This window comes from Mesorhizobium sp. M2E.F.Ca.ET.209.01.1.1, from assembly GCF_004010375.2.
GTDB lineage: Bacteria > Pseudomonadota > Alphaproteobacteria > Rhizobiales > Rhizobiaceae > Mesorhizobium.
Genome location: NZ_SADP02000009.1, coordinates 57075 through 170622, shown reverse-complemented (window position 1 = coordinate 170622; position 113548 = coordinate 57075). Strand labels below are relative to the sequence as shown.

The window sequence follows — 113548 nt, the reverse complement described above, 5'->3', positions numbered from 1 at the left end:
GCCGCCAATGCTACGAGCAGGTGGGAGGCTTCAATGAAACTCTGGTCCGGTCGCAGGATTACGAGATGATGCTCAGGCTGGCGCGCCGGTTCAAGGGCATCAGGGTCGACGGCCTCATGTTCTTCCAGCGCCAGCACGACATGGTCCGCGGCAGCACCAAGGTCGTCATTTCCTATGCCAACAGGATAAAGGCATGGGGCTCGTACGACCGGGCGATCATGGAGGAGATCTACAGGTCGGTCGATCTGCACGAGTATCTCGATCGCTCGGAACAGGCCTTTCCGAAGACGGCCGATCTCGAGATGCAGGCGCTGCTGCAGCGTTCGAGCATCATGGCCAGGAAAGGGTTGTGGCATCACGCGGCCGCGGACATCCGCCGCTACGCCCTGCTTGCCGAACGGGCCGGAAAGACCTCGCTCAGCGACAAGGAACGCGCCATCGTACGACGTACGTTCGAAGCCTACGATACGGGGCTCTCATCCGCCCCGGCCGACGAATTCGTCTCGGCGGTGAAGGCATGGAAGTCGGGACCGCTGAAGGCCGACATCGTCCGGGAGTACATGCATTCATTCCCCCACTATCTGGCGCGGGACCTGAAGGCGGGAAAGGTGATCCCGGCATCGAAGTTGTTGCGGGAGTATTCGACATTGTCGTTCTCGGCCTTGGTCAGCCGCTTGTGCCAGGCAATGACGTCGAAACTTCCATCGGCGCGTAGCGCAAGCTGACGAGCCCTGGGTTGCGCATGCTCGCTCGCCGGGCCGGATTAGGAGCCGAATGATGAAAGTGCTTTTTGCAAGCGGCAACGGATATATTCCCGAGTTCACCGGCGGCGTGCAGTCCAACACCCACCATCTGGTCGAACAGCTGATCGAGCACGGCCACCAAGCTTCGGTCCTCGCCTCGCTGTTCGGCGACGGCATGTTCGGCCTCAAGGCGCGCGCCAAGATGAAGCTGTTGCGGCAGCCCGCGGTGGTCGACAATTTTCCCGGCTACCCGGTGATGCGTGCCTGGTTCCCCTGGGAGGCTGCCGGCTTCGCGGTCGAAAAAACCAAGCCTGACGTCGCCGTCGTGCAGTGCCACAAATCCGTCCCGCTCGGAAAGGCGCTTCTCGCCGAAGGGGTGCCGCTGGTCGTCTACCTTCACAACGTTGAATTTCACGAGCTCGCCGGCGATCCGCGCGAGCTCAATTCGGCGCTCTACATCGCCAATTCGGAATTCACCGCGCGCACCTACAAGGAAAAGTTCGGCATCGATTCCATCGTGCTGCCGCCGACCATCAACGACGCCCTCTACTGCACCCACACGACCGGCGAATTCGTCACCATGATCAACCCCTATGAGGAGAAGGGTTTCGATCTTGCGGTGAAGATTGCGGCCGCCTGCCCGGAGATCCCCTTCCTGTTCGTGGAAAGCTGGAAGCTCGATGACGACCATCGCGCCCGCGTCGAGAAGACCATCGCGCCGTTTTCGAACATCAAGCTGGAAAACCGCACCAACGACATGAAGACGGTCTATGGCCGCACCAGGATCCTGCTTGCGCCGAGCAAATGGGAGGAGGCGTGGGGCCGCGTCGCGTCCGAGGCGCATTGCAGCGGCATCCCGGTCGTCGGATCGAGGCGTGGCGGTCTGCCCGAAGCCATCGGTCCCGGCGGCGTGGTGCTCGACTATGATGCCCCGGTCGAAGAATGGGCCGCGGCGGTGAGGCGCCTGTGGAACGATCGCCCGGAATACGACCGGCTTTCGGCCGCCGCTCTCGCCTTCTCCAAACGCCCGGAGCTCGACCCCGCGCGGCAATTGGTGGTGTTTCTCCAACTGCTCGAAAGAGCGGCCCGGCAGGGCGTTCGCCGCGCTGCGTAGCTTTGCCGAGCAGGACGATGGAATCGATTTGCTGCAGTGCACCTAAAATGTTGCGATGCAGCAATCGCTATACTGGTAGTGGATTACGCCGACAGGAGTCAAAGTTCATGCCGCATGTGTCAGGCCTTGCCGACGTTTCCAGCCTGAACCGGGCGAGAACATCCTGCCGATGAGGATTTGTTTCGTCGTCGACAAATTTCCCACTCTGTCCGAGACGTTCGTGCTCGATCAGATTGCCGGATGCCTCGAAAGAGGGATGGCAGTCAGTGTCGTCTGCAACGAGATGGCCTTTGGCAAGGACAGCAATGTCGACGATGCACGTTGGCGGTCATTGCCTGGGCCGGTCGTTTCCTGGTGGGGCGGCCTCAGTCGCTACCGTTCGCTGCTGATGAAATGGTCGGGCCGATTTTGGGACAAGCTCTCGACCGCTATCGACCTGGCCAACGCGCACAAGCTGCGGAACGCCGACGTGATCGTGGCGCATTTTGGCCATAACGGGCTGCGCGTCGCCCGCATCATGAAGCGGCGCCAGATTTCCGCGCCTTTGGTGACCATATTCCACGGTACCGATGTCGGCAGGCCGATGCACGACAACACACTCGGCTACTACAGGCCCGTTTTCGAGAAAGGGGCTCTCCAGCTGCCTGTGAATGCGTTCTTCCGTCAGGCCCTGATCGATGCCGGCGCCGAGCCGGCGCGGGTCGCGGTCCACCACATGGGCATTCGCCCTGGCGAGATCGAATATCGCTGGCGCTCCTGGCAGGGACGTGCGCTGTCTTTCATCTCGGTGTGCCGGCTGACCGAGAAGAAGGGCACCGAATATGCGCTTCGCGCGCTCGCCGGCCTGCCGCATCGCGACTGGATCTATTCGGTGATCGGTGGCGGAGAATTGTTGGAGCAGTTGAAGCGCACCGCCATCGACCTCGGTATTGCCGACAGGGTGAGTTTCCTCGGACCGCGTCCGCACGGCGAGGTCAAGCAGCGCCTGCGTGACGCCGATGTCTTTCTTCTGCCAAGCGTCGCCGGGCGGGACGGCGATCTGGAAGGAATCCCGGTTGCGCTCATGGAAGCGATGGCCGGCGGCCTGATCTCTGTGAGCACCTATCATTCGGGGATTCCCGAGCTGATCGAGGATCACAAGACCGGCTTCCTCGTACCCGAACGGGACGTCGCCGCGCTTGCCGGCAAGCTCGCCTGGATCGCCGAGAATCCAGGCCTGTGCGAGCCCATAGCGCTTGCCGCCCGCAGCAAGGTCGAGGCGGATTTCAATGCCGATATCTTGAATGAACGCTTTGCGCGGATCGTCGCGCGGCTGGGCGAGAGAGGATCCGTCACATGAACGCCAATCCGCCGCCCCCTCAATTCGGTCGCGTTGCCTTGCGCGGCGGGCTGGTGACCGCTGGCGCGCAAGGCTTCAAGATAGCGATCCAGTTCCTCTCGGTCGTGATCCTTGCCCGGCTGCTTGTTCCTGAGGATTTCGGCCTTGTGGCTTCCGTGGGACCGATCGTGGCCTTTGTCGGCCTGCTCCAGGATCTCGGCCTCCAGCAGGCGGTCATCCAGCGCAAGGAGATCGATCAACGGCAGCTCAACCAGGTCTTCTGGCTGAGCGCGGTTGTCGGCCTTTGCGCCGGGGCGGTCGTGGCTTGCCTGGCCCCCGCCATTGCCGCCTTTTACGGCGACCAGCGAATGTGGGGAATAACACTTGCTTCCGCCGTGCCGCTGCTTTTTGGCAGTCTGGCCGCCGTGCCGCTTGCCTTGATGAACCGCCATCTGCAATTCGGCCAGCTTGCGCTCAACGACACAATCACCGCGGCCGTCGGCCTGCTCGCCACCGCAACCGCGGCGTATTGGGGGCTTGGCTATTGGTCGCTGGTTCTGGGGCCGGCTGTTTCAGCCGTCGTGGCGCTGGTTGCCGGCTGGTTGGTGACGCGCTGGACGCCGTCCTGGCCGAATCTCAAGATCGACGGCGACATATTCAGGTTCGGCGCCAACCTCACGGGCTTCAACCTTGTCAACTTTCTCTCTCGCAACCTCGACAACATCCTCATCGGAAAATATTCCGGCGCGGTCGAACTGGGCTACTATGATCGCGCCTACAAGCTGCTGCTCTTTCCGCTGCAGAACATCAACCAGCCGCTGACGCGCATCATGGTGCCGCTGCTCAGCCGCATCCATGAGGACAAGCAGCGCTTTCGGGACATCTATGTCCGGACGAACTGGCTGCTGGCCGTCATCACCATGCCCGGCATTGCGACGCTGACACTGACTTCGGAGCAGGTGGTCAGGCTTCTCTTCGGCGAGCGTTGGATGGCTGTGGCGCCGATTTTCGCCTGGCTGGGCATCGCCGGCCTGATGCAGTCCGTGTCGAGCACCACGGGATGGATATTCATCTGCCAGGGCAAGACGAAGACGATGTTCCATTGGGGCATCTATTCGTCGCTGACGACCGTCGCCTCCTTCATCGTCGGCCTGCATTGGGGCGCCATCGGCGTCGCGGCTGCCTATGCCATTAGCGGCTATGCGCTGCGCGTCCCGGTGCTTGCGGCCCTGATCCATCGCGTCGGCCCGGTGACCGCCGGCGATTTCCTGGGCATACAGGGGCTCTTCATCGTCTCGTCCCTGCTCGCCTGGCTCTTATACCTGTCGCTGCCGGCGTTGCTGACCAGCCAGTCGGATCTGCTCACGATCCTTGTGGCGATTGCCCTAAATTACGGATTCGCCCTGGCTCTCATGCTTGCTGTTCCGCAGTCGCGCAGAGCGTTGCTCGCCACTCTTGCCAACGTCGCCGGCAACATTGGGTGAGTGGCGGCTGCCTATCAAGGACGACAACGGCCCGGTTGCCGACATTGCCGACGCATGCTCTTCCAGCACGGCCTCGAGGCTTGCCCGGCGATAGTGGTCAAGGCTGCCGATGAATCTGCCGAGTTTTTCGGCCGCTTCCGACGGCGTCACGGTGTCGATGTCGAGCAGAAGATCGGCGACGCCGATATGCTTGGCGACTTCCTTGGTCTTGAATTCATAGGCGATCGGCAGCACCGGCGTGCCGACGCAAAGCGACATGATCATCATATGCATTCGCGTCGCGACGACGAAGTCGCAATCCTTCACCAGCGCCATCAGCTGGTCGGGCGTATGGAATGTGGCGTCGACATCGACGTGTTGAGCGATTTCCGGGTCGAGTTCGACCACGATCGCCCGAGCGGTCTTGGCGTCGTCATGGGCATATTCCGGCACGCCCTGGCAGGTTGAAACGAAGGTCACCTTCTTGGCATGGTCCCTGACAAGAATTGTGGCGATCTCCCGGATCGAATCGAGATAGCGACGCATGCCATCCTCACCGTCGCTGACGAAACTCCAGTGACGGACGGAAATAGCGACGCGGCCCGTCGGCGCCGGTGCGGTGCCGAGATGTTTCTTGATCCTGTCGGTATCGGCCAGGGCGAAGACGGAATCGGCGACCACATGGCATTTGCCTGGGTCCTTCACCAGATCCAGTATGTGGTTTCTGGATCGCTCGTCGCGCAGCAGGATGAGCGGAGCCCGATCGAAGATCGGACCGAGCTCCTGGCGATTGTAGCTTTTCTTGAACGGGCCGAGCGATTGCGTGAAGAAGATCGGGTCCTTGCCCAAGGTCGCATCGATACGGAATTGATTGAGCCGCTTTTCGAGATCGTAATTCTCGACGAGATAGGTTCCGCCTGTCGTCACCACCAGGTCGGCGCTCGCATAGGCTTCAAGGCCGCGGCGGTCGTCCAGGTTGAAGAAAAAGCTGCTGGCGGCGCCGTTTTGCGCGAAGTGACGCAAGGCGCGCCAGACCGCCCGGTTGTAGAGCGACTTGAGCCGGCCCTTTATCCCGCCGCCGCGCCGATCCTTGAACAGGGATTCCGACAAGAGCTTGTGGAATTCGAGATCCGGGTAATCTTTCTTCGGGTAAAGCCTGGCGGCGACGTCTGGCTGACTGTCGAAAACCAGGAACCGCACATCGCTGCCGACGACCGATCTGAGAATATGGCGGATGGCCAAAAGGATCGCGGCATCGCCCGTGTTCAGACACACTGTGTTTTCGATCACGACTTTCATGGGGAAACCTCGTTTCGCGTCCGTGGCCAGGCCAGCGGCGGTTAAAACGGCATGTTTTGCCGAAATGCTGCCACGCGATCCGCGTCGCGATCCTGGCGTGCTGCAACACGCTGGTAACCAACGTCGAACCCAGATCGACCCCAAGCAGCATTGAAAGTAGCGTATCATTTTTGCAGTGCAACAAAAAATGTGCGGGCGTCTGCTACGCCGCACCAAAATTGTTGCGATGCAGCAAAAGCTGTACTAGCATCCCCGATGGGTGGGCCGAACATCGGTCGAGTTTCATGCTGCATGTCTTGTACCTTGTGCATGACGTATCCGACCCGGCTGTGCGCCGGAGGGTCCAGATGCTCAAGGCAGGCGGCGCCAGGGTCACCCTGGCGGGTTTCCGCCGCACCACCAGTCCGGTCGCCGAGATCGAGGGTATCAAGCCTGTCGACCTTGGCGCGACGCGCGACGGCCGATTCGCGCAGCGTCTCGGGGCGGTCGCCAAGGCGGCCATGTCGATCGGCGCGAAGCTGGGCGACATGCCCAGGCCCGATCTCATCATCGCGCGCAACCTCGAAATGCTGGCGCTTGCCCGCCGCGCCAATGCAGCCCTCGGGGCGAACGTGCCCATCGTCTATGAATGCCTCGATATCCATCGCCTGGTGCTGCGCGACGATTTTGTCGGCCGGACACTGCGCGGCGCCGAGCGTCATCTCGCCCGCGACGTGAAGCTTCTGGTGACCAGCTCGCCGGCCTTCATCGCCAATTATTTCGAGCCCTTCGGACAGATCGGCGCGCCTGTCGAGCTGATCGAGAACAAATATTTCGAGGCGGCATCCGTTGTCGCGGCGCATTCTTTCGAGGACGACAGCCCGGCGACGCCGCCCTGGCGGATCGGCTGGTTCGGCGCGCTGCGCTGCCGCCGCTCGCTGGAACTGCTGGCCGATTTCACCCGCCGGCAGGCGGGGCGTTTCGAGGTCGTGCTCAGAGGCCGTCCTGCACTGTCCGAATTTCCGGATTTTCATGGTTTCGTCGAGGCCGAGCCCTGGCTTTCGTTCGAGGGGCCTTACCGCAATCCGGAGGATATGGCGGCCATCTACGGGCAAGTGCATTTTTCCTGGGCGATCGATTTCTTCGAAGCCGGCCAGAATTCTGAATGGCTGCTTCCCAACCGCCTCTACGAGGGCTGCCGCTTCGGCGCCGTGCCGATCTCGATGGCCGGCACCGAAACCGGCCGGTTCCTCAAAGGGCAGGACATTGGCGTGCTTCTGTCCGAGGCGACGCCCGAAGGTCTTGAGGCGATGCTCGGCCGAATGGATCAGGACAGATACCGCGCCCTGAAGTCGCGGGTGTTGGCCCGCAATCCTCGGACCTGGAGCTACGATCGCAGCGACTGTGCGGCCTTCGTCGAAAAGCTGCGCGGCCTCACCGCCATGCCTTCGGCTTTTGCGGCGGCGGCATGATGGCAAAGGACGCGCAAAGACCGATGACGCAGGCAAATCCATCGATCCTGATCGTCATTCCCTGCCTCAACGAGGCGGCCCATATCGGCGGCCTGCTCGACCAGTTACGGCCCGCGGCGGCACGGCTCGGCGGCCGCATCGTCGTCGCGGACGGCGGCAGCACCGACGGCACGCAGGCCATCGTCGAAAAGATCGTGGCGAAGGATTCCCGGGTCGTCCTGCTCGCCAATCCGAAGCGCCTGCAGAGCGCTGCCATCAATCTGGCGGTGGCGACCCTCGGTGAAGGCGCCGACTATCTCATCCGCATCGACGCGCATGGCGGTTATCCGGACGATTACTGCGACCGGCTGGTCGAGGAAGCCGTTGCCAGCGGCGCCGATTCGGTCGTCGTTTCGATGCTGACCGCCGGCACCGGGGCCGTGCAGAAGGCAGTCGCGGCGGCGCAGAATTCCAAGCTTGGCACCGGCGGCTCGAAGCACCGGCACATGTCCGAGGGCGAATGGGTCGACCACGGACACCACGCGCTGATGCGCGTCGCTGCCTTGAGCCATGTCGGCGGCTATGATGAGAGCTTCAGCCACAATGAGGATGCCGAGCTTGACTACCGCCTGCGCCAGGCCGGCTACCGCATCTGGATGAGCGGCAGGACACAGATGGTCTACTATCCGCGCTCGACGCTGAAGAGCCTCTATTTCCAGTATCTCGGCTATGGCCGCGGCCGCGCCAGGAATGTGCTCAAGCACCGCATGGTGCCGAAGGTCCGGCAGATGATCCCGCTGCTGGTGGCGCCCGTGGTGGTGCTGGCCCTGTTCTCCTTCGTCCACTGGCTGGCGGCGGTGCCGTTCCTTTTGTGGGCGGCGGTGTGCCTCGGCTACGGCCTGGCGACGGCGGTGCGCCAGCGCAACGCCAGCATCGCGCTGGCCGGAGTCTCGGCCATGGTCATGCATTTCGGCTGGTCCGTCGGCTTCTGGCAGCAGCTTTTGACGCCGCGCTCGCAGCGCAAGGTGGCGTGATGGCCGGCCGCTCGATCGACATCTGCATCTGCACCTTCCGCCGGCCGGAATTGGCCGACACGCTGCGCTCCGTCGCCGCCCTGGAGAAGCCTGAAGGTTTGGAGGTCGGCATCGTTATTGCCGACAATGACGACGAACCAAGCGCCCAGAAGCTGGTGAAGGCGCTGGCCGAGGAATTGAAGCTGCCGGTCCGCTATCGCCACGCGCCGGCGCGCAACATCTCGATCGCCCGCAACGCCTGCCTGGACGCCAGCGTGTCGGACTTCGCCGCCTTCATTGACGATGACGAGACGGCGTCGCCCGGCTGGCTGGTCGAGTTGATGGCGACGGCCGATGCCACCGGCGCCGCGGCGGTGCTTGGGCCGGTGCGGGCGCATTATCGCCAGGACGCGCCGGACTGGATGCAAAAGGGCGATTTCCACTCGACCTTGCCGGTCTGGTTGCGCGGCGAGATCCGCACGGGTTACACCTGCAATGTGCTGCTCAGAACGACCGACGCAAGCCTGCGCGGCCGGCGCTTCAGCCTGGCGCGCGGCCAGACCGGCGGCGAGGACACCGAGTTCTTCGATGCCATGGTCAAGGCCGGCGGCCGCATCGCCTTCGCGCCGCAAGCCTTCGTCGACGAGGTCGTGCCCGACGCCAGGGCCGCGTTCGACTGGCTGCGCCGCCGCCGCTTCCGCTTCGGCCAGACGCATGGCCACCTGATCGGCCGCGGCGCCGGCGGCATCCTCCGTGCCGGCCAGGTCGGGCTGGCTTCGGCCAAGGCCGCTTACTGCTTCGGCATGGCTGTTTTGACCGCGATCAGCCCGGTGCGACGGAACCGCAGCGTGCTGCGCGGCATTATGCACGTTGGTGTCGTCTTCGGTTTGGTCGGCGTCCGTGAAATCCGCCAGTACGGCCTCACTTCGCCAGAACAAGGGAACAAGCGTGCAGCCTGACGTCAGCTTCGTCATCGCCGCCTATAATACGGAGGCCACTCTCGACCGCGCCATCGCCGGCGCGATCGCGCAACTCGGCGTCACCGTCGAGGTTATCGTCGTCGACGACCAGTCGCGCGACGGCACGCTTGATGTGGCGCGCGCTTACCCGGAAGACATCGTGAAGGTGGTTGCGCTGCCGGAGAATCGCGGCCCAGGCGGCGCCAGGAATGCCGGCCTCGACCTCGCGCGCGGCCGCTGGGTGGCCGTGCTGGATTCCGACGACGCCGTTCTCCCTGGCCGTATGGCGGCGATGATCGCGCGGGCGGAAGCGGTCGGCGCCGAAATTGCCGTCGACAATGTCCAGGTGGTGCGCGAGGACGGCACGCCCGACGACACCATGTTCCCGGCTGACTATCTGGAAACGCTTCGCGAAATCTCGCTGGCCGACTACATCGCCGGCAATCTGGTCTTCGAATCGCGCTTCAATCTCGGCTATCTCAAGCCGGTCTTCCAGCGCCGCTTCCTCAACGACAACAGGTTGCGTTACGACGAGAAGCTGCGCATCGGCGAGGACTACATTCTGCTGGCAAGCGCGCTGGCCAGCGGCGGCCGCTGCGCGGTCGAGCCGACCGTCGGTTATGTCTACCATATCCGCACCGGATCGATCTCGCGCGTGCTCGAATTGCACCACGTCGAGGCGATGACTCGCGCCGACGCCGCCTTCGCGGCGGCATATCCCATGGACAGCACCGCAAAGGCGGCCTTCGCCAGGCGTGGCCGCAGCCTGCGAAAGGCTGCGTCGTTCCTGTCCCTGGTCCAGCACATCAAGGCGCGCGCGCCGCTCAAGGCGATAGGCGCGGCGCTCAGGGATCCGGCCGCGATCGGGCATATGTCGATGCCGATCGCGGTGCGGCTGAGAAGGGTTGCGGCAAAGGTTCGCCGTGGGGGCGGGGAGATGAAGCATGCGGGCGATTTGATAGCCGGCGACAGATAGAAATCTTTTTCTCTCAGAAGGAAGACCAGATGCAGAAAGTCAGGAAGGCAGTCATCCCGGTGGCGGGGCTCGGAACGCGGTTCCTGCCGGCAACCAAGTCGATGCCGAAGGAAATGCTTCCCGTCGTCGACAAGCCCGTCGTGCAATATGCCGTCGACGAGGCGTTCGAGGCCGGCATCGAGCACATCGTCTTCGTCACCGGCCGCAACAAGGCGGTCATCGAGGACTATTTCGACCTGCATCCTGAACTGATCGGCACGCTGGAGCAGACCGGCAAGAAGGCGCAGCTCGAATCGCTGGAGAGCCTGCTGCCGGTGGCCGGCGCCACCTCCTTCATCCGCCAGCAGTCGCCGCAGGGCCTCGGCCATGCCGTATGGTGCGCGCGCGACGTGATCGGCAACGAGCCCTTCGCGCTGCTGCTTCCCGACATGGTGTCCTTCGGCGCGCGCGGCTGCCTTGCCGAGACCGTCGATCTTTATCAGCGGACTGGCGGCAATGTGATCGCCGTCGAGCGCTGCGACCCCGCCGAAACCAGCAAATACGGCATTGTCGGCCGCGGCGACGAGGTCGGCTCCGGCTTCCAGGTCACTGAGATGGTCGAAAAGCCGGCGCCCGCCAAGGCGCCGTCGAATTTCTACATCAATGGCCGCTACGTGCTGCAGCCGGAAATCTTTGCCCTGCTCGGCAATCAGCAGCGCGGCGCCGGCAACGAGATCCAGCTCACCGATGCCATGGTGCGCCTCGCCCAGAGCCAGCCCTTCTATGCCCAGCCTTTCGATGGCCGCATGTTCGACTGCGGTTCCAAGGAAGGCTTCATCGAGGCCACCATCGCCTTCGCCCTGGCACGCGACGACATGAAAGGCCCTGTCTTCGAAATGCTGCAGCAATTTGTCCGGTCGCATGAGCGCCGGGAAGTAGCCGCATAATGCCCATCTTTTGGGTGCATATGCGAACTCGCGATGGCGCGACAGCCACTCAAGCGCCCGGGCCTTCAGGCCCGGCGCATCCTGGCAACAACGTTGCGCGGTCTTTTCTGGTCACGACGCCGATCTACCAAGGCCGATAGCGCCTGCAACCTGGAATTGGACCGAACATGAACTATGCCAACTTCCCTCTCGACAAGAGGATGCCGTTGCCCAGTGCCGATCAGGAGAAGGGTGAAGACTTCATCGATGTCGAGCGTCTGCTTGGCATGGCCGCCCGTCAGGCCAAGGTGGTGGCGATCTGCGCCGCCATCGGCCTGTTCCTGGGCGTGATCTATCTGCAGACCACGCCCAAGCAGTACATGTCCGTGGCGAGCGTCCTGATCGACGAGGGCATGAACAAGGTCATGGACGACATCTCGGCTGCCAGCGCCACGCAGCAGACTGACGCGACGATCCTCAGCCAGATCGAGATCCTCAACTCGGCGCGGCTGGCGTCGGAGGTGGTCGACAAGTTGAAGCTCGACCAGAACCAGGACTTCATGAGCCCGCCCCAATCGGCTTTGGCCAAGGGCATCGGGTTCCTGCGCGGCATCGTCGCCTATTTCCGCGGCAACGCCGCCGATCAAATCCCCGGCATCCAGAATGTCGATGCCGCCACGCGTGAAGCCATGATCAAGACCGCGACCCACGACTACGCGGTTTATATGCTGCAGACAGGATTGTTGGCGGATCGCGTCAGCCGCTCCAACGTCATCAGCATCGGCTACCAGGCCACAAACCCTGCACTCGCCACAGCCATCACCAAGGCCTATGCGGACGCATATCTCGCCGACCAGCTCAACGCCAGCTTTGACGCCACCGAGCGCGCGGCCGTATGGCTGCAGGGCCGGTTGACCGAATTACGCGAAAGCTCGCAGGCCGCTTCGCTGGCGGTCGAGAAGTTCAGGGCCGAGCACGGCCTTTCCGCCAACAGCGACGGCCAGTTGCTGAGCGACAAGCAACTTGCCGACCTTAACGCCCAGCTCATCGTCGCGCAGGCCGATACGGCTCGCGCCAGCGCCCGCTACCAGCAGTACAAGGCGATCGTCGACAGCGGCTCGGAAAGCGCTTTCAACGATTCGGCCATAGCGGCCGACCAGCCGAGCAGCTCGGTCATCATCGGGCTCAAGACCCGCTATCTGGCCATTGCCAAGCGCCTGCAGGACGTCGAGACCAATTTCGGCAAGGATCACCCGCAGGCGGTCGCGCTGGCCAAGGAAAAGGCCGATGTCGCGGCGCAGATTTTCGGGCAGCTGAAGCAGATCACCGAAAGCTATCGCAACGACTTCGAAGTGGCGCAGACGCGCGAGACCGCGCTTCGCGACAAGATTTCCACAGCCGCCGGCAAGAGCTCGATCGACAACCAGTCGCAGGTGAAGCTGAAGGAACTCGACCAGCAGGCGCAGGCGCTGACCACGCTCTACCAGACCTTCCTCAGCCGCTACGAGGAAGCCTCGCAGCAGCAGTCCTTCCCGGTCGGCAAGGTCCGCATCATTTCCGACGCCACGATGCCGCTCGCGGCCTCGGGCCCTCGCACCATGCGTGTGCTGGCGCTGTCGCTGGTGCTCGGCCTGATGCTCGGCGCCGGCTTCGGCGGTCTCAACGAGTTCAACGAGCGCTTCTTCAGGACGGGCGAGGATATTCGCGATCGCGCCGGCCTGAAATTCCTCGGCTATCTGCCGACGATCGGCGGCGGCAGGGCCAAGGATTCCAAGGCCGAAGACCTGCCGGCCGACGGCAAGGTGGCCAGCCTCTCCTCGGCCGAGAGGCGGGCGCGCATGCGCGTCAGCATCGATGCTCCGGCTTCGATGTTCGCCGAGACGCTGCGCAACGCCAAGATCGCCTTCGACGTCGTGATGGAGGATCGCGGCAGCCGGGTGATCGGCGTCATTTCGGTGCTGCCGGGCGAAGGCAAATCGACAGTGGCCGCGAATCTCGCCGGCCTGCTTGCCGCAAACGGCGCCAAGACCTTGCTCGTCGACGGCGACCTGCGCAATCCAGGCTTGAGCCGCAGCCTCGGCATGGAGGCCGAACAGGGCCTGATGGAAGCGGTGGTCAACGGCCAGACCTGGCAGTCGGTCGGCAAGGTCGACCGCCAGACCAAGCTTGCGATCATTCCGGCCGTGCTGCGTGGCCAGTTCTCGCACACCAGCGAGCTGCTGGGCTCGGCCGGCATGCGGCGCTTCATCGAGAACGCCAGGGAGACGTTTGAGTACATCATCGTCGACCTGCCGCCGCTTGGACCCGTGGTCGACGCCAAGGCCTTCGCGCCGCTGGTCGACGGCTTCGTGCTGGTCACCGAATGGGGCCGCACGCCGCGTAACATGGTGCGCTCGATGCTGGAATCGGAGCCCTATATCGCCAACAAGGTGATTGGGGCGGTGCTCAACAAGGTCGACCTGAAGAAGCTCGTGAGATACGGCTCGCTCGGCGGCTCGGAAAGGTTCTTCGACCGCTACTCGAGCTATTATCTGGAGAAATCGGAAGCGCGCGCCAAGCGGGCTGCCTAGCTGGGATTGTTGTGCGCCGGAGACGAGGATCGATGCGCGGCAAGCGAGACGATGGCCTCACGGATCCAGCGCTGGCCGCTGTGTCCGTGACCGCGCTCATGCCACACCATTCCCACCGCAAAGCCTTCGACGGGAAATGGGCAGTCCATCACTTCGAGCTTGTTTGCGGAGCCGCGCACCAGCCGTTCCGGGACGAGCGCGACGAAGTCCGAATTGGACACGATCTCGGGGACGAACAGGAACGATGCCGCGGAGAGCACCACGTTACGCTTGTATCCGAGAGCGGCCAAGGCACTGTCCACGGGCGTTGCGAACCCGCCGCCGCCCGGGGATACCACCACCTGCTCTAACGCGGCAAACTCGGCGACCGTGATCCCTTCCCGCAGCCGCGGATGCGCCTTGCGGCCGATAAGCACGTAGCGCTCATCGAACAAGTGTCGAGCGCGAAGACCTGGCGGGGCCTCCTGCGGCGTCATCAGTGCCAGATCCACATCGCCGCGCGCCATCTGCGCTTCCAATTGCGGCAGGTCCAGATTGCGTATCGCAACGCGAACGCCCGGTGCCCGCGTCCTGAGCTCCACGACTAGCGGCTTGATTACCGCGGCTTGCAGATAGTCTGTGCAAGCAATCGCGAAGGTCAGCTTGGCCTTAGCCGGATTGAAGTTCCGATGCGACGTGAGCGTGGCTCGAACCCGGTCGAGGGCTTGGCGCAACGGATCGAGCAACTCCATTGCCTTGACCGTCGGCGTCATCCCTCGCTGGGCAGGGATTAGAAGTTGGTCGTCGAACTCCTGCCTGAGACGATTCAGTTGGGCGCTTACGGCCGGCTGGCTGAGATGCAGTCGGGCAGCCGCCTTCGTGACGTTGCGCTCGATCAGCAGCGTTTCGAGGGTAACCAACAGGTTGAGATCCAGGCGCTTGGTATCCATGAAATGGATAGTACCTGAACATTTTTAGAATTTCAAAAATACCGCGAAAGACCCGAAATACTTCTCGATGAAGCGGGAACCGCTCTCGGCACGCCCGCTGTGCTCGTCAGCCGGACACCGACCGGTTTCAATCTGAGAGACAGGAGAACCAACATGAGCCAGAAAGATACTGCCAAACCTCTGATCACCGTTGTTGGCGCCTCGAGCAAGCAGGGCCGTAGCGTCGCCAACGCGTTGCTCGACAGTGGGCGTTACCGGGTACGCGCGCTGACACGGCGCCTTGACAGCCAACCCGCGCAGGCCTTGGCGCGGAAGGGCGCCGACGTCGTGGTCGCGCCCCTTGAACTCGGCAGGCGGGCCGAACTGACCGAAGCACTGAAAGGTTCGGCCGGGGCGTTCTTGATGACGCCGCCGATCGTCAAGGTGCCGCCTGCGGAACCCGAACTCAACCTCGGCAAGGAGTTGGCCGATGCAGCAGTGGCCGCGGGCGTCGAACACGTCGTGTTCAGTGGGCTCGAAAATGTCGAGGCGATCACCGGAGGTACCAAGTGGGCGCCACATTTCACGGACAAGGCAAAGATAGAGGATTACATTCGCGGCCTGCCCGTACGCAGCTCGTTCGTGTACCTGGCGTTTTACTACACCAACTTCCTGGAATACTACGTTCCGCAAGGCGGCGAGGACGGTATAGATTTTGCCATATACCTGCCGCCCGATACCCCCATGCCCTTCTGCGACCCGCTCACTGCGGCGGGTCCAGCGGTGCGCGAGATCTTCGATCACCCCACGCGATACGCCGGCGAGGTTCTGCCGGTAATAGGCGAGTTTATCTCGGCGCAGCAAATGGTGGAAACGTTCGCACGGGTCACCGGCAGGCGCGCACGCTACGTCTCGGCGTACTCGCGCGAAGACTTGTTGCGCCATTTTCCGGGTTTCGCCGGCGACGAGTATCTCGTGCGCGAATTGGTGGGCATGGTCGAATACGCTGTCGAATACGGCTACTATGCCCCCGGGCGCGATCTGACGTGGAGTCGGAAAATCGATCCGAATGCCCTGACCTGGGAACAGTTCCTCAAGCGCAGCAAATGGCAGGGCGACCTGCTGTCCTACGGTGTCGCCGAGACTGAGCTCGCGCCGACCTGAGGAGCAAAGCTGCGCTCTCTTCAATCCCGTGAGGACAGCAGCCGGCCGTATTTGCCGACGATCCTGAGCGCGGTAAGCCGCCCCGTCTCGAAGGCGCCGGTGTCGATGTCGAGCCGGCGCCCCTCGAGCGTCGGGACGTCGACGATCGTGTGCCCGTGCACCACCCAGCGGTCGAGCCGGTGTGCCGCCTCGAAGAACTCCTCGCGGATGTTGAGGAGGTCGTCCTCGTCCTGCGCCTCCAGCGCTATGCCGGGCCGGATGCCGGCATGCACGAAGACGAATTGGTCGGAGCAGACCATCGCCGGCAGCGCGCGCAGGAAGTCGACATGGCTGGCGGGAATGGCCTCGCGTATGCGCGCGTCCGCCTCGGCGCTCGACCCGTAGAGGCTTATCAGCCGGTCGGGGTCGACGCCGTAGGAGAACAGGGTCTCGCGGCCGCCATAGCCGAGCCAGGTTTCACGTGACAGATGACCGTCCAGATAGAGGAGCAGCGCGACTTCATGGTTTCCCACCAGGCAGACGCGCTGGAAGCCCCTCGGCGGCGGCGCCATCAGATGATCGACCACGCGCCGCGAATGCGGCCCACGATCGATATAGTCGCCCAGCATGATGATGATCTTGCGGCCGCGGAACCGCTGTGCGTCGAGCTCGATTTTCTGTTCCAGCGCGCGCAGTTCTTCATGACAGCCATGCACGTCGCCGATCGCATAGACGATCGTGTCGCGCATATCCATGACAAGGCGCTCACGCGGCGCGGGTCGAGGACGTCTCGATCGTTGGAACAGGCTCACGGATTGAGGCTCGGATACTTGCACTGGTTTGCGCCTCGATATCATGCCGAATGCAAACAATTCCACACCGGCGCGATCGGCAGTCGTGTCAGGCGGCCTTCGATCGATAACGGAACAGGGTGTGGTCGAGCTGCAGCCGGATAGGGGGCTCGGCCGCGATCAGGAACACCTGCACGCCGACCCAGCCGGAGCGAACAAAGGCCATTTTCGGAATGGGGCGGGATGCCGCCGGTCGCGCGTGCCGAAATGCTGTCGGGGAAAGCCCAGACCCAGAAGCCATAGTGATGGAACATCACCACGGCGGCAGCCAGGAATCGCAGAATGTCGACGCCGCCAAATGTCGTTTTGAGCTGAGCCATGCCGTGCTTTCGGTATGGCCCCCCGAACGAACTTTAAAGTCCGCTGCTGCGCTGCACAACAAGCGATTGCAGGGCAGGACAAATTGGTTAATTCGTCGTTAACGCGGCCCGTCTGCTGGGCAGCTACACTCCGATGCCGCGTCCCTTCAAGGCCGCCGTGATCTCGTCGAGGATCACGGGATCGTCGATGGTTGCCGGCATCGTCCATTCCTCCTTGTCGGCGATCTTCTGCATCGTGCCGCGTAGGATCTTGCCGGAGCGTGTCTTGGGCAGCCGCTTGATCGTCACCACGGTCTTGAAGGCGGCAACCGGTCCGATCCGCTCGCGCACCAGCCCCACGACCTCGCTTTCGATCGCGCCGGTGTCGCGCGCCACGCCCGCATTGAGCACGACGAAGCCCAGCGGCACCTGGCCCTTCATGGCATCGGCAATGCCGATGACGGCGCATTCGGCGACATCGGGATGCGCCGCCAGCACCTCTTCCATGGCGCCGGTCGAGAGCCGGTGGCCGGCGACATTGATGATGTCGTCGGTGCGGGCCATCACATAGAGATAGCCGTCCTCGTCCATCATGCCGGCATCGGCCGTCTTGTAATAGCCGGGGAATTCTTCGAGGTAGGCCTGGCGGAAGCGGGCGTCGGCATTCCACAGCGTCGGCAGGCAGCCGGCGGGCAGCGGCAGCTTGACCACGACATTGCCGAGCGTGCCGCGCGGCACCTCGTGCCCGGCATCGTCGAGGATGCGGATGTCGTAGCCTGGCATCGGCACGCCGGGCGATCCGTATTTCACCGGCAACAGCCCAAGCCCCGCCGGGTTGATCGTCATCGGCGAGCCGGTCTCGGTCTGCCACCAATGGTCGATCACCGGCCGGTCGAGCTTCTGTTCCGCCCATTTGATGGTCTCGGGGTCGGCCCGCTCGCCGGCGAGGAACAGGGTGCGGAACTTCGACAAATCGTATTTCGACACGAACTCGCCCTTGGGGTCCTGCCCCTTGATGGCGCGGAACGCCGTCGGCGCGGTGAACAGCGCCACCACGCCATGCTCGGAGATCACCCGCCAGTAGGTGCCGGCGTCCGGCGTGCCGATCGGCTTGCCCTCGAACAGCACGCTGGTGCAGCCATGCAGAAGCGGCCCGTAGACGATGTAGGAATGGCCGACCACCCAGCCGACGTCGGAAGCCGCCCAGAACACTTCGCCCGGTTTCACGCCGAACTCATTGTCCATCGTCCATTTCAGCGCGACCATATGGCCGCCATTGTCGCGCACGATGCCCTTCGGCTGACCGGTCGTGCCGGAGGTGTAGATGATGTAGAGCGGGTCGGTGGCTAAAACCGGCACGCAGTCCACATTGGCGCCGGCAGCGCGCTCGCGGGCGACCGCGTCGGCATAGTCGATGTCGTAATTGTCCTTCATGTCGCAGCGCAGCTGCTCGCGCTGCAGGATGAGGCAGGCGTCGGGCTTGTGCTTCGACATCTCGATCGCCTTGTCGAGCAGCGGCTTGTAGGCGACGATGCGACCGGGCTCCAGGCCGCAGGAAGCGCTGATGATCAGCTTCGGCTTGGCGTCGTCGATGCGGGTGGCGAGCTCATGCGAGGCGAAGCCGCCGAACACCACCGAATGCACGGCGCCCAGTCTTGCGCAGGCGAGCATGGCGATGGCCGCTTCCGCCACCATCGGCATGTAGATGATGACGCGGTCGCCCTTGCCGACGCCGCGGTGCCTGATCACCGAGGCCAGCGCGACCACCTCGCGCTTCAGTTCGGCATAGGTGAATTTCCGGATCGTGCCGGTGATCGCGCTGTCATGGATCAGCGCCAGCTGGTCGGCGCGGCCGCCGGCGACATGGCGATCGATCGCATTGTGGCAGGTGTTGCAGGAAGCGCCGACGAACCAGCGGCCATAGACGCCTTCCGTCGGGTCGAAGACCTTTTCGGCGGGCGTATACCAGTCGATCGCCTTTGCCGCTTCGGCCCAGAACCCTACGGGGTCGCGTTTCCAGCCCTCATAGACTTCACGGTAGCGTGAGGCCATCGACATTCCCTCCCAGGACATTTTGTCGTCTGGGAATAGCCTAAGTCGCTTTTATAGGCCATGTCTTCCTGACTTTCGTCGATATCGCCGGCAAGCGTCCGTGTCCGGCGCCGCCATTGCTGTCGCCGCTCTTACTGTCCGCGATATAAGCCGGCTTAAAGCGGCAGCGCCGCCAGCATCAGCCCGACACCGCCCGCGATCAGGATAGCCGCCGCCAACGCTTTCCGATGGCGCTCGAACGCCGTCGGAGCCCGTTCCCAATTGTAACGCATACAATATCACTCCCCAAAGCCCGGCGGACTCATAGCTTACGCAAGGGCAGGAAGGCAATAACCTCGCTAATATTCGCCTCACGCCGGGGGCGCCCAGCACGGTCGGTCGTCCACTCCGCCGGTCCATGGCGATGGACAGCCTCGCGGTGCCGCGCTATCTGCTCCCGGGCAAAGGGGAGCGGGTGCATGGCTGAGATTGGTTCTGAAACGGTGCTTCGGATGGCGGACGACGCGTCGGTGCAGCATGTCGGCGATGGCGCCGTCGTGCTGTTGGCGCGCAGCGGCCAGCTCTACACCTGCAACGACACGACCGAGGCCTTTCTCGACAAGGTCGATGGCGCGCGCAGCCTCGACCAGATCATCGACCTGTTGTCGGACGAATTCGAAGTCGACAAGGCAACGCTCGATCGGGATATGGCCGAATTGGCCGCCGAGCTGGTGGCTGAAGGCATCCTCGCGGGCGCGTGATGGCCGACGGACCTCTTTTGCGCGTTCTTTTTTGTGCCCATTTGTGGCTCAGCGCCAGGCTGCTGCCGGTGCTGGTCGGCCGGCGCGATTTCGAAAGCGTGTTGAAGCTGGCGCCGCTGCAGTCCCCCGCGCTCTATCGCGACCTGCCCTGGACCTACATCGTGCAGCGCGTCAACCGAACGGTGCGGCGGCCCTGGTTCATGCGCGACCGCAGATGCCTCCGCGAGGGTCTGCTCGGCTTCCGCTTTCTGCGCATGGCCGGTCTCGATCCGGAGCTGCGTTTCGGTGTCGACGCCAAATCGATGCACGAACCCCGACTGTCGGCGCATTGCTGGGTCTGCCTCGACGGCAAGCCGGTGGTCAGCGACAGTCAGCCCGGCATGGTGGAGATCTACCGCCACCCGCCCAGCGTGAAAGCGTCCGCTGCTTGAGCGACCGGACCTTCTTCTACGACCTCAAAGGGCAGGTCATGAGCGTCACCGCAGCCCGCGCCGACCTCTGGCCAAGCTTCGATTTGATGCTCGGCGCCCTGCGCGTGAGCGAGCCCGTCCAGCCCGGCTTTCGCGTCAACATCGTCGAGACCCCGCAGCTGGAGGAGAACCCGGAAGGAAAACTCGCTTTCGACGGCGAAGTGCCCTTCGATGGCCATTGCCGAATGATCGACGCCGGAGACGTCTTCCACCTCGTCTTTCCAGGCCAGCAGACGCTGTCGATCCGCGACGCGGAGGGCTGCGCCGAAATCCGCGTTCATCCAGACAGCAAGATCAAATGGACGCTGCTGATGATGGCGCTGGATGCCGCGCTCGATGCCGGAGGGCAGCACATGCTGCACACGGCCGGCCTGACGCTGCCGGGCAGCGAAGCGCTCGTGCTGATCCATGCGCCGAGCGGCACCGGTAAGTCGACGACGTCGCTGGCGCTCACCTCGCGAGGCTTCGGCCTCTGTTCCGACGACGTCATGATCCTCAGGGCGACACAGGACGGCGTCACGGCCTGGGGCATGCCGCGCAAAGTGAAGATCCATCGCCACACCGCAGCGATGCTGCCTTTCGTGTCGCCCTGCCTTGGCGAGACATGGGATGCGGAGGGCGAGCAGGCCGTGTCGCTCGATCGCCTTGGCGAGATCATCCGCGTCGAGGATGTTCGCGCGAGGCCAGTCGCGGCGCTTCTGCATCTTGCCCGCTCGACCGACGGCGAGACAAGGCTCGTGCCCATGCCGAGGACCGATGCCATGGTGGCTTTAGCCTCCGACAATGTGAGGACCGGCATGACCGGCCTTTTGCCGCTGCAGAAAAGGCGAATGGCGACGATCGCGGCATTGGTCAAGACGGTGCCGACCTTCACGCTGGAAGTGGGCGCGAGGCCAGTCGAAGCGGCGCAGCTGGTCCGCGCAGCGCTGCGTCAGGCCGGATAGGGCCGCGCCCGCGCCAGCCTCTGCACCCAGCGGAAGGCGTCTCGGCTGAGGCGCGAGCGCAGCTTCTCGCGCGAGTTGACACGCAGCAGCATGTTGCCGGTGATCAGCCACTTCGCCAGCCTTATCGAAAGGTCCGGCTTGATGCGATCGGCGAGCTCGATCGCGCGCGGCGCGTCGAACAGGCGTCCGGTGACGTTGAGGACCGTCGCCAGCTCGAGCTCGATGCCGGTCATACGGGCGGCCTCGAGCAGCCGCGCTTCCTCTTCCGGCGATCTCAGCGCCCGCACGCCTTGCAGCACGTCGACGCAGAGCTGCAGCCGGTGGAATTTGTGGCCGCCGGCAGCATGGACGATGCCGATGGTCAGCAGCGCGGCCGGCGTGTCGGTTTCGCCATTATCGATCGCCTGCAGCTCGCGGAAGCCGAGCGACAGGCGCCTGCGCATGCCGGTGTCATGCACCAGATTGCCGTGCAATTCGATAAGCAGGCTGGAATTCTCTTTCTCCAGCCATTTGAATTCCTGCAGCGTGTGTGACTCGGTCTCGCCGCTGCCGAGCACGAAGCCACATTCGGCGATCGTCCTATTGGCCGCATCGATGCTGGTGGGGTCGACGAGGATGTCGATGTCGGTGAACGGCCGGTCGGCAAGCTGGCGGTAGAGCCTGCGCGCGAACACCGGTCCCTTGACGATCCGGGCCGGAATGCCTTTCGCCGCCAGCGCCTTCATGATGCGGTCGCCGTGATATTGCAGCAGCATCGACTGCCCGGTTGCCGTCGTCGCCTGGTCGCGCAACTCGGCAAGCTTCCGCGTCAGGCCCGCGTCTTTCGGCAGATTGGCGTCGCTGCGTTCCCTGAACTTGCGCAGCACGATCGGCAGCACGCCGTGGAATTCGGCATTGGCCAGCAGCGCCAACAGGTCGCCTGCGGAAACATCCTTATCCCAATCGGCTGGCGCCTCGGGGTCCGCAAGGTTGATCAGCAGTTTTTCCTGGGCAGGCGAAAGCTCGGGCAGCATCGTTCAGGCAGCAGCAAGGTTTCGCGCATGCTTGCCAGAAAAGCACCGGGGAAGCCAGCGACGGCGAGAGCGGTTCACCGTTTCAGAGAAACGCAGAACCGCTCTATCTCATTGTTTTGGCGCAATTCCGGACGGAAAACCGCTTCGCACTTTGCTCTACATCCCCCAGCGCAGCGCAGCCGTGTGCACCGGAGCATCCCATAGGGCCATCATGTCATCGTCGAGCACGGTGAGCGTGATCGAGCATCCAGCCATGTCGAGCGATGTCACATAGGAGCCGACGAGCGAGCGGATCACCGTCACGCCCTGTCTCTCGAAGATTCTGCGGGCGCTGTTGTACATCAGATAGAGCTCCATCGACGGCGTGCCGCCGAAGCCGTTGACGAACAGCAGCGCCGGCCCCTTGGCGCGGTCGCCCAGATCGCCGGCGATCGCCGCGCAGACCTCCTCGGCGATGGCGTCGGCGCTCTTCAGCGCGTCGCGCCGCCGGCCGGGCTCGCCATGGATCCCGACGCCGAACTCCATCTCGCCGTCGCCGATCTCGAAGGTCGGCTTGCCGGCGGCGGGCACCGTGCCGCTGGTCAGCGCCACGCCCATCGAGCGCGTCGCGGCGTTGACGCGGTCGCCCAGCGCCTTGAGCGCGGGCAGGGCCATGCCCTTCTCGGCCGCGGCGCCGACGATCTTTTCCACCACCAGCGTGCCGGCCACCCCGCGCCGCCCAGTCGTGTAGGACGAGTTCTCGACCGCGACGTCGTCATTGGTCACCACCTTGAGCACGCCGTCCGCCATCTCGGCCGCCATGTCGAAATTCATCACATCGCCTTCGTAATTCTTGACGATGAACAGGCAGCCGGCGCCGGTGTCGACGGCTGCAACGGCCGCGAGCATCTGGTCGGGCGTCGGCGAGGTGAAGATCTGGCCGGGGCAGGCGGCGTCCAGCATGCCGTGGCCGACCAGCCCGCCATGCAGCGGCTCATGGCCGGAGCCGCCGCCCGAGATCAGCGCCACCTTTCCGGGTTTCAGCTCCTTGCGGCGGATGAATTTGTGATCGTCGCCAAGCACGAGGATATCGGCATGAGCCGCCGCAAAGCCGTCGAGGCTTTCGGTCAGCACCGTCTCCACCGAATTGATGAATTTCTTCATGGCAGTCCTCCCATGCTCCCCGCTTTAGCCGCTGCCCTTGCCGGCGATGCTGGTTATTTTCTGGATGAAGTCGTTGATCGCCCGGTCGAGCGCCGCGTTCTGCTTGTCATCGCCGAAATCCGGCACGATCAGCGAGACATGGCGTGTCCTGCGCGGCCCGGACGCCGCGGGCGCCTTGCCGGGATGCGCCTGGTGATAGGCGGCCATGAACTGGTCGCGCTCGGCCTGGCTGAAATGGCAGACGGTAAAGATGGAGGGCAGATGCTTTGACGGGATCGGGATCGAATAGGCCGGGCTGGAAATCTGCGTGACGAAGCTGCGGTGCTTGCCGAGCGCGTCGGCCAGCCGCTGGCGCATGCCGGACGGGCGCTGGTCGATGACATGCGACAGGATCGTCTTATAGGCGCGGATCGCCTCTTCCGATCCCGGCTCCGGTGTCTTGGCGAGCTCGGCCATGCGCCTATACCGCCGCGTCCGCGATGGCAGCCTTCGCCATCGCCAGTTGAGCAGGGGCGACCGAGAGGTCGCGCAAGCCGGCGTCAAGCAGCGCCGGGATGGTTGCAGGGTCGCCGCCGGCATCGCCGCAGAGGCTGACCGGAATTCCCTTCTCCAGTCCGAAGGCGGCAACCGCCGCGATCAGCCGCAGCACCGCCGGCTGTCGAACGGAATTGAGATGCGCCACGGCTGCGTTGTCGCGCGCGGCCGCCATCACATATTGCGTCAGATCGTTGGAGCCGATCGAGAAGAAGGCGACATCGGCGAAATCCTCCGGCGCCAGCGCCACGGAAGGCACCTCGACCATGATGCCGAGCGGCGGCAGCTTGTGCGCCACGCCCTTCGCGGCAAGCGCGGCCCGTTCTTCCGCAAACAGCGCTGCGGCTCGGGCATATTCGTCAGGCGTGGCGATCATCGGGAACATCACCCTCAGATTGCCGTGGATGGCGGCGCGCAGCAATGCCCGGATCTGCACGCGGAAGATATCGAGCCGCGCTAGTGACAGCCTGATGCCGCGCAGGCCGAGAAACGGATTGGTCTCTTCGACGGTGAACCCCGGCACCGGCTTGTCGCCGCCGGCATCGACGGTGCGGATGGTCACCGGCTTGCCGCCAGCCCATTCCAGCACCTTGCGGTAGGCGTGGTATTGCGTCTCCTCGTCCGGCAGCGTCTTGCCGAACAGGAATTCCGTCCGCATCAGGCCGACGCCGTCGCAAGTTTCGATTTGGATGCCTTCGACATCGGAAGGATAGGCGATGTTGACTTGCACGCGCACCGCTGTGCCGGCCTTGGTCACGGCGGGCGCCGTCAGGAATGTCTTCGCCGCGCCCAGTCGGTCGGCGAAGGAGGAGGCCGATTGCCGGAAGGCTTCGGTCTCGGCCGGCGACGGTGAGAAAATGATCGCGCCATGTTCGGCATCGAGGAGCGCGTCGCCCGTGATCGGTGCGGCAGGAGCGTCGAGACCGACAACCATCGGCACGCCGCGCGAGCGCGCCAGCATGGCGACATGGCTGGCGGTGCTGCCAGACTTGAGGGCGATGCCGCCGCCTTCGCTCCAATCGGTCTCGAGGAAACGCGTCGGCGCGATATCCTCGCCATAGAGGATCGCGCCCGGGGGCGCCGCGGCCTCGTTGTCCTCGCCCAGCGCCCGCAGCACCTGGTCGCGGATGTCGCGCAGATCGGCGGCGCGGGCGCGGAAATAGTCCTGGTCCGACGCTTCGTAGCCGGCGATCTCGCCGTCCAGCGCCGCACGCCATGCGGCGTCCGCCGGCTGCCCGGAGCCGATCGCCGCCAGGGCCGGACCGCTCAAGGCATCGTCCTCCAGCATGGCGATGTGAAATTCGAGGATGCCGGCGGCCTCGCCGTCGGCGGTTTCGACTAGCGCCGCCAGCCGGCCGACGGCCTTGCCGATTGCGCTCACCAGTGCGGCTTGTTCTTCCTCGGCGCTCGCCTTGGCCTTGTAGCTGGCCGTAGGCTGGTCGAGGTCGAACAGCGGGCCTTCGGCATAACCGGGAGAGGCGGGGATACCCTCAACCCGCATGGCCCGCGTCCCTTGCAAGCCCATGGGCATGCAGATCGGTCTCAAGCGGACCGGGCATGATCCGCATCCTCGTCGAAGTCACGCTGCACCAGATCGACCAGCGCTTTCACCGCCTGGGTCGCGCCGTCACCCTTGGCGCGGATGTGCAGCATGGTCCCTTTCGGCGCCTTGGCCGCCATCACCTTGACGATGCTCTTGGCGTCGAACCAGGGGCCATTGGCGGCCACCGCGACCTCCACCTCGGCCGCGAACGTCTTGGCAAGCTTGGTGAACTTCACCGAAGGGCGCGCATGCAGACCCACCGCGTGGGTGATCAGGACCGTTGCTTCGGCGGATGCGGACATTCAGTCGGTTCCTGTTCGTTCACGACGGCGACAATTCATGCGCCGTCGCCACCACTTCCTTGAGCGAGGCGCCGCCGGAGGATTCGGTCGCGGCCATCACCGCGCCCTCGACGATCGGCGCGTTGCAGACGATGATCTTGTGCGAGCGCGGCTCGCCGATCATCTCGACCGCCATCTCCGAATTGGTCTCGGCGCCGCCGAGATCGACCAGGATGGCGACGCCTGCTTCCGACCAAGCCTTGTCGATCGCGGCCATGATCGCCTCGACGCTGGTGCCGAGCCCGCCATGGCCGTTTCCGCCGCACCATGCAAGCGGCACTTCGTCGCCCACCATCTGGCGCACCATGTCGGCCGTGCCCTCGGCAACCAAGGGCGAATGCGACACGATGACGATACCGACATTGCTCATCAATTGCCCTCTATCGCTTCCGCCACCGCGCGCACCAAAAGCGCGGTCGAGCGCGCTCCGGCGTCCATATGCCCGATCGAGCGCTGTCCCAGGAAGGAAGCGCGCCCGCGCAGGGCCTTCATCGGCACCGTGGCCTCGGCCGCCTTGTCCGCCGTCTTGGCGATTTCGCCAGCCGACTTGCCTTGCGCCAGCGCCTCATACACCGGCTGCAGCACGTCGAGCATGGTTTTTTGGCCAACCTGCGATTTACCCCGCGCGGCCACCGCCTCGATCGCCTTGGCCAATGCCGCCGTCAGTCCATCTCGATCGGGTGCCGCCGGCAGGTCCTTGCCGAGCGCCATGAACAACGTGCCGAACAGCGGCCCGGAGGCGCCGCCCACGGTCATCACCAGCTTGGTGCCAACCGCTTTCAGCGCCTCGGGCAGCGGCTTCGCCGCGAAGGCGTCCGCTTCGGCCCGAACGGCCTCGAAGCCGCGCTTCATGTTCAGCCCGTGGTCGCCGTCGCCGATCGCCTGGTCGAGCGCGGTCAGTTCCTCGGCATGCGCCGCGATCGTATCGGCCGCCGCCGCGATCAGTCTGGAGAAATCGGCCGCGGCCATTGTCCGTCCTTCACGCCGGGGCGAACAGCGCCGCCACGGCAGCGAAAACTTCGGCGACCGCGAAGGCGCCGGGATCCGCGACGTCGAGCTGCCTGCCGATATAGGCGGAACGGCCGGCCTTTGCCTTCTGCATCGCGGCGGTCGCCTCGGCGCCTTGCCGCGCCGCACTGGCGGCCGCTTCCAGCCCGCTTGCGTCAAGGGCTTTCAGCGCCGGCTCCAGCGCATCGACCATCGTGCGGTCGCCAACCTTGGCGCCACCATAGAAGGTCATCCGGTCGAGCCCTGCGAGCAGGGCCTTGCCGAGCGGCGCGCCGCTGCCGAGCGATTGCGACGCGGCGGTGAAGAAGATCGACAACAGCACGCCGCTGGAACCGCCCATCGAGGTGCCAAGCGTATCGCCGATCGCGGCGGCGGTTGCCGCCTTGTCGGCAAGCGGCAGCGTGTCGATACGCTCGAGGATGCTGCGCGCGCCCGTCGCCACGGTCGAGCCGGTGTCGCCGTCGCCAGCCTTGGCGTCGAGGGCGTTGAGCGGCTCTTCGAGCGCGATCAGCTTCTGGCAGACGGCCTTGATCAGCCGCTCGGCGGCCGCATCGCGGCTGGCGGGCTTTGTGGCTGTGCCGGTGACAGGCTTGGCCATCGCCACCACGACCGGTGCGCGAACCGGCTTTGCCGGCAGCCAGGCATGCGGGCCGACGGGCGCCAGCAGCGCTTTCTCGCGTTCCGCATCCAGCTTGATCAGCGACAGCGAGAAGCCGTTCATGTTGAGCGCGGTCATCAGGTGTCCGGGTCCGATCGTCAGCGCCACCGCCTTCGCCAGCGGCGATGACAAGACGGCATTCGCGATCAGCGACATTTCGAGAGGCGGCACCGATCCGAGATTGTTGACCAGCAGGGCGTAGCGGCTGTGCGGATCGAGCCGCGCCGCGAGGCGCTCCGCCATGATGGCGACCAGCTTGCTGGCGGCCTCCAGGGCGATGCGCTCGACGCCGGGTTCGCCATGGATGCCCAGTCCGAGCTCGCCATCATCCGCGCCGAAGCGCTCCTCATGCGCCTGTCCGGGAATAGAGCAGGAGGAGAGCGAGATACCCAGCGAAACGATATCCTTGGCCGCCACGCGGGCCGCCGCGGCAACCAAGGCCAAGTCATGGCCGGATTCCGACAGGTGCCCGGCGATCTTGTGCACGAACAGCGTGCCGGCGACGCCACGCGGCTGCGCGATGTCCGGCAGAGCGATATCGTCGGCGACGATCACCATCTCGACCGCGAGGCCTTCGGCACGCGCCTTTTCCGCCGCCAGTCCGAAATTGAGCCGATCGCCGGTGTAGTTCTTGACGATCAGGAGGCAGCCGGCGGGGCCGGTCGTGGCGCGGATCGCCGCCAGCACCGCCTCGACGCTCGGCGAAGCAAAAATCTCGCCGGAGACGGCCGCGGTGAGCATGCCGGCGCCGACGAAGCCCGCATGCGAGGGTTCATGCCCGGCGCCGCCGCCCGAAACCACGGCCACCTTGGTCTTGTCCCAGTCGGCGCGCAGCACGACCTTGATCTCGGGATAGCCGTCGAGGCGGGCGAGCGTGCCCGACCCCGCCGTGGCGAGGAAGCCGTCGAGCGCTTCGGTGACGATCGAGTCCTTGCGGTTGAAAAAGTGCTTCATGGATTTCGTCCAGTCCGTATCTGCGATCGTGCGAATATAAGCGTGAGGCGGCTACATCGGCCCCCGCTACATCAATCTCTGCCCGTCCGAGCCGAAATAGAGCGGCGCGATGTAGCGGATCGTCACCTTGTCCCCCTTGGCTAAAGGCGTGTCGGGATCGGTCAGCGTCACCAGCTTCTTCGCTCCCACCGTCACATGCAGGTGGTTCTGATCGCCGAGATGCTCGACCCAGTCGACGACGCCGTTGGCGTGGCCGTTCGCCGCCTTCTCGATCGCGAGATGCTCGGTGCGGGCGCCGATCGTCTTCGTTCCGGTCGGCGCGCCGCCGTCGGGCAGCAGCCCGGCCGGCAGAAGGTTGATCGCCGGCTGGCCGAGGCGCGCGGCGACATGAAGGTTCGCCGGCTCCGAATAGATCGCGCGCGGCGTGCCGATCTGCACCAGCACGCCGTCGGCGAGGATGCCGATGCGGTCGGCCATGGTCATCGCCTCGATCTGGTCGTGCGTGACATAGAGCATGGTGGCGCCGAGCTCGGACTGGATGCGCTTCAGCTCGAGCCTGAGATCGGCGCGCAGCTTGGCGTCGAGCGAGGACAGCGGCTCGTCCATCAGGTAGATCGCCGGCTTGCGCACCAAGGCGCGGCCGATGGCGACACGCTGCATCTCGCCGCCCGACAGTTTTGTCGAACGGTTGTCGAGCTTGTGGTCGATGCGCACCATGCGCGCCACCTCCTCGACGCGTCGGCGCACCGCTTCTTCCGGAAAGCGCCGCGCCGGCGAGCGCAGCGGGAAGGCCAGGTTGTCGAACACCGAAAGATGCGGATAGAGCGAATATTGCTGGAAGACGAAAGCGGTGTCGCGTTCGGCCGGCGACAGCGCCGTCGCGTCATGACCGCCGATATGGATCGTGCCGCTGTCCGGCCGCTCCAGTCCGGCGATCAGCCTGAGCGTCGTCGTCTTGCCGGCGCCGGTCGGCCCAAGCAGCACGACGAATTCGCCGTCCTTGATCGTGAGGTCGAGATCGTCGACCGCGACCGTGTCGCCGAAACGCTTGGTCACGCCCTGGATACGGACATCAGCCATGGCGCGCCTCCGCTGCCTGATCATGCATGACGGTCCTGACCGCCCGTCCGGAACCCTTTTCGAACAGCGACAGCCGCGCGCTGCTCAGCGTCAGCCCGACCTGCTCGCCGGGGCTGAGATGGATGCCTGCCGGCACCCGCGCCTTGATGATGCCGTCGGCCGTCTCGACGGCGACGATCTGCGTGGTGCCGAGATATTCGGTGCCGTAGATCGCGCCGCGCAGCTTCGAGCCGTCGTCAAAGCGGATATGCTCGGGCCGGATGCCCAGCGCCATGTCGGCGGGCGCGATGTCCTCGCGCACTTCCGGCACCGCAACCTTGGCGCCCTGAACGACGATCTCCTTCGCGCCCTTGGCGAGGCCGCCACCGAATTTCAGGAAATTCATCGGCGGCGAGCCGATGAAATCGGCGACAAACATGGTCGCCGGCCGGTCGTAGATCTCGCGCGGTGTGCCGAACTGCTCGATGACGCCGTGGTTCATCACCGCTATCTTGTCGGCCATCGACATCGCTTCCATCTGGTCATGCGTGACATAGACGGTCGTTGCGTGGATGCGGTTATGCAGCTCGCGCAGCTCATGCACCATCAGATCGCGGAACTCGGTATCGAGGGTCCCGAGCGGTTCGTCCATGAGAAAACATTTCGGCCGTCGCACGATGGCGCGGCCGAGCGCGACGCGCTGGCGGTCGCCGCCGGCAAGGCCGGAGACGGATTTGTCGAGCAGATGGTCGATGCGCAAAAGCTTCGCCGTCTCCTCAACGCGGCTGCGGATCTCGGCTGAAGGCATGCCCTGCGCCAGCAGCGGGAAGCCGATATTCTTGCGCACATTCATATGCGGGTAGAGCGCGAAGAGCTGGAAGACGAAGGCGATATCGCGCTCGCGCGCCCGGCGCATGGTGACGTCCTCGCCGCCGAGCAGGATCTTGCCGCCGGTCGGCAGCTCGAGGCCGGCGATCATGCGCAGCGTCGTCGTCTTGCCGCAGCCCGACGGCCCCAGCATGACGAAGAACTCGCCATCCTCGACCACGAAATTGGAATCCTGCACGGCGACGAAGGCGCCGAAGGCTTTCCTCAGGTTCTGAACACGGATCTCGGCCATCGTTATTCCGGGAATTTCGAGACGATGATGAACATGACCGTGCCGGCAAGCATGGTGATGAAGGAATAGGTGTAAAGCGACAGCGCGAACGGCTGGAACAGCATCAGGAAGCCGATCGCGATGATCGTCGTCGCGATGTTCTCCAATAGCCCGCGCCTTGCCCAGCGTGGCCAGGAGGTGCGCTTGGAGACAACAGTGCGGCTCATGCGTTCCTCCCTTCCCCGTTCGAGGGGAGAGATGGTTGCCACGTGGTTCTCCCACTCCGTCGCGGCTTCGCAGCGCGACCTCTCCCCCCTCCGGAGGGAGAGGAAGGGAGCCAGGCTGAATGAAGGTCGCGCCCTTCCTCTCCCCCGTCGATCGGGGGAGAGGTGTCGAGCGAAGTTCGACGGAGTGGGGGTCGACTTATTCCCACACTAGTCATTTGCGCACCGCGCCGAAGGTGATGCCGCGCAAGAGCTGCTTGCGGAGCAGGATGGTGAAGACGAGGATCGGCACCAGGAAGATGGTCGTGCCAGCCGCCACAGCCGGCCAGTCCTGACCGCCTTCGCCGATGATGGTCGGGATGAAGGGCGGCGCGGTCTGCGCAGTGCCGGAGGTCAACAGAGCGGCGAACGCATATTCGTTCCAGGCAAAGATCAGGCAGAATATCGCGGTCGCCGCGATGCCGGTCGTGGCCTGTGGCAGCACGGTGCGCCAGAAGGCCTGCAGCCGCGTGTAGCCGTCGATCATCGCCGCCTCTTCATATTCGCGCGGGATCTCGTCGATGAAGCCCTTGAGCAGCCACACCGCCAAAGAGACGTTGACCGCGGTGTAGAGCAGGATCATGCCGAGCGCAGTGTCGGAAAGGCCGAGCTCGCGGTACATCAGGTAGATCGGGATCGCCACCGCGATAGGCGGCATGAAGCGCGTCGACAGGATGAAGAACAGAAGGTCGTCGGCCAGCGGCACCTTGAAGCGCGAGAAGCCATAGGCCGAGAGCGTGCCGAGGAACACGGCGCAGAAGGTCGAGCCGAAGGCGATGATCAGCGAGTTGACGAAGCGCGGCAGGAAATTCGACGGCCCGGCGATCACCATGTTGCGCTTGCGCACGGTCTCGTCGCAGAAGCCAGTCGCCGGTCCGAGCGAGTTGATGTATTCCGGCGTCTGCCGGGTGCGGGTGGTGAACAGGTTGCAATAGCCCTCGATGCTCGGCTGGAAGACGATCTTCGGCGGATAGGCGATCGAGTCCGGCGGCGTCTTGAAGCTGGTGGCGAAGATCCACAACAGCGGCACGATCGAGATCAGCGCATAGGCTATGATGATCGTGCCGGCGATCCGCTTAGCGTTCGATGAGGGTGCTACGACGGAATGGGCGGTGGTCAGGCTCATCTCTGCTTCACCTTGTTGAGCGCCTTGACGTAGATGTTGGCGAGACCGAACACCGCGACGAACAGGATGATGGCGAAGGCTGAGGAATAGCCGGTGCGCCAGCTCTCGAAGGCCTGCCGCTTCAGCGTGATCGAGGCGACCTCGGTGGTCGAGCCGGGTCCGCCGCCGGTCAAGAGGTTGACCATGTCGAACATCTTGAAGTTCTCGATGCCGCGGAACAGCACGGCGAGCATAATGAAGGGCAGCGCCATCGGCAGCGTGATCGACCAGAACTGCCGCCAGTTGGAGGCGCGGTCGACCTCGGCCGCCTCATAGATGTATTCGGGGATCGAGCGCAGGCCGGCGAGGCAGATCAGCATCACGTAAGGCGTCCACATCCAGGTGTCGACGATGATGATCGCCCACGGCGCCAGCTCGACATTGGACAGCATCTGCACATTCGTCGGCGGAATGCCGGTGACGAAGGAGATGACATAGGAGAACAGCCCGATCTGCGGCTCATAGAGGAAGCGCCAGAAATTGCCGACCACCGCCGGCGACAGCATCATCGGCACCAGGATGATGGTCGTCCAGAAGGCGTGGCCGCGGAACTTCCGGTCGATCAGCCAGGCCAGCGTGAAGCCGATGACGGTCTGCAGGAGGATAGTCCAGAACACGAAATGCGCTGTGGTCTGCATGGCGATCCAGACATCGTGGTCGCCGAGGATGCGCTGGTAGTTGGCGAGGCCCAGGTTCTTCACCACCTCGTTGGGCCGGTTGGCGCGGTAATTGGTGAACGACAGATAGATCGCCCAGAACAGCGGGAAGATGTTGATGGCAAGCAACAGAAGGATCGTCGGCGAGATGAACAGCCAGGCGAGGCCCTTGTCGCTGATGCCCCGGATCTTCTTGGCCAACGGCTCCGGTGTGGCCCGGGCAACGTTGTCCGCAGTCCGATTGAGCATGGTTAGTCCTGCTTCGGTCACGTCAAGTCTCGACAATGGAATTTATCTGAACTGCGTCCCGTGCCAAGGGCGGCACGGGACGCTTCGATCAAGCTCGGGAGGAGCCTTACATCTTGCCCCGACTACATCTTGCCATCGTCCTGGAAGACCTGCGTCCAGTCCTTGACCAGACCGTCCAGCGCGTCCTTGGCCGAGCCCTGGCCGGCCACGACATAGTCATGGAAGCGCTTCTGCGAGGCCTGCAGCAGCGGTGCGTAGCTGGGTTCGGCCCAGAAGTCCTTCACGATGGCCATCGAGTCGAGGAAGGCCTGCGCGTAGGGCTGGCTGGACGGGAACTTCGGGTCCTTGACGACGGAGTTCAGGCAGGAATAGCCGCCGAGCGACCACCACTTGGCCTGCACGTCCTTGTTGGCGAACCATTTGATGTATTTCAGCGCCGATTCCTGCTTGTCGGAATAGGACACCACCGAAATGCCCTGGCCGCCGAGCTGCGCGAACTGATCGCCGTCGGGTCCCTTCGGATTGACGAAGTAGCCGATCTTGTCGCCGCCGACATTCTCGTCCTTCTGCAGGCCGGGCCAGGTGAAGGCGAAGTTCATGTGCATCGCCACCTGTCCGGATTTGAAGGCGTCGACACCTTCGCCCATGTAGGCATTGGAGGAACCAGGAGGCGTGCAGCAGTCATAGAGCGCCTTGTAGAATTCCAGCCCCTTCACCGATTTCTCGGAATTGACGAAGCCTTCCATCTCATAGGGCTTCTTCGGGTTTTCGTATTGGAAGCCAAAGCTGTAGAGCACGTCCATGGCGCCCATGGTGATGCCTTCAGAGCCGCGCTCGGTGTAGATTGAGGCGCCATAGACGGTCTTGCCGTCGATCTGCCGCTTCTGGAAGAATTCGGCGATCTGCTTCAGCTGGTCGAAGGTGGTCGGCGCGGCGAGGTCCCAGCCATATTTCTCCTTGAATTCCTTCTGCAGCTCGGGCCGCGAGAACCAGTCCTTGCGATAGGTCCAGCCGACGACGTCGCCCATGGCCGGCAGCGCCCAGTAGTTCGGCGTGTTCTTCGGCCATTCTGAATAGCCGACAACGGTTGCCGGCACGAAGTCGTCCATGCTGATCTTCTCCTTGTCGAAGAAGTCGTTCAGCTTGACATAATGGCCGTTCTCCGCGGCGCCGCCGATCCACTGGCTGTCGCCGATGATCAGGTCGCAGAGCTTGCCATGCGAGTTGAGCTCGTTGAGGAAGCGGTCGGCGTAGTTCGTCCACGGCACGAACTCGAATTTCATGCCGATGCCGGTTTCCTTGGTGAAGTCCTTCGAGAGTTCCACGAGCGCGTTGGCCGGATCCCAGGCCGCCCAGCACAGCGTCAGGTCTTCCGCATGCGCGACATTCGAGACGGCTGTCGACGCAAAGATCGCCGAGGCCAGTCCCAACGCCAGTTTCAAGGTCGATTTCATGCCTTACCTCCCATTTGCGAAACGCGTCCGGATGACGGTTTCAAGAGCCCTCAACCCTCGCTCCTCCGAGGGCCTAAACAAGGCGCGCGCTGTGCGTCGCCATGGCGACCGATGCGCCGCTGATGTTTAGTAATTTGTTTAGTGATGCTCTTTTTACTAAACAACGCAAGGGAATTCGTTGCTGCGTCGCAGCATGGCGAAACGCTTCATTGAAATCGTTGGGAAATGATCGGCGGACCTCTGTGTCCGCCGCGGTCAGCTGGCCCGGCGGCGGTGCTGGGGCTTGCCGTCACCGGCCGGATCGCCGGCGCCGGCGGCAACAGCGCGCGTATGTCGGCGAAAGGGAAAATCGGCTCGAAGCGGAAAGCTTCGGCCAACGCGCCGGAGGCGCCGTTGCACTGGCCGGCGCGAAACTCGTTCTGCAGGCGCGCCCGGTGCACATAATGCTCCGGGCCTTGCGACTGGTGCGCCCGGATCGCTTCAGCCTTGATCTCCCAATGCTGCGAAATCTCGACATAATGCGTCGGCGAAAAACCGGTGCCGCCGAGCGTGTCGGCATGCAGCACCGGCACCGCGAAGGACGCCGCGATGCGCATGCCGTCGGACAGCGCGCGGTGGTCACCGTGATAGTCATAGGGCGCATGGGTGATCGCGAGGTCGGGCTTCACCTCGCCGATCAGCGCCTTCAGCGCCGAAATAAGCGCGGCATCGGCGACGAGCTCGCCGTCCGGAAAGTCGAGGAAGCGCGGCTCGACGCCGAGCAGCCCTGCCGCCTTGGCCGCTTCCTTGCGCCGCAAGCGGGCAAGCGCCTTGGGGTCGCCCGTGCCGCCTTTGGCACCATCGGTGGCTATGGCAAATGTCAGTTCTGCGTCTAGCGCGGCATAGGCGGCCAGCGTACCGAACATGAATATCTCGATGTCGTCGGGATGTGCCCCCAGCGCCAGTATCTTCACGTCTTCTCTCCCGGAAATGACATGTCGAACGGAATCCTGCTCGCCCTGATCGCCTATGCAAGCTATTCATTCAGCGACGCCGTCATCAAGAGCCTGGGCGGGCAGTTCACCGTCTTCGAGATCGGCTTCTTCTCGACCTTGTTTGCCGGCTGCTTCCTGTTCTTCACCAAGTCCGGGGACGAACGCTGGCGCGATTTCTGGCGCACCAAAAGGCCCTGGGCGGTGCAGGCGCGCGCCTTGGCCGGCATCGCTTCCGGCGTGCTCAGCGTCTTTGCCTTCACCACCATTCCGCTGGCGGAAGTCTATGCGCTGATCTTCCTTGCGCCGTTGCTGGTCACCATCCTGTCGACAGTCATCCTCAAGGAGAAGGTCGGTCCCTGGCGGTGGCTGGCCGTCGTCGCCGGCTTTGCCGGCGTCATGCTGGTGGTGCGGCCGGGTTTTCGCGAATTGCATCTCGGCCATCTCGCCGCCTTCGCCAACGCCTTCCTCGCCGCCATCAGCGTCATCCTGATGCGCTCGCTCGCCCAGCAGGAAAGGCGCACGACGATCCTGGGCGCGCTGGTTGGCTATGGCCTTGTCTTCAACAGCGTCGGCGCGGCCGCCACGTCGTTCGCGCTCCCCAATCTCGGGCAACTGGTCTGGCTTATGATGGCGGGCCTCTTCACCGCCGGCGGGCAGCTGCTGCAGTTGCTCGCGGTCAGATACGCACCTGCAAACCGCATCGCGCCGACGCATTATTCGCAGATCGTCTGGGCGGTCATCCTCGGCGCGCTGTTCTTCCAGGAATATCCCGACTGGCTGTCACTGGTCGGCCTGGCGGTGGTCGGCGCATCCGGCCTGCTGACGATGGTGCGCGAAGAGGTCAGGCTCGGCACCGTGCGCTGGAACCCGTTTTCGCGCACCAGGCTTTGAGCGCATACGTTGCGCGGCGACCGCGACCGCTGATATGCGGGCGACATGACGACGAAACCCTTGCCGGAGCTCCCGGTCACAGCCGTGCTGCCGGCACTCGGCGAAGCGCTCGCGCGGCGTAACGGCGCCGTGCTGGTGGCCCCGCCCGGTGCCGGCAAGACGACGCTGGTGCCGCTGGCGCTGCTCGAGGCGCCATGGCTGGGGCAAGGCCGGATCGTGCTGCTCGAGCCGCGCCGGCTCGCCGCCCGCGCTGCCGCCCGCCGCATGGCTGAACTGCTCGGCGAAGAACCCGGCGGCACGGTCGGCTACGCCATGCGCATGGAGAACCGCACCTCGGCGCGCACCAGAATCCTGGTCGTCACCGAAGGCGTGCTCTCGCGCATGATCCTCGACGATCCGGAGCTGCCGGGCGTCTCGGCGGTGATCTTCGATGAATTCCACGAGCGCTCGCTTGACGGCGATTTCGGGCTGGCGCTGGCGCTCGACGTGCAGGGCGCGCTGCGTCCCGACCTGCGCGTGTTGGTCATGTCGGCGACGCTCGACGGCGCGCGCGTGGCGAAGCTTTTGGCGGAGGCGCCGGTCATCGAAAGCGAGGGCCGCGCCTATCCGGTCGAGATCCGCTATGACGAACGGCCGGCCGGCACGGCGATCGAGGACGCCTTGGCAAAGGCCGTGCGCACGGCCTTGGCCAGCGAGCAGGGCAGCGTGCTCGCCTTCCTGCCCGGACAGCGCGAGATCGAGCGCACCGCCGAGCGGCTCGTTGGCAATGTCGCGGCCGACACCGATATCGTTCCGCTCTACGGCCAGCTCGACAACCGGGCGCAGGACCAGGCGATCGAACCGGCGCCGGCCGGCCGCCGCAAGGTGGTGCTGGCGACGTCGATCGCCGAGACTTCGATCACCATCGACGGCGTGCGCGTCGTCATCGATTCCGGCCTGTCGCGGCTGCCGCGCTACGAGCCGGCGAGCGGCCTGACCAGGCTGGAGACGGTGCGCGTCAGCAGGGCCTCGGCCGACCAGCGCGCCGGCCGCGCCGGGCGCACGCAAGCCGGCGTGGCGGTGCGCCTGTGGCGGGCCGAGCAGACCGCGTCGCTTCCCGCCTTCACGCCGCCGGAAATCCTCGAGGCCGATCTGTCCGGCCTGCTGCTCGACTGCGCCGCCTTCGGTGTCGCCGATCCGTCGAGCCTGTCCTTCCTCGATCCGCCGCCGGCGCCGGCGCTCAACGAGGCAAGGGTTCTGCTCAAGGCGCTGCACGCCATCGATGAGGCAGGGCGGCTGACCGAAGCGGGCGCCGCCATGCGCAAGCTGGCGCTGCCGGTGCGGCTGGCGCATATGGTGGCGGAAGCCGCGAAGAGCGGCCATGCGCTCGAAGCGGCGACGCTTGCCGTGCTTTTGACCGAGCGTGGGTTGGGCGGCGACAGCGCCGATCTGGAGCGGCGCCTGCTCCGGTTTCGCGGCGAGAAATCGCCGCGCGCCAATGCCGCCATGCAGCTCGCCGAACGTTTGGCCAGACAGGCCGGTGGCGGGCAGGGCGGCGAGGCGGCCTCTGCCGGTACGCTCCTCATCCACGCCTGGCCGGACCGGGTGGCGAAGGCGCGCGGCGAGCGCGGCCGCTTCGTGCTCGCCAACGGCTCTGGCGCCATGGTCGATGCCGCCGATCCGCTCGCCAATGAAACCTGGCTCGTCGTCGCCGACCTGCAGGGCAAGGCGCAGAGCGCCCGCATCACCGCGGCCGCGCCGGTCGGCGAAGCGGATATCCGCGCCGCTCTTGCCGATCGCATCGAGACGAAGCGCGAGACGAGCTTCGACCGCGAGCGCCGCGCCGTGCGCGTGCGCGAGACCGCCAGGCTCGGCGCCATCACGCTTTCCGAACGCATGCTGCCGGCGCCGTCCGGCGCCGATGCCGACCGCGCCATTCTCGACGCCCTGAGCGAGCACGGCCTGTCGCTGCTCGATTGGGGCAAGGAGGCCGAAACCCTACGGCAGCGGCTCGGCTGGCTGCATCGCGGTCTCGGCAAACCGTGGCCGGATGTCTCGGACGCGGCTCTTCTGCAGCGCCTCGACGACTGGCTTCTGCCTTTTCTGTCCGGCGATGCCTCCTTCGCGGCCATCAAGCCTGCGACCTTGTCCTCGGCGCTCATGGCGCTGGTTCCGCATGACCTGCAGCGCAAGGTCGACGCGCTGGCGCCGACCCATTTCGACGCACCGTCGGGCAGCCACGTGCCGATCCGCTATGACGGCGAATGGCCGGTGCTGGCAGTCCGGGTGCAGGAGCTGTTCGGCCTCGATCGGCATCCTTCCATCGCCAACGGCACCGTGCCGCTGACGCTGGAGCTCCTGTCGCCTGCGCACCGGCCGATCCAGACGACGCGCGACTTGCCCGGCTTCTGGCGCGGCTCCTGGGCGGATGTGCGCACCGACATGCGCGGCCGCTACCCAAAGCATGTCTGGCCGGAAAACCCGCTGCTGGCCGCCGCCACCAGCCGCGCCAAGCCGCGGGGAACGTGACGATGCTCTATCGTTTCCGCTCCTGCGGCTGTAATCCTTGGCCATGATCAACATCCTGCGCGCACCCGATTCCCAGCCTAGCCAGCGGTTGCGGCTCAACACGCTGGTCCGGCTGCGCTGGCTGGCCATCGTCGGCCAGAGCCTGACCGTGCTGGTCGTCGCCTATGGGCTGAAATTCCCGCTGCCGGTCTCGATGTGCTTCGCGCTCATAGCCTTGTCGGCCTGGATGAATCTGTGGCTTACCTTTCGCTATCCGGCCGCGCATCGGCTCACCCCGCTCTCGGCCTTTGTTATCCTGACCTTCGACGGCCTGCAGCTCAGCGGGCTGCTTTACATGACCGGAGGCCTGACCAACCCGTTCTCGGTGCTGCTTTCCGTGCCTGTTGTCATTTCGGCGGCGTCCTTGCCGCTGCGGATGACCGCCGTTCTCGGCGCGCTGGTCATGTTGGCGGCAACTCTTCTGGTGTTCTTTCACCTGCCGCTGCCCTGGTACGAAGACGCGCCGCTGCCGATGCCCTTCATCTATGTCGCCGGCATGTGGATGGCTGTGTTCGCCTCGATCGCCTTCACCGCCATCTATGCCTTTCGCGTAGCGGCGGAAGCGCGCCTGCTCGCCAACGCCTTGGCCGCCACCGAGCTTGTGCTGCAGCGCGAGCAGCATCTCTCGGCGCTGGACGGGCTGGCTGCCGCCGCCGCGCATGAGCTCGGCACGCCGCTGGCCACCATCACTGTCGTCGCCAAGGAGATGGAAAAGGCGCTCGGCAAAGACCCGAAATATGGCGAGGACGTCAAGCTCCTGCGCTCGCAAAGCGAGCGGTGCCGCGAGATCCTGAAGCGGCTGACCAGCCTTTCCTCGGAAGGCGAAGCGCATCTGTCGCGCATGCCGCTCACCTCGCTGATCGAGGAGGTGACGGCGCCGCACCGCGATTTCGGCATCTCGATCCGGCTGCGGCCCGGCGAGCGCATCGGCCCCGAGCCGGTCGGCCAGCGCAACCCAGGCGTCATCTACGGGCTCGGCAATCTGGTCGAGAATGCCGTCGATTTCGCCCGCAAATCGGTCACCGTCAGCTGGAGCTGGGACAACGAGACGGTCGCCTTCTCCATCATCGATGACGGGCCGGGGTTCCCGGCCGAGATCATCGACCGCATAGGCGAACCCTATATGTCGACGCGCCAGGGCACGGAGGCCGGCGGCGGCCTGGGGCTCGGGCTGTTCATCGCCAAGACCTTGCTGGAGCGTTCCGGCGCCACCATCGATTTCCGCAATTCGAGCGGGCTCGGCGAAGGCGCGGTGGTGCAGGTATCCTGGCCGCGTGGCGTCTTTCTCAACCAGGATCAGGCCTCGGCCACCATGTTCGACAATGCGTAACCTTGGTTGGACGGTGCGTAAACCTTGCAATTACCGCATGGCAGCTCTGTTGCCGGCTCTAAAAATTGGACATTGCTCTTGCGGGACTGTATCTGCGTAAAAGTGAAGCATGTCGCCCAAAATTAAGTCTGGAAAAGCGGCATGCCCGAAAAACATGGACTTCGAGCGCCTTCGCCGGAATTCGTTTCGACGGTGCGCTTTTGGTCAATAGGATGCCGATAAGATGAGCGGAGACGAAACGGCTGGCGCAATGGTCGAGGGCGAGGACACCTCGCTGCTCATCGTCGAGGACGACAAGCCCTTCCTCACCCGGCTGGCCCGCGCCATGGAGACCAGGGGCTTCGTGGTCGAGACGGCGGAAAGCGTCGAAGAGGCGGTCGCCAAGGCGCGCGCCCATCCGCCCGCCTATGCGGTGGTCGACATGCGTCTCGGCGACGGCAACGGCCTCGATGTCGTCGCAGCCATCCGCGAAAAGCGCGGCGACGCCCGCGCCATCATCCTCACCGGCTACGGCAACATCGCCACCGCGGTGACGGCGGTGAAGCTCGGCGCCATCGACTATCTCTCCAAGCCCGCCGATGCCGACGACGTCTTCGCTGCGCTCACCCGCACCTCCGGCGAACGCGCCGCGCCGCCGGAAAACCCGATGTCGGCCGACCGTGTGCGCTGGGAGCACATCCAGCGCGTCTACGAAATGTGCGACCGCAACGTGTCCGAGACGGCGCGCCGGCTGAACATGCATCGCCGGACCTTGCAGCGGATTCTCGCCAAGCGGGCGCCTCGATAGGCGGACGTTCGTCATCCACGGGCGGAGCGGGAGCGAAGCGGACGCGGAGACCCGAGGATCCATTCCGTGACGTCGGCGCGCCGCAACGATGCAGAATTCTGCACCGCCGCACTCTAGGGCTTAGGTAACGGAATGGATCCTCGGGTCTGCGCCGCGTCGCTTCGCTCCTTGCTTCGCCCGTGGATGACGAAGGGACTCGCGTTTCAGCCAACTTTCGAAGCATGCGCTGCCGGATAACTTGTAAGCCTTGCATCCCCACTGACGCTGCGCATCATTGGAATACAGACTCCCCGCCGATAAGGTTAGGCCGGGTTTAGGGAGGGTCCATGCGCGACGAAAAGCCGAAATCGATCCTGCGCGAGTTCCTCGACGGCGAGGCGGCCGGCGGCATCATCCTGATGGTGGCCGCGGCCCTGGCGCTGATCGTCGCCAACTCGCCTTTGGCCGAAACCTATTTCGCCGTTCTCCACGCCTATCTCGGACCGCTCAGCGTCTCGCATTGGATCAATGACGGGCTGATGGCGGTGTTCTTCCTGCTGGTCGGGCTCGAGATCAAGCGCGAGATGCTGGACGGGCAGCTCTCGACCTGGCCGCGCCGCGTGCTGCCGGGCATCGCCGCCGCCGGCGGCATGGTGGTGCCGGCGCTGGTCTATGTCGCCATCAACCGCGACAATCAGGCGGCACTCTCCGGCTGGGCGATCCCCACCGCCACCGACATCGCCTTCGCGCTCGGCGTTCTCTCGCTGCTCGGCAGCCGCGTGCCGGCCTCGCTGAAAGTCTTCCTCACCGCTTTGGCCATCATCGACGATCTGGGCGCCGTCATCATCATCGCGCTGTTCTACTCCAGCGGCCTTTCGCTCGCTTATCTCGGCGCCGCCTTCGCCGTCATCGCCCTGCTCGTCGTGCTCAACCGCGTGCGGGCCATGAAGCTCTGGCCGTATCTTCTGCTCGGCGCGCTGCTGTGGGTGCTGGTGCTGAAGTCGGGCGTGCATGCGACGCTGGCCGGCGTGGCGCTGGCGCTCACCATTCCGCTGGAGCGCTCCCCCGGCATCGGCCACGATACTGAACATTCGCCGCTGCATCGGCTGGAGCACGGCCTGCACAAGCTCGTGCCCTTCCTCGTCATCCCGATCTTCGGCTTCGCCAATGCCGGCGTCTCGCTCGGGGGCTTGAGCTTCGCGGCGCTTGTCGAGCCGCTCACGCTGGGCGTCGCAGCCGGCCTTGTCCTCGGCAAGCTGGTCGGCGTCTTCGGCTCATCGGCGCTGGCCATCCGCTTCGGCCTTGCCGACCTGCCGGTCAATGCCGGCTGGCTGCATATGCTGGGCATCTCGCTGCTTTGCGGCATCGGCTTCACCATGAGCCTGTTCATCGGCCTGCTCGCCTTCGCCAGTGACCCGGCGCTCCAGGACGCGGTGAAGGTCGGCATCCTTGCGGGCTCGCTGGTTGCCGCGCTGCTGGGCGCCGCCGTGCTGCTGACGGCGCCGGCGGCCGGCGCGGCGGAAGAAGAAGTGGACTAAGCCCTCAAGGCAGTGGTTCCGGCGGCAGGCCGAAGACCGCGAACAAGGCGGGGCCGAGCGGCGGGACATAGATCGTCAGCGAGGCGATCTTGCCGTCGGCGGCTTCGATGACATGCAGCGAATGCGGCCGCCATGTGGAATCCTGGCGGCCGAGCGCGTAGACGCCCGCGGCCGGCTGGGCGTTGGCCCGCGTGGCCACCGCGCGATAGCCGGCAAAATTTCCCCAGACGCTTCCCAGGAAAGCGCCGATTGCCTGATGTCCATGGTACCATTCCCGCCAGGGCGGCATGTGGTAGACGGCGTCCTCGCGCAGCAGCTCGACGAGCCCATCCAGATTGTCGGCCTGCCAGGCCTGCATATAGCGTTCGAGCAGCACGCCTTCGTCTGCGCTGGGCCGCGACCGCTGCGGCGCGCGCACTTGGCGGTTGCCCAGCGTCGTGCGAGCCCGCTGCAAGGCGCTGTTGATCGAGGCTGTGCTTCCGCCGAGCAATTGGGCGGTCTCGATGGCGGACCATCCGAGCACGTCGCATAGCAGCAGGGCGGCGCGCTGCCGGGGCGGCAACAGCTGGATCGCCGCCACGAAGGCGAGCCGTACCGCCTCGCGAGCCTCGTAGCGCGCTTCCGGACCGGGCCTGTCGTCGGCAATGTCCGGCAGTTCCGCATCCGGATATGGATCCAGCCAGGCGAGTTCCGCGGTCGGTCCGCCGGTTGCCGCACCTACGGAGGCCGGCCGTTCGGGCTGCTCGAGAATGCGCCGCGCCGACGACCGAGCCTTGATCGCGTTGAGGCAGCTTTTGGTGGCGATCGCGTAGAGCCAGCCGCGCGCCGAACCGCGCCCGTCGAATTGCGACCGCGCGCGCCAGGCCTTGAGGAACGTCTCCTGGACGAGATCGTCCGCTTCGTTGAGCGAGCCCATCATCCGGTAGCAATGCAGCTTGAGCGCGCGGCGGTGGGCGACGCTCAGGCGCTCGAAGGCCAGCCGGTCGAGGGCCGGCCGGCCTGACCGGCCCAAAGGCAGGGTAGGGCCGGATGCATCAGTCATGCGGGAGCCCCGGGGCGCTGAATCCGGCCGCCATCCTGCTCGCCTCATGCCGCCGCCGCAAGGCCGCTGCCGCTTACGGTGAAGGAACTGCCCTGCGGTTTGCCCGTCGCGAGCTGCACCACCGCGCGTCCGACATCGGCCGGCGTCTGCATGTCGCTCAAGCTGGCGAGGAAGTCGGCCGGGCGGATGCCCATATAGGCGGCGATGCTGTCGATGCCGCGATCGCCGACCCCGGTGCCCGGCATGATGCGGGCCGGCGAAAGCGCCATGAAGCGCAGGCCGAGGCCGAGCCGGTCCGATTCCTTCTGGCAATGGCCGGCCAAAAATACCTGCATGCGCTTGGCGCCGGCATAGCCGCCGGAATTCGGCGGTCCGCCGGTGATGGCGGCGCCGCTGGCGATCAGCACCACCCGGCTGCCCGTTTTGAGCCGACCCTTGAGGGCTTCCCGGCAGAACAGGAACGACGCTTTGACGTCCATCTCCCAATTCGCCGAGAAGACTTCCCAGCTCTGATCCTGGATCGGCGCGGCAGCGGCGAGGGCCCCCGCGCAGACCACCAGCACGTCGGGCGCCAGCGCATCGAAAACCGCCTGCGGCGCCGTCTCCACCGTCGCGTCTGCGCTAAGCGTCTTCACGCCCGGCCGTTCCCAGGCAAGCTGCTTCAGGTCGGCGCCGCCGCGGGCGACGGCAAGCACGGTCGCTCCAGCGCCAAGCGCGGCTTCCACGATCGCGCGGCCGACGCCCCGGCTGCCTCCGACGACGACGACATTCTGATTTTGCAACGGTTTCATGTGATCACCTCTTGTCCTGGCCGCCGGCCATCCGGACGCGCCTGTAGGTGAAGACAATCGGGATCGGCGAAAATCATCGGTGCGAGACGCAGATTTTTGCCAGCCGCAGATGAGGGGCGGTTTGAGCCCCGGCTCGACACCGGACGTCAGCGGCAAGACGCCGGCGCTCAATCCTTGCGCGGAGGCTCTATTCGCTCTCGCCATCCAGCGCCGGCACCGCGACGCCGGCAAGCTCGGCTGCCAAGAGCCGCGCGGCGCCGGCGCGCGCGATCCGCAGCATCAGCGCCTTGCGCGTGGCAGCCGCCATGCGGTGCTCCGGCGCATCGCGCAGGATCTCCGCGCCATAACCGTCGGAAAGGATGAAGCCGCATTCCTCGGGAAAGATGTCCTGTGGAACCCCCGGATGGGTGGCGAAGAAGAAGCGGTCGGAGTGCAGCCGGTAGTCCGGCCATTTGCGGTCGACCCGGAAATCCTCGATCGAGGATTTGATCTCGATGATCCAGATGTCACCCTGCCTGGTCAGCGCGACGAGATCGGCGCGCCGCCCGGTGGCCAAAGACAGCTCCGGCAACACATGCGCGCCCATTTCGCTGAGCAGCCGCTGCACGCCCCGCCGCACCAGCATGGCGCGCTCCGATTGGCGGCCGTCGATCAGCGGGTTGAGGGGAATCGGGGAAACGATGGGCATGGCAGGCACCATGCCAGATTTTGTTCACGGTTTGAACCCCTGCCAAGGCGGCGATTCTGCGTTTGACAGACCAAGCCGCGCGCTGATGGATAGGAATCGCTGCCAGCGGTACACTCGAAACGGCGGCGCAAGGCGAGATCAGCGCTTGCTAATCATATGCCTCGGCAGCAATTTCGCCGTGAAAGGAATTCCTCCATGACCCGTGATCAGTTGCTCGCCCACCTCCGCTCCGCCGACGCCGTCGCACGCGAGGCGGCGGCGCATGGGCATCATCCGTTCGGCAGCGTGCTGGTCGGGCCGGACGATCAGGTGCTGATGCGACAGGGCAATCTCGACACGGTTCGCCATGCTGAGACCGAACTCGCCCGCCGCGCCGCGGCCGCCTATGAGCCGGAGTTCCTTTGGCAATGCACGCTGGTCACGACCGGCGAGCCTTGCGCGATGTGCGCGGGAACGATGTATTGGGCGAATATCGGCCGGCTGGTCTACGGCTTCGAGGAAACCGATCTCCTGGCGCTCACCGGCGATCACGCGGAGAATCCGACGATGAACCTCGCTTCGCGCACCGTATTCGCTTCCGGCCAGAAGAAGATCGAGGTCTTTGGTCCGTTCCCCGAAATCGCGGACGAGCTGCTTGCCCCGCACCGCGATTTCTGGGAGCGCTGACAGACCTTCGACCTCAGGCTGCGCCCGCCATGTCGTCCAGGATCGGGCAGTCCGGCCGATCGTCGCCGTGGCAGGCGTGGATCAGCTTCTGCAGCGTCGAGCGCATCGACTGCAGCTCGCGCACCTTTTCCTCGATCGCCCTGACATGGGCGGCGGCGATCTCGCGCACGTCGTGGCTGGCGCGGTCGCGGTCCTGATAAAGCGCCATCAGCTGCCTGCAATCGTCGATTGAGAAGCCGAGATTGCGCGCACGGCGCAGGAAGGCGAGCCGGTGGACGTCGTCGCCCGAGTAATCGCGATAGCCGTTCCCGGCCCGCGCCGGACGGATCAGGCCGATCTCCTCGTAATAGCGAATGGTCTTGGCCGGCAGGCCGGAACGCTCGGCGGCATCACCGACATTCATGGCGTTCTCCGTGGTTTCCGGCAGCCTTCGGGCTGCCCCATTGATTTTGCTTCACAATCCTGTGAGGCCTGTTGCGGAAATGCCGCAGTTCGGCATCTACCCGCACGTAAGGCCTTGCATATAAGCAGTGCACGCTTGGCAAGCAAAAGAAATGCCAGCATGAATGATGGCGAGAAAGCGGCCGACTCGTGCCGCTGATACAGAGACAGGGCGTCGGACCTTTTCATGCGCTTGAAGTCGTTTGCAATCCTCGCCGCTCTTGCGCTGTCGACCGCGGTCAGCGGCTGCAGCACCATCGGCGGGCAGTTGTTCACCAACAACTATGGCGCGATGACCGATGCCGGCTATCAGCTGCCGCGCGTCCCGATCGAGAAGGTTCCCGCCAGGTTCCACCGCCAGGAAGTGCGGTATGATTCCCCGGAGAAGCCAGGCACCATCATCGTCGATACCCAGAACAAGTTCCTGTACTTCATCGAGGGCGACGGCATGGCGATGCGTTACGGCATCGGCGTCGGCCGCGAGGGATTCGAGTGGCACGGCACCGCCCATATCGCGCTGAAGCGCGAGTGGCCGACCTGGACGCCGCCTTCGCAGATGATCAAGCGCCAGCCCGAGCTCGCCAAGTTCGCCGGCGGCATGGAGCCGGGCTTGAAGAACCCGCTTGGCGCGCGCGCCATGTACCTCTTCAACAAGGGCGGCGACATGGGCTACCGCCTGCATGGCAGCCCGGAATGGTTCTCGATCGGCAAGGCGATGTCGTCGGGCTGCATCCGGCTGATGAACCAGGACATTATCGACCTCTACGACCGCACATCGGTCGGCGCCAAAGTCATCGTGATGTAAGGACCATGATCCCGAAAAGTGGAAGCCGGTTTTCGGAAAAGATCATGGTCAACTAAAAAGTTTCGCAGGCGGACCGTCTAGGCAACAACAAGACGTCCAAGAACAGAAAACCGGGCTGTTGGGGCCCGGTTTTTTGTTTTTGGAATTGGGAAGAATTCGCTCCGCCGAGTGGCCGGCGGTGTGGAACTGTCAGGCGACCTGCTCGACCTGCTGGACCTCCGGAACGAAGTGCCGGAGCAGGTTCTGGATGCCGTGCTTCAAAGTAGCCGTCGACGACGGGCAACCGGCGCAGGCGCCCTTCATGTGCAGGAACACGGTGCCGTTCTCAAAGCCGCGGAACGTGATGTCGCCGCCGTCCTGGGCAACCGCGGGGCGCACGCGCGTGTCGAGCAGTTCCTTGATGGTCAGCACCAGTTCTTCGTCGGCCTTGTCGTAGAACTCGCCGGTCTCGCCGGCTTCGCGCGCCGGGGCGGTCGAGGCCATGACCGGGGCGCCGGACATGAAGTGTTCCATGATGGCGCCGAGGATGGCGGGCTTCAGATGCTGCCAGTCCGGGCCGTCCTTGGTCACGGTGACGAAATCATAGCCGAAGAAGACGCCGGTGACGCCCGGGATCTCGAACAACCGGCCGGCCAGCGGCGAAGCCTCCGCGGCAGCTTCGGCGTTGCGGAAATCGGCGGTACCTTCGCGCAGCACTTCCTTACCGGGAAGAAACTTCAACGTCGCCGGATTCGGCGTCGATTCGGTCTGGATGAACATGGGTATCTCCAGGCCCTTCTCGGGCCGATAGTTTGGAATAATTCTAAATAGGCTCTATCGGCTGGACATTCAAGCGAAACGCGTCGCTAGGAACGGCTGGCTGGCGGAATGTTTTTCGACCCTTCATCCACTTGAGAGTGCTGAGATTCAGGTCAGGCCGAGTCGAGAACGGTGGTTTTCGAGAACCGGAGCGGAGCGTACTTCAAGTACGTGAGCACCGGAAGCGCAGAAAGCCGCCGTTCGCAGGCCGGCCTCACCTGAATCTCAGCACTCTCAGGCGAGGCTGTCGATCTCCTCGTCTGAAAGGTTCTGCGGCACCACCGTGACAGGAATTGGGAAAGCGGCGGCCCGACCGGCAACCGCGCTGACCAGCGGCCCCGGGCCTTCCTTGCCGGCGCCGGCCGCCAGCACCAGGATGGCGATGTCCTGGTCTTCCTCGATCAGCTTGTGGATCTCTTCGGTCGGCTTGCCCTCGCGCACCACCAGCTCCGGTTCGATGCCGACGCTCTGGCGCACCTTGTTGGCATAGCCGTCGAGCGCCGCGCGTGCCGTCGCGTTTGCTTCCTCGCGCATGATCTTTTCCACGCCCAGCCAATGCTGGAAGTCGTCCGGCTCGATGACATAGAGCAGCACCAGCACGCCGCTGGTGTGCCGCGCCCGCTTCGAGGCGTAGGCGACCGCGCGCTCGCATTCGGGCGTGTCGTCGATGATCGCCAGGAATTTGCGGCGATGGCCGGCTTCGCGGCTGAGGCGTTTGGAGACCATGTCTATTTGCTCGGTATCAATCCGGCCGCAATCTGCCACCGCCACAGATCGGCGGCAAGCCGCCGGCCGGCGTGGCAATGGTCCCAGAGCAATCCCAGGAAAAGTGTGTAGCGGTTTTCCGTCCGGAATTGCGTAGAGACAAACACTTAGACCAGTCGATCAGTCCTGCAGCAGGCCGATGATGTCGCGCACCGTCTTCATCGTGCCCTCGGCGATTGCGCGGGCCTGGTCGCCGCCATCCTTGAGCACGGCGTCGACATAGGCGCGGTCGCCTTCGATGCGGCGCATCTCGGCAGCGATCGGCGCCAGTTTTTCCACGGCAAGGTCGGCAAGCGCCGGCTTGAACACGGAAAACTGCTGTCCGCCATATTCTCTCAGCACGTCTTCCTTCGAGATTTCCGCGAGGCCGGCATAGATGCCGACCAGATTCTCCGCCTCGGGCCGGCGTTCCAGCCCGTCGACCTCGCTCGGCAAGGCCTCCGGATCGGTCTTGGCCTTACGGATCTTCTTCGAGATGGTGTCGGCATCGTCGGTCAGGTTGATGCGCGACAGGTCCGACGGGTCGGACTTCGACATCTTCTTGGAACCGTCGCGCAGGCTCATGATGCGCGCCGCCGGGCCGCCGATGACCGGTTCGGTGATCGGGAAATAGCCGTTCACCGTCTCCTCGCCGACCTGCATCTTCACGCCGACGCCGAGCGCGGCGATCTTCTCGGAGAAGTCGTTGTTGAATTTCTGCGCGATGTCTCTGGTGAGCTCCAGATGCTGCTTCTGGTCCTCGCCCACCGGCACATGGGTGGCGCGGTAGAGCAGGATGTCGGCGGCCATCAGGCTCGGATAGGCGAGCAGGCCGAGCGAGGCATTCTCGCGGTCCTTGCCGGCTTTGTCCTTGAACTGCGTCATCTTGTTCATCCAGCCGATGCGCGCCACGCAATTGAAGATCCAGGCGAGCTCGGCATGCTGCATGACCCGCGACTGATTGAAGACGATGTGCTTCTTCGGGTCGATGCCGGAGGCCAGGAACGCCGCGGTGATCGAGCGCGTCTCGTCGCCGAGGTTCTTGTGGACCAGCTGCGCCGTCAGCGAATGCAGGTCGACGACGCAATAGATGCAGTCGGACTGTTCCTGTAGGGCGACGAATTTCTTGATGGCGCCGAGATAGTTGCCGAGATGCAGATTGCCGGTCGGCTGGACGCCCGAAAAGACGAGTGACTTGAAGGCGGACATGAGTTCCTCATGGCTTGTGGAGGGCCGTCTAAGCATGATTCCAAAAAGTTGCAGACCTTTTTGGAGCCAATCATGCGGCTGGAAACCGCGCGCGGCGAAAGTCTTTCGACGACGCGCTTATGGACGAACGGCGCGACGTGATCAAGACCGGTGTTGCTGCAAGCCTGCTTGGGTTATTCGTCCAGGCCGGTCTTCGGTTCGGGCGGCGCAGATTTCGCCGATCCCCGCTTCACATTCCTGCGGATCATGCCGAAATCGGCGCCGCCGGTGCCGAAGGCGGCGATGAAGTAGAGCGCCGCACCCCCGCCGACCAGCGCGAACAGCGTCGTCGCCTTCACCACCAGCGGCGAGCCGGGACCGAGCCGCGCAGCGAAGTAGTGCTCGGCGAAATAAAGCGCGGTCGCCATGATCACCGCCGACAGCACCAGCCTTGGGATACGCTTCAAGAGCGGGATGTCGCGGCCCCAATGTCCCCGCCGGATCAGCATGCCGAGCAGCATCAGCGCGTTGACCCAGCCGGCAACAGCCGAAGCCACCGCGATGCCCGGCGCGCCCATGGACGGGAACAGGGTGAGCGCAGTCGCCACGTTCACGCCGACCGAGATGGCGGCAAAGATCATCGGCGTGCGCGTGTCCTCGCGCGCGAAATAGCCGGGCGTGAAGGCCTTGATCAGCACGAAGGCCGGCAGGCCGAGGCCGAAGATCGCCAGGATCGAGGCGACGATCGGCGTCGAGTGGTTGGCGGCAAACGCCCCGCGCTCATAGACCAGCCGCACGATCGGTTCCGACATCACCCAGAGCGCCGCCGCCGCCGGCAGCGTCATGAACAGGGTGAACTCGACCGAGCGGTTCTGCAGGTTCGCGGCCTCGACCAGATTGCCCGATTTCAGCGCCCGCGACAGCTCCGGCAACAGCACGATGGCGACGGCCACGCCGACGACGCCGAGCGGCAGCTGGTAGATACGGTCGGCATAGGCCAGCGACGACACCGCGCTGTTCTGCGCCGAGGCGATCGCCGTGCCGATCAGCTGGTTGATCTGGGTGATGCCGCCGGTGATCGCCGCCGGCAGCGCCAGGATCAGCAGCCGCTTGACGTTGGGCGTCATCTTCGGACGGCGGAAACCGATCGAGATGCCGGCGTTGCGCACCGCCACCCAGACGATGGCGAGCTGCACGATGCCCGCCGCCAGCACGCCCCAGGACAGGCCGAAGCCGACATCATGCGCGTCCAGCCCGTGATACCAGGCATAACCCAGCACGGCGATCAGGATGATGTTGAGGAAGGCGGGCGCGATCGCCGCAGCGAAATAGCGGCGCAGCGAGTTCAGCATGCCGGCCATCATGGCGCCGAGCGACATGCAGATCAGGTAGGGGAACATGATCGTCGCGAGCGTGACGGTCGTCTCGAACTTGCCCGGAATGTCGGCGAAGCCCGGCGCCACCAGGTAGCGCACGATCAGCGGCATCGCCAGTTCCATCGCGATGGTGAGCGCCAGCAGCGCTGAGAACAGCACGCCGAACACTTCCTCCGAGAAACGCTTGGCGCCTTCATTGCCATGCTGCTCGATCTCCTTGGCAAAGAGCGGCACGAAGGCGGCGTTGAAGGCGCCTTCGGCGAACAGCCGGCGGAAGGTGTTGGGAAACTGGAAGGCGGCGTTGAAGGCGTCGGCGACCGGCCCGGTGCCGAGCGCGGCCGCCATCAGCATCTCGCGGCCGAAACCCAAGGCGCGGCTCATCAGCGTGCCGGAAGCGACGGTGGCGAATTTCTTGACGAGGCTCATGCCGGGGATGACTGCCAGGGAAATTGCGTCAAATGGATGGTCACTCGGCCGCCGCCTTGGCCTTGCCGTTGCGTTCGGACGAAGTGCCTTCCAGCGTATCGATCAGCCGCTTGTGAATGGTGGCGGTGCGCGTCGGGCTGTCGATCTTCTGTCCGGTCAGGTCGGTGACGTAGAACGTGTCGATGACCTTTTCGCCGAAGGTCGTGATATGCGCCGATGCGATGTCGAGCGACAGGTCGGAGAGCGTCCCCGTGATCTCGGACAGCAGGCCCGGCCGGTCCAGCCCCTCGACCTCGATCACCGAAAAACGGTTCGACAGCGTGTTGCGGATTTCGGCGCGCGGCGGAATCCTGAATACCTTCGCGCCGCGCTTCGGCTTGGTGCGCTTCTCGATCATGTCGGGCAGCCAGCTCTTGCCGGACAGCACGTCCTCGATCAGCCGGCCGACGCGCTCGGCGCGGCGGCGCTCATCCTCGTCGAGATCGAACTCCCGGGAGATCAGGATGGTGTCCAGCGCCCGTCCGTCCGAGGTGGTGAAGATCTGCGCATCGACGATGTTGCCGCCGGCCGCAGCACATGCCCCGGCGATGATCGAAAGCAGGCGCGGATGGTCCGGCGCCAGCACGGTGATCTCCGTCACCGCCTCGAATTCATGCGTCTTAACCATGGTCGCGAGCTTCTTGCCCGCCGCATCCGCCTCCCGGATGAATTCGGCGTGTCGCAGCTGGTCTTTGAGGTCGACCGTCAGCAGATAGTTCTCATAGTGCTGCGCGACATAGCGCTTGCGCTCCTTGGCCGGCCAGGCCGAGAGCGCCTCGGCCAGCCGCTCGCGCGCGGCGGCGGTGCGTTGCGCACGCGACACTTCCGAGAAGCCGCCAGTCAGCAGCAGCTCGGTCTCGTAATAGAGCGTGCGCAGCAGCTGCCCTTTCCAACCGTTCCACACACCTGGCCCGACGCCGCGTATGTCGCAGACAGTGAGGACCAAAAGCAGCTTCAGCCGCTCGACCGACTGCACGATCGAGGCGAAATCCTCGATTGTCTTGCGGTCGTTGAGGTCGCGCGTCTGCGCCGTCATCGACATCACCAGATGGTTCTCGACCAGCCAGGCGACTGTCTCGGTGTCGGCAGCCGACAGCCCCATATGCGGGCAGATGCGCCGCGCGATCCTGGCGCCGGCCTCCGAATGGTCTTCCGGCCGTCCCTTGGCGATATCGTGCAGCAGTACCGCGACATAAAGCGCCTCGCGGCTTTTCTTGAGCCCCGGCATCAGCGAATGCGCCAGCGGATGAATCTTCTCGCCATCGCCGCGCTCGATCTCGGCCAGCACACCGATGCAGCGAATGAGATGCTCGTCCACCGTATAGTGGTGGTACATCGAGAACTGCATCATGGCGACGATCTTGCCGAAGTCGGGGATCAGCCTGCCGAGCAGCCCGGCCTCGTTCATGCGCCTGAGATTGAGCTCGGCGTTGCGGTCCGAGGTCAATATGTCGAGGAACAGCCGATTGGCCTCCTCGTCGCGCCGGAGCGACTTGTTGACCAGGCCGAGCGAGCGGGTGAGCAGCTTCAGCGCGTCGGGATGAAACTCCAGCCCATGCTTGTCGGCGAACCAGAACAGCCTCAGCAGGTTGACCGGGTCGCGTTCGAACACGCCGTCGTCGGCGATGTTGATGCGGTGGTTGTCGACAATGAAATCGGACGTGCCGGCAAGCTTGCGCTTGCGCCGCTGGAAGGTGAGGAAGATGCGGTTGAAGCCCGGCACATGCTTGGCCTGCTCTTCCTCGAGCGCCGCGCAGAAGATGCGGGTGAGGTCGCCGACATCCTTGGCGACGAGGAAATAGTGCTTCATGAAACGCTCGACCGCCGACAGGCCGGGATGCGTCGTGTAGCCCAGACGTTCGGCGATCTCGCGCTGGATGTCGAAATGCAGCCGCTCCTCCGCCTTGCCGGTGAGGAAATGCATGTGGCAGCGCACCGCCCACAGAAAATCCTCAGCCTTCTGGAACTCGCGGTATTCGGCCTCGGTGAAGACGCCCTTCTCGACCAGCTCCTCGCCGGTGCGCACGCGGTAGAAATATTTGCCGATCCAGAACAGCGTCTGCAGGTCGCGCAACCCGCCCTTGCCGTCCTTGACATTGGGCTCGACCAGGTAGCGGCTTTCGCCGGCCTTGGCATGGCGGTCGTCACGCTCGGCGAGCTTGGCCTGCACATATTCCGGCCCGGTCGTGCGCACCACCTCATGGTCGAAGCGGGTGAGCAGTTCTTCGTAGAGCTTCTGTTCCCCCCACAGGAAACGCGCCTCGAGAATCGAGGTGCGGATCGTGATGTCGCTGCGCGACAGCCGCAGGCAGTCCTCGATGTTGCGGGTGGCGTGGCCGACCTTCAGTCCCATGTCCCACAGCATGTAGAGCATGTACTCCACGATCTGCTCGCCCCACGGCGTCTGCTTGTAGGGCAGCAGGAACAGGAGATCGATGTCTGAGCCCGGCGCCAGCGTGCCGCGGCCGTAGCCGCCGACCGCCACGACCGCCATGCGCTCGGCCACCGAACGGTTCTTGACCCGGTAGACATGGGTGGCTGCGAAATCATAGAGCGCCCGGATCAGCTCATCCATCAGATGCGAGAGCCGCTCGGCGCAGGCATTGCCGCCGCCATCCTGCTTGAGCATGGTCTCGGCGATCTTGCGGCCCGCCGCCAGCCTGGCTTTGAGCAATTGGAGGACAGCGGTGCGAACCGCCGGTCCCGAACCGTCGCCGGCGCTTGCCGACGTCAGCGCGGTCAAGTCGCGGCGCAAGGTGTCGCCATCGATGATTTCGTTGAGTTTCAAGGAGATCTTTGCCATTCGGCGGCGTCTATAGCGCGTTTTCGCGGCGCTGTGTATGGGGCCGGCGGACGCGCTCCCCGCGATGTTCGAACGGCACGATCATCCACTGCCGCAACCGGCAAAGATCCGCAATTTGCAGCGATAGCCGTCGAATCTCGCGGCGGACCTTGTCGTACACGGATGCCTTTGGCTTTTGGCGGACCTCCCTAAGGGCAAGCTGCTCCTGGCGATCCTGCTTGAGCAGGCTTGGGAATCTGACCCTTTCCCGCCCGAGGAATTGCTCCTGCGCGCAAAGCGCCGGCCACAGCTGGTAGACCACCTTGCCGGACGACGTCTCGAGCTCCGGGTTGAACAGCACATGGTCGACGGGGAAGCGAATTTCCCGCGTCGCCTCCAGAAGGGCGCCGGCGGCCTTCTTCGACACGATATAGCCGGCGCTGCCGATATGAACGTCGTACAGCTTTCTTGCCGAGAAGCCATGGCCGGCAGCAACCTTGTTCAGTCCGACGACAGTTCTGTGGAAGAACGTCTCGAGCTTGACGATATCGGCATCTGCCGGAATCCATCTCCGGTCCGCCAGCAGCGGACCGGTTTTCTCTGAAAGCACCACGTCGTCCTCGAAGACCGCGACATAAGCATCGTCGCCGGCCGCGATGGCGGACCAGCAGATCCTGTGGCTTAGCAGGCACGCGATCTCGCCATCCGTCAGCTGTGTCCGCGAGACCGGCCTCTTGCCCACCGGCATCGAAGCCAGGTCCGGCCGGGCCAGCGCGTCCACCGCTGCGACACGCTCGAAAGTCATGCCGGCTCGCTCGAATTCGGCTGTCACATGCGCCAGCCTGTCGGTGGAGCGGTCGAGATTTATGACGAGGCATTTCATCGGGTGCGGTTCGCTGGGCTCAAAATGGCGGCGTGCATAGCATGGCGGCCGTGTTTGGCACGCGTAAATTCTGGGGAGGATGCTTCAAGTCTGCCGTGGCGCGGCGCAACGGGAAAAAAATCGCAGGGTCGCCCCTTGACCTTCCAGTTGCTGGAAGGACTACCTCCGCCGCAATTCGAGAATTCCGAGGCATTGCTGATGACCCATTCCGACCACAACCATCATCACGCGCATGGCGCATCCTGCTGCTCCGCGAAAACTGCGGCGACCGGGGCCGAAGCGGTGATTCGCGATCCTGTCTGCGGCATGGCGGTCGATCCGGCGGCCGGCAAGCCGACGGCCGAGCATGGCGGCCGGACGTTTCATTTCTGCAGCGAGCGCTGCCGCGGCAAATTCGTTGCCGAGCCGGAAAGCTACCTGACGGCCACCGATCCTGTCTGCGGCATGAGTGTCGACCGAGCGAGCGCAAAGCACTTCCTGCGCCATGAAGGGCAGGGCTTCTATTTCTGCTCCGCCGACTGCAAGGGCAAGTTCGAGGCGGAGCCGGCAAAATACCTTGCTGGCCGGCCCGAGCCGCAGCCGATGCCGAAGGGAACGCAGTACACCTGCCCGATGCACCCCGAAATCATCCGCGACAAGCCCGGCTCCTGCCCGATCTGCGGCATGGCGCTGGAGCCGATGGGTGTGCCGACCGGCGACGAGGGCCCGAATCCCGAGCTGGTCGATTTCACGCGCCGGTTCTGGGTCAGCGCTGCGCTTTCCGTGCCCCTCCTGATCTTCGCGATGGCGCCGATGCTTGGCCTCAGCTTCGAAAGTCTCATCGACGGCCGGACGAAAACGTGGGTAGAGCTGGCGCTGGCGAGCCCGGTGGTGCTTTGGGCGGCGTTTCCGTTTTTCCATCGCGGCTGGGAGTCGGTCGTCAACCGCAGCCCCAATATGTGGACGCTGATCTCGCTGGGCGTCGGCGCGGCCTATCTCTACAGCGTGGTTGCCGCCCTGTTCCCGGACATCTTCCCGCATCAGTTCCGCGGTCATGACGGCGCCGTTCCGGTCTATTTCGAGGCTGCTGCCGTCATCGTCGCGCTCGTCTTCCTCGGCCAGGTGCTGGAACTCAGGGCCCGCGAGCGCACCGGCTCGGCCATTCGCGCGCTCCTCGACCTTGCCCCGAAGACGGCGCGTCTGATCGGCGCCGACGGTTCCGAGAAGGATGTGCCGCTCGACAGCGTCCAGACCGGCGACCGGCTGCGCATCCGTCCGGGCGATGCCGTTCCCGTCGACGGCATCGTGCTGGAAGGTCGCTCGGCGATCGACGAATCGATGATCACGGGCGAGCCGCTGCCGGTCGAGAAGACGGAAGGCTCCGCGCTTACCGGCGGCACGCTGAACAAGAACGGCTCGCTCGTCATGCGCGCCGAAAAGGTCGGCGCCGAGACCACGCTGTCGCGCATCGTCGAGATGGTCGCCAAGGCGCAGCGGTCGCGCGCGCCGATCCAGGGGCTGGCCGACCGCGTGTCCTTCTATTTCGTTCCGGCCGTGGTGCTGGTCGCCATCATCGCCTTCATCGCCTGGGCGCTCTTCGGTCCCCAGCCGAGCCTGATCTTCGCCATCGTCTCGGCTGTGTCGGTGCTGATCATTGCCTGTCCCTGCGCGCTTGGTCTGGCGACGCCGATGTCGATCATGACGGCGACCGGACGCGGCGCTCATGCCGGCGTGCTGATCAAGGAAGCGGCGGCGCTGGAGCGTTTCGCCTCGGTCGACACGCTGATCGTCGACAAGACCGGCACGCTGACCGAAGGCAAGCCGCGGCTCACCGATGTCGTCGCGGCCGAGGCCATCCTGGAGAACGAGCTGCTGGGCCTTGCCGCCGCGCTTGAAAAGGGCTCGGAACATCCCTTGGCCGAGGCGATCGTCGAGGGCGCCGTCGCGCGCGGCCTGAAGCTGGCCGACGCCGTCGATTTCGAAGCCGTCACCGGCAAGGGCGTTTCGGGAACGGTGTCGGGCAGGAAGGTCGCGCTCGGCAATGCGGCGATGATGGCGGACCTCGGGGTCGAAACGCCGGCGGCCAATGCCGAGGAGCTGCAAGCCGATGGCAAGACGGCGATGTTCGTGGCCGTCGACGGCGCATTCGCCGGCATCGTTGCCGTGGCCGATCCCGTCAAGGCAACGACGGCCGAGGCGATCAAGGCCCTGCACGAGAGGGGTCTCAGGATCATCATGGCAACCGGCGACAACGAGCGCACGGCCAAAGCGATCGCCGGGAAGCTTGGCATCGACGAAGTCCGCGCCGGCCTGCTGCCGGATGAGAAGGGCGCGCTGGTGGAGCAGCTGCGCGCGAGCGGCGCTGGCGTGGCCATGGCCGGCGACGGCGTCAACGATGCGCCGGCGCTGGCTGGCGCCGATGTCGGCATCGCCATGGGCACCGGCGCCGATGTCGCGGTCGAAAGCGCCGGCATCACGCTGGTCAAGGGCGACTTGAACGGCATTGTCAGGGCGCGCACGCTGGCCCAGGCAACGATCCGCAACATCCGCCAGAACCTGTTCTTCGCCTTCCTCTACAACGTGCTCGGCGTGCCGGTCGCGGCCGGCGTGCTCTATCCGCTCACCGGCACGCTTCTGTCGCCGATGATAGCGGCGGCGGCGATGAGCCTGTCGTCGGTGTCGGTCATTACCAATGCTTTGCGGCTGAGGACGTTGAAACTCTGAACGAAGCTCCCAGATACGAACCTCAACCACAAGGAGATCCTGAATGACCCTGGCCAAGAAGATCGTGCTGCTTTTGATGGCGGCGGGAATGCTGCTTGCCGTCTTCCTCGAAAGCGTTCCGGCCTCGTCGGAGGAGATGAAGCACGACATGTCCAAGATGGCGATGGGCGCCCAGGGCCCGGCCACGGCGGGCTATGAGGCGGCGATGAAGAAGATGCACAAGGACATGATGATCAAATACACCGGCAATGCCGATGTCGATTTCGTCCGCGGCATGATCCCGCATCATCAGGGCGCCATCGACATGGCCAAGGTGGTGATCGCCAACGGCAAGGATCCGGAAATCCGCAAGCTCGCCGAAGGCGTGGTCAAGGCGCAGGAAGCCGAGATCAAGCAGATGCAGGACTGGCTCGCCAAGCATCCGGCGAAGTAGCCGCTCCCGGGAATCCAGGCGGCCAAGCGGCTTTGGTCTGGATTTCCGGTTTTGGCTGTGCTGCGATCCTGGCCCACGCGGAGAAAGCCATGCCGTCACCAGTCAGAACCCTCAAGCTGCCGTCCGGCGAGGCCGTTGCGGTGCTGGGCCAGGGCACCTGGAAGATGGGCGAGGACCCGCGCCGCCGCGCCGACGAGGTGGCGGCGCTGAAGCTCGGGCTCGATCTCGGCATCACGCTGATCGACACCGCCGAAATGTATGCCAGCGGCGGCGCCGAGGAGGTGGTGGCGGAGGCGATCGCCGGGCGCCGTGACGAGACCTTTCTGGTCTCCAAGGTGCTGCCGTCGAACGCCTCGCGCGCCGGCGTCAAACGCGCCTGCGAGGCCAGCCTGAAACGGCTTTCCACCGACCGGATCGATCTCTATCTGCTGCATTGGCCGGGCAGCGTGCCGCTGTCCGAAACCGTCGAGGCCTTCGAAACCTTGAAGAGGGAAGGCAAGATCCGCCACTGGGGCGTCAGCAATTTCGACACGGACGAGATGGAGGAACTGGTCGGCTTGAAGGGCGGCGGCAATGTCCAGACCAACCAGGTGCTCTACAACCTGTCGCGGCGCGGCCCCGAATTCGATCTGGCCCCATGGTGCGCGGAACGCGGCATCCCGCTGATGGCCTATTCGCCGGTGGAGCAGGGCGCGCTGGCGCATAATGCGCGGCTGGAGGCCGTCGCTGCCCGACACAACGCCACCGCGGCGCAGATCGCGCTCGCCTGGGTGATGGCGCAGCCGGGCGTCATCGCCATTCCGAAAGCCGGCCGTCAGGAGCATGTCCGCCAGAATGCCGCCGCGCTCGATATCAAGCTGACGCCCGAGGATTTCGCCGATCTCGACCGCGCCTTCCCGCCGCCGACGCGCAAGCGCGGGTTGGAGATGATCTAGCCAAAAACCCCGATCCGGATTTGCGACTGAACCGGGAGCAGGCATTGGAACGAATTTCGGCCGGACCTCACCACGCTGCTTATAAAATCGCGACTTGACCGTCACCTCGCTGCGCGACGGTTATGTCGACATGCAAGTCCGGCGGCTGCATAAGCCGGGAGGCGAGCCCTTCGGCGACGATCTCCCTCCGCAGGTGCCGCTCTTCGGCGGCGCGCTCAGATTGTCGGTCAATGCCTTTGCCATCGACGACGGCCATGAAATCACGCTGATCGATACGGGGTCCTCGAACGCCTGGCATCCGACAATGGGGTTCCTGCCGCAGGCTCTGAGCGAGGCGACGATCGCCATCGATCGGATACGCGCGGTTGCGTTCACCCACACGCATCTCGACCATATCCACGGGCTCGTCCGTCCGGATGGGAAGGACGGCTTTCCGCAACTCTCTCGCCTGCTTGTCCCTCGAGCCGAGCTCGACATGTTCCGGTCGGTAGCGAGGTTGAGCCGCTTCCATGATCGAGCAGAACCGTTGGACCCTGGGCAGCGCCTGAGCGCGAACATCGAGGCGGTCGCGGCGTCGGGCCACGAGATCGGTCACACATGTTTTCGAGTCACGGGCGGCGGCGAAACATTGCTCGTCTGGGGCGATCTCGTCCATGTACCGTCGCTCCAGTTCGAGCGGCCGGAGGTCGCCTGGGAATTCGACGCCGACCAGGAGCAGGCTCGGGCAACCCGGTTGCGGATATTGGCCCTTGCCGCCGACAACGCCTGGTGCGTGGCGGGAGCGCATCTCGATTCCCCGGGCGTCGGCCGGGTTTTCCGAGCCGAAACAGGCTTCCGCTTCGAACCTCTTTAGGACGCTAGGTCTTGGCCGGCAGTCCAAGCCGCATCCGCAATCGTCGCAATGCCCTTGAAAACACATCGAGGTCAGTGGCGGCACGGGCCAGCGTGAGCGCGCCCTGGATGGCGGCGACGGCTTCCTCGGCCAGCTCGCCGGCCTCGTCCGGTCGGTGCCCGGATCGCTCCAGAGCACCGGTGAGATGCGTGACCCAGCGGCCGAAATAGTCCCTTATCTGGCCGGCGAAGAGATCGCGCGATTCGTCCAGCGCGAAGGCGCCGATCAGGCAAACGCGCCGTCCTGATCGGAAATAACTGTCCGTCGCCTCGAGCATCTGCTCGATCCCGGCCAACGGATCGGCGCTGTCGCGCAACGGCGCAAAGACATTCTCCTCGAACCAGCCGTCGATATGGGCAATGACGGCTCTCGCCAACTCTTCCTTGCCGCCGGGAAAGAAGTGGTAGAGGCTTCCTTTGCCCAGCCCCGTTGCTTCGCCGATCAGGGCCAGGCTGGCGCCCTCGTAGCCATGCTCGCGGAAAACCTCGGCAACGATCGCCAGCAATTGGTCGCGATCTGGCGCGATGCGCCGCATCCAATCGCCCCTAGAGCCCGAGTTCGGAAAGGCCGGGATGGTCATCCGGCCGGCGGCCGAGCGGCCAGTGATATTTCCGCTCGCGCTCCGCGATCGGCAGGTCGTTGATGCTGGCAACGCGGCGGCGCATCAGCCCGGCTTCGTCGAACTCCCAGTTCTCGTTGCCGTAGGAGCGGAACCAGTGGCCGCTGTCGTCGCGCCATTCATAGGCGAAGCGCACCGCGATGCGGTTGTCGTTCCAGGTCCAGACCTCCTTGATCAGGCGGTAGTCCAGCTCGCGCGCCCATTTGCGCTTGAGGAAGCCGACGATCTCGCCGCGGCCAGAGATGAATTCGGCCCGGTTCCGCCAGACGCTGTCCTCGGTATAGGCGAGCGAAACCCGTTCCGGGTCGCGGCTGTTCCAGGCATCCTCCGCAAGGCGCGCCTTTTGCGCCGCCGTTTCGGCCGTGAAGGGCGGCAATGGCGGACGGCTCATGAAATCTCCTGTCGGTTCGATTGTCGATCACCCACATTGTACCGATCGGTACAATGTGTCAACACGGCTTTTGTTCTTTGCGACGCCTCGAGCGACTTGACTTATCGAATCTCGGTTTTCAGCCTTTCAAAGGCATCCTGGACATATCCTTCCAGCGGATGCCTGGCATGTTGCTGCTGCCATGTCTCCACGGCCAGACGCAACGCGACGACCGTCACCAGGGCGACCAGTCGCAGACTGTCGCGGGCCTGGTCCGGCTGCAACTCGCACAACCCTTCGAAAATGGCTTGCTCGAACTGCAGGTAGCCCGTGTGCCTGCGCGAGCGCAGCGTCTTGCTCTCCCGCATGATCTTGGCCGTCGCCATCATTGCTGCCCCTTGGAAGCTGCCGATGATTTTGAGCAACGCATCGCGGGCAATGTCGATCGCCGTTCCCGTGGGTGGCTCGGCAAGGATCGATGCTTTGACCGCGCTCGCGTGGTTGCCCAGCGATGCAAACAGCACCTCGTCCTTGGTCTTGAAATAGTGGAAGAACGTCCGGCGCGAGATGCCGGCGGCGGCGGCTATCTCGTCAAGCGTGGTCGCGTCATAGCCATTGGCCAGGAAAGCTTTCAGGCCGGCGTCGGCGATGCGGCGGGACGTTTCCCGCCGCTTCCGCTCGCGCAGGCCTTCGGGTTTTGGCGCGTCGTTCATGGAGCGCTCCTGCCATGACCGTTCCTCGGATGCGACAAGAATTTTGGCGCACATTCAAGCCCCGTCATTGCGCCTCGCCATAATGACGCCATCAATCTATTGCACTGAGTGCAATTATTGACACTCCCCAACACGCCCGCCGGGCACACCCATGCAGAGGCATCCATGGCAGCTTGCTTGCGTTCCCGTCGCGGGGCTCACATCGGTCGCGGCCTGGCCGATCGGCACGCTTGCCGCGCCGACCACCGTATAATATGGCCATTTGTGCTGGTCTTGAGCGTGCTCGCGGTCGGCTGCGCGTCCGCGCCGCTGGATCAGGTTGGCTCGCTGCAATCCTATGACGAGCTGAAACCGTCGGACGGTTGGCTGGCCCGCTCGCTGATGCGGGTGAGCAAGGACGACGTGCTCGCGGCAAAAACCGTCCGGATCATTCCGACGGGCTTTTCGCAGCCCGCCGCCGGAAAATCGACATTGACGCCGGCGCAGCGCAGCCTTGTCATCAACGCCGTCGACAGAACACTCTGCTCCGGCCTGAGCCAGCGCTTTCAAGTGGTCGCCCTGACCGAGCCGGCCGACCTGACGGTCCACGCGATGGTAACGCATGCGACGCCGACGAATGCGCTGGCGGTAGGCGTTTCGAAAGTCGCGTCCACGGCGGTTTCCGTCGCGCTGCCTGAAATGCATGTTCCGGTACCGCGCCTGCCGATCGGATTGGGCAGCCTTTCGCTTGAAGCCGAAGCGGTTGGCGACAACGGCAAGCAGGCGGCGGCCATGATCTGGGGGCGTGGCGCGAACGCCCTGCTGGATTCGGGCCGGGTCGCCCGCGAGGGCGATGCCTACGACCTGGCGGCGAAGTTCGGCCACGATTTCAGCAAGCTCCTGGTCACCGGCAAGACGCCCTTCGGCACGCTGCCGTCGCTCCCGACCAGGGACGAAATGCGCGCCATGGTCGGCAGGGAGCCGAAATACCCTGCCTGCAAGGCATTCGGCAAATCACCCGGACTGGTCGGCTTCGTCGGTGATCGGATGGGATTGCCGCCGGCCTGGACCGACAGGGGAGCCGCGGTGCGCACCGACTGAGGCTACGAGGCAAATGCAGAAGAAGTCCCCGATGCCGCTTTCCGCGACGGTTTTTCAACAGGGCAGAAGGATCCGTTTCCTTTGGCTGGCTGCTCCCGTCGTCCTGGCGCCGGCCCTGCTTGCCGAAAGTGCGTGGCCACAGGGCAGCCCGTTTCGCGAAATGCTTGAATTTGCGGGTACCGTGCTGATCCTCATCTGCATCGGCGGCCGCTGCTGGGCATCGCTCTATGTTGGCGGACGCAAGAACCGTGAGCTCGTCACGACCGGCCCCTATGCCTATACGCGCAACCCGCTCTATTTCTTCTCGGCGCTTGGACTGGCAGGCGTCGGGCTGACATTCGGGTCGCTGATCCTTTCGGCGGTTCTCTTTGTCTTCACCTGCCTGGTCTTTACCTATGTCGCGACGCGCGAAGCGACCGCGCTGGACGCGATCTTCGGCGAGGCCTATCGGCGCTATCGTCGCAGCGTGCCGGCCTTCTTTCCCCGTCTGCGGCGCGATGACGACGACGTCCTGGGCCCGTCTCCCGTCACGTTCGACGCAGTGGCGCTGAAGCGGACCGCCACTGACGGCTCCTACTTCCTTGCGGCGATACTCGCGGTCGAATTGCTCGGCTGGCTCCGGTCGGCAGGGCTGGTGACGCCGATGTTCCGATTGTTTTGATTACCGGCTCGCCAGCCCCTTCAGCCGGTAGAGCGCCTCCAGAGCCTCGCGCGGCGTCATCTCGTCGGGATTGATCGCGCCGAGCGCTTCGCCCAGCGCATCGCTTTTCGCCGGTTTCGGCGCTTCGCGTTTCACCGCCACTGAAAACAGCGGCAGGTCGTCGACCAGCCGGTTGGTCTTGCCCGAAACCTCGCCCTCTTCCAGCTGATGCAGCACCTCCTTGGCACGGGCGACGACCGCTTCCGGAAGGCCGGCCAGCCGCGCCACCTGCACGCCGTAGGAGCGGTCGGCCGCACCCTTGCCGACCTCGTGCAGGAAGACGACGTCGCCTTCCCACTCCTTGACCCGCATGGTGACGTTATGAAGCCGGGGCAGCTTGCCGGCGAGCGCCGTCATCTCGTGGAAATGCGTGGCGAAAATCGCCCGGCACCGGTTCTTTTCGTGCAGGTATTCGACCGCCGCCCAGGCGATCGACAACCCGTCGAACGTCGCCGTGCCGCGGCCGATCTCGTCGAGGATCACCAGCGCCCGCTCGCCGGCCTGGTTGAGGATCGCCGCCGTTTCGACCATCTCGACCATGAAGGTCGAGCGGCCGCGCGCCAGGTCGTCCGAGGCGCCGACGCGCGAGAACAGGCGATCGACGACGCCGATATGGGCGCTTTTCGCCGGCACGAAGGAGCCGGTCTGGGCAAGGATGGCAATCAGCGCGTTCTGCCTGAGGAATGTCGATTTACCGCCCATATTGGGGCCGGTGAGCAGCCAGATGGCGCCGGCCTTGGCGCCGCCCTCGGGCGACAGGTCGCAATCATTGGCGACGAACGGGCCTTCGCCGGAACGCCTGAGCGCCTGTTCGACCACCGGGTGGCGTCCGCCAACAATCTCGAAGGCGAGGCCGGAATCCACCAGCGGCCGGCACCATCCCTCGCTTTCGGACAAGAGCGCCAACGCCGCCGACACGTCCAGAGCCGCAAGCGCTTCCGCCCCGGCGCGGATCCGCTCGGCCTCAGCCACCACTTCCGCCGTCAGCCGATCGAAGGCGGCGAGCTCGATGCTCAGCGCCCGGTCGGCGGCGTTGGCGATCTTCGATTCGAGCTCCGCCAGCTCCGTCGTGGTGAAGCGCATGGCGTTGGCCATGGTCTGGCGATGGATGAAGCGTGCCTTGGCGGCGTCGCTGCCGGTCATGATCGAGTGGTGGTTGGCGGTGACCTCGATGTAATAGCCCAGCACATTGTTGTGCCGGATCTTCAGCGAGCGGATGCCGGTTTCCTCGATGAGCGAGCGCTCCAGCCCGGCGATCACTTTTCGCGATTCGTCGCGCAGCGCCCGCATCTCGTCGAGTTCGGCGCGATAGCCGGTACGCACGAAGCCGCCGTCGCGCCTGATCAGCGGCAGCTCGTCGTCGAGCGCTTCGCTGAGGTGGCGGGCAAGCGCCTCGGGAAGGGCCTTGATCGCGGCCAGCGCCGCGGCGAGCTCGGCGGGCAGCGCGGTTGTCGCGAACAACTCGGCAATCGCTCTCGCCACCTCGAAGCCGGCGCGCAGCGCGCCCAGATCGCGCGGCCCGCCGCGGTTGAGCGCCAGCCTGGACAGCGCCCTCGGCATGTCGGCGACGCTTTTCAGGCTCGCCCGCAGGCCCTGGCAAAGCCGCACTTCGGAGCGGAAGAAGGAGACCGAATCCAGCCGGGCGGCAATCGCTGCCGGGTCGGTCAGCGGCGCCATCAGCCGGTCGGCGAGCAAGCGCGCCCCGCCGCCGGTCACCGTACGGTCGATCGCCTTGAACAGCGAGCCGTCGCGGCTGCCGGACAGCGTGCGCAGCAGTTCCAGGTTGGCGCGCGTCGCCGGGTCGATGAACAGCGTCGAGCCCTGCTCCTCACGCTCGGGGCGCGACAGTGGCGGGCGTTCGGCCTTTTGCGTCTTTTCGACATAAGCGATGGCGCCGGAAATCGCCGACAGCTCGGCGCGCGAGAAGGTGCCGAAACTGTCCGGCGTCGCCACCTCGAAGAAGCGCGCGATGCGGCTTGTGGCGGAAGCCGAATCGAACAGTGAAGGCGGCTGTGGGTTGGCGACCCGGCCGAGCACATCGAAGACCGGCCTGAGCTCCGGATCGTGGAACACCGGTTCGGCGACGATCAGCTCGCGCGGGTCGACGCGGAAGATGTCGGCAAGCAGCCGCTCGGCGCTCGTCTCGGCAACGCGGAAGGCGCCGGTCGAAATGTCGATCCAGGCCAGGGCGAACCCGGCCTGGCTGGCCGCGCCGCCTTTCACGCGGCCCAGCGCCATCAGGAAGCTCGATTCCGAGGGCGCAAGCAGCTTGTCCTCGGTGATTGTGCCCGGCGTGACCAGCCGCACCACGTCGCGGCGCACCACCGATTTTGAGCCGCGTTTCTTGGCTTCGGCCGGGTCCTCGATCTGCTCGCAGACGGCAACGCGAAAACCCTGCGCGATCAGCTTTTGCAGATAGTCGTCCGCCGCATGCACCGGCACGCCGCACATCGGGATATCGTGCCCCTGGTGCTTGCCTCGCTTGGTCAGGACGATGCCGAGGGCTTGGCTCGCCTTCTCCGCGTCGTCGAAGAACAGCTCGTAGAAATCGCCCATGCGGTAAAACAAAAGCGAGTCAGGGTTCGCCGCCTTGATCTCGATATATTGCTCCATCATCGGCGTGACGCCGCCGGTGGCGGGCGCAGGCGTCGTCGTCTCCTCTGTGTCGGTCGGCATGTGCATGTTCATGCCTGGACGCTAGCAGAACTGGCAGCCCGGTATAATGCCGTCGGCGCGAAAAGCAGGGGAAGACTGGGGGGTGCCGTCATCAGCAGCTCAGGGTGCGGGAGGCATGTTGCCTCATGCCGTCGGCCGACATATGGATCGCCGTGAGGAGAACGGCGGGGCGATGAAGAAGGACGGGCACGAGACGTTCGAGGAAATGGTCGGCCCCGTCGGCTCGCGGCTCGGCCGTATTCGACTTCTTGCCACCAACCGGGCCAACCGAACCAGAACCAAGATCAAGGCGTGGACGCGGATCCGGTTGCCCTTCATCCTTCCGGCGCGCGGGCCGCTTTCAGGCCTCGACGGCAGCATCGACATGCCTCTCCACATCTTCAGCCGCGATCCGTTGATCCTCTATGTACCTGTCGGCGGCAGGCGCCCTCTCTACGCGCTCGCCGCCTTCTGCCGACGCCTTGCGCCACGGCGCGCTACCTTCCTTCTGATGCCGAACTGGACGCTGGAACGGCCGGCCGTCGTCGAGCAGATACGCAAGGATCTCGCCTGGTTCGCCAAGGTTTGCCCCAAGCACGAGCTGATCTTTCTCTGCAACACAGAGGAAGAGCGACGCCTGATTGCAGGCGTTGGCGGCAATGCGATCTTCTCCAATCACAATCTGATGATCTCGGAAGACGTCTTCCGGCCGCTGCCGGACGTGCCGATCGAGTACGATGCCGTCTACAACGGCCGCATCTCGCACACCAAGCGGCACTATCTCGCCTTCGAGATCGAAAGACTGGTTCATGTGACGTCCTCGATCGGCGAATTGCCGCCGGCCGGCGACCGCGCCTTCCTTCGCCGCCTGCAGGCGCAATCGCCGCTTCACAGCATCGCCAATCCGCTCATTGATGGCCTGCCCGGCCGGCTGACCTCCGGCGAGGTCAACCGCGTCTACAACCAGGCCGCGGTCGGGCTCTGCCTGTCGGCGGTGGAAGGGGCAATGTATTCCAGCATGGAGTATCTGCTGGCCGGGCTGCCGATCGTCTCGACACCGAGCATCGGCGGCCGCGACGTCTATTTCGATCCGGACTACTGCATCATCGCGGAGCCGGAGCCGCCCGCGATCCGCCGCGCGGTCGAGCGGCTTCGCGACCGGGCCATACCGCGGGAGGAGATTCGCGGCCGCACGCTAGAAAGGGTAAAGGCGGAACGGTTGGAACTGATGGTCTATCTCTCGGCGCTCAAGCAACGCATGGGAAGCGATGATCCTCCCTTATCCGAGTGGCCGTTCGCCGGCACTTCTGGGCTGACGCGCTGGGCCCAGGTGCGCGAGCACCTGCGCGAGATCGAGGCGATACAATCGGGCAAGATTTGACTGTCGACGGCAGCGCGGAGGAACGCTGTCACTAGTTCGCTTGGCGGTTTACAGCGGCCGAGTATGGCCTTAAGCGGTAGTTCAAAAGAATACGCTCGCCTAAAGAGCGCGAATTGGTGAGGAAAACGTCAGGTATCATGGCCAGGAAAACCGAAAGCAGCGGCCCCTCCGTCAGTCCCGAGGAGGCGCTGGAATTCCATGCCATGGGGCGGCCCGGCAAGCTGGAGATCGTCGCCACCAAGCCGATGGCGACGCAACGCGATCTGAGCCTCGCCTATTCGCCGGGCGTTGCCGTCCCCGTGCGCGCCATCGCCGAGGATCCGAGCCGCGCCTTCGATTACACGACGCGCGGCAACATGGTCGCCGTCATCTCCAACGGCACCGCCATCCTCGGCCTCGGCAACCTCGGCGCGCTGGCCTCCAAGCCGGTGATGGAAGGCAAGTCCGTGCTGTTCAAGCGCTTCGCCGATGTCGATTCGGTCGACCTTGAAGTCGATACCGAGGATGCCGACGAGTTCGTGAACTGCGTGCGCTTCCTCGGGCCTTCCTTCGGCGGCATCAATCTCGAGGACATCAAGGCGCCGGAGTGCTTCATCATCGAGCAGCGGCTGCGCGAATTGATGGACATCCCGGTTTTCCACGACGACCAGCACGGCACGGCAATCATCTCGGCCGCCGGGCTGATCAACGCGCTGGAGATCACCGGCCGCGACATGAAGACCACCAAGATGGTCTGCAACGGCGCAGGCGCTGCCGGCATCGCCTGTATCGAACTGATGAAGGCGATGGGTTTTTCGCCGGAAAACATCATCCTGTGTGACACCAAGGGCGTGGTCTTCCAAGGCCGCACCGAGGGCATGAACCAGTGGAAGTCGGCGCATGCGGTCAAGACCGAGGCGCGCAGCCTCGCTGAGGCGCTGGATGGCGCCGACGTCTTCCTCGGCCTGTCGGCCAAGGGTGCGCTGACCACGGCCATGGTGCAGTCGATGGCGAAGAACCCGATCATCTTCGCCATGGCCAACCCCGATCCGGAGATCACGCCGGAGGAAGTCGGCGAGATCCGCACCGACGCCATCATGGCGACCGGCCGCTCGGATTACCCCAATCAGGTCAACAATGTTCTTGGCTTCCCCTACATTTTCCGCGGCGCGCTGGATGTGCGCGCCACCACCATCAATGATACGATGAAGATCGCGGCGGCCCGCGCGCTTGCCGAGCTGGCGCGCCAGGACGTGCCGGACGATGTCGCCGCCGCCTATCAGGGCAACCGGCCGAAATTCGGCCCCAACTACATCATCCCGGTGCCGTTCGACCCACGCCTGATCTCGGCGATCCCGCTGGCGGTCGCCAAGGCCGCGATGGAATCGGGCGTCGCGCGCAAGCCGATCCTCGACCTCGACCGCTATGCGCAGGAACTGTCCGCTCGCCGCGACCCGATCGCCTCGACCTTGCAGCGCATCTACGACCGCGTGCGCCGCCAGCCCAAGCGCATCGTCTTCGCCGAGGGCGAGGAGGAGCAGGTGATGCGCGCCGCGGTCTCCTATGTGAACCAGAAGCTCGGCACGGCGATCCTGCTCGGCCGCGACGACGTCATCAAGGACAATGCCCGCAATGCCGGCATCGATCTCAACAAGCAAGGCATCGAGATCATCAACGCCAGGCTGTCGCGCCGCAACGGCATCTACACCGACTATCTCTACGAGCGCATGCAGCGGAAAGGCTTCCTGTTCCGCGACTGCCAGCGCCTGATCAACAACGACCGCAACCATTTCGCCGCCTGCATGGTGGCGCTGGGCGACGCCGACGGCATCGTCACCGGCGTCACCCGCAACTATTCCACCGCGCTGGACGACGTGCGACGCATCATCGACGCCAAGCCCGGCCACCGCGTCATAGGCGTGTCGATCGTGCTCGCGCGCGGCAGGACGGTGCTCGTCGCCGACACCGCGGTGCACGACATGCCGAACGCCGAGCAGATCGCCGACATCGCCGAGGAGGCCGCGGGTTTTGCGCGCCGCATGGGTTATGAGCCGAGGATTGCCATGCTTGCCTATTCCACCTTCGGGCACCCGCAGGGCGAGCGCTCCGAACGCGTGCAGGAGGCGGTGCGCATCCTCGACAAGCGCCGCGTCGATTTCGAGTATGACGGCGAGATGGCCGCCGACGTGGCGCTGAACCCGCGCTCCATGGCGCAATATCCGTTCATCCGCCTGACCGGCCCCGCCAATGTGCTGATCATGCCGGCATTCCATTCCGCCTCGATCTCGACCAAGATGCTGCAGGAGCTCGGCGGCTCGACCGTCATCGGCCCGCTGCTGGTCGGCTTGAACAAGCCGGTCCAGATCGTCTCGCTGAACGCCAAGGACAGCGACATCGTCAACATGGCGGCGATCGCGGCTTACACGGCTGGGAATTAAGAGAGACCGGCGCTGCCGCTTTCGGCAAGAATGGAAAGGGCCCGCGACATCGCCGCGGGCCCTTCGTTTGAATAGTGGTCTCGATCAGAACGAGCGCTGGAAGCGGAGAATACCGCCGAGGCTGCTCTTCTTGTTGGCCTTGGTCCAGTTGTTGAAGTCGGCGTCGTCGAATTTTCCAGCGTTGAGATAATCGACTTCGGCCGTGATCGTAAAGCCGGGCACGACGGTATAGGCAACGTTGGCGGCGACACCCAGGTTCTTCCATTCGTCGTACGAGATCTGGGCGTTGAACGCGATCTTGTCGTTGAACTTATAGGTGCCACCGCCCCAGACTGCCCAGTTGCCGCCCCACTGCTTGTAGAAGCCGCGACCGCTGGCATCGATGGCGTTGCCGGCATTGTCGTTGAGGTTGTCGTCGGTGCCGTAGCCGCCCATGACGAACAGCGTCAGTTCCTTGCTGACGTTGACGTCAAGGCGAACCTTGCCGGCCACTTCCTCGTAGTTGCTGTCATAGGCGACGACGCCCGTCACCGCGCCCCAGTCACCCTTGTACTTCAAGCCGCCGACGACATGCGGAACATAGCTGTCGATGGTGCCGACCTTGCCGGCACCTTCTTCGAGAGAGATCAACCCCGAGAAGCCGCTGCCTACGTCGAAGTAGTACTGGACGACGTTGCTCTCCTGGCCGCCATACGGGACCAGCGTATCCTGGATGACTGCGCCGGCGTAGCCGATGAACGTATCGAAAGCCGTATCGTCCTTACCTACGCGGAGGCCGCCGAGCTGAATCCAAGCGAAGCGCAGGGAGAGCGACTTGTTGCGGCCCTGCCAATCGTCCGCGTTGGAGGCTTTTTGATTGAGATAGTCACCGTTACTGTTGCCGTAGTTGAAGCGGGTCTCGGTGTAGGTCTTGAGGGTACCCAGCTCGGTTTCCTGACCGGTCCAGGTCTTCAAGGTGAATCGAGTGTTCTTGTAGTAAGTCGAATGGGTGCCGTCGCCCTGATGGTCCGGGACATGGTTGACACCGTCCAGCGACCCGGCATCGCCGACGCCGATATCGTAGCGGACATAGCCGCCGACGCGCAGGCAGGTCTCGGTGCCGGGGATGTAGAAGTAGCCGGCGCCATAGACGTCGCAGATCTTCACGTATTCGGCCGGTTCCGGCTCGGCGACGGTCACCGCGTCGGCGGCGCGGGCGCCCGAAACTGCGATCAGGGCCGCAGCGGAGCCGAGAAGAAGGCTCTTGATGTTCATTTTCTTGAATCTCCAGTCAAAGGTTCAAGACAGGCCTGACATGCCGTTCGGCTTCTGCCACCCCCGTCCCCATCGTTGAAAAAGTACGCGCACCGGCGCCGCTTCTTCGCTCTGGACATGACTTAATCGGTCGTCACGTACAACAGAGATTGTGTCGGAAAGGCGTCTTTTTGAACCTTATAAAGGTCTTGTTGCCCAAATATCACGTCATATATTTGTAAAATTGGGACAGATTGCACAATTTATACAATCGAAACGCCAAGAAATTCCGAGAATGTGCCAAATGTGCCAATTATTACAGCTATGTTACACTTAATTATCCGGCTAAACTCTGTCGCGCGGTTGCGCAGAAAAGGTATCGCCGGAACCGCTCAGGACACGGTGCGCGCGGCGCGGACCACGTCCGCGACCATGTCTTCCCTCAACATCTCGATAGGGACGCGGCCGCTAAGCTCGGGCGCGGGGCGGGTCAGCCAGAACCAGGCGAGCCTCGGATTGGCGATCGCCGACAGCACGTCGCTGATTCCCAGGACCGGCCTGCCGTCGACGAACTGGGCCAGTGGGAAGACATGTTTGCGGCCGCCCTTGCGCAACGCGACGACCTCGCCGCGCCTTTGCCAGCGATGCAGTGTCGAGCGCGGGATGCGCAGCTTCTCTTCCAGATAGGTCGAGCCGGCGACCTCGCCGGCCCAATCCTCAAGCAGCATCGATTGAAGATCGGCCGCGCGTTCCGCGATATTTTGAAGCCTTCCCGCCTCCGGCACGCGCCCGGAGGCCTGATCGGACACTGTCGGACCTCCGCTTGCTATTCTCTCCGGCATCATGCGGAAGAACTCGGAGATGAGCGCGGTCCAATCACCCTTGAAGGGTTCGATTGCATGGCGCTGCGCCGGCGGCAGAAAGGGGAGGGCGGCCGCCACGCTGCCAGCGAGCGCGCTGGCTGAGACCAGGGCCTGCGCATCCAGCAGGACACCTTGCTGCATCAATGCCTGCCGCACGGCTTCGGCCACTAGGCCTGCCAAGGTCTCTTGCGAAATCCCCTCGGGCGGGGTCTGAAGTCTGGTCATGCGTTCGTCTTGTGGCCCGCGCTCCTCCCCAGGCGCCGGCGGTTGCTGAAATTCTATCGCGGAAAGCACAGATTGCGGCGGCAACGGACGCCGCGGCCCGGCAGGTTGCTGGCTTGCATCTTCACACCCCTGGTTTGGCGTGCCGAAATGTCAGTCGCGGAACGCCTCAGCTTGCGTGTAGGGGCGCTCTGTGACAGGGGCGCGACAGAAAGGCCGAGTTGGAGCCTGCTCGCGATGACGCTGAACGCAACCTGGCTTCGCTGGACTGCTTAGAGCAATCCCGCTTGCTCGGCCTCTCGACGCAGGTTCTGGCGCGGGCGCGGGCCGATCTGCTGGATCACCAAACCGGCCGCCAGCGAGCCGAGGTCGCCGCACTCCTTGAGGCTGCGTCCGGTCGTGTAGCCGTAAAGGAAGCCGGCGGCATAGAGGTCGCCGGCGCCGGTCGTATCGACCAGCTCCTTGATCTTCGTCGCCTCGATGGCGACGGTCTCGTCGCCGCGCACGATTACCGAGCCTTTCTCGGAACGGGTGACGGCGGCTATTCTGCAATCCTTGCGGATGGCGGCGAGCGCCTCCTCGAAGGAAGCGGTCTGGTAGAGCGACTTGATCTCATGGCTGTTGGCAAAGACGATGTCGACGGTGCCGGAGCGCATCAGTTCGAGGAACTCGTCGCGGTAGCGGTCGACGCAAAAGGAATCCGACAGCGTCATCGACACCTCGCGGCCGGCCGCATGTGCCAGCCTTGCAGTCTGGCGGATAGCCTCCTTGGCGCGTGGCGGATCCCACAGATAACCCTCGAAATAGGTCACCCTGGCGCCGGACGCCTTGTCTGCCTCGACATCCTCCGGGCCAAGCTCGACGCAGGCGCCGAGATAGGTGTTCATCGAACGCTCGCCGTCTGGCGTGACGAAGATCATCGAGCGCGCCGTCGGCGGCTGGCCTGTAAGCGGCCTGGTGTCGAAGGCCACGCCCTGGGCCTGGATGTCGTGCGTATAGATCTCGCCCAACGCATCGTTGGAAACCTTGCCGAAGAAGGCGGCCCGTCCGCCGAGGCTGGCGACACCGGCCGCCGTGTTGCCGGCGCTGCCGCCTGAAGCCTCGATCGCGGGTCCCATGCGGCTGTAAAGCAGTTCGGCGCGCTTGGCGTCGATGAGGTTCATCGCGCCCTTGATGATGCCGTTGGTCTCGAGGAAAGCCTCGTCGCATTGCGCGATGATGTCGACAATGGCATTGCCGATGCAAAGCACGTCATATTCCGGCATCAAAATCTCCGCCAAGAAACCACCCGGCTATCTGGCATGCCGGCCGCGCGCGGGTCTAGCGAGTTGGCGCTGTTTTTCCTACCCCGAAAATCGCCACTGCCTTCCGCGGTGGCGGGCTCGGCGCCGATTGTTCGCCGGCTGCGGCAGCATTCGCATCGAACTGGCCCATATCGACCGCGCCCATCGCCGCTATGGTTTCGCGTCGATCGAAACATTGCCGCGTCGCCATCGGCTAGAAGCAACTCAGGAAACGTGCGTGGCGGTTTTCCGTCCGCAATTGCGTAAGAACAAAGCGGATCGTTCCCGCGACGGAAGGCGCAGAAATGTCCGAAAAGACCGAGATGTCCGCCGACCTTGCGCTTCTCGGCGTCCTGGCGGTGCTATGGGGCGCTTCCTACACCTTCATCAAGATCGGCGTCGAGACGATCCCGCCTGTCACCTTCATCGCCGCCCGGACGCTGATCGCCGGGGCTATTCTCCTCGCCGTCATCCGCTGGCGCGGCCTTGCCATGCCGGCGAACGCGGCGACATGGCGCCGGTTCGCCTTCCAGGCCTGCCTCAACAGCGTCGTGCCCTTCACCCTGATCGCTGCCGCCGAGCGTTCGGTCGATGCCGGCCTTGCCACCATCCTCAACTCGACGTCGCCGATCTTCACCTTCCTGCTGACGGCGTTGATCACGCGCCATGAGCCCGTCACGGCACGCAAGTTCGCCGGTGTCGGCGCCGGCATCGTCGGCATCTGCCTCATCATCGGCACGCAGGCGCTTGGCGGGCTTGGCCATCAATTGTGGGCGCAGCTTGCGATCGTCATCGCGACGGTCTCCTATGCCGGCGCGGCGATCTTCGGCCGCGGCTTCGAGGGCCTCGATCCGATGATCCCCGCCGCGGGTTCGATGCTTTGCGGCGCGGTGATGCTCGTGCCGCTCAGCCTGATCGTAGACCGGCCATGGACGCTTGCGCCGTCGGCGGCATCGATCCTGGCCCTGCTTGGGCTGTCGGTCTTTTCGACGGCGCTGGCCTTCGTCATCTATTTTCGCTTGATCCACACGCTGGGCTCGGTCGGCACCACCTCGCAGGCCTATCTGCGCGTGCCGATCGGCGTCGGCATCGGCGCCGTCTTCCTGGGCGAAAGCCTAGGACCGACGGCCTGGGTCGGCATGGGTTTCGTCGTCGCCGGCGTTGCCGCGATGACGATCCCCGCCCGACGCGCCGGAGCGATCCCCGGAAAAGCGTGAACCGTCGGCGACGATCTCGCCTTGCAGTTGCGCCGCTCTCTCTCGCCGCCTATCTCGGGGGCGTCGTTTCTCGATGAGGGGTTCTATCCGCCGTGATCCTGGACGCTGCCCGCGCCGCCGCCAGCCGGCTGTTCTCGCCCGAATTCCGTTCCGTCTTCCTGAAGACTCTGGGGCTGACTCTGCTCGCTTTGCTGGCGCTGTGGGTTGGCCTGGAAAGCCTGCTCGAATGGCTGGCCTGGCCGTGGCTGCAGACGTTGCTGCCGGGCCTGCCATCCTGGGCCGGATGGCTCAGCGCCATCATTGCCGGCATCGTGCTGGCGGTGGGGATGGCTTTGCTCATCGCCCCGGTCACGGCGATCGTCGCCGGTCTGTTCCTCGACGATGTCGCCGAGGTGGTCGAGCGTACCGACTATCCCAGCGATCCGCCCGGCCGCGCCGTGCCGGCGCTGCATTCGCTTGTGCTGGCGGTCAAATTCTTCGGCGTGGTGGTCCTCGGCAACATCGTGGCGCTGCTCTTGCTTCTGGTGCCGGGCATCAACATTGCCGCCTTCTTCATCGTCAACGGCTATCTGCTCGGCCGCGAATTCTTCGAATTCGCCGCCATGCGTTTTCGCCCAGAAGCCGAGGCCAAGGCGCTGCGCCGCGAAAATGCCGGGACCGTGTTCCTGGCCGGGCTGGTCATCGCCCTGTTCCTCGCCGTGCCGCTGCTCAACCTTCTGACGCCGCTTTTCGCGGCCGCCATGATGGTGCATCTGCACAAGGCTGTTTCGGCGCGAAAGCCGATCTAGTCCTGCTCGGCCGCGCCGCCGCGAAACAACGCTTGCAACTTGCCGAACGGCATCGCCGCGCTGGTGAAGCCGAAAGTGCCGTCCTGCTGGATTTCGCGCGCCGCCGTTTCCAGCATGCCATAGGCGAAATTGGTCAACCACGGGCCGAGCGAGATGCGTTTGACGCCGGCCATGGCGAGGTCGGCGACGGTGAAGCCCGGCCGGGCCATCACATTGACCGGCCGGCTCACCGACGAGCAGATCGTGCGCACCGTTTGGACGTCGCTGATGCCGGGCGCATAAAGCACGTCGGCGCCGGCCTTCTCGAAGGCCTGCAGCCGCTTGATGGTGTCGTCGAGGTCGGTCTTGCCCCACAGGAAATTCTCGGCCCGCGCGGTGAAGATGAAATCGTGCTTGAGCGCCCGGGCCGCCTCCACGGCGGCCGCGACGCGTTCGGTCGCCAGCGAGAAATCGTAGATCGGGTTGGCGGGGTCGCCCGTGTGGTCCTCGATCGAGCAGCCGGCAAGGCCTGCGGCCTCCGCCGCGAAGATGGTTTCGGCTGCCTGCTCGGGGCTGTCTCCCTTGCCGCGCTCCAGATCGGCCGAAACCGGCAGGTCGGTTGCCGCGGTCACGTCGCGGCAATGGTGGATCATGGCCTCGAAGGTCACGGCGCCGTCCGGCAGGCCGCGCGAGAAGGCGAAGCCGGCGCTGGTCGTGGCCAGCGCCTTGAAGCCGAATGAAGCGAGAAGCTTTGTCGTGCCGACGTCCCAGGGGTTGGGCATGACGAAGGTGGAGGCGTGCAGATCGCGAAAAATCTTGCCCTTGTCCATGGCGAGTCCTCAATCATGAGCGGGGTTGTGCAGGGAAATCTATCGCGTGGGCCGGGACCGGGCAAATGAATGCGTTTCCTTCAGAAGCGTTTCTCGTTCTCTGCTGACAATTTCTCGAAGGCATCGGAATTCCGGACATAGCGCGACTTGGCCTTGTCCCAACGATAGGTGACGGAAATGTCGTGAGAGCTGGCCTTTGGCGATACCTCGTCGCAGCTTTCGCCGCTCGGCACCGTCGCGTCCGTCACCGTGGCCTTGATGGGCGCATAAGACTTGTGGCCACTGAGACTCCGGAAAGTCGGGTTCTGCGTGCGCCTATAGGCGCAGTAATTCTCGTCGAACGTATAGATCGCGTCGATCAGCGAGAAGCGGTCGTTGTGGACCATGATCAGCATGGTGCCGGCATAGCCCTGGTTCGAGTTGAAATGCGTGCTCGTGGTCACGATGGCATCGTCGCCGGCGGCGATCGAAACTTTGGCAGGTTCGCGAAAAGAGGTGAGCCTGTCGACTGCGACATTCACAGCATCGAGCAGCTTTGGCTTGCCCGCCAGGTCGTAGAGCGCCAGCACCGCGAAACCTTCGGCGCTGTTCTGCGACTGGCCGAGGTCGAGAAGCATCGCCAATCGGTCCTTGCCGCCGGCCTTGACGGCGAGCACCGCAGCGTTCGGCAGGTTGACGGTCTCGGGCGGCGAGCCGCCCTCTTCGCCGCCGAGGATGTCCCGCACATCGATTGGGGCGCTGCCGTCGTAGAAGCCGTTGGCGCCTGCCTTCAGGTCGGGGACGACCATCTTGGCAAGATCGAGATAGGTGACGTCCTGACGACCTCCGACAGCGCTGCTCAGTTCCGGAAAGCTGACGTCCTGGGCCAGCGCGGCCGCCCACAGGCACGGCAGCAGCAGGCAGGCGAGCATGAAACGGCATAGTATGGAAATCACGGACCGCACCCCCTCGGATGCGCTCACGCTAGCACGGCGTTTTGCGGTGCGCAGCCGGGTATGATCAGCGGATCGGCACCAGCTTGGCCAGGTCGCGCATGTCGTCGAACAAGATACCGCCGGCTGCTGCCAAGCCATCGCGGTCGGTGAGCGGATCGGCGTGGTAGGAGAACACACGCATGCCGGCGGCAATGCCCGCTTGCGTTCCCGCGACGCTGTCCTCGATGACGATGCAGTCGCCGGGCGCGAAGCCCATGGTCTTGGCCGCATGCAGGAAGAGATCCGGGAACGGCTTGCCGCGCCCGACCATGGTGGAGGAGAACATGGCGTGCTCGAACAGCGGCAACAGGCCGGTCTGGCCGAGCGTGATGTGCATCTTCGACACCCGCGCCGAGGAAGCGACGCAATAGGCGATGCCGGCGGCGCGGACGGCCTCGACGAACTCGCGCACATAGGGAATTGCCTCGACGCCGTGCGAAAAGAGATCGGGCAGGCCAGCATTCCAGCGCTCGACGAAGTCGGCGCCGAGCCGGACCGCTGTCGTCTCCTCGATCTCTTTCTGCACCGAGGCCATGCTGCGGCCGGAAAAGTTCTTGCGACAATATTCGAAGTTCGTCGCAAAGCCGGAAGCGCTCAGCCATTCAGCGAGGCGCCGATTGGCAAGGTTTTCCGTATCGACCAGGACCCCGTCGCAGTCGAAAATGACCAGCTTTGGAGCTTGCATCAAGCCGTGCCGGTAGACCCGAAACCGCCCGCGCCGCGCGTCGTGCCGCCGGCCAGCGCGCGCTCCTCGACCGTAACCTGTGTCACGGCGGCAAAGACGATCTGGGCGATGCGCATGCCGCGCGTCACCGCGAAATCCTCGTCGCCGAGATTGACCAGCAGCACTTTCACCTCGCCGCGATAGTCGCTGTCGACGGTGCCGGGCGAGTTGAGGACGGTGAGGCCATGCTTGAAGGCAAGGCCCGAGCGCGGCCGCACCTGGCCTTCCATGCCTTCGGGGATTTCCAGGACCAGCCCAGTCGGCACCAGCGCGCGTTTCCCCGGCAGGATCAGCAGCGGCCGGTCTTCCGGCACGGCGGCGCGCAGATCCATGCCGGCTGCGCCGGCGCTCTCATAGGCCGGCAGAGGCAGGCCCTCGCCATGCGGAAGCCTGACGAAACCGACGGTGGGGCCGATGACGGAGGTAGGATAGACAGCGGTGCGCATGAGCCCATTCCTATCGGCGCAGGGGCCGATTCGGTCAACCCGGCAGCAGAGCTATCAACGCCTTTCTTTCAAGGCGGTTCCGCGTCAGCGCAGTTCCACCGGCACCACGGTGGTCTCCTTGATCTCCTCCATGACGAAGGAGGCCGAGACGTCCGACAGCGCCACCTTGGCGATCAGCCGCTGGTAGAGGCGGTCATAGGCCTTCACGTCGGCGACGCGAGCCCTCAGCACATAGTCGAGGTCGCCCGACATTCGATAGACGCCGGTGATCTCGGCAAAGCCGGTCACCGCCGCGCGAAACTTCTGCAGCCAGTCCGGGTCGTGGTTGGAGGTGCGGATCAGGATGAAGACCGAGAGGCCGAGCCCCAGCTTGTCGGCATCGACGAGGGCGACGCGGCCGGTGATCACGCCATCCTCCTCCAGCCGCTTGACGCGCCGCCAGCAGGCATTGCGCGAAAGTGCTACCCGCTCCGAAAGCTGGTCGACCGAAAGCGTGCCGTCGCGCTGCAGCTCGGCCAGCAATCTTCGATCAATCTCATCGATATCAGCCGACATATTGGGATAAATGTCCCACCAAACAGGCAAAAGCAAGGACAATTTGGGACCGATGAACCAAAGCCGCGTGGCAAGATACTCACCATCGGGGCTCATCCCGGCAGGAGGGATCACCATGGCGACTCGGTTCACGGCACTGTTCACGGCTCACCCGGAAAAGGTCGGCGAGACCTATTTCGGCCATATGGCCTTTGCCGCCTGGTTCTGCTCGCGCCTGTCGATGGCGGCGGGCGCCGCGCTCGTTCACGCTTTCTTGCCGTTTCTGTTCGAAACTACGGCGAGCCGAATCGTTCGTGAGCTCTATGAGCGCACGCACAACCGAGGCTCGCACGCGGTCAAGGAGCCGGCGGCTCTGATGGATCGCGCCTGACAGATGGTGGAATGCGATGTGCCGGTGGGCGGCCTATCTCGGTGAAGCGGTCTTCCTCGAAGACATCATCACCGCGCCCTGCCATTCGCTGATTGCACAAAGCCACTGCGCCCAGGAAGCCAAGTCGCCGACCAATGGCGACGGCTTTGGTCTCGCCTGGTATGGCGACCGGCCCGAGCCCGGCCTCTATCGCGACATCCTGCCGGCCTGGTCCGATCCCAATCTGAAGAGCCTGTGCCGCCAGATCAAATCCGGCCTGTTCCTCGCTCATGTCCGCGCCTCGACGGGCGGCGCCACCAGCCGCATGAACTGCCATCCCTTCGTCTCCGGCCGCTGGTCGTTCATGCACAACGGCCAGATAGGCGGGTTCGAGAAGATCCGTCGCGCGTTGGAGAATTCGCTCTGCGACGACGTCTTCGACCAGCGCGAAGGCACCACCGATTCCGAGCTCTTTTTCCTGCTGATGATCGACCAGGGGCTGGCGACGGACCCGCAAGGCGCGGTCGCGCGCGCGACCGGCCGGGTTGTCGAAGCCTCGCGCCGCGCCGGCATCGAACCGGCATTGAAACTGACCGCGGCCTTTTCCGATGGCGAAGCGCTCTACGCCGTTCGCTATGCCACCGACGACCATGCGCCGACGCTCTACACCGGCGCCTTCGCCAGACGCGCCGGCCATTGCATCGTCTCCGAGCCCTTCGACCACGACGGCGGCGAATGGCAGGCGATCCCGCCCTCGAGCTTCGTCACCATGACGAGGGGTGGCACCAGCATTCAGCCATTTGGGCCGGCCGTGGCCCCGCTGGCGCTGGCGGGCTGAACCAAGGATCAGCAAAACATAAGCGCGGCGTAAGGACGTTAAACCGTTGCCCTGTCATCTGTGGCGCCCAACGAGCGGCGAATGGAAATCATTCGCGCGCCCGAAAACGCATGAGGAGAGGATGACAGGACAATGTGCAGGTGGGCTGCCTATCTCGGCGACGCGATCTTCCTGGAAGACGTCATCGCCGCGCCCTCCCATTCGCTGATTGCGCAGAGCAGTCACGCGCGGGAGGCGAGAACTCCAACCAATGCCGACGGCTTCGGCGTGGCCTGGTATGGCGATCGGCCGGAGCCGGGCCTCTACCGCGACATCCTGCCGGCCTGGTCCGACCCCAATCTGAAAAGCCTTGGCCGGCAGATCAAGTCGGGGCTGTTCCTTGCCCACGTCCGCGCCTCGACCGGCGGCGCCACCAGCCGCATGAACTGCCACCCGTTCATCTCGGGCCAGTGGTCGTTCATGCACAACGGTCAGATCGGCGGTTTTGAAAAGATCCGCCGCCGGCTGGAGAACACGCTTTCCGATGCGCTGTTCGATCAGCTTGAAGGGACGACTGATTCCGAACTCCTCTTCCGCCTGATGCTCGGCGCTGGACTCTCGATCGATCCATATGGCGCCGTGTCACGTGTCACAAGTCATGTCATCGAGGCTTCGCGCCGTGCCGGCATCGAGCCGTCGCTAAAGCTCACGGCCGCCTTCAGCGATGGGAAGGCGCTTCACGCCGTTCGCTACGCCACTGACGATCACGCGCCGACCCTCTATACCGCGGCCTTCGCCAAACGCGCGGGACGCTGCATCGTCTCCGAACCTTTCGAGCGCGATGGCCGCGCATGGCATGAGATTCCGCAGTCGAGCTTCGTGACCATGACCCGGGACAGCACCAGCGTCCGGCCTTTTGCCCCAGCAACGGCCCGGTGGGCGCTCTACGGCTAACCGGAGAGCGCTACCTCTCTACAGACGTCGCCCGGCAACGAGTTCGACTACGCAAAACGCTCCAGCCCGTAAGGCTTGAGCAGCGGATCGCACTCGCCTTCGAGGATTTCGCGCGCGGCAAACAAACCGACGGCCGGCGCCAGCGTGATGCCCGAATGCATGACTGCGATGTAGAGGCCGTCGACGCTCTGGGCGCGCCCGATGATCGGAAAACCATCGGTCGGATTAGGCCGGTAGCCGACCGTGTGGAATTCGAATTCCAGCCCGTCCGCGCCATGCAGTGCAGCCTTCATGACCGCGAACAAGTCGCGCGCCGTAGCTTCCGGATTTTCTCCCGGATCGCCGCCCGCGAAATCCGAGCCGGCGATGATGCGGCCCTCGGCCGTCTGGCGCATATGCAATCTCTCGGCATGCACCAAACCGTTGAGCAGCTTCTTGTAAGGGCGCGAATGCACGATCAAGCCGGGCGGCGTCTCGATTGGCAATCTGATGCCAGCGGTTGCGGCGACCGCCGGCGCGCCGGTGCCGGCCGCGATGACGATGTTGTCCGCGCTGATTGCTTCACCGGAAACCACCACGCCGGTGACCCGGCCTGCAGTCAATGCCAGCCTCTCTACGGTGCCGGCGATCACGCGCGCGCCAAGCCGTTCGGCGTCCGCCAGAAGCGCCCTGGCAGTTGCGGCCGGCTCGGCCACGCCTTCCTCCGCGACGTAGACGGCGAAGTCAGGTGGCTCGACGAGGTTGGGCTCGATTTGCCCCGCCCGCTTGGCGTCGACCCGCTCGATGCCATAACCCCATGACGAGTGTTCGGCCGCATAGGCTTCGAGCCTGTCCGGCGGCAGGTCGAAGCAAAGGCCGCCGCACCAGGCGAGCGGCAGCCCGGGCAACTCGCCCGCCAAACGCTTCCATTCGGCCATGGCGCGGGTGCGCAGCCGGAAATAGGTCTCGGGATTGCCCCAACTGGCATTGATCCAGGCGAAGGAATTGGGCGTCGCGACACCGCCGGCGCCGCTTTCGGAAACGACAGTCACGCGCGCTCCCGCCTTCGCCAGATGCCAGGCGATCGAAGCGCCGATGATACCGGCGCCGATGACGATGATTTGTTTTGCGCTGCTCATGCTGGACCTTGGGGGATTTCCCCCGTCATGCCACCACCCTGGCCGGACCTCAAGCGGCAGCATGACTTATGCGCCGGCAGCTGCCGTCATCTGAACACCGGAAAGCAGACCCTTGAGCGCCTCGTGCCGCCGCATGAGTCGGGGCGAATCCACTTTCTTCGCGACCGCCAGAACGGTGCCGAGCTCCAGCTCCGCGCCGGTTCGGTCGCCGAGTTGGATGAGAAGCGCCGCGAGCGAAAGCCTGGCCTCCGCGCAGTTGGTAGGCGAGCCGATCTCGGCCCAATGCGAGCATGCGATCTGCAGCTCCCGCACCGCTTCGGTGAGGCGATTTTCCCGCATAAACAGTTCCGCCTTGGCCTCGGCGGCCAGCGCTCGGATCGAGGCCATCGGCCAACGCTGCGGCTCGCTTTCCAGTTCGGCGATCACCTCGTTGGCGCGCTCCGGCCGGTCGGTCCGCGCCGCTACCTTGGCAAGCGTGGCGAGAACCATGCCCCGCCGCTGCAGGGTTGGCCAGCGGTTCCCAACCAGGGACCGCTCGAGCGCGCTGAAAGCGGCCTCTGCCTGCCCCTGCTCGAGCTGCAGCAGCGCAAGGCCGGGCTGCGGGTCCCAGCCCGCGGCGTGGGAGGCGCGATAGGCTGCTTCCGCCTGGGCGAAATCGCCGGCGGCAAGATGAATGTCACCCAGGACGCGCAGCGCATCGCCCGTTGCCCAAGGCGCGTCGAGCGCAAGCTGATCGAGCGCGGCGCGGACCAGCGCTTCCGCCTCTTTCAGCGTGCCATGAACGCCGAGCACTTCGGCCCGGTGCAGCCGGCACGAGCCCGTGAGTTCCTCCAGCCCGTGCCCTCTGCACCAGCCCTCGTAGCTGAGGGTCCATTGATTGGCCCTCGCCCAGTCGCCGAAATTCCGGCAGGCCCACAAAATATTGCAATAGAGGATGCCGCCGACGATCGGGTCGACGTCGCTGGAGAGACCGAGTGCCGCGGCAAAATCCTGGTCCTCCTGCCCGGATTTTGTTTCCCCAAGGCAGAGCTTGAAAAAGCCGCGATAGATGAGACCGAGCGATTCCACGACTGGATCTTCGAGATTTTTGCCGACCTCGAAGGCTTGCTCGGCAAGAGCAAGCGCATGCTCCGGCTCGGCCTCCGCACCCTTGATGCGCGCGCCCATCCAGCACCAGAGCCCATGTTCCCTGCTCTCCGTTGCTTTGTCGATCAGCTGCGCGGCACGCTTGTGCCATCCGTTGGCCGCGGCGAGCTCTCCTCTCTCGAGATGAATCATGGCGAGGGTGATTGCCGGGGAAGCCGCTCGCAGGCGTTCGCCGGCCACGCCGTATTCCGTTGCCGCGCGCGTCAGGAGCGGGATCGCTTCTGACGGCCGCCCCACGCATTCCAGCGCCAGTGCCCATTCTTCGAGGTCGGCCGTCAGCAACTCGTCGGCGGCATCCGCCTCGGCAAAAGCGGCCGCGGCCTCGTGCCATTTTCGCGCCGCGGCGGCGGCGCGCGCGGCCAGGATCGGCGAGCCTGGGCTTGACGGCTTGCTGCCCGCATCGGCCCGAGCTGCCGTTTCCGCCGCGGCCAGCTTGTCGAGGCAGATCCGGTAGCCGAAGCGGGGCAGGTTGCGCAGCGCCGTCTCCATGCCGCCCTGGCGAAGAATGCTGCGGGCAAGGCTCGCCACGCGCTGCAGTGAAGCCTCGGTTACCGTCACGTCGGGCCACAGCATTTCGAGCAGCTCGTCCTTGCTCATTGCTCGGTCCTGATGCCGCAGCAGAATGGCGAGGAAATCGAACACCAAGGGCTGCGTCTCGATCTCACTTCCGGCGAGACGAAGGGCGCGTGTATCCTCGTTAAGCTCGAAGTCGCCGAAGCTATAAATTCCCATCGGCAGCAACCCCCATAACGACAATGGGCAAAGGATCAGAAGAAGATAAGGCCGGCGTAAGGACTGTCGGCCGCCTGTTCCGTAATTCTCCGTCTGCCTGGCGGGCCAAGCGAGAGTTTACCTCAGCCGCCCCAGGGATGTCACCGGCACCGATCTGATCGAGTGTCCGGCGGCATTTGAACCTCAGATCAAGGAGATTGCAAAATGCAGAAGTACATCATCGAGCGCGATATTCCCAAGGTCGGCACCTTCGAGCGCGCGCAGCTTCGCGACGCCTCCAAGGCCTCGAACGCCGTTCTGGCCGAACTCGGGCCGGACATTCAGTGGGTGGAATCCTTTGTGACGGACGACAAGACGTTCTGCGTCTACCTCGCCAAGGACGAGGCGATCATCCAGCGCCACGCCAAGATGAGCGGCTTCCCGGCGACCAAGGTCACCGAGGTGAAGCGCCTGTTCGATCCGACGACGGCTTACGCCGCCGCCTGACCGCGCGGACCGTGAAGCTTTGCGGCATCTGAGCTGCAAGCGCGACCGGTCCTGATCTCTTCAAGAAGCCTTCGGGAGGGCCATCGGTGCCCTCCCGAATTCATCGCTCAAACAAGGAGACACGACCATGACCATCTTTGGGCAGGAACTCGTCGCCGACGGGTCCACGCTCAGCCGCTTCTTCGCGGCCGTCGTTGCGATATCTCGTGCCACGGGACATGCCCTCGCGCGCATCGTGCGTATTCGTAGGGACCGGGCCAGACTGGACGAATTGCCTGACTACCTGCTGCACGACATCGGCGTCGGGCGCTCTGAAATACGTTGGATCACCAAGTACGGCCGCAGGGAACATGGCGAGGCCTGACTATGAGCAGGCCCCGCCATGGCGGCGAACACGCCTCCCGGCGAGCCGATCTGCCTGAAACTGTCGACATGCCGGGTAAGCGCTGCTAGAAGCCCGCGCCACAGACAGGATTCCATCAAATTGGCAGAAGACATCGAACAGGCGGTATCGCGCCGCCGCACCTTCGCGATCATCGCCCACCCGGACGCCGGCAAGACCACGCTCACTGAAAAGCTCCTGCTGTTCGGCGGCGCCATCCAGCTTGCCGGCGAGGTCAAGGCCAAGAAGGACCGCATCCAGACGCGGTCCGACTGGATGAAGATCGAGCGCGAGCGCGGCATCTCGGTCGTCACCTCGGTGATGACCTTCGAATATGACGACAATGTCTTCAATCTGCTCGACACGCCCGGCCACGAGGATTTCGCCGACGATACCTATCGCACGCTGTCGGCGGTGGATTCGGCCGTCATGGTCATCGACGCCGCCAAGGGCATCGAGCCGCGCACGCTGAAACTGTTCGAGGTCTGCCGGCTGCGCGACATCCCGATCATCACCTTCGTCAACAAGATGGATCGCGAGAGCCGCGATCCGTTCGAGATTTTGGATGAGATCGAGCAGAAGCTGGCGCTGGACACCGCTCCAGTCACCTGGCCGATCGGCCGCGGCAAGACGTTTTCGGGCACCTACCACCTGGCGCAGAACGCGGTGCGCCGCAGTGACGACGAGAAGGAGCGCACGCCGGTCAACGGCCCGGATTCCAACCGCGTCGCCGGCTTGCTGCCGGAGAACGAGCGCAACGACTTCATCGAGGAATTGGAGCTGGCGCGGGAAGCCTGCCGTCCGCTCGATGTCGACGCCTTCCGCGAGGGCCATCTGACGCCCGTCTATTTCGGCTCGGCGCTGCGCAACTACGGCGTGCGCGACCTGATCGAGGCGCTCGGCGCCTATGGACCGCCGCCGCGCGCCCAGGAAGCCGACGAACGTCTGGTCGAGGCGACGGAGGAGAAGATGACCTCCTTCGTCTTCAAGATCCAGGCCAACATGGACCCCAACCATCGCGACCGCATCGCTTTCGTCCGCGTCTGCTCCGGCAAGCTGGAGCGCGGCATGAAGGCCAAGCTGGTGCGCACCGGCAAGCCGATGAGCCTGTCTGCGCCGCAATTCTTCTTCGCCCGCACCCGCGTCACCGCCGACGAGGCTTTTGCCGGCGACGTCGTCGGCATCCCCAACCACGGCACGCTGCGCATCGGCGACACGCTGACCGAGGGCGAGGAGATCCTGTTCCGCGGCGTGCCGAACTTCGCCCCCGAAATCCTGCGTCGCGTGCGCCTCGGCGACGCCATGAAGGCCAAGAAGCTGAAGGAAGCCCTGCACCAGATGGCCGAGGAGGGCGTGGTGCAGCTGTTCTCGCCTGAGGACGGCTCGCCAGCGATAGTCGGCGTCGTCGGCGCCCTGCAACTCGACGTGCTGAAGGAACGGCTCAACATCGAATACACGCTACCGGTGGATTTCGAGATGTCGCGCTTCTCGGTCTGCCGCTGGATTTCTGCCGACGACAAGGCAGAGGTGCAGCGTTTCATCGAATCGCATCGCGGCGACATCGCCCGCGATCTCGACAACGATCCGGTCTTCCTTGCCCAGCACGCTTTCTCGCTGAACTACGAAGCCGAGCGCTGGAAAGCAATCCGCTTCACGGCGGTGAAAGACTATCAGGTCCGCGACAAGGCGGCGTAAAGCGCGGCTTTCCTTCTCCCCGTTTCACGGGGAGAAGGTGCCCGAAGGGCGGATGAGGGGCGGCGCCGGCGTTGAAGGCTTCACTCAACCTCGGGCCGCCGCTTCCAACTTGTCGATCTCGATCCTGCCCATCTTCATCATGGCGTCCATGACGCGTCCGGCCTTGCCCCGGTCGGGATCTTGAAGCAACCGCGGCAACTGCTCCGGCACCACTTGCCAGGAAACGCCGAACTTGTCCTTCAGCCACCCGCAAGGCCCCGGCTCGCCGCCGCCTTCGGTTAGCCTGGTCCAGAAATGATCGACCTCAGCTTGCGTCTTGCAGTCGATCGACAGTGAGATCGCTTCGGTGAACTTGTACTGCGGCCCGCCGTTGAGTGCCAGGAACTGAACGCCGTCGAGTTCGAATGAAGCGACCAGCACCTGGCCTTGCTGCGGATGGCCTTCAGGCCAGCGCGTCACGCTCAGCACCTTCGAATTGTTGAAGATGGAGATGTAGTGGTTCATGGCGTCTTCGGCCTGAGTGTCGAACCACAGGAAGGTGGTGATCTTCTGCATGTCGTGCTCCTCGGTTGCTTCCGGCTGTTACATTGGAACGGCTGACCCCGAGAATGGTGCCATCTCTTGCCGTCTGCCCAAGGACGGCCCGCATGCGCCCGATCCGACAGCGGTTTCAAATTTTCCTGAAGAATCCTGGCGCAGTGCAAAATTGTGGCAAGGCCGGATCATGGCCGCTATAACCGCTGCCGACTAAAATTCGAGCCGCCCGCCGCGCATCGGCGCGGCCAGCCAGCAAGGACAATCCAATGCCTGCCTATCGTTCCCGCACCACCACCCATGGCCGCAACATGGCCGGCGCCCGCGGCCTATGGCGCGCCACGGGCATGAAGGACAGTGATTTCGGCAAGCCGATCATCGCCGTGGTCAATTCCTTCACCCAGTTCGTGCCGGGGCACGTGCACCTGAAGGACCTCGGTCAGCTCGTCGCGCGCGAGATCGAGAAGGCCGGCGGCGTCGCCAAGGAGTTCAACACCATCGCCGTCGATGACGGCATCGCCATGGGGCACGACGGCATGCTCTATTCGCTGCCGTCGCGCGAGCTGATCGCCGATTCCGTCGAGTACATGGTCAACGCGCATTGCGCCGACGCCATGGTCTGCATCTCCAATTGCGACAAGATCACCCCCGGCATGCTGATGGCCTCACTGCGCCTCAACATCCCGACCGTCTTTGTCTCCGGCGGCCCTATGGAGGCCGGCAAGGTGGTGTTGGCCGGCAAGGCGCAGGCGCTTGACCTTGTCGACGCCATGGTCGCTGCCGCCGACGACAAGATATCCGACGAGGACGTCAAGGTCATCGAGCGCTCGGCCTGCCCGACCTGCGGCTCGTGCTCGGGCATGTTCACCGCCAATTCGATGAACTGCCTGACCGAGGCGCTCGGCCTGTCGCTGCCGGGCAACGGGTCGACCTTGGCCACCCATGCCGATCGCAAGCGCCTGTTCGTCGAGGCCGGCCATCTCGCCGTCGATCTCGCCCAGCGCTATTACGAGCAGGACGATGAAACGGCGCTGCCGCGCAGCATCGCCTCCAAGGGCGCTTTCGAGAACGCCATGGCTCTCGACATCGCCATGGGCGGCTCGACCAACACGGTGCTCCACATCCTCGCCGCCGCCCATGAGGGCGAGGTCGACTTCACCATGGAAGACATCGACCGGCTGTCGCGGAAAGTGCCGGTGCTCTGCAAGGTGGCGCCGGCCAAGTCCGACGTGCACATGGAGGACGTCCACCGCGCCGGCGGCATCATGGCGATCCTCGGCCAGCTCGACCAGGCCGGCCTGATCAACCGCGACCTGCCGACGGTGCATACCGCCACTCTTGGCGAGGCGCTCGACCATTGGGACATTGCCCGCACTTCGGCCGAGAATGTCCGCGACTTCTTCCGCGCCGCCCCCGGCGGCGTGCCGACCCAGGTCGCCTTCAGCCAGGACCGCCGCTGGGACGAGCTCGACCTCGACCGCGAGAAGGGCGTGATCCGCTCGGCCAAGACGCCGTTCTCCAAGGATGGCGGTCTTGCCGTGCTCAAGGGCAATCTGGCGCTCGACGGCTGTATCGTGAAGACCGCCGGCGTCGACGAGTCGATCCTGAAATTCACCGGCCCCGCCCGCGTCTTCGAAAGCCAGGACGCTTCCGTCAAGGCGATCCTCGGCAACGAGATCAAGGCCGGCGACATCGTCGTCATCCGCTATGAGGGGCCGCGCGGCGGCCCGGGCATGCAGGAGATGCTCTATCCGACCAGCTATCTGAAGTCGAAAGGGCTCGGCAAAGCCTGCGCGCTGATCACCGACGGCCGCTTCTCCGGCGGCACGTCCGGCCTGTCGATCGGCCATGTCTCGCCGGAAGCCGCCGAAGGGGGCGCGATCGGCCTGGTCCAGGAAGGCGACACGATCGAGATCGACATCCCCAACCGCACGATCCGGCTTGCCATCAGCGATGCCGAGCTCGACGCGCGCCGCGCGGCGATGAAGGCCAAGGGCGCCGACGCCTGGAAGCCGGCCGAGAAGCGCAAGCGGAAAGTGACGACGGCGCTGCGCGCCTACGCCGCCTTCGCCACCAGCGCCGACAAGGGCGCGGTGCGGAAAGTGCCGGAGTAGGGCAAGCTGCGACCCCTACCTCCCCCTTGTGGGAAGGTCGGACCGAAGGTCGGGGGGGGCGGCGCCGCCCCCTCCCCGCTGCTTTGCAGCGACCCTCCCCACAAGGGGGAGGGTAAAGGCCTACGGCATCAGCTGATACTCATAAAGCTTCTGATAGAGCCCCCCCTGCTTGAGCAGGGCCTTGTGCGGGCCGCTCTCCTGCACCTTGCCCTTTTCCAAAACCACGATGGTGTCGGCCTGATGCACGGTCGACAGCCGGTGCGCGATCACGATCGTCGTGCGTCCGACCGTCAGTTGCTGCAGCGCGTCGCGGAACAGCGCTTCCGATTCGGCGTCGAGCGCGCTGGTCGCTTCGTCGAGCAGCAGGATCTCGGCATTGCGCAGCATGGCGCGCGCGATCGAGATGCGCTGGCGCTGGCCGCCGGATAAGAGCGAGCCGTTCTCGCCGACTTCCGTCTCGTAGCCCTTGGCCATGGCGCTGATGAAGTCATGCGCGTTGGCGGCCTTGGCGGCGGCGATCACCTCTTCATCGGTCGCGTCCTCACGGCCGAGGCGGATATTGTGCATGACCGTGCCGGCAAACAGGAATGTGTCCTGGCTGACATAGGCGATCTTCTTCCTGAGCGAATCGAGCGTCGCGAAGGAGATGTCCTGGCCGTCGAACATCACTCTGCCGGTCTGCGGGTCGTACATGCGCATGATCAGGTTCAGGATCGTCGACTTGCCGCTGCCGGACGGCCCCACCAGCGCCGTCATCTTGCCGGCCTCGAGTGTCAGGTCGAAGCCCTCGAACACCGGCGGGCTTTCCGGATAGGCGAAGCTGACATTGTCGAAGCGGATTTCGCCCGGCCCCGCTCGCAGCGGCCTTGCGCCAGGTTTTTCCGCGAGCGTCAGCGGCCGGTCGGCGAGCTGGAACATCATGCGCACGCCGACGATGCCGGTCTCGAGCGAGATGCGAACGCGTGCCAGCCGTTTTGCCGGCTCGTAGGCGAGCAGCAGCGATGCGATGAAGGCCATGATGTTGCCCGGCATCTGCCCGCCCTGCAGCACCAGGAACCCGCTGATAAAGACCGCGCCGGCGATTGCCAGGCCGGCAATGGTTTCCATCACCGGGCTGGTGGCCGCCTCCAGCGTGGCGATGTTGTTGGCGCGGTTCTCGACGTCGGAGACGGCCTGGTACATGCGTTTGCGCATCGCGCCTTCAAGGTTGAAGGATTTGACGACGCGTACGCCGATCGCCGTTTCCTGCATGACGTGAACGATCTGCCCAAGCGAGCGGAACTCCAAGGCGGCGATGTTGCGGACGCGCTTCAGGATGCGGTTGACGCCGTAGATCGCCACCGGCCCGACGACGAAGCAGATCAGCGACAGCGCCGGCTGTTGCCAGACCATGACCCCGACCAGGACGATCAGCGTCACCAGGTCGCGCACATAGGACGTCACGACAAGGTCGAGCACGCTGCGCGCCGCCTGCGCGTTGTTGGTCATGCGGGCGATCAGATCGGCCGACGAGGTCGAATGGTAGAACTCGATGCCTTGCGCCAGGATGCGATCGTAGATCTTGCGCTGCCGGTCGGCGATGATGGCGTTGCCAACGCGGCTCATGAAATAGGCCTGTACGAAGGTGGCGAGACCCTTGAGCAGGAAGATCGCCGCGACCCCAGCCGCGATCAGGTTGACGCGGTCTAGCCTCTTGAAGACGACGAATTCGTTGGTGATCTCACGCAGGATCCAGGCACTGGCGCCGGTCATGGCAGCCACCACCAGCATCGACACGATGGCGGCGCCATAGCCGAATTTATGCTCGTGGAAGGATTCCCTCACCAGCCTCGCGATGAGGCGCTGGTTCTCCGTCGAGCGAAAGAAGCGAAACAACGGCCGATCCTGTGTCTGACTTGCAAAGAATTTCGGATTCGCCATGAGGGCGCGAGGCGGCTTATAGAGCGAGTTGCGGCGCGATGGAACCTTTCGGCTGCCGGGGGAAGAAAAGGCTGCGCGAGGCTGTCTTTTCGGCCACGATGATCGCCAGGTCTTGAGAGGGTGACGACAGATGGATTTCGACCTTATCGTGCGCGGCGGCACGCTGCCGGGCGGCAGAATTGCCGATATCGGCATTGCCGGCGAAACCATCCGGGCGGTCGAGCAGAAACTGCCGGGCTCCGCCCCGACCGAGATCGACGCGCGCGGCAATCTGGTCTCCCCGCCCTTCGTCGATCCGCATTTCCATATGGATGCGACGCTCTCTTACGGCATTCCGCGCATCAACGCGTCTGGCACGCTGCTCGAGGGCATTGCGCTCTGGGGCGAGCTGAAGCCGCTTCTGACGCATGAGGCCGTGCGCGAGCGTGCGCTCGCCTATTGCGACTGGGCCGTGTCGATGGGCCTGCTCGCCATCCGCAGCCATGTCGATGTCTGCGACGACCGACTGCTCGCGGTGGAAGCCCTGCTCGACGTCAAGAAAACCGTCGCGCCCTATATCGACCTGCAGCTGGTGGCGTTTCCGCAGGACGGCCTCTATCGCTCGCCGACGGCGCTCAAGAACACCGTCCGCGCGCTCGATATGGGCGTCGACATCGTCGGCGGCATTCCGCATTTCGAGCGCACCATGGCCGACGGCACCCGCTCGGTGACGGAGCTTTGCGAGATCGCCGCCAAGCGCGGCCTGATGGTCGACATGCACTGCGACGAGACCGACGATCCGCTGTCGCGCCATATCGAGCAGCTCGCTTATGAAACGCAGCGTCTCGGCCTGCAGGGCAGGGTGGCCGGCTCCCACCTCACCTCCATGCATTCGATGGACAACTACTATGTCTCGAAGCTGTTGCCGCTGATCGCCGAAGCCGGTGTCTCGGCCATCCCCAACCCGCTGATCAACATCATGCTGCAGGGACGCCATGATACTTTCCCGAAGCGGCGCGGCCTGACCCGGGTGAAGGAGATGCTGGCGCTCGGCATCCGCGTCGGCTGGGGCCAGGATTGCGTGCTCGACCCCTGGTATTCGCTGGGCACGGCCGACATGCTCGACGTCGCCTTCATGGGCCTGCATGTCGCGCAGATGTCGAGCCCGGCCGACATGGCGCGCTGCTTCGACATGGTCACCAACGTCAACGCCGCCATCATGGGGCTCGATCATCTCGGTCTTGCGGTCGGCAAGCGCGCCAGCCTTGTCGTGCTCGACGCCGGCAATTCGATCGAGGCCGTTCGTTTGCGTCCCGAACGTCTCTGCGTCATCGCCAGGGGCAAGGTCGTCGCCGAGCGGACCAGGCAGGAAACCCGGCTGTCGATCGCTGGCCGGCCGGCGCGGGTGAACCGGCGGCACCAGACGGCGTAGGTCACGTACCCCGGCGGACAGCGCGCGCATCCGCCAATCTCCAAAGTCAGCGGACTCGCCTCGCCTAGGGCAAAGCATCATTAACCGTTCGCGATTGGCCGGAACGCTTCCAACTTCGTCATTCTATGGCCAAGCAAGGAGCGGAGCGACGCGCGCAGACCATAGAATCCATGCCATTACCTTTGAGCGTCGCGGCGGTTCAGAACGACCTTTATCTTGCGCCGCCTTGGTTCTTCGCGCGAGGTAACGGCATGGATCCTCGGGTCTGCGCGTCCGCTTCGCTCCCGCTCCGCCCGTGGATGACGAAGTGACGAGCGTTCCGGCCAGCCGATTTCCTCCGCTGGTCTCACCGATCGGCTGAATTTCCCTCGTCAAACCGGCCGCTTGCGGCTAGGGAGCGGCATGGCTTCGCTCGCCCGCAATTTCACGGTCAAAAACATGCTTCTTGCCGGCATCCTGTTGATGCTGGCCGGCGACTTCATGTTCGCGCTCAACGATGCGATGGGCAAATGGCTGGTCGCTTCCTTCTCGGTCGGACAGGTGGTGCTGATCCGCTCGATCGGCGCCTTCATCGTGCTCGGCCCGATGATCGCCAACCAGGGCACGGGGAAGCTCTTCCACATTGACCGGCCGCTCTTGCAGGTCCTGCGCGTCGTGGCCACCACCACCGACACCGGGCTCTTCTACGCCGCGGTCGTCTACCTTCCGCTCGCCGACGTGATGAGCTTCTACATGGCCGGGCCGATCTACGTTGCGGCGTTGTCGCACCTTTTGCTTGGCGAAAAGGTCGGCTGGCGGCGCTGGCTGGCGATCCTGGTCGGCTTCTGCGGCGTGCTGATCATCCTGAAACCGTCGTCCGCGGCTTTGTCCATGTCCTCCGGCTTCGCGCTGGTCGGCAGCATCGCCTTCGGCTTCGCCATCATCCTCGGCCGCCTGCTGCGCGGCACCAGCGACACGACTTTGGTAACCTGGCAGACCATCGGCACGCTGATTGTCGGCGGCCTGCTCACCATCGGCGCCTGGCGCACGCCGTCGGCGCTCGATTTCGGCGCCATGCTTCTGCTCGGCGTCGTCTCCTGCGCCGCGCATCTGATGATCACCAGGGCGCTGAAGCTGGCGCCGGCCTCGACGCTGGCGCCGCTCCATTACAGCCTGCTTCTGTGGGCCATTGTCTTTGGCCTGGTTTTCTTCGGCGATGTGCCGAGCCCGCGCATTCTGGCCGGCTCGGCTATCGTCGTGCTTGCCGGCATCTTCATCTTCCATCGCCAGAAGGTGGTGGAAACCGTGGTGCCTCCTGAGAACGTGCCGAAGGGCGTCAATTAGACTCGGGCCATCTCATCCTACCCTTCCATCCGGAAAGTATTTCCGGTGCAAATCGCCTATTGGGTGCAATCTGCGATTGATTCCGGCGGAGTAGGCAGGATATCCATAGCTCCCGAGATTGGGGTGTTGGGGGAAATCATGGGCAGTTTCTCGATATGGCATTGGCTGATAGTTCTAATCCTTCTCGGCTTGCCATTGTTGTTTGTCTTGAGGGCGCCGCCGGCCGGCGTCAATCGTTTCGGTGACACGCCGCCGTCAATGAACTTCGGTGAAGCGATTTCGAGCTTTTTCCGTAATTATGTGAACTTTTCCGGCAGAGCCAGCCGCTCGGAGTTCTGGTATTCCTACCTCTTCATCATCATCGTCGCCGTTCTTATGGGTATAGTCGATATCTTTGTGGGAAACGAAGCCGTCTCGTCGCTTTGGAATCTTGCCGTCCTTCTGCCGACACTTGCCATGACCGCGCGCCGGCTGCATGACATCAACAGAAGCGGCTGGCATCAGCTGCTTGCGGGATTCTTCCCCATCGGCACAATCGCGCTGCTTATCTGGTACTGCAAAAAGTCCGATGAAACAGGATCGCTGAACGAGATACAGAGAGTTTTCAGGTAGAGCGCCAGCTCTAGCCCTGGCGTACTGCCGCCAGATGGCTCGAAAACTCGGCCGTCTCCATCAGCGCCTTGCAGCGGGCGAAGCGCCCGTCGGCATAGGCGCGGAAATCGTCGGCCGGATTGTCGTTGGCAAGCTGGATCAGGCCCCAAAGCGTCCACAAAAGGTCGCACATCGCCTTGTAGATGACGACGCGGCCACGCTCCGCCGGCCGCGCCTCGCCGCCGAAATAAGCGCGCATCAATTCCTCGTCCTGGCCCGCATCGAACTTGCCCTCGACTGAGAGGTCGCCGAGATCCCACAGCGGATCGTTCATGCCGGAATATTCCCAGTCGACGATCCACATCCGCTCGCCCGTATCGAGAAAATTCTCGCACAGCGGATCGCAATGGCAGGCGGTGAGCTCGATCGGGTGCGCATCAAGGGCGGCGCGCACCGCGCCTGCCTCGCGCACCACGTCATGGTAGCCTGCGGGCAGCGCCACATCCTTGGTCGAAAGGACCTTGAGATAGTCGTCGATCATCGCGAACAGTTCGAAGCGGAAGGGAAACACCGCGCCGGAGGTGTGCAGCTTACGAAAGGCCTCGCCCGCTCGCGTCGGGCTGCCCGGCCTCGCCTTGAATTTCTCTGGTGACATCGTCTCGGCGCCGGCGATGAAGCGCGTCGCCATCCGGCCGGTTGCCGGATCGGCGTAGAGCACTTCGGGGCTGACGCCGGCCTTGGCTGCCTCGCACGCCGCCACCGCCTCATTGGCGCGGTTGATATATTCCTCCGTGCCTTTGCCGGGGATGCGCAGGCACACGTCGCCGGCCCTGTAGACCCTGTTGGTCAGGCCGCCGAGTCGCTCCAGCGGCCCATCGTAGTCGGTTAGCGCCGGTATGGCCGCCAGGGTAGCGCGCAATTCGTCGGTCATGTCGTGTCCCCGCTTCACGCCATTTGCTATGGCTCTGACGGTTCCACAATTTTGGCGGCTTGACTATGATCCTTTGCACATGAATCGGCTTGGAGGGGCGACGATGACGGACGGCAAGCACAGCGGCTCACTAAGCGCGGCCTATGCCGCGACCCGGCCGGACGAAGTTGCCGCGATCTATGACCGCTGGTCCGAGACTTACGATGCCGACATGTCGGCCGCCGGCTATCGCCATCCCACGATCTGCCTGGCGCTGCTTGCCCGCCACCTGCCGCGCGGCGCTGGGCCCTTGCTCGATGCCGGCGCCGGCACAGGCCTGATCGGCGAATGGCTGGCCATCACCGGCTATCCTAGGGTCGAGGCGCTCGACATCTCGCAAGGCATGCTGGACAAGGCAGGCGCCAAGGGCGTCTACACGGCGCTGCACCGCCTGGCGATGGGCGACACGCTGCCGTTCGCCGATGGCGTCTATGCCGGCATCATTTCGGCCGGCGTCTTCACCTCGGGCCATGTCGGGGTCGAGGGCCTGGACGAGCTGATCCGCATCTGCCGTCCAGGCGGCGTCATCGTGCTGACCGTCAAGAACACGCTGTGGGATGCCGGCTTTGCGGAGCGCATCGCCGGGCTGGAAGCGCGTGGTGCAATAAGCCGCCTCGAAGAAACACTGCCTTATGCCTCGATGCCAGGCGAAAGCGACACGGTGCCGAGCAGGGGGCTGGTGCTGCGCGTCAACTGACCGGCCCGGCGGTCAAGCCTTCACCTTCGCGCCGGCCGGGTCATACAGCGGCTCGAGATGGATCTTTGCCGGCGTCCGTTCCATCGCCACCACCAGTTCGTAGTCGCCGGAGGCGAGGAACTCGTCGCTGACGCCGTCGGCATTGCGCACATAACCGTAGCCGATGTTCTTCTCCACCGTGTAGCCATAGCCGCCGCTGGTGAGGTAGCCTACCGGCTCGCCATTGCGCACGATCGTCTCGCGGCCGACCAGCACGATCTCGGGGTCGTCCACCGTGAAGCCGGCAAAGCGTTTCGGCGGCGGCTTGCCGGCCGCCTTCTCCAGCGCCCTGCGCCCGACGAAATCCGTGTTCCTGCGAAGCTTCACCGCCCAGCCCAGCCCCGCCTCCAGCGGCGTGTCGTTCGGTGTGATGTCGGAGCCCCAGGCGCGGTAGCCTTTTTCTAGTCGCAGCGATTCCAGCGCCCGGTAGCCGACTGGGCGAATGTCATGCGCCTTGCCCGCCGCCATCAGCGCGTCGAAAACCTCGCCGGTGGCAGCGATGGGCACATGCAACTCCCAGCCGAGCTCGCCGACATAGGTGATGCGCAGCGCCTTCACGCTATGGCCGGCAATTGCGATCTCGCGCGCATGGCCAAAGGGGAAGGCGGCGTTCGAGACATCGGCATCGGTCACCGCCTGCAGCACGTTGCGCGCGTGCGGTCCCATCAGCGACAGCGTGCCATACTCCTCCGTGACGTCGGTGAGCCTGGCGTCGAGGCCGGAGCCGATATGGTCGCTTATCCAGGACAGGTCATGCGTGCGGAAGCCGGTGCCGGTGACGATGTAGAACCGCTCCTCGCCGAGCCGCGACACGGTGAGGTCGGCCTCGATGCCGCCGCGCGTGTTGAGAAGCTGCGTGTAGGTCAGCCGCCCGACCGGCTTGTTGATGTCGTTGGCGCAGATCCAGTCGAGCGCCTTCAGCGCGTCCGTGCCGGTCAGCTCGTATTTGGCGAAGGAGGATTGGTCGAAAATGCCGACCTTCTCGCGCACATGCCGGTGCTCGTCGCCGACCGGGCCGAACCAGTTCTGGCGGCCCATCGAATAGACGTCCTCGGCGGCTGCGCCATCCGGTGCGAACCAGTTCGGCCGCTCCCAGCCGAGCTTGGAGCCGAACACCGCGCGATGCGCCTTCAGCCGCTCATAGAGCGGCGAGACGATGCGCGGCCGTCCCGAGAGATACTCTTCATGCGGGAAGCCGATGGTGTAGTGCTTGCCATAGGCTTCCAGTGTGCGGTCGCGCACCCAGTCACGGTCGCGGTGCAGGCCGGAAAAACGTCTGATGTCGACCACCCACAGGTCGAGCGGCGCCTCGCCGTCGACCACCCATTGTGCCAGTACCCAGCCGGCGCCGCCGCCCGACGCGATGCCGAAGGCATTGAAGCCGGCGCCGACGAACATGTTCGAGCATTCCGGCGCCACGCCGAGGATGAAGTTGCCGTCCGGCGTGAAACTCTCCGGCCCGTTGATCATCTGCTTGACGCCGACATGAGCGAGGGCCGGCACGCGCGCGATCGCCTGGCTCATATGCTGTTCGAAATGATCGTAGTCGTCGTCGAACAGCCGGAACTCCCAGTCGTTGGGCACGTCGCCGTCGGGAAGCCCGGTTGCCCAGGCCTGCGGGTTGGGCTCATAGCCGCCCATCACGAGCCCGCCGACCTCCTCCTTGAAATAGGTGCGGCGGTCGGGGTCGCGGATCGTCGGTGCGTCGTTAGCCAGCCCTTCGATCCTCTCGGTGATGATATACTGGTGCTTGACCGGCTGTAGCGGCACGTTGATGCCTGCCATCGCGCCGACCTGGCGTGCCCATTGCCCGGCGCAGTTCACCACCTTGTCGCAGGCGATGTCGCCTTTTTCGGTCTTCACCGCAGTGATCCGGCCATCCTTCATCGCAAAGCCGGTGACGCGCACGTCCTCGAACAGTTTCGCGCCATGCATGCGCGCGCCCTTGGCGAGCGACTGGGCGATGTCGGAGGGGCTTGCCTGCCCGTCGGTCGGCAGCCAGGAAGCGCCGACCAGATCGCCGGTTTCCATCAACGGCCACATGCGCTTCACCTCGGCCGGCGATAAGAGCTGCATGTCCATGCCGAAGCTTTTGGCCGTCGTCGCCAGGCGCTTGAACTCGGTCCAGCGGTCGGCGTTGGTCGCCAATCGAAGGCACCCCGTCATTTTCCAGCCGGTCGCCAAACCCGTCTCGGCCTCGAGCCCTTTGTAGAGTTCGACCGAATATTTGAGCACGCGCGTGATCGAGGCCGACGAGCGCAACTGCCCGACCAGCCCGGCGGCGTGCCAGGTCGAGCCCGAAGTCAGCCTGCCCTGCTCGAGCAGCACCACATCGGCCTTGTGATCGCGCGCCAGATGATAGGCGGTGGAACAGCCGATGATGCCGCCGCCGATGACGACGATCCCGGCATGACTGGGCAAGGTCATGACTTTGGTCCGTATTTCGTCCGGTAGTTATCGAGCGCCGCATCGAGCCGCACGAGGTTCTCCTCGGTATAGGCGACGTAGTCGATACCGGGCGCGTCCAGATAGAGTTCGGAGACCATGCTCCACATCGCCTCGCGCAGCAGCGAGGCGCATTGCATGGCGGCATGCGAGCGGCGGATTTCGGTGTCCGGTTCCTTCATGAAATAGGCGGTCATGAAGGCAAAGGATTCGTCGTCGCTCATGCCGGCATTCGAGGCGACGCCGGCAAGGTCGAACATCGCCGTGTTGAAGCCGGCATATTCGAAATCGATCAGCCACAGCCGCTTGCCGTCGTCGAGGATATTGGCTGGCAAAAGATCGTTGTGGCCGAAGACGATCGGCAGCAGTTTTTGCGCCCGCTCGAGCTCGTCGGCCAGCGAAAGATAGCGCGGCAACTGATCCTTCTTGCGGCTGCCGCCTTCGTCCAGCGTGCGCGCATAGTCGCGGATGACATGGAACACCCAGAACATGAAGCCGGCGCCGGACACGTGGTTCGGCATCTCGCGATGGAAGCCGCGCAGCAGCGCCGCCACGCGGCCGAGATTGGCCCGCACATCCTCGCCGAGAAAGGTCTTCGCCCCGAGAAACGCCGTCACCAGAATGCCGGGCTCGGAATAGTGGACGGCCGGCGCGAATCCAGCCGCATGCGCGGCCCGCGCCGTCATCACCTCGCGCTCACGAAAGACATGGTGGAACGGGAAGTCCTGGCCCAAGCGCACGACATGGTGCCCGGCGGCGTCGGTGACGATATAGTTGGCATTGCTGAGGCCGCCCGGCAGCGGCGCGATCTCGATGCTGCCGTTCCAGCATGGCAAGGCGCGGATACGGTCCTCGGCACTCACGGCGTGGCTCCGGCCCAAGCCGGTGCTCCGGAAAACAGCGATGGGACAGAGCAAAAGAGCCTCGTCGGTGCGAGACGCCAGGATCGGTATCCCGCACCGCACCGACGAGCCCCTTGGCCAGGTTTAGGATCCCGGCATCCGCCCCCGCGGATTCGATAAAAGCCCGCGTCTGGCTGTTTCCAGACGATCTGGTCACTAGGTTGCGGCTCTGCCATTACCCTCCCGCTAGCAGTTCCGACCCTGTCACTTGCAACCACTCTCATGCCGTGGCGGCGGAACTGTCAATCAAAAGCTGTGACCTTTTTTGGGTGTTTTGCCCGAAAATATAAGCAACTCCTTTCAAAGCGTTGTCAAAGCCTTAAATTCGGGCAAAATCCCGGACATCCACATGATCCACTCGAAACGGCATGGCGAAATCCTGCGCATCCTCAAGGAGGAGGGCACGATCACCATAGCCAGCCTTGCCGAACGTCTCGGTGTCTCGCTTGAAACGGTGCGGCGCGACGTCAAGCCGCTTGCCGATGACGGCTCGGTGCTGAAGATGCACGGCGCAGTGGGTCTTGCCTCGATGGTGGGCGAGGCGCCGTTCGAGCGGCGCATGCGCGAGAACGCCGAAGCCAAGCGCCTGATCGCCAGGATGGTCGCGGCTACCATCCGCGATGGCGAGGCGATCATGCTCGACACAGGCACGACCACATCCTTCCTGGCGCGCGAGCTGCTGGGGCACCGCAGGCTGACGGTGGTCACCAATTCCTCCGACATTGCCCGCACGCTGGCGACGGTGAACGGCAACAAGGTCTATATGGCGGGCGGCGAGCTGCGCAGCGATTCAGGCGCGGCCTTCGGCATCTCGGCAATCGAATTCGTCAGCCGCTTTTCGGTCGACCATGCGGTGATCTCGATCGGCGCCGTCGACGCCGTCGCCGGCCTGACCGATTATGATCTGGACGAGGCGGAATTCGCCCGCATGGTGCTGTCGCGCGGCCAGCGCTCGCTGGTCGTCACCGATCACACCAAGTTCGGCCGCCAGGGCCTGGTCCGGGTCTGCGGCTTCGACGGCTTTTCCGAGCTAGCCACTGACCAGCCGCCGCCGCATGACGTCGCCACCGCGCTGAGCCAGGCCGGCGCGCGGCTCAGCATCGCGGCGGCCTAGCCGCCGCGAACAAAGCCCGCTTTCTTTCCCGCGTGCGCCGGTGTTTAGTCCGGCCATGGCCTTCACCATCCGCCAATTGCAGTTCTTCGTCGCCGTCGCCGAGCAGGGCACCGTCTCGGGCGCAGCGCAGAATCTCTCCATCTCCCAGTCTTCGGTCACCGAGGCAATCAAGGAACTGGAGAGCGATCTCGGCGTCGAGCTCTTCGAGCGCCATCCGCGCGGCCTCAACATCACTCACAAAGGCCACCAGTTCCTGCGCCACGCGACCAAGATCCTGGCCGATGTCTCGGATGCGCGCAGTTCTTTCTCCAGCGAGCAGGCTGTCGCCGGCGGCCGCCTGCAGCTTGGCGTCACCTCGCTGGTCGCCGGCTATGTTCTGTCGGATCTGCTCGCCCGCTACCGTCGCGCCTATCCCGGCGTCGAGGTCTCCGCCATCGAGGACAATGGCGACTATCTCGAGCATCTTCTGGTCGGCGGCAAGCTCGATATCGCCGTCATGGTCACGTCCAATTTGCGCGACCGCACCGCGCTGCAGTCGGAAATCCTGGAAGTCTCGGCCTATCGGCTGTGGATCCCGCTCAGCCACAGGCTCGCCAGCGCCGACATCATCTCGATCGGCGATATCGCCTCCGAGCCGTTGATCATGCTCACCGTCGACGAGATCGAGGAGAACACCGGCAAGCTGCTGTCGGCGATCGGCGCGAGACCCCATGTCGCCTTTCGCACGCGTTCGGTGGAAGCGGTGCGCAGCCTGGTCGCCACCGGCGCCGGCGTGGCGCTGCTGCCCGACCTCGTCTACCGGCCCTGGTCATTGGAAGGCGACCGCATCGAATCGCGCGATATTTCCGGCTCGCTGCCGGTCGTCCAGGTCGGCACCGTCTGGCGCCGCGGCTCCGGCCTGCCGCAGGCCGCGCGCGACTTCATCGGTCTTGCGCAGTCGCAGCGCATGGTGCGCCGCTGAGGCAATTCCAGGAAAAGCGTGAAACGGCCGGCTTGAACTCGTAGAGTGCCGGCAGCGATCGATGAGGGCAACTGAGAGCGAGGTCCGCCATGCCGCAATCCGCGCAGCCGAACACACAGCAAGCCGCTCTCTGGAACGACGCCAGCGGAAAGGCTTGGGTCGAGATGCAGCCGATCCTCGACGGCGTGCTGGCGCCGCTGGCGAGCCTGGTGGTGGATGCCGGCTATCCCGGGCAAGGAGGCAGCGTCCTGGACATCGGCTGCGGCGCCGGCGCCACGACCCTGGCGATGGCGCGCCGCGTCGGCAATGACGGCCGATGTGTCGGCCTCGACATCTCGCGGCCGCTTGTCGCCCTGGCCACGGAGCGCGCGCGGGCGGAAGAGGTGGCGAACGCAAGTTTTGAAGTCGGCGATGCCCAGGCATATGCGTTCGAATACGGCCGCTTCGATGCTGTGGTCTCACGCTTTGGCGTCATGTTCTTCGATGATCCCGTGGCGGCGTTCACCAACATACGACAGGCCGCAAGGCGCGGCGGCAAGCTCGCCTTTGTCGCGTGGCGCGGTCCGCGCGAGAATGATTTCATGACGACCGCCGCGCGGGCGGCCGCGCCCTTCCTGCCGCCCGCACCAGTGCCGGATCCCGACGCGCCGGGACAGTTTGCCTTCGCCGACGGCGCCAGGGTGAGGCGGATACTTGAAGCGAGCGGCTGGTCGTCGATCGAAGTCGAACGGGCGGACGTCCCGTGTCAGGTCGCCGAAAGCCATCTGATGACATATGCCACCCGGCTGGGGCCGGTCGGCGCTGCGTTGCGCGAGGTTGACCAGGCAACGGCCGAGAAAATCACCGCAGCCTTGCCTGCTGCATTTGCGCCCTTCGTAGCGGACAGCAAGGCTCATTTCATCGCCGCCTGCTGGCTGGTCACGGCGTTGGCCTGAAGCATTTTTGATATCGGAAAAACCGATATCGGCTTTCTGATAAATGAATTTGCGAAACCGGATTTTTCACAGCACTTTTTGCCCTGGGAACAAAGCCGCGCCCTGAGAGCGCTGGCTGACAGAGCAATGTGCCCTGTCGTTTTTGAGTCTGCGCATGATCCTTTCCGAAACCGGACCGGTTTCGGGGTCATGCGCCAAAATGGGAGATCGACGATGAATGCATTCCTGAAGTCGTGCACGGCGCTGACTGTCGCGCTGACTTTTTCCGGCCAGGTCATGGCCCAGGTCAAGGAAATCGGCAAGGGCGAGGGCGAGGTCAACATCGTCGCTTGGCCGGGCTATATCGAGCGCGGCGAGACCGACAAGGGTTATGACTGGGTGACGGCTTTCGAGAAGGAAAGCGGCTGCAAGGTCAACGTCAAGACCGCCAACACGTCGGACGAAATGGTCTCGCTGATGAACGAGGGCGGCTTCGACCTGGTCACCGCTTCGGGCGATGCATCGCTGCGCCTTGTCGCCGGCAAGCGCGTGCAGCCGATCAACACCGATCTCATCAAGAGCTGGAAGACAGTCGACGACCGCCTGAAGGACGCGCCCTGGTTCACCGTCGACAAGGTGCATTACGGCGTTCCCTACCAATGGGGCCCGAACATCCTGATGTACAACACCGACGTCTTCAAGGAAGCGCCCAAGAGCTGGAACGTCGTCTTCGAGGAAATGAAGCTGCCCGACGGCAAGTCGAACAAGGGTCGCGTCCAGGCTTATGACGGCCCGATCCACATCGCCGATGCCGCCAACTATCTGATGTTCCACAAGCCGGAGCTTGGCATCAAGGATCCATACGAGCTGAACGAAGACCAGTACAAGGCGGCCCTCGATCTGCTGCGCACGCAGCGCACGCTGGTCGGCCGCTACTGGCACGATGCCGCGATCCAGGTCGACGACTTCCAGAACGAAGGCGTGGTCGCTTCCGGCTCATGGCCCTATCAGGTGAACACGCTGGTCGCTGCCAAGAAGCCGGTCGCTTCCACCGTGCCGGAAGAAGGCGTCACCGGCTGGGCCGACACCACAATGATGGAAGCCGACGCCGCCCATCCGAACTGCGCCTATATGTGGCTCGAGCATTCGCTCTCGCCGAAGGTCCAGGGCGACGTCTCGGCCTGGTTCGGCTCGCTGCCGGTCGTGCCCGCCGCCTGCAAGGGCAATGAACTGCTTGGCGACGAAGGCTGCAAGACCAACGGCTACGACAATTTCGACAAGATCAAGTTCTGGAAGACGCCGGTGTCGAAATGCGCCAGCCAGAACGACCAGTGCGTGCCCTATTACCGCTGGGTGTCGGATTATATCGGCGTCATCGGCGGGCGGTAACGCTCTTTACCCTCCCCTTTGTGGGGGAGGGTCGACGCGTAGCGTCGGGGTGGGGCGTTTGATCGGTTCGCGCCAGTCACCCCCACCCGCGGCTTCGCCGCGACCTCCCCATCGAGGAGGAGGTAGGGCGTCGCGAACTTCTCAGACCCGGCAACGAAACGAACAGGCCCATGACCTCTGCCGTTTCCTTCAAACAAGTCTCGCGCCATTTCGGCAGCGTGCGGGCCGTCGACGCGGTGGATCTGGAGATCGCCGCGGGCGAGTTCTTCGCCATGCTGGGCCCGTCCGGGTCCGGCAAGACGACATGCCTTCGGCTGATCGCCGGTTTCGAGCAGCCGACGGCGGGCTCGATCTCGATCTTCGGCGAGCGCGCCGAAGGCGTCCCGCCCTATCGCCGCAACGTCAACACCGTCTTTCAGGACTATGCGCTGTTCCCGCATCTGAACGTCTCGGACAACGTCGCTTACGGCCTGATGGTCAAGGGCGTCGGCAAGGCCGAGCGGCTGAGGGCGGCGGAAGAGGCGCTGTCGCTGGTGCGTCTGCCGGGCTACGGCGCGCGCCGTCCGGGCCAGCTCTCGGGCGGCCAGCGCCAGCGCGTCGCGCTTGCCCGTGCGCTCGTCAACCAGCCCAAGGTGCTGCTGCTCGACGAACCGCTCGGCGCGCTCGACCTCAAGCTGCGCGAGAACATGCAGGAGGAATTGAAGTCGCTGCAGAAGGTGCTCGGCATCACCTTCGTCTTCGTCACCCACGACCAGGGCGAGGCGCTTTCGATGGCCGACCGCGTCGCCGTCTTCAACGACGGCAGGATCATGCAGGTCGGCACGCCGGAAGATATCTACCAGCGCCCGAACACCCGCTTCGTCGCCGATTTTGTCGGCTCGTCCAACGTGCTGCCGCCGGATTTCGTCCAGCGCTATGCCGGCCAGCATCGCTGGGGGAGCCTGCGCCCGGAGTCTATCCGCGTCTCCAGCGCCACCAGCGGCGACGGCGTCGCCGCCCGCCTGGTCGGCACCAATTATCTCGGCGCCACCACAAGGCTGGCGCTGGATGCCGATGGGCTGAGACTGCATGCGGTGGTGCCGGCGGGCACCGCGCTGCCGGCGGAAGGCGAAGCGGTGATGCTGACCTTCAATCGCGACAGCCTGCATCTGATGGATGAGCCGGCATGAAGAAGGTTTGCGCGAGGCCCCCCTCTCTGTCCTGCCGGACATCTCCCCCTCAAGGGGGGAGATTGGCTGTCCCTTCGGGTTTCGCCAATCTCCAATGTGGCAGAATGGGCGAGGCCGAGAAACTGCTGATCTCCCCCCTTGAGGGGGAGATGGCCGGCAGGCCAGAGAGGGGGGCGAAGGATCGCGGCTTCCGCCTGTACACGGTGGCGCCATGACCGTCGCCGCTGTTCAGTCCAACCCCACCCCCGCCATCCTGCCCGGCAGCGGCGGCCTGCGCGGCGCGCTCTCCGACCTCTTCTGGCGCCGGCCGAAATTCCTGCTCACACTGATGCTCGCCCCGCCGCTGCTTTGGCTCGGCATCGTATATATCGGCTCGCTGTTCGCGCTACTCCTGCAGAGCTTCTTCTCCATCGACGAGTTCTCCGGCCTCATCAATCGCGAGTTCACGCTGAAGACCTATGGCGACCTGTTCCAGGCCGCCAATCTCGACATCATCCTGCGCACAGTGACGATGGCGGCGCTGGTCACGCTCGCTTCGGCGGTCATCGCCTTCCCCATCGCCTATTACGCGGCTCGCTATGCGCGCGGCCGCTGGAAGGCGCTGTTCTATCTCGGAGTCATGCTGCCGCTGTGGTCGAGCTACCTGGTCAAGATCTATGCCTGGAAGCTGATCCTCGCCAAGGAAGGCATCCTCACCTGGCTGCTCGCCAAGCTGAACCTGCTCTGGCTGCTCGATGCCTGGCTGTCGCTGCGGGTCGTCGGCGGCAACTCGCTGTCGGTCTCCTTTACCGGCACCTTCATCGTCTTCGTCTATGTCTGGCTGCCCTTCATGATCCTTCCCGTTCAGGCCGCGCTCGAGCGGGTGCCCGGCAATCTGGTCGAGGCCTCGTCCGATCTCGGCGCCTCGCCTGGCCAGACCTTCCGCAACGTACTCTTCCCGCTGGCGCTGCCCGGCATCGTCGCCGGCTCGATCTTCACCTTCTCGCTGACTTTGGGAGACTACATCATCCCGCAGATTATCGGCACCTCGCGGCTCTTCATCGGCCAGGCCGTCTATTCGCAGCAGGGCACCGCCGGTAACATTCCTTTGGCCGCCGCCTTCACCGTGGTGCCTATCGTCATCATGGGCTTCTACCTCTGGGGCGCCAAGCGCATGGGGGCTTTCGATGCGCTCTGACCGTGGTCAACGTGCTCCGCTCGGCCTGAAGATCGCCGCCGCCTGCGGCCTGCTCTTCCTGCACCTGCCGATCCTGCTGATCTTCGTCTATGCCTTCACGACCGAAGAGAAGAGCTTCGTCTGGCCGCCGCCAGGCTTGACCACGCAGTGGTTTGCCGTCACCTGGAACCGGCCGGACGTCTGGGATGCGCTGTCGCTGTCGGTCCGCGTCGCCGCCATCTCCACGGCCATCGCGCTGGTGCTCGGCACGCTTTGCGCTGCCGCCGTGTCGCAGACGCGCTTCTTCGGCCGCGAGGCCATTTCGCTCTTGGTCATCCTGCCGATCGCGCTGCCCGGCATCATAACCGGCATTGCGCTGCGTTCGGCCTTCGCACTCGCCGACATCCCGTTCTCGTTCTGGACGATCGTGCTCGGCCACGCGACCTTCTGCGTGGTCGTCGTCTACAACAACGCCGTCGCCCGCTTCCGCCGCACCTCGGGATCGATGATCGAGGCCTCGATGGATCTCGGCGCCGACGGCTTCCAGACTTTCCGGCATGTCGTGCTGCCGAACATCGCGACCGCATTGCTGGCTGGCGGCATGCTTGCCTTCGCGCTGTCCTTCGACGAGGTCATCGTCACCACCTTCACCGCAGGCCAGCAGCAGACGGTGCCGATCTGGATGCTGGAGGAGCTGATCCGGCCGCGCCAGCGCCCGGTCACCAATGTCGTGGCCATGGTCGTCGTGCTGATGACGCTGCTGCCGATCCTCTTTGCCTATTACCTGACCCGCGACGGCGACCAGATCGCGGGGAGTGGAAAATGAAAAACAGCGAGTAGCGAATAGCGAGTAGCGAACAGGGTTCGGCTGTCGATCTCCCTATTCGCTATTCGCTACTCCCTATTCGCTCCTAATCAAGGAGAACCCCAATGGACACCCAGATGCTCATCGGCTCGAAATTCGAGAAGGGCACCGAAACCGAGGAGCCGATCCTCAATCCAAAGACCGGGGCAACGATCCTCAACCTGCCGGAAGCGAGTCCGGCGCAGATCGAAGCGGCTGTCAGTGCCGCCGAGAAGGCGTTCGTCAGTTGGTCGCGCACGACGCCGGCGCAGCGCTCCGGCTACCTGCTCAAGATCGCCGCTCGCATCGAGGCCGAGGCCAAGGAGTTCGCCGCGCTCGAGGCGCTGAATTGCGGCAAGCCGATCAATGCCGTGCTCAATGACGAGATCCCGGCGATCGTCGACTGCTACCGCTTCTTTGCCGGCGCGGTGCGCTCGATGCCCGGCCAGGTAGCCGGCGAATATATTGCCGGCCACACCTCGATGGTACGGCGCGACCCTATCGGCATCGTCGCCTCGATCGCGCCCTGGAACTATCCGCTGATGATGATGGCCTGGAAGCTGGCGCCGGCGATCGGCGGCGGCAACACGGTCGTCTTCAAGCCGTCCGAGCAGACGCCGCTGACGTCCCTGAAGCTGGCGAAGATCCTCGCCGAGGTGCTCCCAGAGGGCGTCGTCAACGTCGTGCTCGGCCGCGGCGACAGCGTCGGCAACACGCTGATCAACCACCCGAAGGTCAACATGATCTCGATCACCGGCGACGTCGCCACCGGCAAGAAGGTGCTGCAGGCGGCCGCCAAGTCGGTCAAGCGCACGCATCTGGAGCTCGGCGGCAAGGCGCCCGTCATCGTCTTCGACGACGCCGATCTCGGCGCCGTGGTCAACGGCTTGCGCGCCTTCGGCTACTACAATGCCGGCCAGGACTGCACCGCCGCCTGCCGCATCTATGCCGGCAAGAAGATCTATGACAAGCTCGTCGCCGACCTCTCCTCCGCCGTCTCGACCATCAAATACAACCAGCCGGACGACACCGAGAACGAGATCGGCCCGCTGATCTCGCGCCGCCAGCGCGACCGCGTCTCGAGCTTCGTCGAGCGCGCCTCGGAACTGAAGCACATCGAGATCACCACCGGCGGCAAGCCGGGCGAGGGCTCCGGCTTCTACTACCAGCCGACGGTCGTGGCCGGTGCGCTGCAGGAAGACGAGATCGTGCGCCGCGAGGTGTTCGGCCCCGTCGTCTCCATCACCCGCTTCTCGGATGTCGACGAAGCGGTGAACTGGGCGAACGACAGCGACTACGGCCTTGCCTCGTCGGTGTGGACCAAGGATGTCGCGCGCGCCATGGCGACCGCCGCCCGCCTGCAATATGGCTGCACCTGGATCAACACGCACTTCATGCTGACCAACGAGATGCCGCATGGCGGCCTGAAACAGTCCGGTTACGGCAAGGACATGTCGCTTTACGCGCTGGAAGACTACACCGCCGTCCGTCACGTGATGGTGGCGCACGGCTAAAGCAGGAAGGCAAGCATTCAACCGAGGGAGGAAGACAATGCAACGCCGTCAGTTTCTTGCATCCGCAGCCGTCGCCGCCACGCTTTTCACCGTGGCGCCGTCCTTCGCCGCCGACACCGCGCAGTCGGTGGTCGAAGCCTATGTCGCGGCCTGGAATGCGCATGACTCGACCAAGGCCGCCGGCTACTTCGCCGAAGACGTCACCTATTACGACGCGTCCGTCGGCAAGCCGGTCACCGGCAGGGACGCCGCCAAGACAGGGGTCATCGACAACTTCCTGAAAGCCGTTCCCGACGCCGTTTGGACGATGAAGGGCAAGCCGTTGGTCGACGGCGACCGCGTCTCCTTCGAATGGGAGTTCTCCGGCACCAACACCGGCGCCTGGGGAGACGGCACCGCCGCGACCGGCAAGAAATTCTCCTTCACCGGCGCCTCGATGTTCCAGGTCAAGGACGGCAAGATCGCGACCCAGAGCGACTATTACGACGCGCTCGGCTTCTACAAGCAGCTTGGCCTGATGTAGGGCGCCTTCCCTTCGCCCCGTTCACGGCATATGCGCTAAGATAGCTTTGGCATGGCTTGAAACTTGCGTTTTCGTGGTGGCTCGCGCCAGCGATGTCGCAAGGCATGAAGATTTCGGCGCAGGATCGCCAGGGGCGGCTGGGTAAAGATCGTTGCGATCAGGGAAGCGATCTGGCGGGTAGCACGCCACAGCAACGGGCGCTCGTCGCTCAAGGGGGAGAGACACCCAACTCCTGCGAGAGGAGTTCGGTCACAAGCGCGATGAGGAAGTGGGCAAGAATCCAAGGCTTTGCGATCCTTGGGTCTTTGGCGGGAGGCGCGCGCAGCCCGATCAGGCTCTTCAGGCGCTTGAAGGCGAGCTCGATGCGCCAGCGCATGCGATAGAGCTTGAGAACCGTGCCGGCGGGAAACTCCTCCCGGTCAAGCGAGGTCACAAGGATGACGAAGCCGGCCGCAATCAGCGTCTGCGGTTGAACCTTGTTGCCCTTGGCCTTGGCTTCCTTGTTGATTTTACGCCGTGCTTCTTGTGCAGCAGCCTCGGATTTGCGCAAGGCGATCAGGCGCATCTTCACAGGCTCGCCCTTCTTGAGGGCCAGCCGGACAGGCGTTTCGAAGACCTCGTCGCGGCAGCTCTCCAGGTGGCCGATGAGATCGAACGCCTCGCCGTTGGCGTCGAGCCATCGCGCATTCTTCCACGACGCGCGCACGACAACGTCGCCGCCTTGCGCCATGACCTTTGCGATCCGCTCGGCCTGCAGATAGACGCGGTCGCCGATGCGGATCTCGCCCGCCACCACCGGCACGCGGTCGATCAGCTCGGCCTCGCTCTGGTCGGTGATCTCGAGGAAATCGAACTGCTCGCGCTCAAGCTCGAAGGCGCAGTGCATGCGCCAAAGGCCATTGTTCTTCTTCTCATGCGCACCGGCCTTGGCAACCGCCGTCGCATCGAGGATACGGATCAGCCGGCCCTTGGCCAAGCCTGCCTCCTCGCGCTGCAAAAGATGCCCAATCAACTGCTGCAGCCATGGCCCTGCATTGCGCAGCCGGCCGAGCAAGGCCACGTCCGAGATGTCGGCAATCCCGCTCGCCGCCGCCCAGGCCACGACGCCCCGCATCCCTACCTTGCCAAGGCAGTAAGCCAGCGTCAGGCGCAACAGATCGCTCGCCGATCGGACGCCGCGCGGTCGCAGGAACGCCCTTGTCTCGCGCGCACTTTCTGCGATCAACTCTTCGCCGCCGAGAAGCTCAATCGTCTCGGCCCAGCCGTCATCAACAAGCGATTCGTGTGTCATCCCCAGCGTAGAATCACAACCGATTCCGCACTGCAATGCCTATCTTAGCGCCTATGCCGTTCACGGGGAGAAGGTGGCCCGAAAGGCCGGATGAAGGGCAGCGCCAACTTTGCGGAAGCCGGCTCTGCCCCTCATCTGCCTGCCGGCATCTTCTCCCCAGAAGAACGCAGACCACTACTCAACGATGCGGTAGATATTCCACAGGCTGGTGCCTGACACGACATAGGGCTCCAGCTCCTTGCCCCATTTGGCGTGCGCGTCGATCTTGGCGATTTTGGCGAAGAACGCCTCCAACTGGGCCAGGCTTTCGACCTGATGATGGGCCTCGATCGTCGCTTCGCGCGCGCCGACAGAACCGGTCATGAGCTGGAACTTCAGGTCGGCGAGCCCGACCTGCGAGCCGATCTCGCGCTCCCATTTCCGCATCAGCTCGAGCGCGGTCTGCTTGTGACCGAACCTGGCGTCGATCTGCCATCTGGCGCTGAACATCTTGGTTCCTCTCTGTTTCGCAGAAAACGTCCAATCTTGACCTACTCGTCCCAGGCCTGCACGACCGTCTGCCGTGAGATGCGGCCGTTCTTCAGCTCCAGCATCGCCGCGCAGAACACCTTCGTGCCGTCCGGATAGGCGCAGGCCTGGGTGAAGGCGAGGCTGTCGCCCTCGGCGATGGTGGTATCGACCTTGTGGATCATCGCCCGGCTGCAGATGTCGTCCCAGAAGGTGCTGATGGCCGCACGCCCGCGGATCTCGCGCGGCTTGCTCGGCGGATTGTTGCGGTCGATCACCCGCACGACCGCATCATCGTTGTAGAAGCTCGACAGCATCTTGCCGTCGCGACCTTCGATCGCTCTCTTGATCGCGGCGCCGTCCACTGTTTGCGTCTTGGTCAGCATTTCATCCTCCATGTGCCCGTTCTTCAGGCGATATATGGGCGAAGCCCTGCCCAGCGAACATCGCCGGGCAGGGAACTCCTCACTGCGACTTGGCCTTGACGGCGGCGAACAGGTCGTCGGTCTGCTTCTTGAAGGTGGCGAGATCGACCTGGCTGCCGTTGAGCATCGTCGACCAGTGGCGCACGATCGCCGCCATCGCGATGGCCTCCTTGATCTCCTCGTCGCTCGCGCCATTCGCCTTGGCCGCCAGCGTGTGGAAATAGATGCAGTATTGGCAGGGGATCTGCGAGGCGACCGCGAGGCCCAGCAGTTCCTTGGTCTTGCCGTTGAGGGCGGTATTCGGATTGAGCTGCACGCCCTTGATCTCGGCCCAGGCGCCGGCCACCGCGACATCCGGCAGCGTCTTGAACATATCCGGCACCGTGCCGAGCGTGGCCTGGATGTCCTTGTAGGCGGCGGTCGCCGAAGCGTCTTCGGCCCGCCCCGGGGTAGTGGCCAGCAATGCGCCCGCGGCAAATGCCAGCAATCCGATCTTGCGATTGAGTTTCAGCATTTCATCCTCCATTCGCAGCGCCTTCCTGGCTGCCTGCATGGGGAGAATTGATACCTCTTACGGCATCCCGACCGCTTCGCCCGAAAGCGCCATGGCTCTCATGGCCCGTCCGGGCCAGCGTGCCTGGCCGAGAACGCCGCCGCAGCCGCCCGCGACGGCAGGTCGAGCTTGAGCAATATGTTGGCGACGTGCCGCTTGACCGTATGCTCGCTGAGGTCGAGTTCGGCGGCGATCGCGGCGTTGCTCTTGCCGTCGGCGATCAGGCTCACCACCTCGCTCTCGCGAGCCGTCAGCGTTGCCGGTTCGGCCGGCTTGGGCTTGGGGCGGCAGGCCGGCTCCAGATGCTGTTCGGCCGTCACCTGCACCAGCGGCAGCGGCTCGTCCAGTTCGTCGAGGCTGATACGCCCGGCATCGATGAAATGCAGCCCAGAGCCCGCTGCCAGCTCGGCCACCAGCCTTGAGCAGAGGATGTTACCGCGCTCGGCATGGGCGGCAAGCTGCATGGCCAAACGCGCCGTCAGCCCCGTAGGTGGCCCGCGCATCTCGACCTCGCCGACATGCACCCCTTGCGCGCTCGCCACGCCGATCTCCTGCGCCGCCTCGCGCAGCAGCGCCGCGCAGCGTACGGCGCGGGCGGGGCCGTCGAAACGCGCGATCATCAGCTCGCCATGCGTTCCGGCGATGCGGCCGCCATGACGTCCCACCAGCATGCGCCAGTTCTCCTGGAAGCGCAGGCTGCGTTCGCTCCACAAGCGGTCGCCAAGCCGCGCGGTATCGTAGATGCGCGTCACCAGCAGCGCGGCAAGCACGCGCTCTACATCGGCCACCGCTGGCTCTCCGGTCAGGAATTCCTCGATCAGGTCGGCCACGCGGTCGACGTCTCCGGTCCAGATCGGGTGGTCGCGCCCCGAAATCTCGACCAGGCGGGCGCCGGGGATCTTCCTGGCCAGGAAACGGCTGGCGTCGGGGTCGACACGGGCGTCGTTGCGGCGATGGATCAGGTATGTCGGCACGTTGATCGTCCCGAGCATGTCGCGCACGTCTATGCCGGCATTCATCCGGGCAAGGGCGGTCGCGGCCGTCGGGCTGGCCGACAGCCGCTCGAACCGGGCCCACCATTGCGCAAAATGTGTGTCGTCGACCCGTCCCGGCGCGAAATTCGGCAAGGTGGCGCCGGTGCCCCAGGACGTCTCCGCCGTCTCGATGAAGGCTTCCAGCCGTTCCGGCGGCATCACCCATTTGTGGAAATGCGCATAGCCGCCGTAAAGCACCAGCGCGCGCGTCCGCTCGGGATAGGTGGCGGCGAACAGCATCGCCATCGGCGCGCCTTCCGAGGCACCGAGGATCGCGGCGCGGCCGCTGCCGGTGGCGTCCATCACGGCGCGCACGTCGTCCATGCGCGTCTCGAGGCTAGGCAAATGGTGGGTGTCGACGCGGTCGGAAAGCCCGGTGCCGCGCTTGTCGAACAGGATCAGCCGCGAGAAGGCGGAGAGCCGTTTCAACAGGCGGCTGTAGCCTTCGTCTTCCCAATGCAGGTCG

General features: G+C 64.5%; 105 protein-coding genes (2 of these 105 only partly in view). 51 read left to right on the top strand and 54 right to left on the bottom strand.

Annotated elements, in window-relative coordinates; genetic code table 11:
- The 4 genes from EN852_RS18355 to EN852_RS18340 all read left to right on the top strand — a co-directional run.
- Positions 1-725, top strand: the 3' portion of a protein-coding gene (locus EN852_RS18355; RefSeq protein WP_189546031.1) for a glycosyltransferase family A protein. The gene continues 496 nt to the left of window position 1, outside the view; the window shows 725 of its 1221 coding nt (coding positions 497-1221); its start codon lies off the left edge, out of view; its stop codon occupies positions 723-725.
- Between the two features lie 52 nt (positions 726-777).
- Entirely contained in the window at positions 778-1857 is a 1080-nt protein-coding gene (locus EN852_RS18350) for a glycosyltransferase (protein ID WP_127876323.1), read from the top strand.
- Positions 1858-2026: 169 nt separating this feature from the next.
- Complete coding sequence (locus EN852_RS18345; protein ID WP_127876322.1) at positions 2027-3196, top strand: glycosyltransferase; 1170 nt, start codon at positions 2027-2029, stop codon at positions 3194-3196.
- Positions 3193-4659, top strand: coding sequence for a lipopolysaccharide biosynthesis protein (locus EN852_RS18340; protein ID WP_127876321.1), 1467 nt, complete (start codon positions 3193-3195; stop codon positions 4657-4659). Before EN852_RS18345 ends, EN852_RS18340 begins: the two co-directional genes overlap by 4 nt.
- Here EN852_RS18340 and EN852_RS18335 read toward each other — a convergent pair.
- The gene (locus EN852_RS18335; RefSeq protein ID WP_127876320.1) at positions 4561-5937 is read right to left on the bottom strand and encodes a polysaccharide pyruvyl transferase family protein; all 1377 of its coding nucleotides are present in this window, start codon (positions 5935-5937) and stop codon (positions 4561-4563) included. The two genes, EN852_RS18340 and EN852_RS18335, sit on opposite strands and share 99 nt — an antisense overlap.
- Before the next feature lie 284 nt (positions 5938-6221).
- Here EN852_RS18335 and EN852_RS18330 point away from each other — a divergent pair, with 284 nt between their 5' ends.
- The 6 genes from EN852_RS18330 to EN852_RS18305 all read left to right on the top strand — a co-directional run bounded on the left by EN852_RS18330 (position 6222) and on the right by EN852_RS18305 (position 13790).
- Positions 6222-7388, top strand: a complete 1167-nt coding sequence (locus tag EN852_RS18330) for a glycosyltransferase (RefSeq protein WP_127866504.1) — start codon at positions 6222-6224, stop codon at positions 7386-7388.
- Positions 7389-7411: 23 nt separating this feature from the next.
- Positions 7412-8401 (top strand): glycosyltransferase family 2 protein, encoded by a 990-nt coding sequence (locus EN852_RS18325; protein ID WP_127876408.1) that lies wholly within the window; start codon positions 7412-7414, stop codon positions 8399-8401.
- On the top strand, positions 8401-9339 hold the full coding sequence (locus EN852_RS18320) for a glycosyltransferase (protein ID WP_127876319.1): 939 nt from the start codon (positions 8401-8403) through the stop codon (positions 9337-9339). The genes EN852_RS18325 and EN852_RS18320 overlap by 1 nt, the downstream gene beginning before the upstream one ends.
- The gene (locus tag EN852_RS18315) at positions 9329-10315 is read left to right on the top strand and encodes a glycosyltransferase family 2 protein (RefSeq protein ID WP_127876318.1); all 987 of its coding nucleotides are present in this window, start codon (positions 9329-9331) and stop codon (positions 10313-10315) included. The genes EN852_RS18320 and EN852_RS18315 overlap by 11 nt, the downstream gene beginning before the upstream one ends.
- 29 nt (positions 10316-10344) lie before the next feature.
- Positions 10345-11241 carry a UTP--glucose-1-phosphate uridylyltransferase GalU gene (gene galU / locus EN852_RS18310; RefSeq protein ID WP_126063026.1) on the top strand — a complete coding sequence of 299 codons (897 nt, stop codon included), beginning with the start codon at positions 10345-10347 and terminating at the stop codon, positions 11239-11241.
- A 167-nt stretch (positions 11242-11408) separates the two neighbouring features.
- Positions 11409-13790 carry a polysaccharide biosynthesis tyrosine autokinase gene (locus EN852_RS18305; RefSeq protein WP_127876317.1) on the top strand — a complete coding sequence of 794 codons (2382 nt, stop codon included), beginning with the start codon at positions 11409-11411 and terminating at the stop codon, positions 13788-13790.
- On the opposite strand, the gene EN852_RS18300 is transcribed toward EN852_RS18305, so the two are convergent.
- On the bottom strand, positions 13787-14719 hold the full coding sequence (locus EN852_RS18300; RefSeq protein ID WP_127876316.1) for a LysR family transcriptional regulator: 933 nt from the start codon (positions 14717-14719) through the stop codon (positions 13787-13789). The genes EN852_RS18305 and EN852_RS18300 overlap by 4 nt on opposite strands.
- 153 nt (positions 14720-14872) lie before the next feature.
- Here EN852_RS18300 and EN852_RS18295 point away from each other — a divergent pair, with 153 nt between their 5' ends.
- On the top strand, positions 14873-15862 hold the full coding sequence (locus EN852_RS18295) for an NmrA/HSCARG family protein (protein WP_127876315.1): 990 nt from the start codon (positions 14873-14875) through the stop codon (positions 15860-15862).
- 20 nt (positions 15863-15882) lie between these two features.
- On the opposite strand, the gene EN852_RS18290 is transcribed toward EN852_RS18295, so the two are convergent.
- From EN852_RS18290 to EN852_RS18280, 3 genes are all read right to left on the bottom strand, one after another.
- The gene (locus tag EN852_RS18290) at positions 15883-16596 is read right to left on the bottom strand and encodes a metallophosphoesterase family protein (RefSeq protein WP_246694319.1); all 714 of its coding nucleotides are present in this window, start codon (positions 16594-16596) and stop codon (positions 15883-15885) included.
- A 98-nt stretch (positions 16597-16694) separates the two neighbouring features.
- Complete coding sequence (locus tag EN852_RS18285) at positions 16695-17012, bottom strand: hypothetical protein (RefSeq protein WP_246694318.1); 318 nt, start codon at positions 17010-17012, stop codon at positions 16695-16697.
- 123 nt (positions 17013-17135) lie between these two features.
- Entirely contained in the window at positions 17136-19043 is a 1908-nt protein-coding gene (locus tag EN852_RS18280; RefSeq protein WP_127876313.1) for a propionyl-CoA synthetase, read from the bottom strand.
- A 458-nt stretch (positions 19044-19501) separates the two neighbouring features.
- On the opposite strand from EN852_RS18280, the gene EN852_RS18275 reads away from it, so the two are divergent.
- Genes EN852_RS18275 through EN852_RS18265 form a run of 3 tightly spaced genes read left to right on the top strand, consistent with a single transcriptional unit; the run spans position 19502 to position 21197 of the window.
- Positions 19502-19783, top strand: a complete 282-nt coding sequence (locus EN852_RS18275) for a PqqD family protein (RefSeq protein WP_127876312.1) — start codon at positions 19502-19504, stop codon at positions 19781-19783.
- Positions 19783-20214: a lasso peptide biosynthesis B2 protein gene (locus tag EN852_RS18270; RefSeq protein ID WP_127876311.1), complete on the top strand. Its 432-nt coding sequence runs from the start codon at positions 19783-19785 to the stop codon at positions 20212-20214. Before EN852_RS18275 ends, EN852_RS18270 begins: the two co-directional genes overlap by 1 nt.
- On the top strand, positions 20211-21197 hold the full coding sequence (locus EN852_RS18265; protein WP_246694317.1) for a serine kinase: 987 nt from the start codon (positions 20211-20213) through the stop codon (positions 21195-21197). Before EN852_RS18270 ends, EN852_RS18265 begins: the two co-directional genes overlap by 4 nt.
- On the opposite strand, the gene EN852_RS18260 is transcribed toward EN852_RS18265, so the two are convergent.
- The 15 genes from EN852_RS18260 to EN852_RS18190 all read right to left on the bottom strand — a co-directional run bounded on the left by EN852_RS18260 (position 21185) and on the right by EN852_RS18190 (position 35289).
- Positions 21185-22210, bottom strand: coding sequence for a nucleotidyltransferase family protein (locus EN852_RS18260; RefSeq protein ID WP_127876310.1), 1026 nt, complete (start codon positions 22208-22210; stop codon positions 21185-21187). The two genes, EN852_RS18265 and EN852_RS18260, sit on opposite strands and share 13 nt — an antisense overlap.
- Positions 22211-22366: 156 nt before the next feature.
- On the bottom strand, positions 22367-23353 hold the full coding sequence (gene dhaK, locus EN852_RS18255; RefSeq protein WP_127876309.1) for a dihydroxyacetone kinase subunit DhaK: 987 nt from the start codon (positions 23351-23353) through the stop codon (positions 22367-22369).
- Positions 23354-23377: 24 nt separating this feature from the next.
- Complete coding sequence (locus EN852_RS18250; protein ID WP_127876308.1) at positions 23378-23809, bottom strand: hypothetical protein; 432 nt, start codon at positions 23807-23809, stop codon at positions 23378-23380.
- Between the two features lie 4 nt (positions 23810-23813).
- Positions 23814-25388, bottom strand: a complete 1575-nt coding sequence (gene ptsP / locus EN852_RS18245) for a phosphoenolpyruvate--protein phosphotransferase (RefSeq protein WP_127876307.1) — start codon at positions 25386-25388, stop codon at positions 23814-23816.
- 41 nt (positions 25389-25429) lie between these two features.
- Complete coding sequence (locus EN852_RS18240) at positions 25430-25732, bottom strand: HPr family phosphocarrier protein (RefSeq protein WP_127249377.1); 303 nt, start codon at positions 25730-25732, stop codon at positions 25430-25432.
- Between the two features lie 19 nt (positions 25733-25751).
- Positions 25752-26141, bottom strand: a complete 390-nt coding sequence (gene dhaM, locus EN852_RS18235; RefSeq protein WP_127876306.1) for a dihydroxyacetone kinase phosphoryl donor subunit DhaM — start codon at positions 26139-26141, stop codon at positions 25752-25754.
- Positions 26141-26740, bottom strand: a complete 600-nt coding sequence (gene dhaL / locus EN852_RS18230) for a dihydroxyacetone kinase subunit DhaL (protein WP_127876305.1) — start codon at positions 26738-26740, stop codon at positions 26141-26143. Before dhaL ends, dhaM begins: the two co-directional genes overlap by 1 nt.
- 10 nt (positions 26741-26750) lie before the next feature.
- Positions 26751-28391: a dihydroxyacetone kinase subunit DhaK gene (locus EN852_RS18225; RefSeq protein ID WP_127876304.1), complete on the bottom strand. Its 1641-nt coding sequence runs from the start codon at positions 28389-28391 to the stop codon at positions 26751-26753.
- A 66-nt stretch (positions 28392-28457) separates the two neighbouring features.
- On the bottom strand, positions 28458-29471 hold the full coding sequence (locus EN852_RS18220) for an ABC transporter ATP-binding protein (protein WP_127876303.1): 1014 nt from the start codon (positions 29469-29471) through the stop codon (positions 28458-28460).
- Positions 29464-30570: an ABC transporter ATP-binding protein gene (locus tag EN852_RS18215; protein WP_127876302.1), complete on the bottom strand. Its 1107-nt coding sequence runs from the start codon at positions 30568-30570 to the stop codon at positions 29464-29466. Before EN852_RS18215 ends, EN852_RS18220 begins: the two co-directional genes overlap by 8 nt.
- Positions 30571-30572: 2 nt before the next feature.
- Positions 30573-30776, bottom strand: coding sequence for a hypothetical protein (locus EN852_RS18210; RefSeq protein WP_127876301.1), 204 nt, complete (start codon positions 30774-30776; stop codon positions 30573-30575).
- A 211-nt stretch (positions 30777-30987) separates the two neighbouring features.
- A complete protein-coding gene (locus tag EN852_RS18205; RefSeq protein WP_127876300.1) occupies positions 30988-31938 on the bottom strand; it encodes a carbohydrate ABC transporter permease in 951 nt (316 codons plus the stop codon).
- Entirely contained in the window at positions 31935-32882 is a 948-nt protein-coding gene (locus EN852_RS18200; RefSeq protein ID WP_127866826.1) for a sugar ABC transporter permease, read from the bottom strand. Before EN852_RS18200 ends, EN852_RS18205 begins: the two co-directional genes overlap by 4 nt.
- A gap of 122 nt (positions 32883-33004) precedes the next feature.
- Positions 33005-34336, bottom strand: coding sequence for an ABC transporter substrate-binding protein (locus EN852_RS18195; RefSeq protein WP_127866484.1), 1332 nt, complete (start codon positions 34334-34336; stop codon positions 33005-33007).
- Positions 34337-34542: 206 nt separating this feature from the next.
- A complete protein-coding gene (locus tag EN852_RS18190) occupies positions 34543-35289 on the bottom strand; it encodes a PIG-L deacetylase family protein (RefSeq protein WP_127876299.1) in 747 nt (248 codons plus the stop codon).
- Between the two features lie 21 nt (positions 35290-35310).
- Here EN852_RS18190 and EN852_RS18185 point away from each other — a divergent pair, with 21 nt between their 5' ends.
- The 5 genes from EN852_RS18185 (at position 35311) to nhaA (ending at position 42382) form a co-directional block, all read left to right on the top strand.
- The gene (locus EN852_RS18185) at positions 35311-36201 is read left to right on the top strand and encodes a DMT family transporter (RefSeq protein WP_127876298.1); all 891 of its coding nucleotides are present in this window, start codon (positions 35311-35313) and stop codon (positions 36199-36201) included.
- A 45-nt stretch (positions 36202-36246) separates the two neighbouring features.
- The gene (gene hrpB / locus EN852_RS18180) at positions 36247-38709 is read left to right on the top strand and encodes an ATP-dependent helicase HrpB (protein WP_127876297.1); all 2463 of its coding nucleotides are present in this window, start codon (positions 36247-36249) and stop codon (positions 38707-38709) included.
- Between the two features lie 43 nt (positions 38710-38752).
- Positions 38753-40078 (top strand): ActS/PrrB/RegB family redox-sensitive histidine kinase, encoded by a 1326-nt coding sequence (locus EN852_RS18175; RefSeq protein WP_189546044.1) that lies wholly within the window; start codon positions 38753-38755, stop codon positions 40076-40078.
- A 223-nt stretch (positions 40079-40301) separates the two neighbouring features.
- Positions 40302-40865, top strand: coding sequence for an ActR/PrrA/RegA family redox response regulator transcription factor (locus EN852_RS18170; protein WP_127866479.1), 564 nt, complete (start codon positions 40302-40304; stop codon positions 40863-40865).
- Positions 40866-41191: 326 nt separating this feature from the next.
- Positions 41192-42382, top strand: a complete 1191-nt coding sequence (gene nhaA / locus EN852_RS18165) for a Na+/H+ antiporter NhaA (protein ID WP_127876296.1) — start codon at positions 41192-41194, stop codon at positions 42380-42382.
- Positions 42383-42386: 4 nt separating this feature from the next.
- Here the strand turns inward: nhaA and EN852_RS18160 are convergent, their stop codons facing one another.
- The 3 genes from EN852_RS18160 to EN852_RS18150 all read right to left on the bottom strand — a co-directional run bounded on the left by EN852_RS18160 (position 42387) and on the right by EN852_RS18150 (position 44903).
- Entirely contained in the window at positions 42387-43424 is a 1038-nt protein-coding gene (locus tag EN852_RS18160; protein ID WP_127876295.1) for an RNA polymerase subunit sigma-70, read from the bottom strand.
- Positions 43425-43468: 44 nt separating this feature from the next.
- Positions 43469-44215, bottom strand: coding sequence for an SDR family oxidoreductase (locus EN852_RS18155; protein WP_127876294.1), 747 nt, complete (start codon positions 44213-44215; stop codon positions 43469-43471).
- Between the two features lie 187 nt (positions 44216-44402).
- Positions 44403-44903, bottom strand: a complete 501-nt coding sequence (locus tag EN852_RS18150) for an MmcB family DNA repair protein (protein ID WP_167512027.1) — start codon at positions 44901-44903, stop codon at positions 44403-44405.
- Between the two features lie 195 nt (positions 44904-45098).
- Between EN852_RS18150 and EN852_RS18145 the strand changes: the two genes are divergently transcribed.
- Entirely contained in the window at positions 45099-45569 is a 471-nt protein-coding gene (locus tag EN852_RS18145; RefSeq protein ID WP_189546029.1) for a nucleoside deaminase, read from the top strand.
- A gap of 13 nt (positions 45570-45582) precedes the next feature.
- Here the strand turns inward: EN852_RS18145 and cueR are convergent, their stop codons facing one another.
- Positions 45583-45972, bottom strand: coding sequence for a Cu(I)-responsive transcriptional regulator (gene cueR / locus EN852_RS18140; protein WP_127866471.1), 390 nt, complete (start codon positions 45970-45972; stop codon positions 45583-45585).
- A 225-nt stretch (positions 45973-46197) separates the two neighbouring features.
- Between cueR and EN852_RS18135 the strand changes: the two genes are divergently transcribed.
- The gene (locus EN852_RS18135) at positions 46198-46815 is read left to right on the top strand and encodes a L,D-transpeptidase (protein WP_127866470.1); all 618 of its coding nucleotides are present in this window, start codon (positions 46198-46200) and stop codon (positions 46813-46815) included.
- Between the two features lie 189 nt (positions 46816-47004).
- Here EN852_RS18135 and EN852_RS18130 read toward each other — a convergent pair whose 3' ends face one another.
- From EN852_RS18130 to EN852_RS18105, 6 genes are all read right to left on the bottom strand, one after another.
- Positions 47005-47574 carry a NifU family protein gene (locus EN852_RS18130; RefSeq protein WP_112128178.1) on the bottom strand — a complete coding sequence of 190 codons (570 nt, stop codon included), beginning with the start codon at positions 47572-47574 and terminating at the stop codon, positions 47005-47007.
- 273 nt (positions 47575-47847) lie between these two features.
- Positions 47848-48339 (bottom strand): universal stress protein, encoded by a 492-nt coding sequence (locus tag EN852_RS18125; protein ID WP_127876292.1) that lies wholly within the window; start codon positions 48337-48339, stop codon positions 47848-47850.
- 159 nt (positions 48340-48498) lie between these two features.
- Positions 48499-49566, bottom strand: coding sequence for a tryptophan--tRNA ligase (gene trpS, locus EN852_RS18120; protein ID WP_127876291.1), 1068 nt, complete (start codon positions 49564-49566; stop codon positions 48499-48501).
- A 173-nt stretch (positions 49567-49739) separates the two neighbouring features.
- Entirely contained in the window at positions 49740-51347 is a 1608-nt protein-coding gene (murJ, locus tag EN852_RS18115) for a murein biosynthesis integral membrane protein MurJ (protein ID WP_127876290.1), read from the bottom strand.
- Between the two features lie 40 nt (positions 51348-51387).
- Entirely contained in the window at positions 51388-54189 is a 2802-nt protein-coding gene (locus EN852_RS18110; protein ID WP_127876289.1) for a [protein-PII] uridylyltransferase, read from the bottom strand.
- 10 nt (positions 54190-54199) lie between these two features.
- The gene (locus tag EN852_RS18105; protein ID WP_127876288.1) at positions 54200-55051 is read right to left on the bottom strand and encodes a glycosyltransferase family 25 protein; all 852 of its coding nucleotides are present in this window, start codon (positions 55049-55051) and stop codon (positions 54200-54202) included.
- 198 nt (positions 55052-55249) lie between these two features.
- Here EN852_RS18105 and EN852_RS18100 point away from each other — a divergent pair, with 198 nt between their 5' ends.
- From EN852_RS18100 to EN852_RS18085, 4 genes are all read left to right on the top strand, one after another.
- Complete coding sequence (locus EN852_RS18100) at positions 55250-57754, top strand: heavy metal translocating P-type ATPase (RefSeq protein WP_127876287.1); 2505 nt, start codon at positions 55250-55252, stop codon at positions 57752-57754.
- Positions 57755-57797: 43 nt separating this feature from the next.
- Entirely contained in the window at positions 57798-58187 is a 390-nt protein-coding gene (locus EN852_RS18095) for a DUF305 domain-containing protein (RefSeq protein ID WP_127876286.1), read from the top strand.
- Between the two features lie 89 nt (positions 58188-58276).
- A complete protein-coding gene (locus tag EN852_RS18090) occupies positions 58277-59122 on the top strand; it encodes an aldo/keto reductase (protein WP_127876285.1) in 846 nt (281 codons plus the stop codon).
- Between the two features lie 94 nt (positions 59123-59216).
- A complete protein-coding gene (locus EN852_RS18085) occupies positions 59217-59975 on the top strand; it encodes an MBL fold metallo-hydrolase (protein ID WP_246694316.1) in 759 nt (252 codons plus the stop codon).
- Between the two features lie 4 nt (positions 59976-59979).
- Here the strand turns inward: EN852_RS18085 and EN852_RS18080 are convergent, their stop codons facing one another.
- From EN852_RS18080 to EN852_RS18070, 3 genes are all read right to left on the bottom strand, one after another.
- Positions 59980-60549 carry a TetR/AcrR family transcriptional regulator gene (locus EN852_RS18080; protein ID WP_127876284.1) on the bottom strand — a complete coding sequence of 190 codons (570 nt, stop codon included), beginning with the start codon at positions 60547-60549 and terminating at the stop codon, positions 59980-59982.
- Between the two features lie 10 nt (positions 60550-60559).
- Positions 60560-61024: a nuclear transport factor 2 family protein gene (locus tag EN852_RS18075; protein WP_127866458.1), complete on the bottom strand. Its 465-nt coding sequence runs from the start codon at positions 61022-61024 to the stop codon at positions 60560-60562.
- 101 nt (positions 61025-61125) lie between these two features.
- Positions 61126-61716 (bottom strand): TetR/AcrR family transcriptional regulator, encoded by a 591-nt coding sequence (locus tag EN852_RS18070; RefSeq protein WP_127876283.1) that lies wholly within the window; start codon positions 61714-61716, stop codon positions 61126-61128.
- A 279-nt stretch (positions 61717-61995) separates the two neighbouring features.
- Here EN852_RS18070 and EN852_RS18065 point away from each other — a divergent pair, with 279 nt between their 5' ends.
- Together EN852_RS18065 and EN852_RS18060 are read left to right on the top strand one after the other, a co-directional pair.
- Positions 61996-62796 (top strand): DUF3313 domain-containing protein, encoded by an 801-nt coding sequence (locus tag EN852_RS18065; RefSeq protein ID WP_245519697.1) that lies wholly within the window; start codon positions 61996-61998, stop codon positions 62794-62796.
- 13 nt (positions 62797-62809) lie between these two features.
- On the top strand, positions 62810-63457 hold the full coding sequence (locus tag EN852_RS18060; RefSeq protein ID WP_127876282.1) for an isoprenylcysteine carboxylmethyltransferase family protein: 648 nt from the start codon (positions 62810-62812) through the stop codon (positions 63455-63457).
- Here EN852_RS18060 and mutS read toward each other — a convergent pair whose 3' ends face one another.
- Positions 63458-66172: a DNA mismatch repair protein MutS gene (mutS, locus tag EN852_RS18055; RefSeq protein ID WP_246694315.1), complete on the bottom strand. Its 2715-nt coding sequence runs from the start codon at positions 66170-66172 to the stop codon at positions 63458-63460. It lies immediately after the preceding gene.
- 172 nt (positions 66173-66344) lie between these two features.
- Between mutS and EN852_RS18050 the strand changes: the two genes are divergently transcribed.
- Positions 66345-67532, top strand: a complete 1188-nt coding sequence (locus tag EN852_RS18050; RefSeq protein WP_127876406.1) for a glycosyltransferase — start codon at positions 66345-66347, stop codon at positions 67530-67532.
- Positions 67533-67669: 137 nt separating this feature from the next.
- Positions 67670-69949 (top strand): NADP-dependent malic enzyme, encoded by a 2280-nt coding sequence (locus EN852_RS18045; protein WP_127876280.1) that lies wholly within the window; start codon positions 67670-67672, stop codon positions 69947-69949.
- Between the two features lie 84 nt (positions 69950-70033).
- Here the strand turns inward: EN852_RS18045 and EN852_RS18040 are convergent, their stop codons facing one another.
- From EN852_RS18040 to EN852_RS18030, 3 genes are all read right to left on the bottom strand, one after another.
- On the bottom strand, positions 70034-71203 hold the full coding sequence (locus EN852_RS18040; RefSeq protein ID WP_127876279.1) for a porin: 1170 nt from the start codon (positions 71201-71203) through the stop codon (positions 70034-70036).
- Between the two features lie 371 nt (positions 71204-71574).
- A complete protein-coding gene (locus tag EN852_RS18035) occupies positions 71575-72270 on the bottom strand; it encodes an antitoxin Xre/MbcA/ParS toxin-binding domain-containing protein (RefSeq protein ID WP_127866451.1) in 696 nt (231 codons plus the stop codon).
- Between the two features lie 269 nt (positions 72271-72539).
- A complete protein-coding gene (locus tag EN852_RS18030) occupies positions 72540-73532 on the bottom strand; it encodes an adenosine kinase (protein ID WP_127876278.1) in 993 nt (330 codons plus the stop codon).
- Positions 73533-73855: 323 nt separating this feature from the next.
- On the opposite strand from EN852_RS18030, the gene EN852_RS18025 reads away from it, so the two are divergent.
- Together EN852_RS18025 and EN852_RS18020 are read left to right on the top strand one after the other, a co-directional pair.
- Positions 73856-74767 (top strand): EamA family transporter, encoded by a 912-nt coding sequence (locus EN852_RS18025; RefSeq protein WP_127876277.1) that lies wholly within the window; start codon positions 73856-73858, stop codon positions 74765-74767.
- A gap of 92 nt (positions 74768-74859) precedes the next feature.
- Complete coding sequence (locus EN852_RS18020; protein ID WP_127876276.1) at positions 74860-75555, top strand: sulfate transporter family protein; 696 nt, start codon at positions 74860-74862, stop codon at positions 75553-75555.
- Here EN852_RS18020 and EN852_RS18015 read toward each other — a convergent pair.
- The 5 genes from EN852_RS18015 to EN852_RS17995 form a co-directional block, all read right to left on the bottom strand.
- A complete protein-coding gene (locus EN852_RS18015) occupies positions 75552-76364 on the bottom strand; it encodes an isocitrate lyase/phosphoenolpyruvate mutase family protein (RefSeq protein WP_127876275.1) in 813 nt (270 codons plus the stop codon). The genes EN852_RS18020 and EN852_RS18015 overlap by 4 nt on opposite strands.
- An 80-nt stretch (positions 76365-76444) precedes the next feature.
- Positions 76445-77299, bottom strand: a complete 855-nt coding sequence (locus tag EN852_RS18010) for a hypothetical protein (protein WP_127876274.1) — start codon at positions 77297-77299, stop codon at positions 76445-76447.
- 64 nt (positions 77300-77363) lie between these two features.
- Positions 77364-78023: an HAD family phosphatase gene (locus EN852_RS18005; protein WP_189546027.1), complete on the bottom strand. Its 660-nt coding sequence runs from the start codon at positions 78021-78023 to the stop codon at positions 77364-77366.
- Positions 78023-78508 carry a dUTP diphosphatase gene (gene dut / locus EN852_RS18000; protein ID WP_127876272.1) on the bottom strand — a complete coding sequence of 162 codons (486 nt, stop codon included), beginning with the start codon at positions 78506-78508 and terminating at the stop codon, positions 78023-78025. The genes EN852_RS18005 and dut overlap by 1 nt, the downstream gene beginning before the upstream one ends.
- 84 nt (positions 78509-78592) lie before the next feature.
- Positions 78593-79063 carry an Lrp/AsnC family transcriptional regulator gene (locus tag EN852_RS17995; RefSeq protein WP_127866443.1) on the bottom strand — a complete coding sequence of 157 codons (471 nt, stop codon included), beginning with the start codon at positions 79061-79063 and terminating at the stop codon, positions 78593-78595.
- A 115-nt stretch (positions 79064-79178) separates the two neighbouring features.
- Here EN852_RS17995 and EN852_RS17990 point away from each other — a divergent pair, with 115 nt between their 5' ends.
- The 3 genes from EN852_RS17990 to EN852_RS17980 all read left to right on the top strand — a co-directional run bounded on the left by EN852_RS17990 (position 79179) and on the right by EN852_RS17980 (position 81183).
- Entirely contained in the window at positions 79179-79433 is a 255-nt protein-coding gene (locus EN852_RS17990) for a DUF6356 family protein (protein ID WP_127866442.1), read from the top strand.
- Between the two features lie 16 nt (positions 79434-79449).
- A complete protein-coding gene (locus EN852_RS17985; protein WP_127876271.1) occupies positions 79450-80250 on the top strand; it encodes a class II glutamine amidotransferase in 801 nt (266 codons plus the stop codon).
- A 132-nt stretch (positions 80251-80382) separates the two neighbouring features.
- Positions 80383-81183 (top strand): class II glutamine amidotransferase, encoded by an 801-nt coding sequence (locus tag EN852_RS17980; protein ID WP_127866440.1) that lies wholly within the window; start codon positions 80383-80385, stop codon positions 81181-81183.
- Between the two features lie 47 nt (positions 81184-81230).
- Here the strand turns inward: EN852_RS17980 and EN852_RS17975 are convergent, their stop codons facing one another.
- Together EN852_RS17975 and EN852_RS17970 are read right to left on the bottom strand one after the other, a co-directional pair.
- Positions 81231-82301 carry an FAD-binding oxidoreductase gene (locus EN852_RS17975; protein ID WP_127876270.1) on the bottom strand — a complete coding sequence of 357 codons (1071 nt, stop codon included), beginning with the start codon at positions 82299-82301 and terminating at the stop codon, positions 81231-81233.
- 66 nt (positions 82302-82367) lie between these two features.
- Positions 82368-84179, bottom strand: a complete 1812-nt coding sequence (locus EN852_RS17970; protein ID WP_127866438.1) for a winged helix-turn-helix domain-containing protein — start codon at positions 84177-84179, stop codon at positions 82368-82370.
- A 204-nt stretch (positions 84180-84383) separates the two neighbouring features.
- Here EN852_RS17970 and EN852_RS17965 point away from each other — a divergent pair, with 204 nt between their 5' ends.
- The 3 genes from EN852_RS17965 to EN852_RS17955 all read left to right on the top strand — a co-directional run bounded on the left by EN852_RS17965 (position 84384) and on the right by EN852_RS17955 (position 86742).
- A complete protein-coding gene (locus tag EN852_RS17965) occupies positions 84384-84665 on the top strand; it encodes a DUF4242 domain-containing protein (RefSeq protein ID WP_127866437.1) in 282 nt (93 codons plus the stop codon).
- A 127-nt stretch (positions 84666-84792) separates the two neighbouring features.
- Positions 84793-85029 carry a DUF1127 domain-containing protein gene (locus EN852_RS17960; RefSeq protein WP_127876269.1) on the top strand — a complete coding sequence of 79 codons (237 nt, stop codon included), beginning with the start codon at positions 84793-84795 and terminating at the stop codon, positions 85027-85029.
- Between the two features lie 120 nt (positions 85030-85149).
- Positions 85150-86742 (top strand): peptide chain release factor 3, encoded by a 1593-nt coding sequence (locus EN852_RS17955; RefSeq protein WP_127866435.1) that lies wholly within the window; start codon positions 85150-85152, stop codon positions 86740-86742.
- An 84-nt stretch (positions 86743-86826) separates the two neighbouring features.
- Here the strand turns inward: EN852_RS17955 and EN852_RS17950 are convergent, their stop codons facing one another.
- A complete protein-coding gene (locus EN852_RS17950; protein ID WP_127876268.1) occupies positions 86827-87297 on the bottom strand; it encodes a VOC family protein in 471 nt (156 codons plus the stop codon).
- A gap of 248 nt (positions 87298-87545) precedes the next feature.
- Here EN852_RS17950 and ilvD point away from each other — a divergent pair, with 248 nt between their 5' ends.
- Positions 87546-89390, top strand: coding sequence for a dihydroxy-acid dehydratase (ilvD, locus tag EN852_RS17945; protein WP_127876267.1), 1845 nt, complete (start codon positions 87546-87548; stop codon positions 89388-89390).
- A 120-nt stretch (positions 89391-89510) separates the two neighbouring features.
- Here ilvD and EN852_RS17940 read toward each other — a convergent pair whose 3' ends face one another.
- Positions 89511-91265, bottom strand: coding sequence for an ABC transporter ATP-binding protein (locus EN852_RS17940; protein ID WP_127876266.1), 1755 nt, complete (start codon positions 91263-91265; stop codon positions 89511-89513).
- A gap of 175 nt (positions 91266-91440) precedes the next feature.
- Between EN852_RS17940 and EN852_RS17935 the strand changes: the two genes are divergently transcribed.
- The 3 genes from EN852_RS17935 to EN852_RS17925 all read left to right on the top strand — a co-directional run bounded on the left by EN852_RS17935 (position 91441) and on the right by EN852_RS17925 (position 94656).
- Positions 91441-92721 (top strand): amidohydrolase family protein, encoded by a 1281-nt coding sequence (locus EN852_RS17935; RefSeq protein WP_127876265.1) that lies wholly within the window; start codon positions 91441-91443, stop codon positions 92719-92721.
- A 402-nt stretch (positions 92722-93123) separates the two neighbouring features.
- Positions 93124-94044: a DMT family transporter gene (locus EN852_RS17930; protein WP_127876264.1), complete on the top strand. Its 921-nt coding sequence runs from the start codon at positions 93124-93126 to the stop codon at positions 94042-94044.
- A gap of 138 nt (positions 94045-94182) precedes the next feature.
- Positions 94183-94656, top strand: coding sequence for a DUF805 domain-containing protein (locus EN852_RS17925; RefSeq protein WP_127876405.1), 474 nt, complete (start codon positions 94183-94185; stop codon positions 94654-94656).
- A 10-nt stretch (positions 94657-94666) separates the two neighbouring features.
- Here the strand turns inward: EN852_RS17925 and EN852_RS17920 are convergent, their stop codons facing one another.
- Positions 94667-95566, bottom strand: a complete 900-nt coding sequence (locus tag EN852_RS17920; RefSeq protein WP_127876263.1) for a phosphotransferase family protein — start codon at positions 95564-95566, stop codon at positions 94667-94669.
- A 103-nt stretch (positions 95567-95669) separates the two neighbouring features.
- Here EN852_RS17920 and EN852_RS17915 point away from each other — a divergent pair, with 103 nt between their 5' ends.
- Positions 95670-96302, top strand: coding sequence for a class I SAM-dependent methyltransferase (locus tag EN852_RS17915; RefSeq protein WP_127866427.1), 633 nt, complete (start codon positions 95670-95672; stop codon positions 96300-96302).
- Positions 96303-96314: 12 nt separating this feature from the next.
- Here the strand turns inward: EN852_RS17915 and EN852_RS17910 are convergent, their stop codons facing one another.
- On the bottom strand, positions 96315-98768 hold the full coding sequence (locus EN852_RS17910; RefSeq protein WP_127876262.1) for an FAD-dependent oxidoreductase: 2454 nt from the start codon (positions 98766-98768) through the stop codon (positions 96315-96317).
- Positions 98765-99649: a phosphotransferase family protein gene (locus EN852_RS17905; RefSeq protein ID WP_127876261.1), complete on the bottom strand. Its 885-nt coding sequence runs from the start codon at positions 99647-99649 to the stop codon at positions 98765-98767. The genes EN852_RS17910 and EN852_RS17905 overlap by 4 nt, the downstream gene beginning before the upstream one ends.
- 388 nt (positions 99650-100037) lie before the next feature.
- On the opposite strand from EN852_RS17905, the gene EN852_RS17900 reads away from it, so the two are divergent.
- The 9 genes from EN852_RS17900 to EN852_RS17855 all read left to right on the top strand — a co-directional run bounded on the left by EN852_RS17900 (position 100038) and on the right by EN852_RS17855 (position 109272).
- A complete protein-coding gene (locus EN852_RS17900; RefSeq protein ID WP_127876260.1) occupies positions 100038-100802 on the top strand; it encodes a DeoR/GlpR family DNA-binding transcription regulator in 765 nt (254 codons plus the stop codon).
- A 55-nt stretch (positions 100803-100857) separates the two neighbouring features.
- Complete coding sequence (locus tag EN852_RS17895) at positions 100858-101763, top strand: LysR family transcriptional regulator (protein WP_127876259.1); 906 nt, start codon at positions 100858-100860, stop codon at positions 101761-101763.
- A gap of 89 nt (positions 101764-101852) precedes the next feature.
- Positions 101853-102698 carry a class I SAM-dependent methyltransferase gene (locus EN852_RS17890; RefSeq protein ID WP_127876258.1) on the top strand — a complete coding sequence of 282 codons (846 nt, stop codon included), beginning with the start codon at positions 101853-101855 and terminating at the stop codon, positions 102696-102698.
- A 213-nt stretch (positions 102699-102911) separates the two neighbouring features.
- Positions 102912-104066, top strand: a complete 1155-nt coding sequence (locus EN852_RS17885) for an ABC transporter substrate-binding protein (protein ID WP_127876257.1) — start codon at positions 102912-102914, stop codon at positions 104064-104066.
- A gap of 170 nt (positions 104067-104236) precedes the next feature.
- On the top strand, positions 104237-105235 hold the full coding sequence (locus tag EN852_RS17880) for an ABC transporter ATP-binding protein (protein ID WP_127876256.1): 999 nt from the start codon (positions 104237-104239) through the stop codon (positions 105233-105235).
- A gap of 211 nt (positions 105236-105446) precedes the next feature.
- The gene (locus EN852_RS17870) at positions 105447-106412 is read left to right on the top strand and encodes an ABC transporter permease (RefSeq protein WP_127876255.1); all 966 of its coding nucleotides are present in this window, start codon (positions 105447-105449) and stop codon (positions 106410-106412) included.
- Positions 106402-107217, top strand: a complete 816-nt coding sequence (locus tag EN852_RS17865; RefSeq protein WP_127876254.1) for an ABC transporter permease — start codon at positions 106402-106404, stop codon at positions 107215-107217. The genes EN852_RS17870 and EN852_RS17865 overlap by 11 nt, the downstream gene beginning before the upstream one ends.
- A 104-nt stretch (positions 107218-107321) precedes the next feature.
- Positions 107322-108749, top strand: coding sequence for a gamma-aminobutyraldehyde dehydrogenase (locus tag EN852_RS17860; RefSeq protein ID WP_127876253.1), 1428 nt, complete (start codon positions 107322-107324; stop codon positions 108747-108749).
- A 37-nt stretch (positions 108750-108786) separates the two neighbouring features.
- Positions 108787-109272: an ester cyclase gene (locus tag EN852_RS17855; protein ID WP_127876252.1), complete on the top strand. Its 486-nt coding sequence runs from the start codon at positions 108787-108789 to the stop codon at positions 109270-109272.
- A gap of 208 nt (positions 109273-109480) precedes the next feature.
- On the opposite strand, the gene EN852_RS17850 is transcribed toward EN852_RS17855, so the two are convergent.
- The 5 genes from EN852_RS17850 to EN852_RS17830 all read right to left on the bottom strand — a co-directional run.
- The gene (locus EN852_RS17850) at positions 109481-110563 is read right to left on the bottom strand and encodes an IS4 family transposase (RefSeq protein ID WP_127876251.1); all 1083 of its coding nucleotides are present in this window, start codon (positions 110561-110563) and stop codon (positions 109481-109483) included.
- 174 nt (positions 110564-110737) lie between these two features.
- Positions 110738-111052, bottom strand: coding sequence for a hypothetical protein (locus EN852_RS17845; protein WP_127857839.1), 315 nt, complete (start codon positions 111050-111052; stop codon positions 110738-110740).
- Between the two features lie 41 nt (positions 111053-111093).
- Positions 111094-111456: a nuclear transport factor 2 family protein gene (locus tag EN852_RS17840; protein ID WP_127866418.1), complete on the bottom strand. Its 363-nt coding sequence runs from the start codon at positions 111454-111456 to the stop codon at positions 111094-111096.
- A 79-nt stretch (positions 111457-111535) separates the two neighbouring features.
- On the bottom strand, positions 111536-112009 hold the full coding sequence (locus EN852_RS17835; protein ID WP_127876250.1) for a carboxymuconolactone decarboxylase family protein: 474 nt from the start codon (positions 112007-112009) through the stop codon (positions 111536-111538).
- A gap of 98 nt (positions 112010-112107) precedes the next feature.
- Positions 112108-113548, bottom strand: partial view of an alpha/beta fold hydrolase gene (locus EN852_RS17830; protein ID WP_127876249.1) — the 3' portion only. The gene runs 113 nt beyond the window's last position; 1441 of the gene's 1554 nt are visible here — the last part of the coding sequence; its start codon lies beyond the right edge, outside the window; it ends in the stop codon at positions 112108-112110.

Excerpts from the sequence above, each read along its gene's own strand:
- EN852_RS18350 (WP_127876323.1), top strand. The coding sequence starts at position 778 with ATGAAAGTGCTTTTTGCAAGCGGCAACGGATATATTCCCGAGTTCACC.
- EN852_RS18345 (WP_127876322.1), top strand. The coding sequence starts at position 2,027 with ATGAGGATTTGTTTCGTCGTCGACAAATTTCCCACTCTGTCCGAGACG.
- EN852_RS18340 (WP_127876321.1), top strand. The coding sequence starts at position 3,193 with ATGAACGCCAATCCGCCGCCCCCTCAATTCGGTCGCGTTGCCTTGCGC.
- EN852_RS18335 (WP_127876320.1), bottom strand. The coding sequence starts at position 5,937 with ATGAAAGTCGTGATCGAAAACACAGTGTGTCTGAACACGGGCGATGCC.
- EN852_RS18330 (WP_127866504.1), top strand. The coding sequence starts at position 6,222 with ATGCTGCATGTCTTGTACCTTGTGCATGACGTATCCGACCCGGCTGTG.
- EN852_RS18325 (WP_127876408.1), top strand. The coding sequence starts at position 7,412 with ATGACGCAGGCAAATCCATCGATCCTGATCGTCATTCCCTGCCTCAAC.
- EN852_RS18320 (WP_127876319.1), top strand. The coding sequence starts at position 8,401 with ATGGCCGGCCGCTCGATCGACATCTGCATCTGCACCTTCCGCCGGCCG.
- galU (WP_126063026.1), top strand. The coding sequence starts at position 10,345 with ATGCAGAAAGTCAGGAAGGCAGTCATCCCGGTGGCGGGGCTCGGAACG.
- EN852_RS18305 (WP_127876317.1), top strand. The coding sequence starts at position 11,409 with ATGAACTATGCCAACTTCCCTCTCGACAAGAGGATGCCGTTGCCCAGT.
- EN852_RS18300 (WP_127876316.1), bottom strand. The coding sequence starts at position 14,719 with ATGGATACCAAGCGCCTGGATCTCAACCTGTTGGTTACCCTCGAAACG.
- EN852_RS18295 (WP_127876315.1), top strand. The coding sequence starts at position 14,873 with ATGAGCCAGAAAGATACTGCCAAACCTCTGATCACCGTTGTTGGCGCC.
- EN852_RS18290 (WP_246694319.1), bottom strand. The coding sequence starts at position 16,596 with ATGGATATGCGCGACACGATCGTCTATGCGATCGGCGACGTGCATGGC.
- EN852_RS18285 (WP_246694318.1), bottom strand. The coding sequence starts at position 17,012 with ATGGCTCAGCTCAAAACGACATTTGGCGGCGTCGACATTCTGCGATTC.
- EN852_RS18280 (WP_127876313.1), bottom strand. The coding sequence starts at position 19,043 with ATGGCCTCACGCTACCGTGAAGTCTATGAGGGCTGGAAACGCGACCCC.
- EN852_RS18275 (WP_127876312.1), top strand. The coding sequence starts at position 19,502 with ATGGCTGAGATTGGTTCTGAAACGGTGCTTCGGATGGCGGACGACGCG.
- EN852_RS18270 (WP_127876311.1), top strand. The coding sequence starts at position 19,783 with ATGGCCGACGGACCTCTTTTGCGCGTTCTTTTTTGTGCCCATTTGTGG.
- EN852_RS18260 (WP_127876310.1), bottom strand. The coding sequence starts at position 22,210 with ATGCTGCCCGAGCTTTCGCCTGCCCAGGAAAAACTGCTGATCAACCTT.
- dhaK (WP_127876309.1), bottom strand. The coding sequence starts at position 23,353 with ATGAAGAAATTCATCAATTCGGTGGAGACGGTGCTGACCGAAAGCCTC.
- EN852_RS18250 (WP_127876308.1), bottom strand. The coding sequence starts at position 23,809 with ATGGCCGAGCTCGCCAAGACACCGGAGCCGGGATCGGAAGAGGCGATC.
- ptsP (WP_127876307.1), bottom strand. The coding sequence starts at position 25,388 with ATGCGGGTTGAGGGTATCCCCGCCTCTCCCGGTTATGCCGAAGGCCCG.
- EN852_RS18240 (WP_127249377.1), bottom strand. The coding sequence starts at position 25,732 with ATGTCCGCATCCGCCGAAGCAACGGTCCTGATCACCCACGCGGTGGGT.
- dhaM (WP_127876306.1), bottom strand. The coding sequence starts at position 26,141 with ATGAGCAATGTCGGTATCGTCATCGTGTCGCATTCGCCCTTGGTTGCC.
- dhaL (WP_127876305.1), bottom strand. The coding sequence starts at position 26,740 with ATGGCCGCGGCCGATTTCTCCAGACTGATCGCGGCGGCGGCCGATACG.
- EN852_RS18225 (WP_127876304.1), bottom strand. The coding sequence starts at position 28,391 with ATGAAGCACTTTTTCAACCGCAAGGACTCGATCGTCACCGAAGCGCTC.
- EN852_RS18220 (WP_127876303.1), bottom strand. The coding sequence starts at position 29,471 with ATGGCTGATGTCCGTATCCAGGGCGTGACCAAGCGTTTCGGCGACACG.
- EN852_RS18215 (WP_127876302.1), bottom strand. The coding sequence starts at position 30,570 with ATGGCCGAGATCCGTGTTCAGAACCTGAGGAAAGCCTTCGGCGCCTTC.
- EN852_RS18210 (WP_127876301.1), bottom strand. The coding sequence starts at position 30,776 with ATGAGCCGCACTGTTGTCTCCAAGCGCACCTCCTGGCCACGCTGGGCA.
- EN852_RS18205 (WP_127876300.1), bottom strand. The coding sequence starts at position 31,938 with ATGAGCCTGACCACCGCCCATTCCGTCGTAGCACCCTCATCGAACGCT.
- EN852_RS18200 (WP_127866826.1), bottom strand. The coding sequence starts at position 32,882 with ATGCTCAATCGGACTGCGGACAACGTTGCCCGGGCCACACCGGAGCCG.
- EN852_RS18195 (WP_127866484.1), bottom strand. The coding sequence starts at position 34,336 with ATGAAATCGACCTTGAAACTGGCGTTGGGACTGGCCTCGGCGATCTTT.
- EN852_RS18185 (WP_127876298.1), top strand. The coding sequence starts at position 35,311 with ATGTCGAACGGAATCCTGCTCGCCCTGATCGCCTATGCAAGCTATTCA.
- hrpB (WP_127876297.1), top strand. The coding sequence starts at position 36,247 with ATGACGACGAAACCCTTGCCGGAGCTCCCGGTCACAGCCGTGCTGCCG.
- EN852_RS18175 (WP_189546044.1), top strand. The coding sequence starts at position 38,753 with ATGATCAACATCCTGCGCGCACCCGATTCCCAGCCTAGCCAGCGGTTG.
- EN852_RS18170 (WP_127866479.1), top strand. The coding sequence starts at position 40,302 with ATGAGCGGAGACGAAACGGCTGGCGCAATGGTCGAGGGCGAGGACACC.
- nhaA (WP_127876296.1), top strand. The coding sequence starts at position 41,192 with ATGCGCGACGAAAAGCCGAAATCGATCCTGCGCGAGTTCCTCGACGGC.
- EN852_RS18160 (WP_127876295.1), bottom strand. The coding sequence starts at position 43,424 with ATGACTGATGCATCCGGCCCTACCCTGCCTTTGGGCCGGTCAGGCCGG.
- EN852_RS18155 (WP_127876294.1), bottom strand. The coding sequence starts at position 44,215 with ATGAAACCGTTGCAAAATCAGAATGTCGTCGTCGTCGGAGGCAGCCGG.
- EN852_RS18150 (WP_167512027.1), bottom strand. The coding sequence starts at position 44,903 with ATGCCCATCGTTTCCCCGATTCCCCTCAACCCGCTGATCGACGGCCGC.
- EN852_RS18145 (WP_189546029.1), top strand. The coding sequence starts at position 45,099 with ATGACCCGTGATCAGTTGCTCGCCCACCTCCGCTCCGCCGACGCCGTC.
- cueR (WP_127866471.1), bottom strand. The coding sequence starts at position 45,972 with ATGAATGTCGGTGATGCCGCCGAGCGTTCCGGCCTGCCGGCCAAGACC.
- EN852_RS18135 (WP_127866470.1), top strand. The coding sequence starts at position 46,198 with ATGCGCTTGAAGTCGTTTGCAATCCTCGCCGCTCTTGCGCTGTCGACC.
- EN852_RS18130 (WP_112128178.1), bottom strand. The coding sequence starts at position 47,574 with ATGTTCATCCAGACCGAATCGACGCCGAATCCGGCGACGTTGAAGTTT.
- EN852_RS18125 (WP_127876292.1), bottom strand. The coding sequence starts at position 48,339 with ATGGTCTCCAAACGCCTCAGCCGCGAAGCCGGCCATCGCCGCAAATTC.
- trpS (WP_127876291.1), bottom strand. The coding sequence starts at position 49,566 with ATGTCCGCCTTCAAGTCACTCGTCTTTTCGGGCGTCCAGCCGACCGGC.
- murJ (WP_127876290.1), bottom strand. The coding sequence starts at position 51,347 with ATGAGCCTCGTCAAGAAATTCGCCACCGTCGCTTCCGGCACGCTGATG.
- EN852_RS18110 (WP_127876289.1), bottom strand. The coding sequence starts at position 54,189 with ATGGCAAAGATCTCCTTGAAACTCAACGAAATCATCGATGGCGACACC.
- EN852_RS18105 (WP_127876288.1), bottom strand. The coding sequence starts at position 55,051 with ATGAAATGCCTCGTCATAAATCTCGACCGCTCCACCGACAGGCTGGCG.
- EN852_RS18100 (WP_127876287.1), top strand. The coding sequence starts at position 55,250 with ATGACCCATTCCGACCACAACCATCATCACGCGCATGGCGCATCCTGC.
- EN852_RS18095 (WP_127876286.1), top strand. The coding sequence starts at position 57,798 with ATGACCCTGGCCAAGAAGATCGTGCTGCTTTTGATGGCGGCGGGAATG.
- EN852_RS18090 (WP_127876285.1), top strand. The coding sequence starts at position 58,277 with ATGCCGTCACCAGTCAGAACCCTCAAGCTGCCGTCCGGCGAGGCCGTT.
- EN852_RS18080 (WP_127876284.1), bottom strand. The coding sequence starts at position 60,549 with ATGCGGCGCATCGCGCCAGATCGCGACCAATTGCTGGCGATCGTTGCC.
- EN852_RS18075 (WP_127866458.1), bottom strand. The coding sequence starts at position 61,024 with ATGAGCCGTCCGCCATTGCCGCCCTTCACGGCCGAAACGGCGGCGCAA.
- EN852_RS18070 (WP_127876283.1), bottom strand. The coding sequence starts at position 61,716 with ATGAACGACGCGCCAAAACCCGAAGGCCTGCGCGAGCGGAAGCGGCGG.
- EN852_RS18060 (WP_127876282.1), top strand. The coding sequence starts at position 62,810 with ATGCAGAAGAAGTCCCCGATGCCGCTTTCCGCGACGGTTTTTCAACAG.
- mutS (WP_246694315.1), bottom strand. The coding sequence starts at position 66,172 with ATGCCGACCGACACAGAGGAGACGACGACGCCTGCGCCCGCCACCGGC.
- EN852_RS18050 (WP_127876406.1), top strand. The coding sequence starts at position 66,345 with ATGAAGAAGGACGGGCACGAGACGTTCGAGGAAATGGTCGGCCCCGTC.
- EN852_RS18045 (WP_127876280.1), top strand. The coding sequence starts at position 67,670 with ATGGCCAGGAAAACCGAAAGCAGCGGCCCCTCCGTCAGTCCCGAGGAG.
- EN852_RS18040 (WP_127876279.1), bottom strand. The coding sequence starts at position 71,203 with ATGAACATCAAGAGCCTTCTTCTCGGCTCCGCTGCGGCCCTGATCGCA.
- EN852_RS18035 (WP_127866451.1), bottom strand. The coding sequence starts at position 72,270 with ATGACCAGACTTCAGACCCCGCCCGAGGGGATTTCGCAAGAGACCTTG.
- EN852_RS18030 (WP_127876278.1), bottom strand. The coding sequence starts at position 73,532 with ATGCCGGAATATGACGTGCTTTGCATCGGCAATGCCATTGTCGACATC.
- EN852_RS18025 (WP_127876277.1), top strand. The coding sequence starts at position 73,856 with ATGTCCGAAAAGACCGAGATGTCCGCCGACCTTGCGCTTCTCGGCGTC.
- EN852_RS18015 (WP_127876275.1), bottom strand. The coding sequence starts at position 76,364 with ATGGACAAGGGCAAGATTTTTCGCGATCTGCACGCCTCCACCTTCGTC.
- EN852_RS18005 (WP_189546027.1), bottom strand. The coding sequence starts at position 78,023 with ATGCAAGCTCCAAAGCTGGTCATTTTCGACTGCGACGGGGTCCTGGTC.
- dut (WP_127876272.1), bottom strand. The coding sequence starts at position 78,508 with ATGCGCACCGCTGTCTATCCTACCTCCGTCATCGGCCCCACCGTCGGT.
- EN852_RS17995 (WP_127866443.1), bottom strand. The coding sequence starts at position 79,063 with ATGTCGGCTGATATCGATGAGATTGATCGAAGATTGCTGGCCGAGCTG.
- EN852_RS17990 (WP_127866442.1), top strand. The coding sequence starts at position 79,179 with ATGGCGACTCGGTTCACGGCACTGTTCACGGCTCACCCGGAAAAGGTC.
- EN852_RS17985 (WP_127876271.1), top strand. The coding sequence starts at position 79,450 with ATGTGCCGGTGGGCGGCCTATCTCGGTGAAGCGGTCTTCCTCGAAGAC.
- EN852_RS17980 (WP_127866440.1), top strand. The coding sequence starts at position 80,383 with ATGTGCAGGTGGGCTGCCTATCTCGGCGACGCGATCTTCCTGGAAGAC.
- EN852_RS17975 (WP_127876270.1), bottom strand. The coding sequence starts at position 82,301 with ATGAGCAGCGCAAAACAAATCATCGTCATCGGCGCCGGTATCATCGGC.
- EN852_RS17970 (WP_127866438.1), bottom strand. The coding sequence starts at position 84,179 with ATGGGAATTTATAGCTTCGGCGACTTCGAGCTTAACGAGGATACACGC.
- EN852_RS17965 (WP_127866437.1), top strand. The coding sequence starts at position 84,384 with ATGCAGAAGTACATCATCGAGCGCGATATTCCCAAGGTCGGCACCTTC.
- EN852_RS17960 (WP_127876269.1), top strand. The coding sequence starts at position 84,793 with ATGACCATCTTTGGGCAGGAACTCGTCGCCGACGGGTCCACGCTCAGC.
- EN852_RS17950 (WP_127876268.1), bottom strand. The coding sequence starts at position 87,297 with ATGCAGAAGATCACCACCTTCCTGTGGTTCGACACTCAGGCCGAAGAC.
- ilvD (WP_127876267.1), top strand. The coding sequence starts at position 87,546 with ATGCCTGCCTATCGTTCCCGCACCACCACCCATGGCCGCAACATGGCC.
- EN852_RS17935 (WP_127876265.1), top strand. The coding sequence starts at position 91,441 with ATGGATTTCGACCTTATCGTGCGCGGCGGCACGCTGCCGGGCGGCAGA.
- EN852_RS17930 (WP_127876264.1), top strand. The coding sequence starts at position 93,124 with ATGGCTTCGCTCGCCCGCAATTTCACGGTCAAAAACATGCTTCTTGCC.
- EN852_RS17925 (WP_127876405.1), top strand. The coding sequence starts at position 94,183 with ATGGGCAGTTTCTCGATATGGCATTGGCTGATAGTTCTAATCCTTCTC.
- EN852_RS17920 (WP_127876263.1), bottom strand. The coding sequence starts at position 95,566 with ATGACCGACGAATTGCGCGCTACCCTGGCGGCCATACCGGCGCTAACC.
- EN852_RS17915 (WP_127866427.1), top strand. The coding sequence starts at position 95,670 with ATGACGGACGGCAAGCACAGCGGCTCACTAAGCGCGGCCTATGCCGCG.
- EN852_RS17910 (WP_127876262.1), bottom strand. The coding sequence starts at position 98,768 with ATGACCTTGCCCAGTCATGCCGGGATCGTCGTCATCGGCGGCGGCATC.
- EN852_RS17900 (WP_127876260.1), top strand. The coding sequence starts at position 100,038 with ATGATCCACTCGAAACGGCATGGCGAAATCCTGCGCATCCTCAAGGAG.
- EN852_RS17895 (WP_127876259.1), top strand. The coding sequence starts at position 100,858 with ATGGCCTTCACCATCCGCCAATTGCAGTTCTTCGTCGCCGTCGCCGAG.
- EN852_RS17890 (WP_127876258.1), top strand. The coding sequence starts at position 101,853 with ATGCCGCAATCCGCGCAGCCGAACACACAGCAAGCCGCTCTCTGGAAC.
- EN852_RS17885 (WP_127876257.1), top strand. The coding sequence starts at position 102,912 with ATGAATGCATTCCTGAAGTCGTGCACGGCGCTGACTGTCGCGCTGACT.
- EN852_RS17880 (WP_127876256.1), top strand. The coding sequence starts at position 104,237 with ATGACCTCTGCCGTTTCCTTCAAACAAGTCTCGCGCCATTTCGGCAGC.
- EN852_RS17870 (WP_127876255.1), top strand. The coding sequence starts at position 105,447 with ATGACCGTCGCCGCTGTTCAGTCCAACCCCACCCCCGCCATCCTGCCC.
- EN852_RS17865 (WP_127876254.1), top strand. The coding sequence starts at position 106,402 with ATGCGCTCTGACCGTGGTCAACGTGCTCCGCTCGGCCTGAAGATCGCC.
- EN852_RS17860 (WP_127876253.1), top strand. The coding sequence starts at position 107,322 with ATGGACACCCAGATGCTCATCGGCTCGAAATTCGAGAAGGGCACCGAA.
- EN852_RS17855 (WP_127876252.1), top strand. The coding sequence starts at position 108,787 with ATGCAACGCCGTCAGTTTCTTGCATCCGCAGCCGTCGCCGCCACGCTT.
- EN852_RS17850 (WP_127876251.1), bottom strand. The coding sequence starts at position 110,563 with ATGACACACGAATCGCTTGTTGATGACGGCTGGGCCGAGACGATTGAG.
- EN852_RS17845 (WP_127857839.1), bottom strand. The coding sequence starts at position 111,052 with ATGTTCAGCGCCAGATGGCAGATCGACGCCAGGTTCGGTCACAAGCAG.
- EN852_RS17840 (WP_127866418.1), bottom strand. The coding sequence starts at position 111,456 with ATGCTGACCAAGACGCAAACAGTGGACGGCGCCGCGATCAAGAGAGCG.
- EN852_RS17835 (WP_127876250.1), bottom strand. The coding sequence starts at position 112,009 with ATGCTGAAACTCAATCGCAAGATCGGATTGCTGGCATTTGCCGCGGGC.